The 115,343-nt window shown below is 54.7% G+C and carries 104 protein-coding genes and 2 tRNA genes (2 of these 106 only partly in view); 35 read left to right on the top strand and 71 right to left on the bottom strand.

The features are described from left to right. Positions 1 to 906, top strand: partial view of a heme biosynthesis protein HemY gene (locus tag TW80_RS11235; protein ID WP_045997479.1) — the 3' portion only. The gene continues 543 nt to the left of window position 1, outside the view; only the last 906 of its 1,449 coding nucleotides appear in the window; the start codon falls outside the window, past its left edge; its stop codon occupies positions 904 to 906. Between the two features lie 42 nt (positions 907 to 948). Continuing rightward, a tRNA-Thr gene (locus TW80_RS11230) sits at positions 949 to 1,024 on the top strand. 37 nt (positions 1,025 to 1,061) lie between these two features. On the opposite strand, the gene TW80_RS11225 is transcribed toward TW80_RS11230, so the two are convergent. The 19 genes from TW80_RS11225 to TW80_RS17675 all read right to left on the bottom strand — a co-directional run bounded on the left by TW80_RS11225 (position 1,062) and on the right by TW80_RS17675 (position 26,511). After that, entirely contained in the window at positions 1,062 to 2,762 is a 1,701-nt protein-coding gene (locus TW80_RS11225) for an ABC transporter ATP-binding protein (protein ID WP_045997478.1), read from the bottom strand. A 21-nt stretch (positions 2,763 to 2,783) separates the two neighbouring features. After that, complete coding sequence (locus TW80_RS11220; RefSeq protein WP_045997656.1) at positions 2,784 to 3,590, bottom strand: ABC transporter ATP-binding protein; 807 nt, start codon at positions 3,588 to 3,590, stop codon at positions 2,784 to 2,786. Further along, positions 3,554 to 5,509: a Fe(3+)-hydroxamate ABC transporter permease FhuB gene (gene fhuB / locus TW80_RS11215; protein ID WP_045997477.1), complete on the bottom strand. Its 1,956-nt coding sequence runs from the start codon at positions 5,507 to 5,509 to the stop codon at positions 3,554 to 3,556. Before fhuB ends, TW80_RS11220 begins: the two co-directional genes overlap by 37 nt. Further along, complete coding sequence (locus tag TW80_RS11210; RefSeq protein WP_239450532.1) at positions 5,506 to 6,387, bottom strand: ABC transporter substrate-binding protein; 882 nt, start codon at positions 6,385 to 6,387, stop codon at positions 5,506 to 5,508. Before TW80_RS11210 ends, fhuB begins: the two co-directional genes overlap by 4 nt. Beyond that, on the bottom strand, positions 6,381 to 8,462 hold the full coding sequence (locus tag TW80_RS11205; RefSeq protein WP_045997475.1) for a TonB-dependent siderophore receptor: 2,082 nt from the start codon (positions 8,460 to 8,462) through the stop codon (positions 6,381 to 6,383). The genes TW80_RS11210 and TW80_RS11205 overlap by 7 nt, the downstream gene beginning before the upstream one ends. 44 nt (positions 8,463 to 8,506) lie before the next feature. Beyond that, on the bottom strand, positions 8,507 to 9,409 hold the full coding sequence (locus tag TW80_RS11200) for a helix-turn-helix domain-containing protein (protein ID WP_239450531.1): 903 nt from the start codon (positions 9,407 to 9,409) through the stop codon (positions 8,507 to 8,509). A 164-nt stretch (positions 9,410 to 9,573) separates the two neighbouring features. After that, positions 9,574 to 10,620, bottom strand: coding sequence for an alginate lyase family protein (locus TW80_RS11195; protein ID WP_084625764.1), 1,047 nt, complete (start codon positions 10,618 to 10,620; stop codon positions 9,574 to 9,576). Continuing rightward, the gene (locus tag TW80_RS11190; RefSeq protein WP_045997472.1) at positions 10,620 to 13,391 is read right to left on the bottom strand and encodes a tetratricopeptide repeat protein; all 2,772 of its coding nucleotides are present in this window, start codon (positions 13,389 to 13,391) and stop codon (positions 10,620 to 10,622) included. Before TW80_RS11190 ends, TW80_RS11195 begins: the two co-directional genes overlap by 1 nt. Positions 13,392 to 13,414: 23 nt before the next feature. Continuing rightward, the gene (locus tag TW80_RS11185; RefSeq protein ID WP_045997471.1) at positions 13,415 to 14,035 is read right to left on the bottom strand and encodes an alginate O-acetyltransferase AlgF; all 621 of its coding nucleotides are present in this window, start codon (positions 14,033 to 14,035) and stop codon (positions 13,415 to 13,417) included. Further along, a complete protein-coding gene (locus tag TW80_RS11180) occupies positions 14,032 to 15,384 on the bottom strand; it encodes an alginate O-acetyltransferase AlgX-related protein (protein WP_052700968.1) in 1,353 nt (450 codons plus the stop codon). Before TW80_RS11180 ends, TW80_RS11185 begins: the two co-directional genes overlap by 4 nt. Then, positions 15,384 to 16,139: a hypothetical protein gene (locus tag TW80_RS11175; RefSeq protein ID WP_045997470.1), complete on the bottom strand. Its 756-nt coding sequence runs from the start codon at positions 16,137 to 16,139 to the stop codon at positions 15,384 to 15,386. The genes TW80_RS11180 and TW80_RS11175 overlap by 1 nt, the downstream gene beginning before the upstream one ends. Beyond that, positions 16,132 to 17,217 carry an alginate O-acetyltransferase AlgX-related protein gene (locus tag TW80_RS11170; RefSeq protein WP_045997469.1) on the bottom strand — a complete coding sequence of 362 codons (1,086 nt, stop codon included), beginning with the start codon at positions 17,215 to 17,217 and terminating at the stop codon, positions 16,132 to 16,134. The genes TW80_RS11175 and TW80_RS11170 overlap by 8 nt, the downstream gene beginning before the upstream one ends. A 13-nt stretch (positions 17,218 to 17,230) precedes the next feature. Then, positions 17,231 to 18,676 (bottom strand): MBOAT family O-acyltransferase, encoded by a 1,446-nt coding sequence (locus TW80_RS11165; protein ID WP_045997468.1) that lies wholly within the window; start codon positions 18,674 to 18,676, stop codon positions 17,231 to 17,233. A 3-nt stretch (positions 18,677 to 18,679) separates the two neighbouring features. Beyond that, positions 18,680 to 20,203: a right-handed parallel beta-helix repeat-containing protein gene (locus TW80_RS11160; protein ID WP_045997467.1), complete on the bottom strand. Its 1,524-nt coding sequence runs from the start codon at positions 20,201 to 20,203 to the stop codon at positions 18,680 to 18,682. Continuing rightward, the gene (locus TW80_RS11155; RefSeq protein WP_052700967.1) at positions 20,196 to 21,596 is read right to left on the bottom strand and encodes a mannose-1-phosphate guanylyltransferase; all 1,401 of its coding nucleotides are present in this window, start codon (positions 21,594 to 21,596) and stop codon (positions 20,196 to 20,198) included. Before TW80_RS11155 ends, TW80_RS11160 begins: the two co-directional genes overlap by 8 nt. Before the next feature lie 84 nt (positions 21,597 to 21,680). Beyond that, the gene (locus TW80_RS11150) at positions 21,681 to 22,769 is read right to left on the bottom strand and encodes a hypothetical protein (RefSeq protein ID WP_045997466.1); all 1,089 of its coding nucleotides are present in this window, start codon (positions 22,767 to 22,769) and stop codon (positions 21,681 to 21,683) included. A gap of 26 nt (positions 22,770 to 22,795) precedes the next feature. After that, positions 22,796 to 24,271, bottom strand: coding sequence for a glycosyltransferase (locus tag TW80_RS11145; protein WP_052700966.1), 1,476 nt, complete (start codon positions 24,269 to 24,271; stop codon positions 22,796 to 22,798). Between the two features lie 6 nt (positions 24,272 to 24,277). Next, the gene (locus TW80_RS11140) at positions 24,278 to 25,597 is read right to left on the bottom strand and encodes a nucleotide sugar dehydrogenase (protein WP_045997465.1); all 1,320 of its coding nucleotides are present in this window, start codon (positions 25,595 to 25,597) and stop codon (positions 24,278 to 24,280) included. Positions 25,598 to 25,824: 227 nt separating this feature from the next. Continuing rightward, complete coding sequence (locus tag TW80_RS17675; protein ID WP_052700965.1) at positions 25,825 to 26,511, bottom strand: helix-turn-helix transcriptional regulator; 687 nt, start codon at positions 26,509 to 26,511, stop codon at positions 25,825 to 25,827. A 390-nt stretch (positions 26,512 to 26,901) separates the two neighbouring features. Here TW80_RS17675 and TW80_RS11130 point away from each other — a divergent pair, with 390 nt between their 5' ends. Continuing rightward, entirely contained in the window at positions 26,902 to 29,226 is a 2,325-nt protein-coding gene (locus TW80_RS11130) for a calcium-binding protein (RefSeq protein ID WP_052700964.1), read from the top strand. Between the two features lie 21 nt (positions 29,227 to 29,247). On the opposite strand, the gene TW80_RS11125 is transcribed toward TW80_RS11130, so the two are convergent. The 4 genes from TW80_RS11125 to TW80_RS11110 are packed head-to-tail and all read right to left on the bottom strand — an operon-like array spanning position 29,248 to position 33,023. Beyond that, a complete protein-coding gene (locus TW80_RS11125; RefSeq protein ID WP_045997463.1) occupies positions 29,248 to 30,036 on the bottom strand; it encodes a heme ABC transporter ATP-binding protein in 789 nt (262 codons plus the stop codon). A 2-nt stretch (positions 30,037 to 30,038) separates the two neighbouring features. Beyond that, positions 30,039 to 31,112, bottom strand: a complete 1,074-nt coding sequence (locus tag TW80_RS11120; RefSeq protein ID WP_045997462.1) for a FecCD family ABC transporter permease — start codon at positions 31,110 to 31,112, stop codon at positions 30,039 to 30,041. A 1-nt stretch (position 31,113) separates the two neighbouring features. Continuing rightward, complete coding sequence (locus TW80_RS11115) at positions 31,114 to 31,968, bottom strand: heme/hemin ABC transporter substrate-binding protein (RefSeq protein ID WP_045997461.1); 855 nt, start codon at positions 31,966 to 31,968, stop codon at positions 31,114 to 31,116. Beyond that, positions 31,968 to 33,023: a hemin-degrading factor gene (locus TW80_RS11110; protein ID WP_045997460.1), complete on the bottom strand. Its 1,056-nt coding sequence runs from the start codon at positions 33,021 to 33,023 to the stop codon at positions 31,968 to 31,970. Before TW80_RS11110 ends, TW80_RS11115 begins: the two co-directional genes overlap by 1 nt. 230 nt (positions 33,024 to 33,253) lie before the next feature. On the opposite strand from TW80_RS11110, the gene TW80_RS11105 reads away from it, so the two are divergent. Genes TW80_RS11105 through TW80_RS11080 form a run of 6 tightly spaced genes read left to right on the top strand, consistent with a single transcriptional unit; the run spans position 33,254 to position 37,966 of the window. Beyond that, entirely contained in the window at positions 33,254 to 35,272 is a 2,019-nt protein-coding gene (locus tag TW80_RS11105) for a TonB-dependent receptor domain-containing protein (RefSeq protein WP_045997651.1), read from the top strand. Between the two features lie 2 nt (positions 35,273 to 35,274). Continuing rightward, positions 35,275 to 35,703, top strand: coding sequence for a hypothetical protein (locus tag TW80_RS11100; protein ID WP_045997459.1), 429 nt, complete (start codon positions 35,275 to 35,277; stop codon positions 35,701 to 35,703). Further along, a complete protein-coding gene (locus TW80_RS11095) occupies positions 35,703 to 36,365 on the top strand; it encodes a MotA/TolQ/ExbB proton channel family protein (RefSeq protein ID WP_045997458.1) in 663 nt (220 codons plus the stop codon). Before TW80_RS11100 ends, TW80_RS11095 begins: the two co-directional genes overlap by 1 nt. After that, on the top strand, positions 36,355 to 36,729 hold the full coding sequence (locus TW80_RS11090; protein WP_084625763.1) for an ExbD/TolR family protein: 375 nt from the start codon (positions 36,355 to 36,357) through the stop codon (positions 36,727 to 36,729). Before TW80_RS11095 ends, TW80_RS11090 begins: the two co-directional genes overlap by 11 nt. Then, on the top strand, positions 36,726 to 37,103 hold the full coding sequence (locus TW80_RS11085) for an ExbD/TolR family protein (protein WP_045997457.1): 378 nt from the start codon (positions 36,726 to 36,728) through the stop codon (positions 37,101 to 37,103). The genes TW80_RS11090 and TW80_RS11085 overlap by 4 nt, the downstream gene beginning before the upstream one ends. Next, complete coding sequence (locus TW80_RS11080) at positions 37,100 to 37,966, top strand: energy transducer TonB family protein (RefSeq protein ID WP_045997456.1); 867 nt, start codon at positions 37,100 to 37,102, stop codon at positions 37,964 to 37,966. Before TW80_RS11085 ends, TW80_RS11080 begins: the two co-directional genes overlap by 4 nt. Positions 37,967 to 37,977: 11 nt before the next feature. Here the strand turns inward: TW80_RS11080 and TW80_RS11075 are convergent. Then, positions 37,978 to 38,054 (bottom strand) — tRNA-Arg (locus TW80_RS11075). A gap of 89 nt (positions 38,055 to 38,143) precedes the next feature. Between TW80_RS11075 and TW80_RS11070 the strand changes: the two genes are divergently transcribed. Both TW80_RS11070 and TW80_RS11065 read left to right on the top strand, forming a co-directional pair. Next, positions 38,144 to 39,169 carry a LacI family DNA-binding transcriptional regulator gene (locus tag TW80_RS11070; protein ID WP_045997455.1) on the top strand — a complete coding sequence of 342 codons (1,026 nt, stop codon included), beginning with the start codon at positions 38,144 to 38,146 and terminating at the stop codon, positions 39,167 to 39,169. A 95-nt stretch (positions 39,170 to 39,264) separates the two neighbouring features. Next, complete coding sequence (locus TW80_RS11065; protein WP_045997454.1) at positions 39,265 to 39,840, top strand: hemerythrin domain-containing protein; 576 nt, start codon at positions 39,265 to 39,267, stop codon at positions 39,838 to 39,840. Positions 39,841 to 39,893: 53 nt separating this feature from the next. On the opposite strand, the gene TW80_RS11060 is transcribed toward TW80_RS11065, so the two are convergent. The 4 genes from TW80_RS11060 to TW80_RS11045 form a co-directional block, all read right to left on the bottom strand. Further along, entirely contained in the window at positions 39,894 to 40,838 is a 945-nt protein-coding gene (locus TW80_RS11060; RefSeq protein WP_045997453.1) for a type IV pili methyl-accepting chemotaxis transducer N-terminal domain-containing protein, read from the bottom strand. A gap of 129 nt (positions 40,839 to 40,967) precedes the next feature. Further along, positions 40,968 to 42,548: a phosphate ABC transporter substrate-binding/OmpA family protein gene (locus TW80_RS11055; RefSeq protein ID WP_084625762.1), complete on the bottom strand. Its 1,581-nt coding sequence runs from the start codon at positions 42,546 to 42,548 to the stop codon at positions 40,968 to 40,970. A gap of 283 nt (positions 42,549 to 42,831) precedes the next feature. Continuing rightward, entirely contained in the window at positions 42,832 to 43,530 is a 699-nt protein-coding gene (locus TW80_RS11050) for a winged helix-turn-helix domain-containing protein (RefSeq protein ID WP_204218493.1), read from the bottom strand. Then, positions 43,508 to 43,789 carry a hypothetical protein gene (locus tag TW80_RS11045; RefSeq protein ID WP_045997648.1) on the bottom strand — a complete coding sequence of 94 codons (282 nt, stop codon included), beginning with the start codon at positions 43,787 to 43,789 and terminating at the stop codon, positions 43,508 to 43,510. Before TW80_RS11045 ends, TW80_RS11050 begins: the two co-directional genes overlap by 23 nt. Positions 43,790 to 43,955: 166 nt before the next feature. Between TW80_RS11045 and TW80_RS17670 the strand changes: the two genes are divergently transcribed. From TW80_RS17670 to TW80_RS17665, 4 genes are all read left to right on the top strand, one after another. After that, positions 43,956 to 44,402 (top strand): hypothetical protein, encoded by a 447-nt coding sequence (locus TW80_RS17670; protein ID WP_052700963.1) that lies wholly within the window; start codon positions 43,956 to 43,958, stop codon positions 44,400 to 44,402. A gap of 121 nt (positions 44,403 to 44,523) precedes the next feature. Next, positions 44,524 to 45,141, top strand: coding sequence for a ribonuclease HII (locus tag TW80_RS11035; RefSeq protein WP_045997646.1), 618 nt, complete (start codon positions 44,524 to 44,526; stop codon positions 45,139 to 45,141). A gap of 104 nt (positions 45,142 to 45,245) precedes the next feature. Continuing rightward, positions 45,246 to 46,355, top strand: a complete 1,110-nt coding sequence (locus tag TW80_RS11030) for a site-specific DNA-methyltransferase (protein WP_045997451.1) — start codon at positions 45,246 to 45,248, stop codon at positions 46,353 to 46,355. A 224-nt stretch (positions 46,356 to 46,579) separates the two neighbouring features. Beyond that, positions 46,580 to 48,316 carry a DCC1-like thiol-disulfide oxidoreductase family protein gene (locus tag TW80_RS17665; RefSeq protein ID WP_052700962.1) on the top strand — a complete coding sequence of 579 codons (1,737 nt, stop codon included), beginning with the start codon at positions 46,580 to 46,582 and terminating at the stop codon, positions 48,314 to 48,316. 6 nt (positions 48,317 to 48,322) lie between these two features. Here TW80_RS17665 and TW80_RS11020 read toward each other — a convergent pair whose 3' ends face one another. Next, complete coding sequence (locus tag TW80_RS11020) at positions 48,323 to 49,444, bottom strand: alkane 1-monooxygenase (RefSeq protein ID WP_045997450.1); 1,122 nt, start codon at positions 49,442 to 49,444, stop codon at positions 48,323 to 48,325. A 46-nt stretch (positions 49,445 to 49,490) separates the two neighbouring features. Beyond that, entirely contained in the window at positions 49,491 to 50,543 is a 1,053-nt protein-coding gene (gene mutY, locus TW80_RS11015) for an A/G-specific adenine glycosylase (protein WP_045997449.1), read from the bottom strand. Positions 50,544 to 50,611: 68 nt separating this feature from the next. On the opposite strand from mutY, the gene TW80_RS11010 reads away from it, so the two are divergent. Both TW80_RS11010 and TW80_RS11005 read left to right on the top strand, forming a co-directional pair. Beyond that, positions 50,612 to 51,121, top strand: coding sequence for a DUF721 domain-containing protein (locus tag TW80_RS11010; RefSeq protein WP_045997448.1), 510 nt, complete (start codon positions 50,612 to 50,614; stop codon positions 51,119 to 51,121). Positions 51,122 to 51,133: 12 nt separating this feature from the next. Continuing rightward, positions 51,134 to 51,799, top strand: coding sequence for a DsbA family protein (locus TW80_RS11005; protein ID WP_045997447.1), 666 nt, complete (start codon positions 51,134 to 51,136; stop codon positions 51,797 to 51,799). A 47-nt stretch (positions 51,800 to 51,846) separates the two neighbouring features. On the opposite strand, the gene lpxK is transcribed toward TW80_RS11005, so the two are convergent. The 7 genes from lpxK to TW80_RS10970 all read right to left on the bottom strand — a co-directional run bounded on the left by lpxK (position 51,847) and on the right by TW80_RS10970 (position 59,606). Then, on the bottom strand, positions 51,847 to 52,833 hold the full coding sequence (lpxK, locus tag TW80_RS11000; protein ID WP_045997446.1) for a tetraacyldisaccharide 4'-kinase: 987 nt from the start codon (positions 52,831 to 52,833) through the stop codon (positions 51,847 to 51,849). Further along, a complete protein-coding gene (locus TW80_RS10995; RefSeq protein ID WP_045997445.1) occupies positions 52,834 to 54,030 on the bottom strand; it encodes a 3-deoxy-D-manno-octulosonic acid transferase in 1,197 nt (398 codons plus the stop codon). A 21-nt stretch (positions 54,031 to 54,051) separates the two neighbouring features. Further along, complete coding sequence (locus TW80_RS10990; RefSeq protein ID WP_045997444.1) at positions 54,052 to 54,297, bottom strand: DUF4170 domain-containing protein; 246 nt, start codon at positions 54,295 to 54,297, stop codon at positions 54,052 to 54,054. Between the two features lie 36 nt (positions 54,298 to 54,333). Then, positions 54,334 to 55,125, bottom strand: coding sequence for a 3'(2'),5'-bisphosphate nucleotidase CysQ (locus TW80_RS10985; protein WP_045997443.1), 792 nt, complete (start codon positions 55,123 to 55,125; stop codon positions 54,334 to 54,336). Continuing rightward, positions 55,112 to 56,458, bottom strand: a complete 1,347-nt coding sequence (locus TW80_RS10980) for a TldD/PmbA family protein (RefSeq protein ID WP_045997442.1) — start codon at positions 56,456 to 56,458, stop codon at positions 55,112 to 55,114. Before TW80_RS10980 ends, TW80_RS10985 begins: the two co-directional genes overlap by 14 nt. 51 nt (positions 56,459 to 56,509) lie before the next feature. After that, a complete protein-coding gene (locus TW80_RS10975) occupies positions 56,510 to 58,039 on the bottom strand; it encodes a hypothetical protein (RefSeq protein WP_045997441.1) in 1,530 nt (509 codons plus the stop codon). Between the two features lie 64 nt (positions 58,040 to 58,103). After that, positions 58,104 to 59,606, bottom strand: a complete 1,503-nt coding sequence (locus tag TW80_RS10970) for a DUF2125 domain-containing protein (protein WP_239450530.1) — start codon at positions 59,604 to 59,606, stop codon at positions 58,104 to 58,106. A gap of 126 nt (positions 59,607 to 59,732) precedes the next feature. Here TW80_RS10970 and TW80_RS10965 point away from each other — a divergent pair, with 126 nt between their 5' ends. The 7 genes from TW80_RS10965 (at position 59,733) to TW80_RS10935 (ending at position 66,769) form a co-directional block, all read left to right on the top strand. Next, on the top strand, positions 59,733 to 60,482 hold the full coding sequence (locus TW80_RS10965; protein ID WP_045997644.1) for an SDR family oxidoreductase: 750 nt from the start codon (positions 59,733 to 59,735) through the stop codon (positions 60,480 to 60,482). Next, positions 60,479 to 61,093, top strand: a complete 615-nt coding sequence (locus TW80_RS10960; protein ID WP_045997439.1) for an enoyl-CoA hydratase/isomerase family protein — start codon at positions 60,479 to 60,481, stop codon at positions 61,091 to 61,093. The genes TW80_RS10965 and TW80_RS10960 overlap by 4 nt, the downstream gene beginning before the upstream one ends. A 62-nt stretch (positions 61,094 to 61,155) precedes the next feature. Continuing rightward, positions 61,156 to 62,466 (top strand): mechanosensitive ion channel family protein, encoded by a 1,311-nt coding sequence (locus TW80_RS10955; protein WP_045997438.1) that lies wholly within the window; start codon positions 61,156 to 61,158, stop codon positions 62,464 to 62,466. Next, complete coding sequence (locus TW80_RS10950) at positions 62,463 to 63,635, top strand: TIGR03862 family flavoprotein (RefSeq protein ID WP_045997437.1); 1,173 nt, start codon at positions 62,463 to 62,465, stop codon at positions 63,633 to 63,635. Before TW80_RS10955 ends, TW80_RS10950 begins: the two co-directional genes overlap by 4 nt. A 62-nt stretch (positions 63,636 to 63,697) precedes the next feature. Continuing rightward, positions 63,698 to 65,818, top strand: coding sequence for a YjbH domain-containing protein (locus tag TW80_RS10945; protein WP_045997643.1), 2,121 nt, complete (start codon positions 63,698 to 63,700; stop codon positions 65,816 to 65,818). Continuing rightward, positions 65,815 to 66,456, top strand: a complete 642-nt coding sequence (locus TW80_RS10940; RefSeq protein WP_162197165.1) for a YjbF family lipoprotein — start codon at positions 65,815 to 65,817, stop codon at positions 66,454 to 66,456. The genes TW80_RS10945 and TW80_RS10940 overlap by 4 nt, the downstream gene beginning before the upstream one ends. Positions 66,457 to 66,559: 103 nt before the next feature. After that, on the top strand, positions 66,560 to 66,769 hold the full coding sequence (locus TW80_RS10935) for a hypothetical protein (protein ID WP_045997435.1): 210 nt from the start codon (positions 66,560 to 66,562) through the stop codon (positions 66,767 to 66,769). A 54-nt stretch (positions 66,770 to 66,823) separates the two neighbouring features. Here the strand turns inward: TW80_RS10935 and holA are convergent, their stop codons facing one another. The 5 genes from holA to TW80_RS10910 form a co-directional block, all read right to left on the bottom strand. Next, positions 66,824 to 67,846 (bottom strand): DNA polymerase III subunit delta, encoded by a 1,023-nt coding sequence (holA, locus tag TW80_RS10930; RefSeq protein WP_045997434.1) that lies wholly within the window; start codon positions 67,844 to 67,846, stop codon positions 66,824 to 66,826. Then, entirely contained in the window at positions 67,843 to 68,328 is a 486-nt protein-coding gene (gene lptE, locus TW80_RS10925; RefSeq protein WP_045997433.1) for an LPS assembly lipoprotein LptE, read from the bottom strand. The genes holA and lptE overlap by 4 nt, the downstream gene beginning before the upstream one ends. Further along, on the bottom strand, positions 68,318 to 70,849 hold the full coding sequence (gene leuS / locus TW80_RS10920) for a leucine--tRNA ligase (protein ID WP_045997432.1): 2,532 nt from the start codon (positions 70,847 to 70,849) through the stop codon (positions 68,318 to 68,320). Before leuS ends, lptE begins: the two co-directional genes overlap by 11 nt. 78 nt (positions 70,850 to 70,927) lie before the next feature. Then, positions 70,928 to 71,320 carry a DUF3576 domain-containing protein gene (locus TW80_RS10915; RefSeq protein ID WP_045997431.1) on the bottom strand — a complete coding sequence of 131 codons (393 nt, stop codon included), beginning with the start codon at positions 71,318 to 71,320 and terminating at the stop codon, positions 70,928 to 70,930. Positions 71,321 to 71,472: 152 nt separating this feature from the next. Continuing rightward, positions 71,473 to 72,564, bottom strand: coding sequence for a porin (locus TW80_RS10910; RefSeq protein WP_045997430.1), 1,092 nt, complete (start codon positions 72,562 to 72,564; stop codon positions 71,473 to 71,475). Between the two features lie 226 nt (positions 72,565 to 72,790). Between TW80_RS10910 and TW80_RS10905 the strand changes: the two genes are divergently transcribed. Further along, positions 72,791 to 73,444, top strand: coding sequence for a YggS family pyridoxal phosphate-dependent enzyme (locus tag TW80_RS10905; RefSeq protein WP_045997429.1), 654 nt, complete (start codon positions 72,791 to 72,793; stop codon positions 73,442 to 73,444). Then, on the top strand, positions 73,444 to 74,088 hold the full coding sequence (locus TW80_RS10900) for a pseudouridine synthase (protein WP_045997428.1): 645 nt from the start codon (positions 73,444 to 73,446) through the stop codon (positions 74,086 to 74,088). Before TW80_RS10905 ends, TW80_RS10900 begins: the two co-directional genes overlap by 1 nt. Here TW80_RS10900 and TW80_RS10895 read toward each other — a convergent pair. Next, positions 74,085 to 74,678, bottom strand: a complete 594-nt coding sequence (locus TW80_RS10895; RefSeq protein WP_045997427.1) for an alpha/beta hydrolase — start codon at positions 74,676 to 74,678, stop codon at positions 74,085 to 74,087. The two genes, TW80_RS10900 and TW80_RS10895, sit on opposite strands and share 4 nt — an antisense overlap. Positions 74,679 to 74,681: 3 nt before the next feature. After that, on the bottom strand, positions 74,682 to 75,611 hold the full coding sequence (locus TW80_RS10890; protein ID WP_045997426.1) for a VOC family protein: 930 nt from the start codon (positions 75,609 to 75,611) through the stop codon (positions 74,682 to 74,684). 190 nt (positions 75,612 to 75,801) lie between these two features. Here TW80_RS10890 and TW80_RS10885 point away from each other — a divergent pair, with 190 nt between their 5' ends. Next, a complete protein-coding gene (locus TW80_RS10885) occupies positions 75,802 to 76,449 on the top strand; it encodes a peroxiredoxin (protein ID WP_045997425.1) in 648 nt (215 codons plus the stop codon). A gap of 31 nt (positions 76,450 to 76,480) precedes the next feature. On the opposite strand, the gene TW80_RS10880 is transcribed toward TW80_RS10885, so the two are convergent. The 12 genes from TW80_RS10880 to TW80_RS10825 form a co-directional block, all read right to left on the bottom strand. Beyond that, a complete protein-coding gene (locus TW80_RS10880) occupies positions 76,481 to 77,071 on the bottom strand; it encodes a hypothetical protein (protein ID WP_045997424.1) in 591 nt (196 codons plus the stop codon). Positions 77,072 to 77,193: 122 nt separating this feature from the next. Beyond that, entirely contained in the window at positions 77,194 to 79,329 is a 2,136-nt protein-coding gene (gene pnp / locus TW80_RS10875) for a polyribonucleotide nucleotidyltransferase (protein WP_045997642.1), read from the bottom strand. A 303-nt stretch (positions 79,330 to 79,632) separates the two neighbouring features. Then, on the bottom strand, positions 79,633 to 79,875 hold the full coding sequence (locus TW80_RS10870) for a DUF6525 family protein (protein ID WP_045997423.1): 243 nt from the start codon (positions 79,873 to 79,875) through the stop codon (positions 79,633 to 79,635). Between the two features lie 13 nt (positions 79,876 to 79,888). Next, complete coding sequence (locus tag TW80_RS10865; RefSeq protein ID WP_045997422.1) at positions 79,889 to 81,103, bottom strand: GTP-binding protein; 1,215 nt, start codon at positions 81,101 to 81,103, stop codon at positions 79,889 to 79,891. Between the two features lie 116 nt (positions 81,104 to 81,219). Then, positions 81,220 to 81,489: a 30S ribosomal protein S15 gene (gene rpsO, locus TW80_RS10860; protein ID WP_045997421.1), complete on the bottom strand. Its 270-nt coding sequence runs from the start codon at positions 81,487 to 81,489 to the stop codon at positions 81,220 to 81,222. Between the two features lie 133 nt (positions 81,490 to 81,622). Beyond that, the gene (locus TW80_RS10855) at positions 81,623 to 82,477 is read right to left on the bottom strand and encodes a calcium-binding protein (RefSeq protein ID WP_045997641.1); all 855 of its coding nucleotides are present in this window, start codon (positions 82,475 to 82,477) and stop codon (positions 81,623 to 81,625) included. Positions 82,478 to 82,574: 97 nt separating this feature from the next. Then, positions 82,575 to 83,093 carry a DUF1643 domain-containing protein gene (locus tag TW80_RS10850; protein ID WP_045997420.1) on the bottom strand — a complete coding sequence of 173 codons (519 nt, stop codon included), beginning with the start codon at positions 83,091 to 83,093 and terminating at the stop codon, positions 82,575 to 82,577. A gap of 33 nt (positions 83,094 to 83,126) precedes the next feature. Further along, the gene (truB, locus tag TW80_RS10845) at positions 83,127 to 84,032 is read right to left on the bottom strand and encodes a tRNA pseudouridine(55) synthase TruB (protein ID WP_045997419.1); all 906 of its coding nucleotides are present in this window, start codon (positions 84,030 to 84,032) and stop codon (positions 83,127 to 83,129) included. 104 nt (positions 84,033 to 84,136) lie between these two features. Next, positions 84,137 to 85,045 carry a type IV pili methyl-accepting chemotaxis transducer N-terminal domain-containing protein gene (locus TW80_RS10840; RefSeq protein WP_162197164.1) on the bottom strand — a complete coding sequence of 303 codons (909 nt, stop codon included), beginning with the start codon at positions 85,043 to 85,045 and terminating at the stop codon, positions 84,137 to 84,139. Between the two features lie 83 nt (positions 85,046 to 85,128). Continuing rightward, positions 85,129 to 86,709 (bottom strand): phosphate ABC transporter substrate-binding/OmpA family protein, encoded by a 1,581-nt coding sequence (locus tag TW80_RS10835; protein WP_045997417.1) that lies wholly within the window; start codon positions 86,707 to 86,709, stop codon positions 85,129 to 85,131. A gap of 351 nt (positions 86,710 to 87,060) precedes the next feature. Then, positions 87,061 to 89,100, bottom strand: a complete 2,040-nt coding sequence (gene recQ / locus TW80_RS10830; RefSeq protein WP_045997416.1) for a DNA helicase RecQ — start codon at positions 89,098 to 89,100, stop codon at positions 87,061 to 87,063. 138 nt (positions 89,101 to 89,238) lie between these two features. Then, complete coding sequence (locus TW80_RS10825; protein ID WP_045997640.1) at positions 89,239 to 89,571, bottom strand: hypothetical protein; 333 nt, start codon at positions 89,569 to 89,571, stop codon at positions 89,239 to 89,241. A gap of 407 nt (positions 89,572 to 89,978) precedes the next feature. Here TW80_RS10825 and TW80_RS10820 point away from each other — a divergent pair, with 407 nt between their 5' ends. After that, positions 89,979 to 90,623: a histidine phosphatase family protein gene (locus tag TW80_RS10820; protein ID WP_045997415.1), complete on the top strand. Its 645-nt coding sequence runs from the start codon at positions 89,979 to 89,981 to the stop codon at positions 90,621 to 90,623. A 9-nt stretch (positions 90,624 to 90,632) separates the two neighbouring features. Next, on the top strand, positions 90,633 to 91,673 hold the full coding sequence (locus tag TW80_RS10815) for a saccharopine dehydrogenase (RefSeq protein WP_045997414.1): 1,041 nt from the start codon (positions 90,633 to 90,635) through the stop codon (positions 91,671 to 91,673). Between the two features lie 13 nt (positions 91,674 to 91,686). Here TW80_RS10815 and TW80_RS10810 read toward each other — a convergent pair whose 3' ends face one another. From TW80_RS10810 to mutL, 3 genes are all read right to left on the bottom strand, one after another. Further along, complete coding sequence (locus tag TW80_RS10810; protein ID WP_045997639.1) at positions 91,687 to 92,004, bottom strand: DUF3775 domain-containing protein; 318 nt, start codon at positions 92,002 to 92,004, stop codon at positions 91,687 to 91,689. Positions 92,005 to 92,067: 63 nt separating this feature from the next. Beyond that, positions 92,068 to 93,297: a DNA recombination protein RmuC gene (locus tag TW80_RS10805; RefSeq protein WP_045997413.1), complete on the bottom strand. Its 1,230-nt coding sequence runs from the start codon at positions 93,295 to 93,297 to the stop codon at positions 92,068 to 92,070. Continuing rightward, positions 93,294 to 95,135 (bottom strand): DNA mismatch repair endonuclease MutL, encoded by a 1,842-nt coding sequence (gene mutL / locus TW80_RS10800; protein ID WP_157033251.1) that lies wholly within the window; start codon positions 95,133 to 95,135, stop codon positions 93,294 to 93,296. Before mutL ends, TW80_RS10805 begins: the two co-directional genes overlap by 4 nt. 86 nt (positions 95,136 to 95,221) lie before the next feature. Between mutL and TW80_RS10795 the strand changes: the two genes are divergently transcribed. Both TW80_RS10795 and TW80_RS10790 read left to right on the top strand, forming a co-directional pair. After that, positions 95,222 to 95,575 (top strand): ArsR/SmtB family transcription factor, encoded by a 354-nt coding sequence (locus TW80_RS10795; protein ID WP_239450529.1) that lies wholly within the window; start codon positions 95,222 to 95,224, stop codon positions 95,573 to 95,575. After that, entirely contained in the window at positions 95,572 to 96,051 is a 480-nt protein-coding gene (locus tag TW80_RS10790) for an SRPBCC domain-containing protein (protein ID WP_045997411.1), read from the top strand. The genes TW80_RS10795 and TW80_RS10790 overlap by 4 nt, the downstream gene beginning before the upstream one ends. Here the strand turns inward: TW80_RS10790 and TW80_RS10785 are convergent. The 7 genes from TW80_RS10785 to TW80_RS10755 form a co-directional block, all read right to left on the bottom strand. Next, complete coding sequence (locus tag TW80_RS10785) at positions 96,048 to 97,349, bottom strand: M16 family metallopeptidase (protein ID WP_157033258.1); 1,302 nt, start codon at positions 97,347 to 97,349, stop codon at positions 96,048 to 96,050. The two genes, TW80_RS10790 and TW80_RS10785, sit on opposite strands and share 4 nt — an antisense overlap. Further along, positions 97,349 to 98,680 (bottom strand): M16 family metallopeptidase, encoded by a 1,332-nt coding sequence (locus TW80_RS10780; RefSeq protein WP_045997409.1) that lies wholly within the window; start codon positions 98,678 to 98,680, stop codon positions 97,349 to 97,351. Before TW80_RS10780 ends, TW80_RS10785 begins: the two co-directional genes overlap by 1 nt. Positions 98,681 to 98,764: 84 nt before the next feature. Further along, the gene (locus TW80_RS10775; protein ID WP_045997408.1) at positions 98,765 to 99,274 is read right to left on the bottom strand and encodes a DUF3035 domain-containing protein; all 510 of its coding nucleotides are present in this window, start codon (positions 99,272 to 99,274) and stop codon (positions 98,765 to 98,767) included. A 54-nt stretch (positions 99,275 to 99,328) separates the two neighbouring features. Next, positions 99,329 to 99,817 (bottom strand): signal peptidase II, encoded by a 489-nt coding sequence (lspA, locus tag TW80_RS10770; protein WP_045997407.1) that lies wholly within the window; start codon positions 99,815 to 99,817, stop codon positions 99,329 to 99,331. Between the two features lie 9 nt (positions 99,818 to 99,826). Further along, a complete protein-coding gene (gene purH / locus TW80_RS10765) occupies positions 99,827 to 101,416 on the bottom strand; it encodes a bifunctional phosphoribosylaminoimidazolecarboxamide formyltransferase/IMP cyclohydrolase (protein WP_045997406.1) in 1,590 nt (529 codons plus the stop codon). Further along, entirely contained in the window at positions 101,413 to 103,107 is a 1,695-nt protein-coding gene (locus TW80_RS10760) for a heparinase II/III family protein (protein ID WP_045997405.1), read from the bottom strand. The genes purH and TW80_RS10760 overlap by 4 nt, the downstream gene beginning before the upstream one ends. 157 nt (positions 103,108 to 103,264) lie before the next feature. Continuing rightward, positions 103,265 to 104,539 (bottom strand): RsmB/NOP family class I SAM-dependent RNA methyltransferase, encoded by a 1,275-nt coding sequence (locus TW80_RS10755; protein ID WP_045997404.1) that lies wholly within the window; start codon positions 104,537 to 104,539, stop codon positions 103,265 to 103,267. A 68-nt stretch (positions 104,540 to 104,607) separates the two neighbouring features. Between TW80_RS10755 and TW80_RS10750 the strand changes: the two genes are divergently transcribed. From TW80_RS10750 to TW80_RS10740, 3 genes are all read left to right on the top strand, one after another. After that, positions 104,608 to 104,784: a DUF1674 domain-containing protein gene (locus TW80_RS10750; RefSeq protein WP_045997403.1), complete on the top strand. Its 177-nt coding sequence runs from the start codon at positions 104,608 to 104,610 to the stop codon at positions 104,782 to 104,784. Between the two features lie 147 nt (positions 104,785 to 104,931). Continuing rightward, the gene (locus tag TW80_RS10745; protein ID WP_045997402.1) at positions 104,932 to 105,195 is read left to right on the top strand and encodes a hypothetical protein; all 264 of its coding nucleotides are present in this window, start codon (positions 104,932 to 104,934) and stop codon (positions 105,193 to 105,195) included. Between the two features lie 176 nt (positions 105,196 to 105,371). Beyond that, a complete protein-coding gene (locus TW80_RS10740) occupies positions 105,372 to 106,490 on the top strand; it encodes a polysaccharide biosynthesis/export family protein (RefSeq protein ID WP_045997401.1) in 1,119 nt (372 codons plus the stop codon). A gap of 5 nt (positions 106,491 to 106,495) precedes the next feature. Here the strand turns inward: TW80_RS10740 and TW80_RS10735 are convergent, their stop codons facing one another. Further along, positions 106,496 to 108,700, bottom strand: a complete 2,205-nt coding sequence (locus tag TW80_RS10735) for a calcium-binding protein (protein ID WP_045997400.1) — start codon at positions 108,698 to 108,700, stop codon at positions 106,496 to 106,498. 197 nt (positions 108,701 to 108,897) lie between these two features. Here TW80_RS10735 and TW80_RS10730 point away from each other — a divergent pair, with 197 nt between their 5' ends. Further along, entirely contained in the window at positions 108,898 to 110,271 is a 1,374-nt protein-coding gene (locus tag TW80_RS10730) for a phosphomannomutase (protein WP_045997399.1), read from the top strand. 163 nt (positions 110,272 to 110,434) lie between these two features. On the opposite strand, the gene galE is transcribed toward TW80_RS10730, so the two are convergent. The 4 genes from galE to fcl form a co-directional block, all read right to left on the bottom strand. After that, positions 110,435 to 111,448 carry a UDP-glucose 4-epimerase GalE gene (gene galE, locus TW80_RS10725; RefSeq protein WP_045997398.1) on the bottom strand — a complete coding sequence of 338 codons (1,014 nt, stop codon included), beginning with the start codon at positions 111,446 to 111,448 and terminating at the stop codon, positions 110,435 to 110,437. Continuing rightward, positions 111,448 to 113,118, bottom strand: coding sequence for a M10 family metallopeptidase (locus TW80_RS18475; protein WP_052700959.1), 1,671 nt, complete (start codon positions 113,116 to 113,118; stop codon positions 111,448 to 111,450). The genes galE and TW80_RS18475 overlap by 1 nt, the downstream gene beginning before the upstream one ends. A gap of 150 nt (positions 113,119 to 113,268) precedes the next feature. Then, on the bottom strand, positions 113,269 to 114,681 hold the full coding sequence (locus tag TW80_RS10715) for a mannose-1-phosphate guanylyltransferase/mannose-6-phosphate isomerase (protein WP_045997397.1): 1,413 nt from the start codon (positions 114,679 to 114,681) through the stop codon (positions 113,269 to 113,271). 7 nt (positions 114,682 to 114,688) lie between these two features. Beyond that, positions 114,689 to 115,343: the 3' portion of a GDP-L-fucose synthase gene (gene fcl / locus TW80_RS10710; protein WP_045997396.1), read on the bottom strand. Its footprint extends 314 nt past the window's final position; only the last 655 of its 969 coding nucleotides appear in the window; its start codon lies off the right edge, out of view; it ends in the stop codon at positions 114,689 to 114,691.

Here is a 115,343-nt window from a genome sequence, read left to right as displayed (position 1 = left end):
GCATTTGCGCTGGCGCAAAAGGCCTTTGCGCTCAAGCCCAAGCACGAAGAAACCCAAGACGTCTTGCTGCGTTTGCAAGCGGAAAAGGCGGACTGGTCAGGTGCGCGTCAAACATTGGGTGCAAAGCTCAAGTCGGGTCACTTGCCGCGCGATGTGCACAAACGGCGTGATGCAGTACTTGCCTTGTCAGAGGCGCGTGAAATTCTCGAAGACGGTAAAACCATCGAGGCACGCGAAGCTGCGGTCGAAGCGAACCGTCTGTCGCCTGATCTAATCCCTGCCGCGATCATGGCGGCGCGCAGCTATATCGCGGATGGAAATGCACGCTATGCAACCCGTGTGTTGACAAAAACATGGTCGGCGCAACCGCATCCTGATATCGCGACAGCCTTTGCTGAAATTGTTCCTGACGAAACACCTGAACAGCGGATTAAGCGGTTCCGCACACTGACCAAATCGACGGCGGATCACCCCGAGACCAAGATGCTGTTGGCTGAACTCTATATCGCGGCAGAGGATTTCCCCGCAGCGAAACGCGCATTGGGTGATTTGGTCGAAAATGATCCCACGGCCCGCAATCTGACCTTGATGGCAGCGATTGAGCGTGGCGAAGGGGCCGCAGATTCAGTTGTGCGTGGCTGGCTAACCCGCGCTTTGACAGCGCCCCGAGGTCCGCAGTGGATTTGTGATAACTGTCAGCACATTCACCCGAAATGGGTCGCCACATGTGGGAACTGCGGATCGTTTGACACGCTGTCGTGGAAAAATGCCCCCGCAGAAGAGGTTGCAATGCCGTCAGGCACAGAGATGCTGCCATTGATTGTTGGGCAGGAACCTGTCGAAAATCTACCGGCAGAAGTGACCGTGACTGATGCTGAAATTGTCGATACGGAAACACAGAAATAGCGCTTTCCGTGCAAGTTTCGGGGTGCTAAAAGCACCTCGAATGCCGCTGTAGCTCAGCTGGTAGAGCACGTCATTCGTAATGATGGGGTCGTAGGTTCGAGTCCTATCAGCGGCACCACTTGGGCCAGTGGCCCAAGCGATTTACCCAGCAATATCTATCCTAGCATCGCGAAATAAGCGGCCTGTTTGGCGACCAGTTCGTCATGCGTGCCGATTTCAACGATGCGCCCACCATCGATCACCACAATTTTATCCGCGTGGCGAATTGTATCGAGCCGATGCGCGATGATGAGCGTGGTGCGACCAACGGCCAATTGTGATAGCTCAGCTTGGACTTCGCGCTCTGTACTGCGATCCAGCGCGGATGTTGCTTCGTCCAGCAACAGGATCGGCGGGTTGCGCAAAAAGACGCGCGCAATCGCGACACGTTGACGTTGACCACCCGAAAGCATCACACCACGTTCACCAACAATCGTATTCAACCCTTCTGGCAGGCTATCAACCAGCGGCTCAAGACGTGCTTGTTTCACGGCTTCGCGGATTTCTTCGTCAGTCGCGTTCAGTCGTCCGTAGGCGATATTTTCCCGCAGGGTCCCGCCGAACAAGAACACATCTTGCGAGACAAGACCGACTTGTTTGCGCAGTGAATCGAGCGTCATATCCCGCAGCGCAATGCCGTCGATCGTGATCGTGCCGCCAGTCACGTCGTAAAAGCGTGGGATCAGTGCCATCAAAGAGGTCTTGCCAGCACCGGATGGACCGACAAATGCGACGGTTTCGCCAGCGTTAATTTGCAACGAAATGCCATGCAGCACGCCACGCGCACCATCATAGCTAAGTGCAACGTTATCAAACGCGATATCGCCGCGCAGCGCGGGGGCGTCCGTGGCGTTAGGTGCATCCGTGATGTCAGGTTTTTGTGCAAGCAGGTCGAGGTAATTGCGGAAACCGGCAATTCCGCGCGGATAGGTTTCGACCACCGCCGCGATCTTTTCCAAGGGGCGAAAGAAAACCCCGACAAGCAGTAAGAACGCGACATATGAGCCTGAGGAAAGACCACCTTGGAACACATATCCCGCGCCTGCGACCATGACGATCACCTGCACCGCACGCAGCCCCATATAATGCAGCGATGTTAATGCCGCGATGATCCGGTAGGCCTCGAGCTTGGTCTTACGATAGAGCTGGTTGTCCCCGTCAAATAGGCTGCGCTCATGAGGTTCATTGGTAAATGCTTGGACAACGCGAATTCCGCCGATGCTTTCTTCGAGGCGGACGTTGAACGCGCCAACCCGCCCATAGATCGCCTGCCATGTGCGGGTCATGCGCCCGCCGTAAACGGCCAGCAACCATACCATCGCAGGCACGATCGCAAGGGTAATAAACGCCAACGGTGGATGCAGATAGAGCATCAACGCGAAGGCTCCGACAAAAGTCATCAGGGCAATCAGAATATCCTCTGGACCGTGGTGCGCGACTTCACCAATTTCTTCGAGATCGCGGGTTACCCGTGACACCAGCTTGCCTGTCTCGTTTTTGTCGAACCATGTCCAGCTGAGGCGTGTGATATGGGCAAAGGCGCGCTTGCGCATCTCTGTTTCGATATTGATCCCCAGCGTATGCCCCCAGTAAATCACAACAGCCATCAGCCCTGTGTTGATCAGGTACACAACCACCAGTCCAATCGCCGCAATCACGGTCAGGGCCCAATCCCCTTGGGGTAGCAGGTGGTCAATAAAGGCCGCGATGGCGAGCGGAAAGACCAGCTCTAGCAGCCCCGACAAGACAGCACAGATCAGATCCAGCCACAGAAGTTTCGTGTGGGGCCGGTAGTAGGCGAAGAATTTGCGGAGCATGTGGCTGCGTGACCTTCGGGGTTAATTGGGGTGTGCAATCGGGGTGCCGTCGGCGCGTGAAAGCACCTCCATATCGGCACCATAGATGGATTGTAACTGCGACGGGTTCATCAAGTCTTGGGGTGTGCCTTGCATCGCAACGGCACCACCACGCAGTGCTACGATGTGATCGCAGAACCGCGCCGCCATGTTAAGATCGTGTAGAACGACAATGATACTGCGACCGCTGTCTTGGCTCAGTTTATGAACGAGCGAAAGAACCTCGACCTGATGCACAATATCAAGCGCCGAGATGGGTTCATCCAGCAATAGGCAATCGGCTTCTTGGGCGATCAGCATGGCAAGCCACGCGCGCTGTGCCTCGCCGCCTGAAAGCGTTTCAACGCGTTGATCCGCCATGTCGGACAGTCCGCAGGCATTCAGTGCGGCTGTGATGGCCTCTTTGTCTTGGGTGCCGGGTCGGCCGAGCGGCCCATGCCAAGGATAGCGCCCCAAAGCGGCGAGTTCTTTGATTGTTAAGCCTTCGGCAGGGGGCAGATGCTGCGGCAGGTAGGCCAAGCGACGCGCTAGTTTACGCGCGTTCCAATCTGCAAGTGGTTGGTCGTGAAATGCAATTGTCCCAGCTGTCGGCGCAACCTGACGCGCAAGAAGCTTGAGCAATGTCGATTTACCCGATCCGTTATGTCCGATCAGCCCGGTTACCTTGCCCGCTGGGATCGATAGTTGCACGTCATCCAGCAATGTCCGCCCAGGCACGGTGAACTTGAGATTTTCAATGTGATAAAGCGAGGTCATGCGGGTCTCCGCAGCAAGAGCCAGATCAACCATGGCGCGCCCAAGAGCGACGCAAACAGGCCAAGCGGCAGGTCATAAGGAAAGCTAGCCATACGTGCGCCAAAATCGGCTGCAAGCATGAGCAAAACACCAATCAGCATACTACCCAAGAGGTGATCGGAGGCACGGGCAAAGCCGAGATGCCGTGCCAGATGTGGTGCCATCAACCCAACAAAGCTAAGCGGGCCAACAAGGATGGTTGCAGCACCTGTCGCAAGCCCTGCAATCAGAACCATCGCGACAGTGGCAAGTTTGACCGGAACGCCCAATGCCCGCGCAACATCAGGGCCAAGCGGCAAGATCGCAAGCCAACGTGACAGCGTCAGTGCGCAAACTGTGCCAACCAGCAAGAGTACGGCCAGCGCCAGTGCCCCTGTCGATGTCATTGCAGCGGCCGAACCAGACAGCCAAGCAAGAATGGTAAAGCTTTTCATCGAGCCGACAGCCATGAGTAGCGAAAGTACCGATGCAGCAAGCGAAGATACCGCGACACCTGCGAGCAACAAACGCTCAGGCCGTGCGTTCCGGCCCAAGACGCATAGAGTGATCAGCGCCAATGCCAATGCCCCACCAATCGCAGCCCCCAATGTGAGCATGATTGCCGTTGGTGCCGCTGCCAAAAACACCATACCAGCGTATCCCATCGCCGCACCGCCTGATACGCCGAGCACCTCGGGGGACGCGAGCGGATTCGCTGTGAGCCGCTGAAGAATTGCACCTGCTAGGGCTAGCAATCCGCCCGCGCTTGCTGCGCCGATCAGCCGGGGCAAACGGTTGGGTAGGAATAGCGACAGGCTCTCGCGGTCCAGAATGCTCCAACCGCTGGGCAGCCGACCTAGCATGAGCAACGCAACAATCAGTACGACTGATGCGATCGTCAGCGCCCAGAGTAGTCGGGCAGGGTGCTCGCGCCGTGCGAGCACATCGGCCTGTGCCGGTGGTGGCGTTGCCCGAAGACGCGGCAGTAGCCACAGCAACAGTGGCCCGCCGATCAGGCCAGTGACAGCGCCCGTTGGGAACATCTCTCCGCCTGCGCCTGCAATAGTCAAAACCAATCCATCACAAATCGAAAGCAATAGCGCACCTGCAACAGGAGCCATCAGCAGGATTTGCCCCGGTTTACGAGCGCCGCTGGCCCGCGCGATTGCAGGCGCGGCAAGCCCGACAAAGGCAACCAGCCCGACAGTTGCGGACACGCTGGCCGCAATTGCGCAGGCTAAGATCACTGCAAGTGCACGGACCCAAGCGACATTCATCCCCAGCGAACGCGCAGTTTCAGCGGCAACGCCGAGCACGCTTAATGGGCGTGCCAAAAGCGCGGCGCAGATCCCGCCGCCGACCAGCACGCCACCCAATGTGATTGTTGGTTCCCACCCCGTTTGCACGAGCGATCCGCCATTCCAAATGACCAGAGAGAACAGGTATTGTCCCTGTGATAGTGTAAGGGCCGCTGCAAAGGACGACGCAAAGAGCGCGACAAGCATGCCGGTAATGACCATTGTGACCGGATGAAACGCGCGCGCGGCCCCGATCCCCATGACAAGCGCCAAAGCACAGAGCGCCCCAAACATTGCAATCGGCCAGCGCCCCCAAGCGAGCCATTCAGGCGCCAAAACTGTTACAGCCACGAGCGCGAGCTGTGCGCTCGAAGAAATGCCCAAGGTCGATGGATCAGCAATTGGATTGCGCAGAACGACTTGCAACAGTGCGCCTGACAACCCCAACAGTGCCCCTACGATCAATGCCATTAATCCGCGCGGCAAATGCCCGTAGATCAATAGAATATCATCTATCTGCAACCGATCCGGTGCATAGGGCGGCGCGGGCCATCCATTTGTTAGCAAACTTTGGGCGGCGAACAGCCACAACGCCACCGCGACACAGAATGCGAACGGTAATGCGAATATCTTCATCCCGCATGTCCTTGTGTCAGCGCCGTTGTCAGCAGACGGGCAAAGCGCAAGCCAGCCGGCAATCCGCCAAACGGATTGATGTCTTCGATTTCTGCAAATCTTCCTTGGGCGACGGGCACGAGACGGTTCCACAGCACGGATTGCGCCATCGCCTGTTTGGCAACAACTGGAATTCCAGATATCCCGATGATGCGCGCCTCTGGCGTTTCGGCGAGCCGTTCTAGCGGTACCGGCGCGGCAAATGAATATTCCGTGTTGCCTTGCCAAGCGTTGGTAAGCCCTAATTCGGTCAGCACGGCGCCGAACATACTATCGGGGCCAAAGGCACGAAAATGTCGCGCATCGCCAATTTCTGCTAGATAGAGCGGGCGGTCCCGATATGGCACAAGTGTATCGCGCAATTGGGCAATTTCTGCATGGGCTGCGGCCTCGACCTGATGAGCGGTATCAGGGATGCCCAGTTGCCCGGCAAGTCCATGCAATGCGTCGATGGATTTTTGCCACGGATCTTTGTCAGCGAAATAGAATGTCTGGCTATAGACGGGTGCAATCGCCGTGAAGCGGGGTTCAATATAGGCGTACCACGGCGAAGACAAAATGAGGGTCGGACGGGTGAGTTGCAGTAGCTCAAAATTCGGGGAACTGCGTAGGCCTAGATCTACCACGGTTTGTGGGATCTCTGGGGTGATTGCATCAGCGCGAAACCGGATGAGCTCGCACGCGGCGACGGGCGTAACCCCAAGCGCCAGTGCCGTTTCAAGCATCGCCCAGTCGATGGCGGCAACGCGTGGCACGTCTGCCTGTGCAGGGATTGCAGCAGACGCAAGAGCGCCGCACATAAATGCGCGGCGCCCAAAGGATTTAGAAGCGTTTACCACTTGTAAGACATACGCGCCTGAACGGTGCGGCCGTCGCCATAATAGCAGCCAAATGAACCGCAGTTCGCGACGTAGGCTACATCTGTCAGATTGGAGACGTTCAATGACAGCGCGATATCCTCGGTCACGTCATAGCTTGTCTGAAGATCAAGCAATGTGACGTCTTCCATCTCGTAAGCGTTTCCGGCGTCGCCAAAACGTGTGCCGATGTAACGAACACCGCCACCAACGCGCAGCCCTTCGAGAGCACTGCCATTGCCAAAGCCATAGTTGGCCCACAGGCTGGCGTTATGCGCGGGTGCGTTTGGCATTTCGTTTCCGACGTTGTCGCCCTTGGTCTGTTCTGTTTCGTTCCAAGTGTACTGTCCACGAATGTTCCAGCCGTTGTCCAGATCGACAGAACCTTCCAGCTCTAGACCTTTGGACGTGACTTCGCCGATTTGGCGAATGCCTGATATGCCGCCTTCGGTAACTGTCGCCGAGAGGTTGCTTTGCGTCAGGTTATAAACGGCAGCTGAGAAGAAGCCGTTAAACGTGGTTGGTTCCCATTTGACGCCCAGTTCATACTGTTCGCCTTCAGTTGGTTTCAGTGCATTGCCGTCAATATCGCTTCCGACTGTCGGATCAAACGATTGAGTATAGCTCGCGTACGGAGCGACACCGTTGTCGAACAAGTAGGAAAAACTGTGTCGGCGAGTTGCAGCAAGGTCTTCTTGACTGCTTGTGCCGGTTTGTTTGGCTCGGTCTAAACGAAGGGCATTTGAGCTGCGCCAGTTGCCATTTGCCGTTTCTTGTTGAGCATAAATACCGAATTGCGTCAGGGTTAGATCGTTGACACCTGTGTACCAAGGAGTTCCTAGGTTCGCACCGTTATAGTCAGGGTTTGAATAGCTAATGTCATCTGCTGACATGAAGTCAGTTTGGTTTTGTACTTCATAGCGGCGAAGATCGAGGCCAAACAATAGATCGTGCTTCCCGGTGTCAGTCCAAACAGTGCCTGCTACTCGGGCATCTAGGTTATCTGTCACACTGTCTTCGAATTGGGTGCTTGCGCCGCGCGTAATCGTGTCGCCATCTGCAACAGTGTTGTTCACGTAGAAACCAGTGTAGGTCCAATCAAAGTTTTGGTGGCGGTAGCCAACGTCAATCGACCAATTTTCGTTCAAGTCGTGGCTGAGTTCCAACCCGAGGTTCAATGTTTCGCGGTCGCTGTTGTCGTCAGTTGGATCACCGGCATAGAAGCTACGCAAGTCTTTGTCGTTAACCTGGCCGATCAGGTCGTAAGGAACGCCAGCCGGGGTGATTGGGCTGTCTTTTTGGTAAGAACCAAGGAACTGCAAAGTGGTCGCATCGGTGATATCCCAACGTGTTGCCACGCCCAGATAGCCACGCTGGTTTGTCAGTTCTTCGACATCTTCTTCGCTGTCGCGCGCTACAGCAGTGAAACGTGCGGCAAAGTTGTCGGTGTAGTTGTGGTTCCAATCCACAAAGCCTTCAGTCGCTTTTGGATCGCCGATGCCAACGCCTGCTTCGCCAAAGTCAACGAATTGCGCACGTTTTTGGACTTGGTTGATGACGCCGCCAGGGATGCCAGAACCGTACATCACAGATGAAGGCCCCTTTAGCACTTCGACGCGCTCAAGCGAGTAGATCTCAAACGACGGCGCACCAAAGTCTCGCATGATCCGCAGGCCGTTCAGGTACTGTGCGTCAGACCCGTTGAAGCCGCGAATAGTCGGGCTGTCAAACCGTGGGTCAGTGCCGAAAGGCTGTGCTGTCAGACCGGCAGTGTAGCCAAGCGTATCGCCCAGTGTTGTTGCGCCTTGGTCTTCGATCTGTTCGCCGGTGATCACAGAGACGGACTGCTGTGTTTCCAGAATTGGCGTGCCTGTTTTGGTCGCTGTTTGCGCGTTGGTCGCGACATAGCCGGGAACCGGGTCAGACGGGTCGATTTCGCCGTCCAACTGGATCGAGCCAAGATCGTAAAGATCGGCAGTGGATTGCGCGTATGCTGTCGATGACAACGCGAAAATGCTGGCGCTAGCCAGCAAAGTGAGGCGTGAAGTGAGGGTCATGTACTTGTCCGAGGTGATTAATTTCCGACCGTTTAAGTCGGAAATTAGCGATTGGCTTGAACCAAACTGTCGTGATTTGTCGGATTCGGGACAAAAAGTCTTTTTCTCCAGTCTCCGGGGGTTTGCCCGTGATGGCTGCGAAACACCCGCGTCAGATGCGCCTGATCGGCAAATCCAGCCTCGGCGGCGACCTCTGCCAATGGCCGTGACAAGTCCGCCATAAGCTGTTGTGCCGTCTCTAGCCTGAGTGATGTGAGCCATCTTTGCGGTGTTGTGCCGAGACTTTGACGGAATGCACGCGTGAGCCAGCTCTCGGATAGATTGGCAACTTCGGCGAGCTCGGCAACGGTGATGCGTCGCTCAAGGCTTTGGCGGGCGTGATGTTCGAGTTTCGAAAGCGTTCGGGGAGATAGCCCACCACGTTCGGCCTCTGGCTGTGGGGCGGGCAGGTCCAAAACCTCAGTCATCAGCGCCGAAAACAGCCCATCCGTCAAAAGATCGGGTCGCGCGGCGTTCATGACTTCTTCTGCGATCATGCCGGCTAGCGTGTTGATCCGGTCGGTGCTTTTCAGCAGTCGCGTTTGTGTCAGCGCAGCAGGTGTGACTAAGGTTTGAAGCCTCTGTGCCAGTGGTCCAGCATCCAGATGGAGATCAAGATGCGCATAGGGCCCCTCGCGATCCAGTTCGCTCCAGAGTGGGACGCCTGCGGGGACGTAAAACACACCCACATCCCGCGTCCACGGCGCGGTTTCATCGGTACGGATGCGTAGGTCATTCGCGCCGTCACCCAAGAACACGACCAAACGTGGATCGGGCGAGCGGTAAAACCCGCCGCCGCCCGCTTCGCCGTGAACGTGCCAGACATCAGCAATTACACCGGGCCAACGTCGCCACGACAGTGGGCGCACGGTGCGGATCGCACGCGTCTCGGCTGTCATTCGGGGCATAAAGGTCATCGCGCGGCTCTAAAACGGGAATTCACCACGGTGACATGAATTGCCGATCCGCGTTGTGAATAAGATATGAGGTTGAAGTGCCTGGCGATGGCTGAGCGAGAATATTGTGCCGCATCGCGGCAAAAACGTCAATCTAGGCGCAGCCTAGCCTTTAGTTACCCCTCTGAACCGATGCCGAATTGATCGGTGCCCCATAGTAGCGCTTGGTCGCCGCCCAGCTTGCTATTGGCAAGCGGCCTGAACTGTTCGGCAAAGGCATCGATTTCATCGTTTGGTGACAATATCAGATAGGCCTCGAGCCACGCGAGCTGGAACCCTTCGAGCGTATCAGACCCATCGAACAGGGTTTGTACCTCGCCAGAATAGGCTTGGCTCGCTTCGCCTGTTTCCAGATCAGCCAAGGTAAAGGCGACGATACGGTCCAATGCGTTATCGCAGGCGCCTTTGATCGACATGCCTTGCTGTTCTAGCAAAAGGGTCGTCACGACCAACGGTGCAACAGCGTGCAGTTGATAGTGTAGCGCGTATTTGCCGCGACGCATTTCTTGGGGCAGGCTGCCGTCTTCGCGGGCCTGACATTGTAGATAGGTCGCCGACCATGCAGACCAACGCAGTGCGATAGGATCATTGCGGATTTCACCAATAAGGTTGATCCCCAACGTGGCCCATGCCCGCAGGTTCCCCGTTTTTGCTCCGGGCGTTGCTTCTTCTTCCCAGAACGTCATTTGTTCAGTCGTGCGTCGGCCGAGCCAGTCTTCGATTTCCTGACGCGCCTGCGGATCGCTGGCGAAAGGCGCGACTTGGCGATAGGCGAAGGCAAAGGCGGCCAAGCGGGACCCAATGGAAAAATTGGCTGTAATCGTTTCAAGTTCCGAAAACGCATCCGCTTTGGCCCATGTGGCCATCTGCTGAATGACGCAGTCTGCTTGGGCGCGTTGATCGTCGTCACCGCGCGCGACGCTATTGGCCATTCCAGTCAGATCGCGCAAGAATGCGTCGATCGGGCCTAGTGCTGCATTGACCGCCGCGTTTCCGGCAGCATCTATTTCGGATCTTGATTTGCTTTCGTCAGTGTAACGGCTGCCAAAGCCCAAGGACACCACAGGTTCAGGTGCAACGCTGCAATCGTCTTGGGCGGCGAGCGCGGGTTGAGCCATGGTTATCAGGGCCGTTGTCCCCATCATTGCTAGACATTTACGCATTAGGTGTCCTCGCTGAGATTGAGAAGGGCGGTAATTGTCGCCGCCTTTTCAGAGCCGTTCGCTGCAGCACGTTTGAGCCAAGAAACAGCGCTATCTAGGTCTGCCTCTGTCCCGATGCCAAAGGCCAAGGCATAGCCCAGTTCAGCCATCGCGGCTGTGTCGCCACCTTCGGCAGCCCGCAGCAGCCATTCGGTTGATGTTGCCAGTTCTTGGTTGTTTGCGGCTGTTTCACGCAAAAACATCGCATAGGCCCGCATAGAGAACACATCTCCTGCGTTCGCCGCAGTCAGATAGACCTCTGGCATATCAAGACGGGCTTCGATTTCGGCTTTGGCTTGGTCCGGGGCACCACGATAGACGCCAAGGAAACGGTTGAGATATGCATGAGAGGGGTCGCTCATTGCCTCGGTGATCATCCCTGCGGCACGATCAGGATCATAGGTTTCAGCGTCGGCGTTCACGAGCAGCCCAAAGACTCCGCGCGGGGCGTTTTCGTCACCCATTTGGGCGGCGCGTTCGAACAGGTCCATTGCTTTTGGTGCGGCCTCTGCGCCGCGCACGTCGAGTTCGGCACGCGCGAGGTCGACCATCGTCCAAGGATTATCATCCAGCAGATATTCAGCAATGCCCATCCAATGTAGCGCTTGGTCGATGTCGCCAATCTCGAGGTTCACATTCGCCATTGCCATGACATTTTTGTAGTCGCACGGAATGATACCCGCAGCCCGCGATAGGTATGCCGCGCGGTCATCCACGTCCAGATGCGGGATCGCAAAGACAAGGGCGTTAAAGTCGCCATTAGTGTCGATAACTGGTGCGAATTGTTCATAAATCAGACGCGCAGCATTTGGTTCGGTCCCTAATGCAGCCAAGAGTTCCATCGCTGCACCCTGGCCAGCGTATGCAGGCACTTCGAGCAGCGCGCGGATTTCGCCAATGCTGAACGATGCATCATTTTGGTAGCTGATCATCGCCTCTGCCAGTGAAAGCGCGGCAGGGGCACCAGAATTTTTGTATTCTTGGCGTAGCAAGTTAAAGGCAACGATGCGTTCAGATGGGCTTTGGGCTAGTTCGAATTCGAGTTCTGCCAATGCTTCGAGCACGCTGGTGTATTGGTTGGAATAGTCGCGCCAAAAGTCGACCAGTTCTGGTGTCGTGCTAGGCGCGCTTTCAAGGAATTTGCGGTAACTAGCCAATGCTTGCGGACGACCATAAAGCGCCTGTGACTGGATCGACGCAATGGTGAGCGGATCGTTTTGGGGTGTCAGTGCGATCAATTCATGTGCAGAAAGTTCAAGGTTAGCTGTGCCAGTCGCCAGCTCAACTTCTTTCCAGTAGAGCGCTTCTTCGACGCGGGGGCTGTCTGTTGCTTGGCACATGAAGGCGCCATGCAACAGCTTTGCAGGGGTCCCGCCGCCCAGTGCTGTCACCGAATAAGACAGCAGATCAACGGCGCGTTCGAAGTCTTGTTCATTGTCGCGCTGGGCGATCAATGCTTGTGCAAGCTCAATGGATCCATCCATATCGCCCAGTTCGGCCGCGCGTTCGAGATATTCCAGCGCCTGTGCATCGCCACCCCAGCGCCCTAGGCGTTCATAGGTGTCGTCAGCCAATCGCGAAAACACCCAGCCAGCCGCGTCAGGAAGTTCGGACAACTTGTGCAGGGCATCCATACCCTCGGCGTAGGTGCCCGGGTAGCGGTCACCGTGGGCCTCTAGAAATAGCGCAAGGCGGGTCAGGCCGGGGCGACCGCCCTCTTTGGCGGCGGCGCGGAATAGCTGAAGCGCGCGATCAAGGTCCTGCTCGACGAGCGCCCCAGTTTCATAAACCCGTCCCAAGGCGATCTGCGCGTAGGGGAGTTGCGCGTTGGCAGCTTGCTGGAGGTATTGCAGTAAGACGTCGTTATCTTTTTCAAAGTTCTCCGCCAGCATGTGGTATTCGACGACTTTCCAAGCCGAGTTTGAATCGCCCAAATCAGCGGCAAAGCGGAACCAGTCATGCGCGAGTTGCGGACTTTGTTTGACGATTTCACCGCTATTGTATTCACGGGCAATCCGCGCAACGCGGTCGCAAATAGAAGTGTCCAACTCGCCGACCAACGACCCAAAGGCCATCGTGACAGCCAGTTCAGGGGCGACATCCCAACCTTCGATCCCATTTCCAGAGAGCTCTAGGCGGGTCAGTGCCAAGAGCGCATCAGCGTTTCCAGAATAACCTGCATCGACCAGCAGCGCATTGGCGCGGTCGATATCCCGGTCCACGCCGATACCGTCGCGGTAATATCCTGACAGCGCGTTCTTGAGCCGGGGTGAAAGGAGTTCTTCGTTCGCAGCCAATTGCGCAACGAGCTGTTGGCTCCGCAGTTCTTCGAACGCTCCCGCGGCGATCATTGCCGAGATACGCGCCATCAGCGTGTTGTTTCCAGCATAGCCATCGTTTGATTCCGCAAGCCGCGTAATCATCAATTCAATCGTATCGAGCCAATAGGGCGCGTTGATCTGTTGGAGCCGGTTGATGTCGCGCTTGATCAGCGTTGGATCAATATTTGGCAGCGCCTGCCCATCCCAGTTTTCCCAAGCGGCGATAGTATCTGCGTCCGGCGCGCGGGGCACACAGATGCGCGAAGGCTTGATGTCTGGTGGCAGGAATTCGAGGTCGAGCACAGCTGTGCTCGCCTCTTGGGCATATGTTGCGATAGGCGCGACTGACAGGGCAAGCACCGAAAGGATCGCTGACCAGTGTTGTTTTGGCGAATGAACGAAACCGAACATGTGTTTACTCCTGTGAAACGACCTTATTTGAGGTAGGAATTCGCGGTCGCGAATGCGGAATACCCGTCGTCTGCCTGAAGCAGCACAATCGAGACACCCGCGTTACGGATCAAATCGACATCTGAAACTGTGGCCAGAACCTCGCCTTCAGCGCGCAGTTCAAAGTCAAGCGTTAGGGGCGCTTTGATCGCGATGGATTGGCCTTGCATCGCTTCGATCCCCTCCAGAGCCACAGCATTTGCTTGAGGAACGAATACTTCGACGCCAGCGGTGTCTGTTAGGTTATAAACCGAAATGTCTGCTTTGGACGGGCTGTTTGTGATGTCATCTGTGATAACTTCGGTTTGGCCGTCTTCGGTAAACAGTACAGTGTAATAGGTGCTCGGGCTTACTTCGACGACACCTGTGCCAGATGGCAAGACGACGTCAATTTCGCCGGGCATGACATTTACGTAATCAGACACGCCAGAACTGATGTCACGGACGCTTTCGCCGTCGATAGAGGCAACGGTCTGCCCCGGCGCAAGAACCCGGACAAAGCTGGAGTTGGGGTCTGCCACGTCCTGATACAGGCCATCATCGGCCAAGGAGGGGCTCACCTGCGTAAGAACTGCCGCAATGGCGGCTATGAATGGACGTTTCATATTTCTTCCTTTGATTGAGTGGTACAGGCAAATACGCTGGGCTGAGTGCTAAAGGGACCCGACGTAGATATATCGACCGAAGCAGCGCCATCGGCCCAAAGGCCCGACAACGGCATATAAAAGCGGCCGGTCCGGCTTAGACGCTCGCCTCGTTCGATTGTTTTATTCCGTTTCAAACCGTCATTTGAGTGAAACAGAAAATTCGCGCTCGTTCCGGCAAGCCGGTGAATATCCAGAAAAATGGTATCGTCAGGACCAAGATCATAGGATGTCAGATCAATACTGATGACCTGATTGTCCTCGTCCATTTGCCCCTCAAGAGGGACCGTGCAGGTCTGACCTGCTGCAGCAATGAGTTCGCGCATCGGCTGATCGCCATATTGCGCGAGATTGGTGTAGACTGGGTTTTCCCAAACCAGAAACCGCGGGCGGGTTTCCTGAAACTCTGTCGACGTCAGATAAGACGTCATCGCGCCAAATTGGTTGCCACCGGTCAGCGCGTAATTGACGACCTCAAGGTTTGAATACTCTGCAAGAAACCCGTCGAAATTGTTGACTTCATTGTCTGAAAACGAGGTGCCCAATAGAGCGACTTGTGTGGTGATTTCTTCGTCGCCAAACAGATCGAGCCCGCCTTCGCCCAGATCAAGCGTTTCGACCGCATGGGTTTCATAGGTCATGGTTTCCGCTTCGGGCAGTGTTTTCAGGCAGTTCTCTTGCAGTTGGCGACGCATCCCCGAAAAGGCAATGTCAACGCCAAGGGGGGTGGTTTCAAACTCTGTTTGATCAAGATCAGCGTAGGCAGGTAGCTTTTGAATCAAGTCGCCGATCGCGCGGGCTGTTTCGCGGGCTCCGGATGCGGACCAGTGAAAATCTGACCGAAAGAAAGGCAGATCACCATCTTCGGTTTCGAGCATTGCCTCGCGCGCGTCGACAGTGGCTACGCCTGCCGCGTTCAGCCGATCAAGAATGTCGTCATGTACAGCGATCGCAATATCCAGATCAAACCCGTATAGCGCGGCTTCGGGGGGCAAATAGTCTGGCATTGTGACGCTTTTGGTGGGAATAGGCACAAAGATCAGTGTGGTGCCGTTCTCGGCCAGGGCGCGCGATAGCTCTGCAATGTGTTCGATGCTTTGGTCTGAAAACGGATGGTTCAGGCGCAGATCGGTCTTGATCCGAAAGAACACGCCGTCTTTGCCTTCGACGGTTGGCAAGTCGCGGTCTGTCGCGAGGCCGAAACAGTCAAAATTGTTTTCAGCGTATGCGCCCGTCGTTGACAGGGCGATCAGCGATACCGCTGCAGGGACCAATCGCTTGAGCGGTTCGAGGGATTTGTATCTCAGCATTATTGCGTGGCCTCCGACGGTAGGGTGGGTTGTGCTGCAAGCGCCTGTTCAAGCATTGGAGCCAAGTTCGCGGCGACCAATTGTGTTTCCAAGGATTCCGATGTGGCGGCGATTTCGAGGTAAGCTTCGGCGCGCTCTAGCTCATTTGGCGTTTGGGTCGGGCTTTGCAGAATGGTCAAGGCGAGGTGCAGCGCAATGGACGCAGCCGTTTCGCCGTGCGATTCACGCAATAGGGTTTCGATTTCACTGTCCAATCTGCCAAACGGGCGCTGCGATCTGTGGTATCGGATCACAGCATCGACAGCGCGGCTGTTACCCGCACGCGCATAGGCAAAGATGATCCCTTCGAGCACATTACTGCGCGCGCGCGGTAGGTCTGCGGGTTCCATGTGGTCGAGCGTTTCAACCAGCCGATTGAATGCGGCGAGCCGACCTGTCGCTGCGGCCATCCCATAGTAATGCGCAATATCGGACTGCTGCGCATTTTCAGCCGCTGCCAACCATTCGGCGAATTTGAATGCGGCGAAACCGTCGCCAAGATCTGCGATTTGGCGCATCTGTGACGTATAGATCGACTGCCCCTGTGTAAGAGCCTTGCGCGCATTGACCAGCGCAGGCGTCGGCAACTGCGCCGACGACGTGATCCCCGGCATCATTTTGACCGTGATGCGGCTTGGCTCTACCTCGGTTTGCGCATTTTGCGCGGCAAGAGGTGTCGCTAAACCAATGGTAAGGATTGCCGCGAACCTAAACATTGTCGCCTCCGACCGTTGCAGAAAGGCTATCCAACAGCGATGGATCGCTGAGGTAGCGCACAGGGAATTCCCAGATCACAACAGGCGGTGCTTCCGCTGGGTCCAGCGCCTCGAGGTATTCATGCATTGGGGCGACCGGGCCTTGCCCCTCTTTGGCGTAGTTCAAAACATCATGACTTAGCGAAATTTTGAGGGCTTCGACAAAGCTCCAGTTTGGGTTGGCAGAATAGCTGGTGCCGACCAATGTGATCGGCATCGGGCCGTCATTGCCAAACAGATCAATCCCTCCAAGGTCAGCGCCTGTGTCATTCAGGTCGGCGATATAGGGTTCGACCGTTTCCTGCGTCAGACCTACAGTCGGCGCGAGGGTCTCTGACGTGACAAAGGACACGAGGTCGCCTGTGAAGGTCACGGGATCAACTGGGGTAACGGTGAATGCTTCCTCGCCCGGTGCGATGACGCCTGAATCTGCCACGGCTTGCGCGACGGCTTGGGCACCTTGGGTTGTCCAGTGGGTGTCAGTCTTGAAAAATGCATCTGGCGCAGAGGCGAGCGCGTCACGCGTGTCCACCATCGCAAATCCGTTCGCTGTCAGCGCAGCAGTGAACATATCATAGGTTTCAATCATGCGCTGGGCTTGGTCCGCGTCGCCACTGTGGGCCTGCGCGATCTCTAGCTTGGCAGGTAGTGGGACGATCACTAGCTCAGTGCCCATTGCGCTAAGGGTGTTTTGGACTTCGGTCATCCACGCAAGTGTCGCGTCAAAACCAATCGCTTCACGATCTTGGTTCCGAAATTCCTCGGCGCTGAAGAGCCAACCCTTTTCACCGGGAACAACGCCATCGCGTCCTTCGTTCAGCAAAACATAACGGGCAGCGCCGACCCAGCCGACAGCGACATCACGGTGCGGCAGGTTGGCACGATACAGCGTATCGACCTCTTGGGTAAATTCACCTTGGACGATCCCCTCGAGCTTGGGGCCTTCGACGTCACCTTGGAACAGCGCCAGATTAGCAAAGGCTGCGTATCCAAAAAAGGCGACAGGTGCAGCGAGTTTCAATGCGGTGTTGATAAACATGCCGGGTCTCCGCCTAGAATTGGAAATACAAGAAGGGTGAAAAGCTCTGCTCGGCGAGCTTGAGGATTGTCGCCGTGCCAATCAGCAGAACAGCAATCGTTTGCACGGCCTGCAATGTAGATGTCGCGACAGCGGTTCCGTCTGTACCAATGGATGCCGTTCCGTTGCGCGCATTTTCCATCGCCGCCCAGATGCGTGGTTCGGCAAAGCAAACCAGAACTGCCAGCGCCGTCAGAACAAGGCTTTCGCGGGTCATGGCGTGCCAAACAGTTGGATCACCAAAGATACCGTTCATGCCGATCATGCCGCTGTAGATTTCAAAGGCTTCGCCAACATAAGCCGCGCGGAACATGACCCAACCGATCAGAACCAGAACGAGAGTAAGGGGAAGCGCGAACCAGTGGTTCTTGGCGTTGCGATCCCAGCCTGCAAAGCGTTCGGTCGCTAGCAATCCGCCGTGCCAGAACCCCCAAAGAACAAATGTCCAGTTCGCGCCGTGCCACAGCCCACCCAGAACCATGACAGTCATCAGGTTGAAATAGGTGCGTGTCGGGCCTTTGCGGTTACCGCCAAGCGAGATGTACAGATAGTCGCGTAGCCAGTTCGACAGCGAAATATGCCAGCGCCGCCAGAACTCGGTGATGGATCGGCTGATGTATGGAAAGCGGAAGTTCTCGAGAAAATTGAACCCCATCATCTTGCCAAGGCCAATCGCCATATCGCTATAGCCAGAGAAGTCGAAATAAAGCTGGAGCATATAGGCAGCTGCCCCCGCCCAAGCGAGCGCCATACCTGGATTTTCAGTTGCAAAGGCCAGATCAGCTAGGGGGGCAACAGCGTCAGCGAGGATTACTTTCTTGGCCAAGCCAATGATGAACCGGGCAAACCCATCGCTGAACATTTCTACAGAGTGGGTGCGTTCGCGGAACTGATCCTCGAGGTCTTTGTAACGCAGAATGGGGCCAGCGATCAGCTGTGGGAATAGCGCGATAAAGGCCGCAAAGTCGATGAAGGGCGCATCGGCCGTTGCGTCACCGCGATGCACGTCGATCAGATAGCTAAGGGCCTGAAACACATAGAATGAAATCCCGATGGGTAGGATCAACCGCCAATGGATGCCGAGCCCCGCAGCATCGGTTCCAGCCAACGCAGCAAAACTGTCGATAAAGAAGTTCAGGTATTTAAAGATGCCAAGAACGCCCAAACATCCCACGACCCCGATGATCAGATAGGCCCGGCCACGTGAAGTGCCTCGGTGTTTTGATACTTTTTGTCCAATCACGTAGGCAAATGCCGTCGTAAGGAACAAAAGACCCAGAAAATCGACGCGCCACCACGCGTAGAACACATATGAACCAGCAAGGATTGCATATGATTTCAGCCGCTCTGGCGTGGCGTAATAGACCAACAAGAACACTGGCAAAAACAGGAACAGGAATGATTCTGACGAGAATACCATTGCTCAGCTATCCAATTTAAATGTGCATGTGACAGGGGCGGTGGCGAACATCTGGATACCGCCAGCCGTCAGGTCGATATCCTCTTCACCGCGCAGGTCGGCGACGATCTTGTGGCTTTGCGACGCCAGATCCCCGTCCAAGAACCGTGGGAATTGGTTCGAAAAGTTGTTGCCATGCAACGTCAGCCGGTGGGCCGATGCAGATGACAACCCAATGCGATTGCCAACGAAAATATTGTCGCTAATTGCCGTATGGCTACCGATGGGTTGGTCGCCAATGAACAGACCTGCGCTTTGGTTACCAAGCAGATGGTTACCAATCACTTCGGAGCTGTGGCTGGTGCGCAGTTCGATACCCTTGCGACGGTTATCAATTGCGATGTTGTTGGCCACGTAAACGCAGTCTGAACCTGTGATCGACAGCCCTCCGCCTGCGCTCTTCCAGATGATGTTGTCTGAAATGATCGTATTGCTGCTCGCGTGGTTAACAGTGATGCCGTTGCTGGTGCTGTTAAGAACAACATTACGATTAAGTGTCGTACCCGTTGATCCATCAGTGATCCGCAGCGCGCTGCCGCGTGCGCTATCGGCAAAGATGTTCGCGATGATACGTGCGTTTTGTGCGTGACGCAGTTCGACTGTTCCTGCGCGCTCGCCGACAAAGACGTTGCCTTTGATGACAGTGTTTTCGGTGCTGTCAAAGGTCACTTTGCGGACGTCACGCATGACGTTTTGAACCAAGTACGAGTCACCGATCGCCGCATACAGCCCGCGGTTGATGATCGAAACACCCGAAAAAGCGGCCGTGTCGCCAAAGCCGAGCCCTTCGAACAGGCTATTGGAAATTTGGGCCATGCCCGTTCCGGCTGTCGTCAGGAATGGCACGAAATTTGGTGATTGTGGATGTTCGTCGCCGGTCACCGTAAAGGCCGCGCCATCGACAATCATTTCGCCTAAATTGGCGATAAAGGCGCCGTCGGGGCGGCTTAGCATGATGTTTTCGCCCGGCTCAATTGTCAGGCGTGCGTCCTGTAAAACGATAATCGGGGTACGAAGCGTATCGCCAGACAGCAGCGTTTCTGGGTTGGGCTGTGTCGCAATCCAGTCGCGAATTTGGCTCAGATCAACTGCGCCGTCTTGAATAGCGATCACCTTGGGTTGGTCTTCGGGCTGGGCGCGCACGATAGTAATCTGATCGTTGCTGCCGACCGCGAATGAAATCTGAACCAGTGCGAGACGCAGATCGATTAGATCAAGCGTGCCAGCCTGCATTTCTGGGCGGCTATGCGCCAACTTTTGCTGTAGATTGCTTTGATCAACGTTCAGCGCCTGTGCACTGTCCGTCAGATCCGCTGGGGTGCGGATGGTCGGCACTTGGTCTTGCAATTCAGCATAGACACCTGCGACTTGCTCGCGCAGGGCGGTATAGCCTTGCATGTTCTGGGCGTGGGACATGGTTGCCCCAACGCCGCAGAGCGCAGTCACAAGGCCTGCCACCCAAGAGATATGCCGCCGCCCCTTAGGCATTCAACGCAGCATCCATCGGTGCAGAGTTGGAGATGGACGAATTCAACGTAACCATGATGACGTCAATCTTGTCCGACGACGTGTTGGTCAGCTTGGTCCGGTCCAGAATGTCCAGCATCGCCCGTTCGCCCTTGCCCAGGGTGCGGTTGCTAAGCCCGTCAAAGACAGACAATCCACCACGACCGGCGATGATTTGGCGACCGGGAAGCGGGTCAACCGTGATCGAAGAACCCGGATTGATCGTCAGCATTGTCATGTCGTGATCTTTCGAGGTCATCACATGGTGGCTTTCGCCCCACTGATGTTCACGCGCCAGATGGCGCACAGATTCGCGGCGCGATTCTGTTTTCAGTGTTTCCACGACTTTTTTGACGTCCTGACATTGACCGCGCGCCGTCACGAGGACCGCATCTGGCGTATCCACAACAATCACGTCCGATACGCCGACCACAGCAACCAGACGATTGTCGCCACGGACCATAGTGTTCTTGGAGTTCACTGACAGAACATCACCCGTCAGAACATTGCCGTCCGCATCTGCATGTCCAATCGCATGCATAGATGTCCAGCAGCCAACGTCGCTCCATTCGACATCAAGCGGCGCAAAGGCCACGGATTTGGCGCGCTCAAAGATCACACGTTCTGTTGGTTCGTTTGTTGCACGGCGGAAACTATCAGCGTGAAGAGTGATCGCGTTGTCATTCCATTCGCCTTTTTCGACCGCTTCGGTCACGGCATCAAATGACGCTTGATCAAGGCGTGTGAATTCCTGAATGATCGTTTTCGCGGAATACAACGAAATCCCAGAGGCCCAATAGGCGCATCCGGTGCCGACCAGCGAAGATGCTTTGCTTAGTGGGGGTTTTTCGACGAACTCGGCCACGCTGTGCAGGCCTTTGTAGTTCGAAAACGCCCCGCCATCTGTGATATAGCCATAGCCTGTTTCTGGGTAAGTTGGCTTAATCCCGAATGTCACGATGCGACCGTCGCTTGCGGCTTCGCGCATGGCGAGGATTGGCGTGTTCAGGTTACCTTCGATGATGTGATCGGCAGGTAGGATCAGCATCAACGCTTTGGGGTCTTCTTTGGCGATGACCATCGCGGCGGCCAAAACCGCAGGTCCCGTGTTCCGCGCCATGGGTTCGCAAATGATCGTGGCGTCGCACTGCAATTCGGTCAGTTGTTTTTGAACTGTCCGGTAATGTTGCATGGCGGTAACCACGACAGGTTTTCCGAACCCCTTTGAGCGGTGACGCTGTACGGTTGCTTGAAAGAAAGTCAGCGAACCAGCGCCAGCGACAGGTTGAAATTGCTTTGGGCTTTGGGTGCGTGACATTGGCCACAGGCGAGAGCCGGTACCACCACAAAGAATAATCGGTCTTATGTCTTGCATCGGTCTAAAATTCCTAGTTTGAGCCCGTTTGGCGGGGCTGTTAGGTAAATTAAGTCGGCTCACGTTGAACCGCGTGTTGTGCCCTTAGAGGGCAATATCGGATGGGCTGGTTGTGCCACTGGGCAACAACTGGCGCCGAAAACGCAGCCGGGCGGTTTCACCAATCGTGACCTGTTCGGCAGCTTCGGTCGTTAGAATGATCTTGGCGGCGATGCTGTCGTTAGAACGGGCAGCATCCATCGTTTCAGCCAGTTTGACGGTGACAGGGACAACCTGTCCGTTGCCCAGCTCTAGCTCTGCTTGGTCGCCAGCCAGAAGTCGCGCCGCGCCTTCGAAACTGATCTGGGTGTTTGCCTCGACTTCGGCGTCTTGCCCGACCAGTTTGACCAATGGTGCACCAGCCAGAATGGTCGCGCCTTCGTAAAAGTCAGGCGATGGCAGCATGGTGCAATCACACGGCATCCGCACACTCAGCAAATCGCCAGAGTTCGCACCAATCGAGTAAACGACATCGCCGACACCAGCAGATTCGTTGATATAGGTGATCTGACCAGCTGAGGTTGCACGCAGTGTTTCGCCGCTTTGGCTAATCACAACGGGCCGTGGTTCATAGCTAAAGATGACACGCTCGCGCACAACATTCGCAGCCACCGCAACAAGCCCAAGGCTTAGCGCGATGATCGCAGTTTGGCGCACAGTGCGGCCAATCCGTTGGGTCATGCGTGGTTTCGTAGCGGGCTTTTTCGGCTTGACTTGGGTTGGACCAGTATAACCCAAGAAACGGCCAACAGTGACGATATCACCCGCCAAGTGGCTATTCATGATGTAGCGCAGTGGCGGCAGATGGCTGCCTGATGGATCGCAAAATTGCAGGCTGTATTCGGGGCTGTCGGGCGCGCCGACCTTTAGAACGTTTGCTTCGAGAAACAGGTTTACAGAGAAACCTTCAAAGTCGAACTGCAGCGCTACAGGACATTTCTGCATGTTCCCGTTGGGTGGCATTAATCCGGAAACCAGCGCTTGGGTGATCGAGATCGAGTTCCCCTCGAGGCGTCGATCACCAACCCGCGCAGTAAACGGAATGGGCAACTGCGGGTGCTCGTTTTCATAAATGAAGCCGCCAGAAACCTGGGTTTCGGGGCTTGTTGGCTGTGTTGCTTGTGTTTCGCTCATGGTGATTTCCAATGCTTCAATATGCGCTAGACGACGCCGGTCAGGTACAAGGCGGCGACCGTCAGCCACCCCAAGGTAAGAATGTGTAGATAGGCAGAGCCAAAAGATCGGATCCGCTCGCCAACAGGGCGGCGCAGACCTGCACCGGAGCCGCTGGCTTGGCGGGTCCATTTTTGGCGGTCCAGCCGGAACAAGACGTAGCTTTTGACGGCGGCGCCAAAGAGTTGTCCGAAATACAGAAGGCCCGTGTAAACGATAGGAAAGCTACGTCCGCGGAACAGACAGATCGCTGTGCAGAACACATAGCGGGTCAACATAACCCAGGCGATATAGACAGGGATGACCATCGGATCGAAAAAGATCGCGGCGGCAATCATGCAGATCGGCCCGGCCAGCGTTGTCCACATCGACAGCCGCTGATCCAGAATGGACCACCATGTGAAATAGCCGATTTGCGACGGCGACAGTTCAAGCGCGCGCCCGTTGGTGCGCAACATGTTTCCGAACCACCGCACCATAAGCGCAGTCGCGCTGCCGACAAATGTTGGCTTGGGCTGGGTTTCCATGGACGAACTGGCAACATCTGGCAGATAGGCCATCTCGTAGCCGTTCTTCATCAACCAATACCAAGTGGATTTGTCGTCACCTGTCAGGAAGTTCACCCGACCCAAACGCCAGTGGTCGATAAAGTCGTGCTGAACCGAATTGATGAAGTCTGGATCAGTGGCAAGATCCCCACGGAACACAGACATACGGCCCGTCAATGTCAGCACGCGGTTGCTAAGCCCCATAGAGCACATCATGACCTGACGTTGATCAAAGCGAAGCTCAAACCAGTCGCGGAACAGGCCCGGCTCTGGAATTTCGACTTCTTCGTCGGTGGTAAGTGCGCCGACCTTGGGGTTGGTAAACATCGGAGCAGACTGCGCGACAATGTCTTCGGGAACGCAGCTATCGCCATCGACAAATATCACAATGTCATTGGCTGACGGGCATTCGCGCGCAATCAAACTCAGAGATTTCGCCAATGCATCACGTTTGCCCGTACCCGGAATGCGGTCGATGATCAGCTTCACCGAGGACATATCAACGGGCATGGTCGCGTAGATATTCTGAATAAGCCGCTCATCCGCGCCATCAACCACGGACGAAACGATCGTCGCGCCGTTTTCCGATTTGGACGCGGCCAAAAAGATGCTGCGATAAACGGGGATCGTGACGCTGCTCTCGATCATGTAAGAGGTCGTCAAGAAATAGGCGTGCGCCTTGACTGCGCGATCTTTGTACCGCGCGTGTGCGCGGGCTTTGCGACGTGGATAGGTGTAAAGCTTGAAGATCGCTGCGCGGGTAAAGTTGATCGACGCCCAAGTATAACGCCAGGCGCCGAGCACCCCCAGCACAACAACGGCTTCTTTCACGTCACCCAGCAGCCCCGCCGGGACGAGCGCGGCCAGCATGACGATGACAGAAAGATAGGCGAGGTGGCTGAGGGCAAGTAGCATGACGAATTACCAACAAATTCCGTCATAGCCACCACCGGTCACCCGGTTTCGGCTGATGCGTGTAAGATCGACCATCGGTTTATTGCTGATCGCAGCATCAAGTTCAGCGAGAGTTTCTTTGTAGATGTTGCCCACAACGATCACATCAGAGCCATCAATCATCGCCGTCAGGTTCGGGTTCAGGCGATCTTTGAGGTCAGGCACAACGTCATTCCCGCGACCAGCGGTCGAGTTGTCGTTGGCATAGGCTTCGTGGACGAATGGATCGTAGATTTCGACTGCAACGCCGGATTTGATCAGGCGCGAGGCAAGCTCGGCCAGTGGGCTTTCGCGCATGTCATCTGTGCCGGGTTTAAAGCTGATGCCGACAAAACCGACCTTAGAAGCCTTGGAAGAGGCAACCATTTTCTCGGCCTTAACGATCTGTGCTTCGTTTGCTTCCAGAACAGCATTCAGCAAGGGCGCAGGTGTGTTTTTCTCAGAGGCAAGGTGGCGCAGTGCGCGGACATCTTTGGGCAGGCAAGAGCCGCCAAAGGCAAATCCGGGACGCATAAAGTAGGGTGAAATGTTCACCTTTAGGTCAGAACACAGGATTTCCATCACGTCTTGGCCATCAAGGCCGCATGATTTCGCGATATTCCCGATTTCATTTGCAAAGGTCACTTTGACCGCGCGCCAAGTATTCGAGGTGTATTTCACCATCTCAGCGGTGCGCAGATCGACCGTGTGGATTTTGCAGTTCAGGTTTTCGTTCAACTCGGTCAGAATCGCGCGTGTGCCATCATCCAGTGCGCCAAAGACGATTAGGCCGGGATCATAGTAATCCTCGATAGCGGTGCTTTCGCGCAGGAATTCTGGATAGTAGCCAACACCAAAATCTGTCCCAGCTTTTTTGCCAGAGGATGCTTCGAGTGTCGGGATACATGTGTTTTCACAGCTACCCGGAACGATGGTCGAACGGATAATGACCGAATGGAACCCGTCTTTTTGTGCCAGCGCTTCGCCGATGTTTTTACAAACTACATCTACGTATTTCAGGCCGACAGATCCGTCAGGCGCGCTGGGCGTGCCCACGCATACGAAGGACGCATCAGTGTTGTTGATTGCATGTGCGACATCGCTTGTCGCAGTCAGACGGCCAGCGGCGACAACGTCTTTGATCAGTTCATCAAGTCCGTTCTCGACGATGGGCGATAGTCCCGCGTTGATCGCGTCAATTTTGCCCTGATCAACGTCAACCGCGATCACGTCGTGGCCATCCTTGGCCAAGCAGCCAGCGGCGACAACACCGACGTAGCCAATTCCAAAAATACTAATGCGTGCCATTCTTTCCTCGCGAAAATTGCTTCGCCTTGAAATTGCCGCATTGCAGAAGATTCACCAGTCAGGAAAAATCCCTACACTGTAAGGATTCATTAACCTTTTGGCGTTTCTCCGCCTACTGTGTTGATTTAATAGGCAGAAATCTGATGTTGCCAAAAAAGAAATGCAGGCGCAGCGATTGCTGCACCTGCATAATAATCGGTCTCGAAATGTGTCGTTTTCGCGGCGGGCTAGTTCATCCAGCCCTGCTCGAGCACGTATCCAACCAGTTGGGCGCGGTCGTTCAAATCCAGCTTTTGGCTGGCTCGTGCTTTGTAGGTATCGACGGTTTTGTTGCTGATCTTGAGGTCATGCGCGATTTGCTTGGCGCTCAATCCTCGGGCGAACCCAACAAGCACTTCTTTTTCGCGTTCGCTTAGCCCGTCGCTGTCCGATGTTTCAGCAAGCATCGGCCGCAAGTGCGATCCAAAGACTTTGTCGAAATACAAACCGCCGTCCAGAATCACAGCGAGCGCAATGGCGAGTTGGCGCAGGCTGGCATCCTTTGAGATGCACCCGCAAAATCCTGCATCCAATGTTGCGCGAACCATCGCATTTGTCGTTTTAAAGCTGTAACCCAATACGCGCGTGGTTGGGCTGGCTCTTCGGATGTCTCGTCCAAATTCAAGGATGTCATTTTGACGCGACAATTCTAGGTCGGCTGGATCAAGGATCAGCGCATCTGGTTTGCGCAATGCGACTTCGTCGACGACCTTGATTCCATTTGGGACAAAATTGCACTCGAGTACGTCGGTCAGGTTTAGCTCGTTTGCGAGCACCTCGGCCAAAACAGGGTTTCGTTCTGAAATTAAAACACGGCGTTTTGCCTGCCCTTCGCCGCTAAGCGAAGACAATTGTCGATCTTCAATTTTTGTCACAACTGACGTTCCTTATAACTTCGGCGTGCTCCTCCCAACAATCGATGTCTCAAAGACAACAAGAGCACACGCGATGCCACCTGAAATGCCGCAGATGCGGCCAGTGGCTCACCTTTTAAAATTTCGACCGCTGGTCCGGACCTCCCCCCACGAAAGGTGAACCAATGAGAATATGGTTTCAGTTATTGTCTATATAATTGTGACAGTTCCAGTCCTTTTTGCTAACCGCGTGGACAATGCGGCAAGAATCCACCGATTAGGCGGAAAATGACCGATTAATAAGCACATACGCTTTAGTTTTAACCTCACGCGGGTACACTCAGGTTACCGCTAACGATTCACGAGTGTTCCCCCGACGTCCTACCTCCCCCAGCCAGAAAGGATTCAGCCATGCCCGCAACCGATATCTATACGACCAGTGATATGTCGACGGCTGACATTCAGGCGCTGATTGATTCGGCAGAATCGGGGACGACGATTCATCTTGAGGCGGGGAGCTACTATTTCACCGAAACATTGGTCATTGATCGGAGCGACATTTCAATCGTCGGCGCGGGTGCGGAAGAGACCGTCATTTACACCGCTAGCGATATGAAAAATGTCCCGGTCATTCAGGTCGGCCATGATGTCTTTGAGCCAGAGATTATCGACACCATTGCGCTGGCGACATCAGCTGATGCCGGAAGCAAAGAGATCACTGTTGCCTCGGGTCATGACATCGGCGTGGGTGATTTTATCTACATCACGCAAAAGAATACGGACGCCTTTTTCGACGAAATCGGCGATGAGAAGTGGCAAAAGGACAAAGATCTGCGCACTGTCTTGGTCGAGGTGACGGCAGTCGATGGCAATACACTTGCGTTTGATACTGAACTGCCGTTTGATTTTGATCCGGATATCACCACTGTAGAGACACGTGAAATCCTCGAGGGGAACACGCTGTCGGGCTTTACGATCGCCGGCGCCTGGGGCGAGCCGGACGCATCAAAGTTTTCCAACACGATGAAGACCAAAGACGGCGCAACAGCCATTTCAATCGCGGGAACCAGCGGTGCCGTGGTCGAGGATGTCGCCATCATTGACGCCGCATCACATGGGATTACGGTTGCGAATTCGACCGACTTTAGCATGGATGATATCATCATTGACGGCGCCCATGACAAAGGCTCTGGCGGCAACGGTTACGGTGTTTGGATACGCGATGTTTATGATAGCTCGTTTACGGATCTATCCATCACGGACACCCGCCACGCGGTTGTCTTTGCCAGCTATACGTCAGCGACCGGCAACAATGTCGAGGTGACAAGCACCAATCGGGATATCAATTTTCACGGCGGCTTGGATCAAAATAACACCGTTTCAGTGGTCAGTTCGATCCGGACCGGCGATGAAATTGAATATATGTCACCTTCTGTCTTCTTTAACGAGGGGACGTCTTATGGCGCGCCAACGGACAAGGATGCCAATGAGGTCACGTTTGAGCATGTCGTCGGTACTGTGCGTTCGGATGAGGTGACTGCATCGGATGCAGGCGCAACGATTTCATTGATGGATGCCGCAGATATAGCGCACACGGGTGCTGGCGATGACACGGTTGATATGGGGACGGGGACAGATACGGTCTATGCGTCCGCTGGCACAGATGTGCTGGATGGTGGCAAAGGGACAGACAAGGTTATTTTCGAACAAGAACTGGCGAGCTACGGCATTGCCCGCGACGGCGAGACACTCATCGTCGCTTACGGGGTGAATGTGACCCGATTGACGAACTTTGAAACCGTGGTTTTTGCCGATGCCGTCTATAGCTTTGATGACGTGCCAGAGCAGGAGCTTGTCCGAGAGCCACAACGACAAGAGACAGACGACGAGGTCGATCAGCCTGTACAAGAGCCACAGTTGCCAGAGCCAGAGGTTTCTGAGCCCGAACCCGAAGAGGAAGTCGTCGAAGAACCAGTCGTTGACGAAGATGACGCAATTGAGGTCGAGCCAGAAACGCCGGTTCAAGAGCCCGAGCCAACAGAAGACGAAGAGCCAACCATACCAGAGCCGCAAGACCCCGTGGTCGAGGACACTGTCGACGAAGTGGAAGAAGAGACACCCGAAACCGACAGCGAGGAAGACTACCAAGAGCAAGGACCAGACGATGATTTCGAAACCGTCGATGGTACGAGCGGCTGGCAGCGTGCTGCGATCGATGGATCAACCAACATGGGTGAGTATCTCGAGGGTATGCTGATCATTGGGCAGGATAATGCTAGTGTCATCGGGAACGATCTACACAACAGTATCCTTGGCAACATTGGGGACAATTGGATCGAAGGTGGTGCTGGCGATGATCGCATCTTTGCGCGTGCAGGGGACGATGTTGTCTTTGGCGGCGATGATGACGATCTGCTGCACGGTCAATCTGGCGATGACGTGCTAATTAGCGGAGACGGGACCAATACGTTAATTGGCGGGTCGGGTGCAGACCGCTTTATTGTGACCGGTGGGATCAATACGATCTTGGACTTTAACCTTGGAAAAGGTGACACAGTAGAGTTCAGCGCCGATGGCAGCGGTGCGTTGTCCAAGGCACTTGCGGCCTATTCGCAAGGGATATCAACATTTGCTGGATTTAGTATCATCGCCGATGGCAGCGATCTGACGATCACTTACGAAGATGACACGATGGTCACACTGGTCGACACAACAATCGACGCGTTTTTTGCCTAGCGCGCCGATTGTTGTTTGCAGTTACGCGTGTAGTGCTTCGGCCGCTTGCGGCAGGATATAGCGCATGCCCCGCATCGGTGGCGTGTTTGTTTTCAGCTTGCAGTCATAGGCATCTGACAGCGCCTGATCGTTCAGGACCTCATGGACCGGACCTTGGGCGATTGCCTTACCACGGGCCACGATGGTGACTGCATCCGCTACCATCGCCGTGAGGTTCAGGTCGTGCATGACGGCGATCACACCTCCACCGCGTTTGGCGTAGTCTTGCAGGCAGCGCATGATCAATAGCTGATGCCCGATGTCCAAGCTGGCAACGGGTTCATCCAGCAGCAGCCAACGTGGCTGACCATCGACCACAGGTTCCCAGACTTGGCACAAAACCCGCGCCAGATGGGCGCGTTGCTGTTCCCCGCCAGAAAGCTCCTGAAAAAAGCGGTCCTCGTAGCCAGATAGACCGACCCGTGCCAGAGCCTGCGATGCCAGCGCATCCTTGTTGCCGTGCACCCCAGACGTCAGCCCCATGCGCACCACTTCGATCACGGTGAATGGAAAGGCGAGCGTCGCCGCCTGCGGCAAGACCCCCCGCACGGCGGCCAGTTCCCACGATTTGTAGTCGCGGATCTGTTTCCCGTTGACGGTGATTGTCCCTGTCCACGGAATTTCGTCGGTAATTGCCCGTAACAAAGTCGTCTTTCCCGATCCGTTCGGCCCAACGATTGCTGTGACCTTTCCCGGCTCGGCAGCAAAGTTGATGCCATGCAAAATGGCGGCTTTACCAATTTTGACTTTGATGTCTTTTGCTTCGATCATGATTAGAACTCCGCCATGCCGCGTCGACGCAGAAGGATCCATAGGAACACCGGTGATCCCAAAACTGCGGTAACGATGCCAATTGGCAATTCAGCTGGTGCAATGATTAATCGGCTGATGATGTCTGCCGCTAGCAACAGCGTCGCCCCCAAGAGCGCAGCATTTGGCAAGAGCGTATCGTGATCCGGCCCTGTCGCGAGGCGTAGCAAATGTGGCACCACGATCCCGATAAAGCCGATCCCGCCCGAAACAGCGACAGCCGCGCCAGTCGCGGCTGCCACAATCATAATTGCTGCCGATTTGAGTCGCTGTACGGGGATACCAAGGTGCGCTGCCGTTGCCTCGCCCAGAGCAAGCCCGTTGAGTCCTTGCCCCAAAAATAATGATGCGATCAGGGCCAAGCCGATCAGCGGGCCCGCCACGAGGACTTTGGTCCATGTTGCCCCGGCAAGTGATCCCATCCCCCAAAAGGTCAGGTCACGCAGTTGCTGATCATCGGCCATATAGACCAAAATTCCGGATACTGCCCCGGCAAGCGCGCCAAGCGCGATCCCCGCCAAGAGCATGGTCGCGACCGATGTCTGCCCCCGTCGGGTCGAAACGCGGTAGAGGATAATCGTCGAGAGCCAGCCCCCAAAGAACGCAGAGAACGACACGAGGTAATACCCAGCAGCGTCTTGGAGCCAGAGCGGAAGGAACGCCCCCAAAACGATGGCGACAATCGCGCCCAATCCTGCACCCGCGCCAACGCCAACCAAGCCGGGGTCGGCCAGTGGGTTCCGAAATAGCCCCTGCATCACTGTGCCCGACACCGCCAAAGATGCGCCAACCGTCATTCCCAAAATGAGGCGCGGCAACCGGATATCCCAAAGCACAACCCGCTCCATTGTGGTGAGCTCTTCGCCAGTAAATAGTTTAGCCAATGCCCCCCAAAGCGAGGTACCTGTCGGGCCAGTCGCAAGGCTAAGGATCGCGGTCATGGCCAGCAAAAGGGCCAGCCAAATATGCGCACGGCGGGCTTTGGCCCGCCGATTTTCACGCTGAACTGGAATTGTGAGATTGTCAGCAACAGCCATTTTACTCTCCGTAGAGCGCGGCGCTCAGTTCGAGGACGGCATCTGCGGTGCGAGGTCCAAAGCCCAGCATGTAAAGGCCGTTCATCCGCACAACTGACCCCGTTTCAGCAGCAGGGGTTGTGACAATTGCGGGCATCGCCAGCAGTTCTGAATTGTCAGCGCCATGATCGCCACCGCGATCCATCATCAAGATCACATCTGGCGCGGCCACACTGATCGCTTCGTCGCTGAGTTGCTTGTAGCCTTCGAATTCAGTGATCGCGTTGACGGCGCCTGACATCGCAATAATGCTGTCAGCCGCTGTGTTCGAACCCGACGCCATGATGCGACCACCCTGGGTGCTGAGAATGAACATCACGCGTTTGGGTGTGTCGCCTGCGCGCGCAGCGGCGGTTTCCTGTGCTGTCAGCAGTTTTGCATCAACATCATTTGCCAATGCGTCCGCTTCTTGCTCGGCGCCAACAGCGACGCCAACCGCGCGGATTTTAGCAACAATTCCCTCGTGCGAGAATTCATCCGCGATCATGACCATCGGAATATCCGCCTCTTTCAAGACGTCAATTGTTTCGGGGGGGCCTGCACCGTCTTCTGATACGATCAAGCCCGGAGATACCGACAGTACACCTTCGGGGGATAGCGCCCGCATGTAGCCGACATCAGGCAAATCGTTGGCTTGCTCTGGGAAGCTTGAGGTTGTGTCGCGCGCGATCAGCGCGTCGCCTTTGCCAATGGCGTAGATGATTTCAGTGATCGAACCACCGATCGAAACGATGCGTTGTTCGTCTTGGGCCGTTGCGATGGTCGGCGCAGCGAGAGCCAGGGCCGCAATCGCGGCAGCTTTGATATGAAGACGCATTATACGGTCTCCTCTTGCTTGAGGTCAGGCAGTGATTTGACCAGTTCATCCCACGCGGGGCGGTGGTTGTTGCTTGGTTTGCCGACGCCAAAGATCTGAAAGATGTTGCCGCCTTCTGCGTCGAATGCCTCGATGGAAATTGCGGGGCCGCGCTGGGTTGGTTTTTCAACAGCCCAGACTTCGGCGATGTGATCCGCGCGCAGGTGCATATTGAAGCGAGGGTCCATCACGTTTTGCCAAGGTCCCATAGGGCGCAGGTTTTTGATTGGACCACTGTGGATCTGAATGCAGCCGCGGTTGCCGGTAAAGATCATGATCTCGATGTCTTGTGCCGCAGCAGCCTCGAGCGCTTGGTTCACGGCCTCAATCGCGAGCGGACGGACAAAGGGGGCGCCAACGATGCGATATGCGCCCAGACGGTTCATCTTGAGCTTGCTCGTTAGGCGCATGAATTGGTGAGTATCCGTCATGCGGGCCCATTCTTTGCGCAGAATGTCCAGCTTTTGAGGCTCGGCCTTGGGGGCTTCTGTCGGTACGCGTTGCGTCGTTTCAATGGTCTGGCTCTGATCTTCGCTTGCGATGGTATCGCGGGCGTCTTCCCAGATTGCGTGGCTTTCGGGATTGCGCAGAAAGATTTTGTGCACCGCGTCACCGGCGGCATCAAAAACCTGAATGCTGCGACGCATTGATTCGTCTGTCCGCTTTTCGAACAAGAATGCGTGTTTCCAGTGCGCAGGAAAAATTCTGAGGTCGATGTCATCGGCCAAAACCATCGACGCATGCGGCCCAGAACGATAGTTTTCGTAGACGCCGACTTTTTCGTTTACGCAGCTTTCGTTGCGGGTCAGAGCCATCACTTCGCCCAACTTCTGCGCGAGTCCCATAACGGTGTCGGGATGGGCGTCAATCCGGGTGGCACCTTGTCCGCAATATGCAGCAATGATTTCGCCCTCGCTGATGCCCAACTTATGCGCGAGGTCGCGTTCCCTCGTCTTAGGATTTTCAGCGTGTTGAGTCCGAATCTCTTCGGGTGTCATTAGGGTTGTATTGGCCATGCGTCACCTTGCTTAGCTGCAATTTCAGTGGGTTATGGCTGGGCTGGGAATGCAAAATCCGCCTGGCTGTGGGGACGGGAAAATGCCCCCGAATTATTCTTGACAGAATTAGTATGGTTTAATAGCGAGTCGCCGAGAGATGCAAATATAATTCGCACCTCGGGACAAAAAACATGCGCCGCCAGCCCACAAAGCAAGCTTCCGCAGTCGTCAGCTTCAAGGGAAATGAAATGGCAAAAGTACAAGTAAAATCAACGTTGTTAAGCACCACCAGCCTCGTGTTCGGAATGCTGGTCGGGCAGGCTGCTGTGGCGCAAGACGATGCATTTCTAGGCACGATTCAACTGGGCGAAAGCAAACGTGAAGTGCAAACAGATACAGCAGTGCCTGTCACTGTGGTTGATCAAGAGGAAATCAATGACCGTCAAGCGGGTACGATTGCGCAGTTGGTAGATTCAGTTCCCGGGGTTTCGCTCATTAACGGATCGCGCGCGCAGGGATCGGGTATCAATATTCGGGGCTATGGTGCTAATGCGACGTTCGGGACAGACCAAAAGGTCGCAATCATGGTTGATGGTGCGTCTGTCGGATCGCAGGAATTGTATCGTATCGGTACGCAGCTGTTTACTGACCCAGAACTATACAAATCAGTAAGCGTCATCCGTGGCACGGTGGGAACCTTTGCGCTGGGGTCCGGTATCGTTGGCGGTGCGGTGTTGCTTGATACCAAAGACGCCTCGGACTTTACCGGTGGCGAAGTTGGCTTCGGCGCGCGTCAGACGTTACAATACTCGTCGAACGGCGATGGTTTGGTGAGTTCAACAATTCTGGCGTGGCAACCGACCGAGAACGTCGAATTCTTGGGTAACTATACGCTCCGTAAGCTAGGTACACAGACGGATGGCGATGGTGCGGAAATTATGCCAGAGGCCGGGTCCACTGAAGAACCGTCGGGTCTGTTTAAGGGGCGTTTCTCATTTGGTGAATCAAATGAACATGCCGTTACGCTATCATACAGCGAGACCACCGCTGAAGCCCTTAACGTTCCTTACGATACGTTCTCTGGTAACCCGTCATTTGGCTACGCCAATAGAGAAATTTACACCGAGGCGTCAGCGCTAACGTACGAATACAATCCGCTAGACAACGCGCTAGTCGACCTCGAAGTTCTATTGACGTATTCCGATCAAGACATCCAAAGCGAATATGTGTCTGGTGCTCCATTTGTCATTGACTTGCTCAACGCAGACCATCGGTATGAAGAAACCAAACTGAAGGTTTCAAACACGAGCATTTTTGGTTCGGGTGCAGTTGAGCATAACCTGCAAGCCGGCCTGGAGTTGATTAAGACTGAACGTCGTACAGCATCTTCCGCACCAGGTGGAACCGAAGACGTGGTGGCGCTTTTCGTTGTTGATGACATCAATATCGGTGACAATCTGACGATTACCCCAGCATTGCGTGCTGAGACCTCTCATATCGTTGCGGATCAGGCGTTTCTTGATCAACAACTCGCAACATACCCTGATTGGGACACCGGTCCATACGATAACGAGGCTGTAATGGGCGGGCTGTCTGCACGCTACGCATTCGACAATGGTTGGGGTGTTTTCGGTAGCGCTGCATATACTGAAAACCTGCCAATCATTGATGACTTGGAGAATCCAAGAGGCAACACCTCAGATTATCCAATTTACATTTATCAAAGCGAAAAATCAGAAACCTTTGAACTTGGTGCATCATTTGACAGCATGGATGTCATTTCCGATGGAGATAGTTTGGCATTCAAGGCGACAGCTTATCAGACGACGCTTTGGGATGTGACTTCATACTCTGGCATCGAGCGCGTTGAAACGAAAGGGCTCGAAATCGAGGCGTCCTATTCAATGAGCAACGGATTCTATGTCGATGCCAATGCAAATATCGTTGAAGGTGAACCGTTTGGTGCAAGCCCAGAGACGATCTGGCGTGGAACCCCCGCAGATGGGATCAATTTGACAGTAGGTAAGAAGTTCGACGAAGTTCTGGACCTGAGTTTCGAAACGATCGCCTCCGCTAAACTGGATGAAACCGACAGCTACGTCATAAACAACCTTCGTGCGACCTACACGCCACAGAACGGCATCTTGAACGGTACTGAGGTTCGGGTCGGGATCGAGAACGCTTTCGACGTCGCATATCAATCACGACTGTCATCAAACCCAGCTCCCGGTCGGGACATTAAACTCACCCTAGCAAGGACTTTCTGATCATGCGTATCAGCACACTTTGGCACATTGCCATCGTCCTTTCTGTCGCGGCACCCGCCGCGGCAGAAGAAGTGGCGAATGAACAAAAAATCAGCGTTGAACTGAACACTGCACAAACCACCGACACAGCGTGTCGGTTGTCGTTTTTAATTCAGAACGATCATGCGGCGGATATTGATCGGGCGGCATATGAGGCTGTTTTGTTCAACGCTGAGGGCGGGGTTCAGCAATTGACACTGCTTGATTTTGGTGCGCTGCCTGCTGGCCGGGCGCGCGTCCGTCAGTTTGAATTTGCCGGCATGGCCTGTTCGGGGTTGAGTAGCATTTTGATTAACGGCGCGAGCACCTGCGAGGCCGAAGGGCTCGGGGCAGATGTCTGCGCCACCACGCTGGAGCTATCCAGCCGTACAGAGATTGGATTATTAGGCTAATGGATATCGAGACGCTCATTTCTCCGCTGCGGGGGATTGTCGAAACAGGCGGGCCCGTTGTTGCTATCTTGTTGGCGTGTTCCGTTCTGGCGGCCACAGTTGCGCTGTATAAGCTGTGGCAGTTCTATCGAGCAGGTGTTGGACGCCATGTTGTTTTGCGACAGTCCGTGCAGCTTTGGGATCAGCATAAACCGGACGCGGCGATCGAGGCGCTGTCCCGCAGCAAGAGCTATCTCGCGCCTGTCGTGCGAACCGGATATTTTGTGCGCGACACAGCACCTGCCGACCTATCTGCCCGCCTTGAGGCGGAAGCCGAGGCGCGATTTCTGAAACTGGAACGTGGATTCCGTTTGCTGGACAACATCGCGCAGCTTGCGCCTTTGTTGGGTTTGTTCGGCACGGTTCTGGGAATGATCTCGGCGTTCCAATCTTTGCAAGATGCGGGCAATCAGGTCGATCCTTCGATCTTGGCGGGTGGTATCTGGGTTGCGTTGATGACTACGGCTGTAGGTTTGGCTGTTGCGATGCCGACCTCTCTCGTTTTGTCTTGGTTTGAGCAACGCATGGATTCCGAGCGTGTCTTTGCAGGGCAATTGATCCAAGCCGTCGTCGCCCCAAGCGAAAGCTGGAGCGAAACGCAGCCAAAATCCAATGCAGCGTAAACGGCGCAAAAATCGGCTTTCGATGACATCCTTGATTGATGTCATCTTTTTGCTGTTGCTCTTCTTTATGCTGACGTCGACTTTTTCAAAGTTCTCAGAGGTTCCACTACCTGTGGGGACGGCAGGAGAGGTCGGTTCGCAGGCAACCCCAATGTTTTTGCGCGTAACCCAAGATGACATCACCCTGAACGGCAAGTCTGTGGCGCTCGAAGGATTGACCGCTGAACTGGCGGGTGCGGCTGATGCCCCAGTGTCCGCCATTGTCGGGCTTGGCCCCGAGGTGACCGCACAGCGCCTGACTGATGTGCTTGCGGTGGTGAAATCGATACCGCATCTGACCTTGAATGTATTGGTGCCCACATGAAGCCCAAACGCAGAAAATCCAAAGGCGAACCGACGATTGCATTGATCAACGTGGTCTTTTTGATGCTTATCTTCTTTTTGATCGCAGGGACCCTTGCGCCGCCGTTAGACCCAGATCTTACGCTGGTGAACACGCGTGAACTTGATAGTACGGCCCCGCCTGAGGGGCTGGTGATCAACGCCGATGGCAGTCTGCAAGCTGACGGGAACCCAATTGCGTCAGCCGAAGAATATTATGCCACCCACACCACAGATGTCGTGCGGGTTATTCCCGATCAGGCCTTGCCCGCAAAAACGTTGTTGCAGATCGGTGCTGCCTTGCGAGAGGCCGGTGCTGAATCTGTGTTGATTGCGACGGAGCGATCGATCCAATGATTGCAGAATCTTATATCGCAAAGCTCTGTGCCGTCGTCCTTGCCGTGATGTTGCACGTGGCTGTGTTTTGGCGGCCTGCAACGCCCCCGCCACCAGTGATGATTGCGGCGGCTGGGGCACAGGTCGAGGCAAAAATGGGGTCTTCCTTTGCTGATATGGCGGTTGGGGTGATGACACCAACATCCGCCGCGCCAGCACCTGTGGCACCGCCGACACCAGCCACCGCGATGCCTGTGACGGCTGTGGGCGTGAACCCTGTTGTCGCCGTTCAGGCCGAACCTGCACAGGTGGTGGAAACACCTGAGGCACCCCCGCCTGTCGCCGCAGCCCCCGTGGTTCAACCTGCCGCACCTGTTGCCCCAGCGCCGGCGCCGGTCACGCCAACTGAACCTGTTGAGGCAGAGGTCGTAGACAACGCGCCAACCTCATCAATTCGCCCCACCGCGCGACCACGTAATCTAGCGCGGCAAACGACACCGGTACAGGAACGCGGGAACGCGAACCGACAAGCAACAGCAGGTTCGAACAATCGGCAGACAGCTTCAACCCAAGTTCAATCGGGATCACGGGCATCGTCGGGCGATGCAGCACCCGCAAGCAACGCTGCTGTTACGAACTACCCGGGACAGGTCATGCGTCGTCTGTCTCGCGCACGCCGCCCACGCACGCGTGACCAAGGCGCTGCACTGGTCGCATTTCAAATCAGCGCGAACGGCGGCTTGGCCTCAGCAAGGATCGCGCGCAGCTCTGGCAGTAGTGAGATTGACCAAATGGCAATCCAATTGGTCAACCGCGCCAGCCCATTCCCAGCACCGCCCCCCGGCGCACGAACCCAGTTCCAAATCGAAATTACAACGCGATAAGGCGCGACAAATGGTGACCCCGGCAGGATTCGAACCTGCAACCTGCCCCTTAGGAGGGGGCTGCTCTATCCAGTTGAGCCACGGGGCCAGCGGGTTTGATCAATGCCTGCCTTTGTTCTTCTGGTCAACGGGCCAAAGGGTCGTTAACAATAACGGACGCAAAGACAGGATCTATTCGTGACCAGCCGAACAAAACGACCATTGACATTGCGCGACGTATCCGAGGCCTCGGGTGTGAGCGAGATGACCGTGAGCCGCGTGTTGCGCAACAAGGGTGATGTGAGCGCGGCGACCCGCGAAAAAGTTCAAGATGCCGCCAAACGGCTTGGCTACGTACCCAACAAGATCGCAGGTGCGCTTGCTTCTCAGCGGGTGAACCTTGTGGCGGTGATCATCCCATCCCTTGGAAATATGGTGTTTCCAGAGGTTTTGTCCGGTATTTCTGAGGTTCTTGAGGATACCGCGCTTCAGCCTGTTGTTGGGGTGACGGACTATTTGCCTGAGAAGGAAGAAAAGGTTCTGTTCGAGATGCTGTCATGGCGTCCGTCGGGTGTGATCATCGCGGGGCTTGAGCATTCCGAAGCATCGCGCGCCATGTTGCAACAATCGGGAATCCCGGTTGTTGAGATCATGGACGTCGATGGGGATCCGGTTGATGCCTGCGTTGGTATCTCGCATCGTCGTGCAGGGCGGGTCATGGCGGAAGAGATCATTGCGGCGGGATATCGCCGTATTGGTTTCATGGGAACCAAGATGCCGTTGGATCACCGCGCGCGCAAAAGGTTTGAAGGGTTCACCAGAACGCTTGCGCAGTCGGGTATCGAAATCGCTGATCAGGAATTCTACTCGGGGGGGTCTGCTCTTGCCAAGGGGCGCGAAATGACCGCCAAGATGATCGAGCGCACGCCAGATTTGGATTTTCTCTATTTTTCAAACGATATGATTGGGGCCGGTGGCCTTTTGTATCTGCTGGAAAAAGGTATCGACGTGCCCGGGCAGATCGGTTTGGCGGCGTTTAACGGTGTTGAGTTGCTGGATGGTTTGCCGATTCAACTGGCAACAATGGATGCTTGCCGCCGTGAAATTGGCACCAAGGCTGCCCAGATCATCGCAGATTTTCACAGTGGTGCAGACCAGACTGAAAACAAGTTGATCACGCTCAGCCCGAAGCTGGCGCTTGGTGATACTCTGCGTCGCCGCTGAGGTGCCGTGCTTCACAGCACAGAAGTTACGCTTCAATTTGGGCTGAAACGCGGTAGTGGTGGGATAGCTATAACTGTCTGACTGATAGGTTTGCCATGACACCGGAACTCGAACTTGCAAATCGCACGGCTTTGCCAGACCCGCTGCGGGTTTTGATCAAAGAGTTTCCGCGCGAGCAGTGGAAGACAAATCCAAACTATTCGCAGTTGATCGCTTTTTGGTTAGATCGGCATCTGATGTTTCGTCGGTTGATGGGGCAGTTGAATGACGACCTCGAACAGGTCATGGATCGCAATATGGACCCCGACAACTACAAGCGCAGCCTGTCGCGGTTTGGCGGAATGTTGATCAATCAACTCCATGGCCATCACCAGATTGAGGATGCGCAATACTTCCCAGTCATGGCGAAATTGGACAAACGTGTTTCACATGGCTTTGATCTGTTGGATTCAGATCATCATGCGATGGACGGTTTGCTTGCTGGTTTGGCGGGTGGCGCAAATGATGTGCTGCAGTTTGATCCCGGTAAGAAGGCAAAGTTCAAGGATCGCTTGGGCGACCTTCACGGAATTTTGGATAGCTTTGGAACGATGCTTGATCGTCACTTGATTGACGAGGAAGAACTGGTTGTGCCGGTCTTGCTCAAATACGATCCAGAGCAGCTTCGCTAATGCAAAAAGGGCGCCACAATGAGCGCCCTTTGTTTTGGTGATGTCACGTAGGATTAGAGCCCGAGTTTTGAGTTCTTATCGTACAAGACAGTCACGTTGTTCATGCGCGCTTCGATTCCCAAGAAGGCAAAGAAGACACGCTGCCGAGTTGCAGGATCAAGTTCTTCACCTGCTTGCGCCTGAGCAAGGATCGGTTGAATGGCTTCCCATTCTTCGACAGCGTATTGCAGTCCTTCCTCGATGCGTGGGGTCGGTGGTGGGCGCACGCCCACGCTTTCCAACCCATTGCGCAGCGCCGAGAGCGTATCGCTAAACAGCTTGGAATTGCGGGCAAGGTCAGCTTGGGCTTGCTCAACATTGATGCCAGAGGCGATCAGGCAAACGTCTTTGGACATCTGTGCCGCCAGTGTGCGCTGTCGCCCGGAGAGGTCGATCAGCAGCGCGTCAGCGTGAAGCAGTGCAACCGGGTCAGCGTATTGGCCGGTGATTTCACTGACCAAAATGTTCGCGGTTTCAAGCAAAGGTTCACTTTGATCAGCGAGCGATTTGATCTGATCGTTATCATCGGCTGCAACTGCAGTGTCGGTGGCCTGAGCAAGCAGTGGGCCCCATTCGTCATTCAGCGTCTGGATCACCTGAAGCGTTCTTGCGCGGGTTTCTTCGCCCAAGACGCCCATACGCCTGTTCCCCTTTAGCAGTGCGTCACTGATAACGGTGAACTGTTCCGCAGAAATCTGCAAAACGGCTTGGCTTTCGCGGACTGTAATCCCCGAGTTGAGGTTACAGGCTGATGCGATGGTTCGCTGGCTTAGAGTCGAAAGTTGACCTGCGATGTTGATCCGTTCGCTTGCGCCAACGTCGGTTGCGATGTTCTGGGCAGAGACACCCGTTGCAGCGCAAAAGCCAATCGCGGCGACCGAGGCAACTCTCGTCAGTCCAGATAGTGAGAACCGCCGAGATGCTGCCAACTTAGTCTTTGGATTTGTTTTGTGTGACATATCGTTTCCTTTATCGTTCCCGACTCAAGCGCTGGCTATGACAATCGTTTACTCTTGCGTGTGTCGCTAGGTGAACTTTGGTCTGTTGCTTGTACTTGATGTGGGTCCGTTGGTCAGTGGCCGGGCAAGTTACGCTGGTGACTTGATCCAGACTTCGACACGGCGGTTGATGCGACGGCCTTCTTGGTTCGCGTTGCAACCAGAAGGGGCGATTTCGCCATATCCAACCGAAGAAACTGTGATACCATTCAACCGATTACCTGCGAAGGAAACCAGGTCCTGCGCGACTTGTTGTGCACGTTGCTCTGACAAAGAGCGGTTGCCGTCAAACTGTCCAACATCATCTGTGAAACCAACCATCAGCACTTCTGTGCCGGCGGGCTGTGTCTCAAGATATTCAACCAGACGATCCCGGTCGATCCGGCCGCGTTCGTCCAACTGGGCAGAACCAGTGCGGAAACGGAATGTTGTGGACAAGCGGTCATAGTCGACCATTTGACCTAGCATCTGACGCATGAAGCCAGCTTCGTAGGCGTCTGCGGCTGGGTCCAGCAGGCTACGTGCGCGCCCGCTCTCGAGTGACTGTTCACGACGATCAACGGCGAACCCGATAAAGCCAGCTTTACCAATCAGGCTGTCAGCGTCGTTGGATTTCGCAAAATCAACCAACGCGCGGGTCTGATCCGATGCTGTGTCTTCGCGTGTGTACAGGTATAGGCGGCGTTGCAGCGCGTATTCCTCGGTCCGGGCCGAGAATGCGTCTGGGGTCATCGTGATCCCGCATTCGTTCACAAGGCTGACCGCGTTAGCGCCACGCTGGAATGAATAGCCGACCACGCCAATCGCGCCTTCGGTTGCGTTCACAAGTTGCGAAGCCTCGCTGCCAGATGTCGCGATTTGGGCGTTTGATGCCAGCGATGCAGCTGTATCGCCAAAGATACGATCTTCAAAAACGGCACGTGTCCCGGAATCTTCGGACTGCGTTACAACCGTGATAGGCAGGTTCGGGCCACCGATTTCAGACCAGTTGCTGATTTGCCCGGAATAGATGGAGCGGACCTCTTCGGTGGTCAGCGTTTCAATTGGGTTTTCAGCATTCGTGATGATGACCAGACTGTCGATCGCGACGATGTGTTCTTGGTTGGGATCAACCATGTTGCCGCCACCCGCATCGCGTAAGCTGCGCGCCTCGTCAGGAACGATACGGCGGGAAGACATGGCAATTTCAGCGTCGCCAGACAGAAGCTGTTGGAAACCGTCGCTTGAACCCGTGGATGAGACAAGGAAAGAAACCAGATCATCGCCGAAACCTTGATCAGCGGTCAGCGTTGCGATGAGTTCGCCGTTTTGACCCGTGTTACCCAAGGATGCGGCCGCGTCCATTGCGCCTGCGTAACCCTCTAGCAGAAGTGGCATCAAACCTGAGCCCACGACATCCGACCCCCCAATCGTGATGTCTGTTTCTACGGTATCGAAAGATGGGCAAGACGCCCCAGAACAGCTAACCCGGCTAGCTGCAACGCGAAGCTCACCCAAAGCGGTCGCAATGATGTATGCGTTGTCTTGGAAATCAATAAATTCACCGGTCATATTCACCGTGCCATCGCCAGACGACAGGGTGACCTCACCCGCGTACGACAAATCTGCGATGGTCAAACTGCTAGCAAGGGCAACCAACCCGAGCGCAGTGTTCTTTCGCTTACTCAACATTAAATACTCTCCTCCCCCAGGTACTCACCAAATCAACGGCTAAAATTTGTCGCTTCTCAAGTTGTCCCCAGGATTATGTGTCTACGTAGCAAAGCATTTACTGGGCGAATTGTGCGCAAATTGCGGCAAATCTTTTCCAAACTAGAGGAAATGAAGTTTAAACGCCTAAAAACGTCAACTTTTTGGATCAAATCCGGGGCGCAAGCGGTCCCGGCACGCGAGGTATGTGCAGTTTTCCGCCGATCAGTCAGAGTGATTCGTGCGACCTAACGTCGCGTCAACATTAGACCATTTTAATAACGTCTTTGTCGATCGCGAGCATGTAACCTTTGCGTGCGATATTCTTGACCAAGAGTTCACTGATCATCTGATTGCCAAGGGTATCGCGAAGGCGTTTGATACGTGTTGCGCCTGCAGCTTCTTCGCAGTCGCTGCTGTTGCGGCCAGAAATGACACCTTCGATTTCGGCGCCAGACAGCACCTCGTCATCCATCCGCGCCTCGGCGAGAACAGAAAGCGTTTCAATTGCGGCTTCGGTTAATTTGAACTCAAAGTTGTTTAGATACACCGCCTTTTGGTCGCGGCTGATAATCAGCGAGTTTACCTCGATGCCTTGGCGTTCGATCTGTCCCATGCGCCGGTTCAAAGCGATCAGCATGACAAGGAACGCAACAGCTGCAATCAACAGAGCTGTTGCAAAGACCAGTAATACGAAAATGACAAAACGGTATGATGACAAGGTATCGGAAAACGCGGTCCCTGACTGGGCCAGAATTTCCAGCAGCTTGATCTCTGCATTTCCGGTCAATGTGTCGTTTTCAACGAATAGTCGCTCCACACGCATATTGAATGCGTTCGCGTCGGGCAGGTTGATAAACAACAATACGGCGGCAACGGCCAAGATCACGACAATCGCAGCTATGCCAGCGACGACGATCTTGTTTCCGATTTCACGTGCCTCAGTAGCGGAGGAAGTATTCACCAGCGCTATTCCTTCTTTCTTCTAATCCAGAGCCGTCAAAAACCCCAAGAATATTCAACAACTGCCAGCCGTCGCGTTGCAGTGCAGGGCGTAGCTGGCTTTCTGCTGTGTCTACCTGACATTCACCGCGTACCTCAGTCACACCATAGTGAAGCCGCAGCGGATTGTCCTGCTTTGCCTTATAGTCGGCATAGCAATCCGCCTGCGCTGCGCTAGCGGTCGCACAGAGGACCATGAAGATTAGAAAAAGATGTTTCATGGTTCCACAAGACCTGAAAGCGCGATGATATTCAATAACCACGCATGTTATTGCGTGCGCCATTCTATATCCAAGATGTGTTATTGTTTGGCGGCAAAGCTTTGCCCGAGTTTCGTTTCATCAGCGTCATCCGATCATTTCGGCGCAACAGATGAAAGGAAAGCACATGTACAAAACATTTATTGCAGGGCTCACTGCTATTTCGATGAGCTTGGTCAGCGCGACGCCTGCCCATGCAAACGGATTTGATCGCGAAGACGCGGGCAAATTGATCATTGGGCTTGCTGCGATTGCCGCGTTGAATGCAGCGTTAGAAAACCGCAACCGCCGCTCCTCTGAGCAAGCCAGCGACCGTGCCGCGCGTCACCCGCAAGGCTGGACTGGGCATCGAGACCGGCGAAATGCTCTGCCTTCCCAGTGTTTGCGCGAAATCGAAACACGCTATGGCCAGCACAGGATGCTGATGCGTCGCTGCCTCGAGCGCAACAATGTCCAGCTGAGCCGTCTACCAAACCGTTGCGAGGTGCGTTTGTTCACAATTGATGGGCCGCGCAATGGCTATGACCCGGCATGTATGCGCCAAGAAGGGTTTCGGATTGATCGGCGTCACTAAAATCGCCGACGTCAGGCGCAGCACAAATCCCCAGATGTTGCGCCAACTGGGGCAAGGGAACGATATGGCTCTTGCCCCCTTTTGAGCTTGATCCGTGCGTTTTGTTCTGTTCTGTGAACTTATGACAAAACCTGATTACTCTTATGAACTTGCCGCGTTGGATCGTGGTTTTTCCTATGTTTCTGGCGTTGACGAGGTCGGGCGCGGGCCGCTTGCGGGGCCTGTTGTCGCGGCGGCCGTCGTGCTGGACGCAAGCCGTATCCCAAGCGGCTTGAACGATAGTAAGAAACTCTCTGCCAAGAAACGCGATGCGCTATACGATGAAATTTTCGCAACTGCGGATGTGTCGTTGGCGCAAGCGACCGTTGCCGAGATTGATGAACATAACATTCTGCGCGCTAGTCATATCGCAATGGTACGCGCGATCGATGGGCTAAAGCGCCCGACAGATTACGCGCTGATCGACGGCAACATGACCCCCAGAGGGTTAACCGTAAAGAGTGAGACACTCGTCAAAGGCGATGGGCGCAGCCTGTCGATTGCTGCGGCCTCTATCATCGCCAAAGTGTGGCGTGACCGACACATGGTGGATTTGGCGCAACAGTATCCCGGTTATGGGTGGGAGAAAAATGCAGGTTACCCCACTGCGGCGCATAAATCGGGCTTAGAAAACCTTGGTGTTACCCCACACCATAGACGTTCGTTCAAACCGGTGCACAATATCTTGTATCAAGAGTAAAACGTAAGTCATTGATTCAATAAAACTTTTGACAGTGAATCCCGTCTGACTCAAACTAGGGGCAACCAAAGAGCGGAAAAACCGCCGGGTGTATGAGGCAGAAAATGACGATTAAAACAAAGACAAAAGGGGCTTCCGAGCTCCCTCTGAACACGATTCTTGATGGTGACTGCATCGAGCGCATGAACAGCATGCCAGCAGGTTCTGTTGACCTGATCTTTGCGGATCCCCCCTACAACTTGCAGCTAAAAGGTGACCTGCACCGTCCGGACAACTCTAAGGTTGATGCCGTTGATGACGCGTGGGATCAGTTCGATAGCTTCAGAGCATATGACCGCTTTACACACGAATGGCTCAAGGCGGCACGTCGTCTGCTTAAGCCAAATGGCGCAATCTGGATTATTGGTAGCTACCACAATGTTTTCCGCATGGGTGCAGAGCTGCAAAACCAAGGTTTCTGGATCCTGAACGACGTTGTTTGGCGTAAATCCAACCCAATGCCGAACTTCCGTGGTAAACGCCTGACCAATGCGCACGAGACGCTGATCTGGGCATCCAAAGAAGAAGCCAGCAAATACACATTCAACTACGAAGCCCTCAAGGCCCTGAACGAAGGCGTTCAAATGCGGTCTGACTGGGTTCTGCCGATTTGCACAGGCCACGAACGCCTGAAGAATGACTCCGGTGAAAAGGCGCACCCAACGCAAAAACCACAGTCGCTGCTGCACCGCGTATTGGTTGCGACAACGAACCCAGGTGATGTTGTGCTTGACCCATTCTTTGGCACGGGTACCACAGGCGCTGTTGCCAAGATGCTGGGCCGTAACTTTATCGGTATTGAGCGCGAAGAAGCATACCGTAAGGTCGCGACAAAGCGTATCGCCAATACCCGTAAATTCGATAGCGAAGCGCTTGAGGTTTCGACATCGAAACGTGCAGAGCCTCGCGTCGCATTCGGCGTATTGGTCGAGCGTGGCCTGCTGCGCCCCGGTGAAGAGCTGTGGTCGCAGAACGGTCGCCACAAGGCCAAGGTCCGTGCAGACGGCACGCTGGTTGGTGATGACATCAAAGGATCGATCCATCAGGTCGGTGCCCATCTGGAAGGCGCACCAAGCTGTAACGGCTGGACCTATTGGCAATTCAAACGTGACGGACAAAAGGTTCCGATTGACCTGCTGCGTCAGCAGATCCGTTCAGAGATGGCGAAGCACTGACGCAGGCTTAACTGCGTCACATTCCCAAAGTTGATACCGCCGGTGATCGCGGAGAACCCTTCCATGGTGGCAGGGACCGCGATTACTAACTCTGCCCGCCGTCTTCGTACGGCGGGTTTTTTTGTATAACTGGCGCCTCGACAATGCCGTATTTCGTAGCAAATATCGGCCGCAACCAGCCGGCCCGGCCCGACATTGGGCCGCTCATTTAACGAAAGATAGTTATGCCAGCGACGATCTATTATGATGGCGAGTGTCCGTTTTGCTCGCAATATGTTGCACTAGTTCGACTGAGAGAGGCGGTCGGCGCCGTCGAACTGGTCGATTTGCGCGAAGTTCCTGACATGCGTCAGGAATTGACGAGCGAAGGTTTTGACTTGGATCAAGGCATGGTCGTGGACCTGGATGGACGTCGCGTTGGAGGCAACGAAGCGGTCAATTTGCTCGCTAAACTGTCATCAAATTCAGGTTTTTTTAATCGCGTTCATCGTCTTGTGTTTGGGCAACATCTAGTAACAAAAATTATATATCCGATTTTGCGGATGGGGCGTTGGCTGACGTTATTTTTGCTCGGACGGCGGGTAATTAACGACGACAACTCAAATGCAGAACAACGCCAAGTGCTGTTCGCGGCACTCTTTGCTCTATTTTCAATCTTTCACGTGTTTAGCAATATGTTTGAATATGGTGAGGGCTTTACCAACATAGACATTTGGGGAATTTTTGTTGCTGCGTTGTTATTGCTCATGCGGCCAGCTTCACCACAGCGTCTATTCTGGCTTGTAGTGATCAGCAGTGTAAGCACTGTGATCCAAGCTCCTGTTCAGTCAAACCATACGATGCTTAGGACCATGGTGTTAGTCGGTTACTGGCTTTCTTTCATCTACGCGGCAGTACGGGCGCGACCCATTAGCGAGATATTTGGAAATTTTGTCCTTTCTGGGCGTGGCGCGTTATTGGTCATGTATTTTTATGGAATTTTCCACAAAATTAACACCGGCTTTCTTGATCCTGAAGTGAGTTGCGCTGTTGCTTTGTGGAATGAAATGCTGCCTCCGATAAATCAGTTGCAAGGGCAATTTGTTCACTACGGAGCAATCTACGGCACTTTTGTTATCGAGGGAATTTTGGTCATTGCTCTTTTGTACAAAAGAACCCGCCATCTCGGTATGATCGGAGGAATGGCCTTCCATATGTTGCTCACGTTTAGCAACTTTTCGGCCTATATTTCATTTACGACGCTTACGATTTCTTTGCATGTATTGTATCTTAGCGGCGCGCAACTTGATCGTATCAACGAAAGTTCGCAAATGGTTTGGATTGCTAGATCGGTCCGGCGACCGACCTTTATCTTTACATTTGTGACCCTCATTTCCGTCGGAGCTTTCTACATGCTTCTTCGGCAATACAACGTTGCAAGCCTATGCTTGTTGCCGCTTGTATGCGTTGTTTGTGCGCTGATTTTGATTCACGGTCGCTTCCGTAGCGAAGATCGCAGTGACGCTTTCAGTTATCCTGCGATTTTGATCGGTTGCTTTGTTACTTTGCTTTACTTTGTGAATGGGGCGATGCCTTATCTCGGAGTTAAAACAGCGCAAAGTGTTGCGATGTTTTCAAACCTTAGAATTGAGGGTGGTCAGAGTAACCATCTTATATTTTCAGGAGCAGATCGGCCGGTACCCTATGTGGCGCAAATAGCAACCATCGACGAGGCTGCGAATGACCCATCGCTGAACAGCATGAAAGAGCGACAAATCGGTTTTGTGTATTATGATCTCCTAAGCTATCTAGATAAAAATAGAGATACGGTGATCAGTTTTTCGGTGAACGGCCAGAAATACGAAGACGTTGGATACCTGGAATTACGAGAAGAAATCGAGACGACACTACATTCGCGCTTTGTGCGAAAATGGCTGCATTTTCGTACTGTGGATGTCGGAGCAGTACAGCGTTGCTATTAATAGGCTTTACCGCGGCAATGGATTGGTCGCTGATTTATACGGCGCCCAGTCTTCGATTTCTGGGTAGTACATTGTTCGCCATTGATGGACGCGGGGGTGCATCACCTTTCGCCAGATAGATGGGACCAGCGCGGCCATCGTCATGACTGGGTACCCAAACGGAAGCTGCGGTGCCTCGTCGTCGGTGTAGTTTTGCAATAGCGGGAAGCGCCGGTCGGGTTTGTAGTGGTGGTCTGAATGGCGCTGTAGGTTGATCAGCAACCAGTTTGACGCTTTGTGCGCCGCGTTCCATGAATGGCGCGGTTTCACATGTTCGTATTTGCCGTCGCCCAGATGTTTACGCGTCAGCGCGTAATGTTCGACGTAGTTCACCAGCTCTAGCTGGAACACGGCCCAAAATGCTTGGGTGGCGAAAAGGAACACACCCCACCATCCGGCGATTGCGAATGACAAAATCGCAAATCCTGCCTCAAGCGCCCAATACCGCCAAAACGGGTTAGATTTATGATGCCAAGGTAGCTTTTTACGCGCGAGCATCGCTTTTTCGGCGAGAAAGGATGATTTCAGGCTTTGCCAGAGTACACGTGGAAAGAAGTGATAAAAGCTTTCACCATAGCGTGCTGATACCGGGTCGCGGGGTGTACCCACATAGCGGTGATGGACCAACAGGTGCTCTGACCGGAAATGTCCATATAGGACTGACGCGAGCAGGATATCACCCAACCAGCGTTCGAACTTGGGCTTTTGGTGCATCAATTCGTGGCTATAGTTTATGCCAATCGTGCCCGACAAAATCCCAAAGGCCGCAAACAGCGCCCATTGCTCGACCCAATGCAGATGCCCTGATTGCGTGACATAGATCATCAGCCCAAAAATAGTGATTAGCTGAACTGGAACCCAGATCAGCGTGATCAACCGATACCAAAATAGATCCTGATCCTCGGTTTCCGGGTCTTGGTTGTCTAGGTTAAGCCCGAGCAAGAAATCTAAAAACGTAAAGAGATACCACGTCGACAGCGGAAGCAGCGCAATCATCCAGCCGCCGAATTGGGCAGCAATAATTGCGATTGGAATCAACCCGAGCGACATCCAAAATGGAAGGGCGGCACTGATACGTTTAATCTGCATGGCGACCTCTAAGTTGCTGAAACCCTAGGCCTAGTGTCTTGGTTGCTCAAGTGTTGCGTAGCGTAGAATGCGCAAGGTCGAACACTTTGCGCATGGCCGTTGGCAAGGCGGAGGGTTGAAAGTCGGTGTGCGGTATGAATGCGCCCGTGGTTGGTTGCGCGTCCATCTGGACCTGTGCTGTCATGATTTTCAGCCTTAGGTGAAAATGCGTAAATGTGTGTCGTGCTTCTTCGTTTAGGGGCTGCCACTCTGCCTCAATGGGCGGGTTAGGCACCGGTGCATCGCCCCAGTCCGATCCGGGCCAGCCGAGCATTCCGCCAAGCAGCCCGCTCTCTGGGCGCGTTTCAAGAAGCCATGCCCCATCACTGCGCCGGGCTACGTAAACGATGCCGAACCGGGTTGGTGTTTTCTTTTTGGGGGTTTTCTTGGGTAACTCTGTGGCAGTTCCAGCAATCCGCGCGTCACACGGGTCCCTCCAAGGGCAAATGCCGCATGCCGGGTTCTTTGGCGTACAGATTGTTGCGCCCAGATCCATGACGGCTTGGGCGTAATCGCCGGGGCGTTGCGCCGGGGTTAGAGCGCGTGCCTTTTCGGTTAGCGCAGGTTTTGACCCCGGAAGCGGATCATGAATGTCGTGCAGCCGGGCCATGACACGTTCGACGTTCCCATCTACCACTGTTTCGGGCAGATCAAAGGCGATTGATGCGATTGCGGCCGCGGTGTAGGGGCCGATGCCAGGTAATTTTAGCAGTGTCTTGTAATCGTTGGGAAAAATGCCATCATGGTTATCCACCACTGCGCGCGCACATTTCAGCAAGTTCCGCGCGCGGGCATAATACCCCAACCCCGCCCAAGCAGCCATAACATCGGCGTCCTCGGCTGCGGCCAGATCGAAAACTGTCGGCCATAAGGACATGAATTTGTTATGATATTCACGCACTGCGGCGACGGTTGTCTGCTGCAACATGACCTCTGACATCCAGACAGCATAGGGGTTTGGCGCAACGCCTGCTTTGCGTTGGTCAGGCGGCACGCGCCACGGCATGGTCCGCGCATTGGCGTCATACCACTCCAAAAGCTGTAAACTTAGGTCACGCAATGGTTATATACCTTTCACATTACGGGCGCTGACTTGGCGCACCCGCTCACATACAGTAGAGCTTAGTTATGAAACAACCACGCCATACTGGCACCACGCGCGGATTTTCTCGTGCGGCGACGTTGATGCAAACCCGCATTCGCACAGCAAGCGAAGAGCGAGGCTTTGCTGTGACGCGGTTGCTGACGCATTGGTCCGAGGTCGTCGGTGAGGCGACCGCCAGTATCGCGACGCCAGTGAATGTCAGCTATGGTAAGGGTGGCATGGGTGCGACCCTGACTTTGCTGACCACCGGGGCGCAGGCACCGATGCTGGAAATGCAAAAAGAGCAGATCCGCGAAAAGGTAAACGCCTGCTACGGCTATCGCGCGATTGCACGTGTCCGGGTCACGCAAACTGCACCCACTGGATTTTCCGAAGGGCGGGTTGCCTTTGCGCCTGCCCCCAAGACCCGAAAAACGCCGAGCGCAGCCGCGCAATCCGAAGCGCAAGCCATGGCAGAAAGCGTTCAAAGCGACGAATTGCGGGCCGCACTTGCGGCGCTGGGCGCAAACGTCTTAACCAAACAAAAACTCTGATCAGAGGTGACTATGAAACGTAGAACTTTGTTAGCGACTGGCGGTGCCGCCGTTTTGACTATGGGCGCGGGCCTTGGGCTTTTGCCGCGCAATCAACAGACGGGGCTGTTGCCCGGCGCAGCAAATGCACAAGAAGCCACTGGTGAGCTTCCTGAAGTGATTGAAATGGTTGTTGGCAACCCACTGGCCAAAGTCGAAGTGATTGAATACGCCTCATTCACCTGCCCGCATTGTGCCAGCTTTAACGCCAACCAGCACAAGCTGCTCAAGGAAAACTATATCGACACGAATCTGATCCGCTTTGTCTATCGCGAAGTGTATTTTGACCGCCCTGGCTTGTGGGCGTCTATGATCGCACGTTGCACAGATAACACCGAGTTCTTCTTTGCATTCTCTGACCTGCTCTACCAACAGCAACGTGAATGGCTGGCAAGCGGTGATCCAGCGACAATTATCCAAGACCTGCGTCGTTTGGGTAAAACTGCGGGTCTGGATGATGCGGCGCTTGATGCATGCCTAAGCGACGCAGCAAAGGCCGAAGCGCTGTATACTTGGTATCAAGACAACGCTGAACGTGACGGTATCAACTCAACACCAAGCTTCATGATCGACGGCGAAAAGTATTCGAACATGAACTACGATGAATTCGCTGCAATTCTGGATGAAAAGCTGGGCTAAGCGCAGTTTTATATCTTATTCTGGCGGGCCTTTTGGTCCGCCTTTTTTTATAGCCCGAGCCGTTCAAGTAACGCGTCGATCGGTGTCCAATCCTGAATTTGCAATCGAACTGGGAGCGTGAGGACTTTCATTCGAAAACTATCGGGCAGACGCACCGCGTCCTTTTCAGTTGTCACGAGCTGTGCCTTGCGCGTCTGCGCCTCGATTTCGAGGCGTTTCATTAACGCATCAGTAAGCGGCTGATGATCCGCGAGTGCCTCAGCACGCACAACATTTGCACCCATTTCGCGGAGCGTCATAAAGAACTTTTCTGGATGGCCGATCCCTGCAAAGGCAAGCAAATTCAGGCTTTGCCATGGCATTCCAGTCGGAAGCGGGTCGAGCTGCCCAGTCACATGTGGGACATCGAATTTCCAGTCGGTGGCAAAATTGTCTTGTGCTTTAGCCGGGCCAATCGACAGCACCAAATCAGCGCGCGCCAAGCCGACGGGAACAGTTTCACGTAGTGGGCCAGCAGGGATGACCCGACCGTTGCCAAAGCCACGCATCGCATCAACGACAACGATCGACACGTCTTTGGCGACAGTAGGGTTTTGAAACCCATCGTCCAATAGGATGACGTCTGCCCCAGCGTCTTGGGCGGCTTGCACGCCCTTGGCGCGGTCTTTTGCGACCCAGGTAGGGGCAAAAGCCGCCAGCAAGAGCGGCTCATCCCCTGTGTCAGCGGCAGAGTGATTGCGTTCGTCGACTTGGATCGGACCAGCGAGGTTCCCGCCATACCCGCGCGAGACAACATGCGGCGTGCGGCCGCGCTGCTTGAGCCGTTCGATCAGCGCGATGGTGGTTGGTGTTTTCCCTGTACCACCAGCGTTGAGGTTCCCGATACAAATCACGGGGATATTTGCGGTGATTGCGGGGGCTTGTTTGACACGCCGTGCCGTCAAGCCAGCATAGATCGCGGCAAGCGGGGCCAGTATCCGCGCCAAAGGCGCGGGGTGTTGGGGTGGTGTGAACCAAAACAGCGGTGCGCGCATCTAATGCCCCAGTTCTTCGAGCCGCAGCCTGATATAGTCGGCGATCCGATTGCTCACGGTTGCCCCGCGAGAGGTCACATCCCAAGCGGCGTGCGCCAGCTCTGCTGTTTTATCCACGGCAAGCAAGATTTCGATAATCGCGCCCAGATCACTGCTGGACCGGATGAGCCGCGAAGCGCTCGCCGCGTTTAACCGTGCTGCATGCCGCTGAAACGGGGCGACCAGCGGCCCATACAAAACAGCAGAGCCAAGGGCGGTCGCCTCAAATGGATCCCGGCAGCCACCTCCACGTAATGTGCCACCGATAAAGGTAATCGGCGAAATTCGGTACCACAGCCCCAAATCATCATCGGTGTCGATAACATAGACTTGGGTCAGTTCAGTTGGTGTCGGTTCTTCGGACCGAAGCGTCACGTAGAACCCTTTTTCACGCATTTTTTCGGCGAATGCTGGCGCGTCCTTTAGGTCGCGGGGGATCATGATAAAGAGCAACCGATGCGCGCGCCGGCTGGCCTGTTCGTGAGCGCGGCTGAGGTCATTGAGTTCTGCTAGATGCGCCGCCGCCGCCAGCCATGTCGGACGCGTCCCAATCGCGTTGGCGATTTCTTGGCGTTCTTCTTCGTCGCAGGGCAGGGGCGGGGGGCAGTCCTCCATCGCGCCTGATACGATGATGGCCTCTTGCGGGGCGCCTGCACGCGATAGTCGGTCGGCCGCGTTTTTGTCGAGAGCGAGGATCGCTTCGAACTGCGAGAGCAGCGAGCGCATAGCGCCGGGCACCCAGCCGCCTGTCGTTTGCTCTAGCCCGTCGCCATTGGCATCAACAAGAATGCTGTGCATCTCAGCGGCGCGCATTTCATCCATCAACAGTGCATCAAGGTCACCGCGTACCCAGATCCCCATCGTCGGCTTCCAATGGGCAATGAATTCGCGGATGTCTTGCTTTGTCCGCGGTTCTTGGAATGCTCGGTCACCGATGTCGTGGGTCCATTCGCGAATGGTCGCGATGATGGTGATTGGATCGCCATCGACGGTCACTTTGCGCCCAAGCGTTTCGATAGATGTAAGCTGGTCTGGGTGTGTACAACGCGCCCAAATCACAACGCCATCCGGGCGCTCAGGATAGGCCAGAATACGCGTCGGAAGGTCGGCCGATCCCCGGCTTGCCAAATAGGCCGCAATAGAGAGGGATCGCGCCATGATTAACGGTCCGAACCGGGATTAGTTGCCCAGCTCTTCTGTCGAAGATGCTGCGGTTTCTTCGTCACGTAGGCGGTGAATATGCGCGATAAAGTAACGCATATGCGCGTTATCAACGGTACGCTGCGCTGCGCCTTTCCACGCATTATAGGCGGTTTCGTAGTTCGGAAACATGCCAACGATGTCGATTTCATCGACGTTCTTGAACGCGTTCTTTGTTGGGTCGATCAGTTCGCCACCAAAAACAAGGTGCAGGCGCTGGGTCATGTGAAAACCTTTGTGAGTGTTACGATTGCGGTCAGTTTACGGGTTTGCGAGGTCTGGCTCAAGCAGCACCGCCAGATTGGCGTGCAAACTGGGGCTCGCGGCTAAAACGCCTGGGACTTTTGGGAAGCTATTGTTGAACTTGAGCTGCTGATCGTGCTGGTCGGTGACGCGCGCGCCGGCTTCGGACGCAATCAATGCCCCGGCTGCGATGTCCCATTCCCAACTTGGCCGGAGCGTGATCATCCCATCAAACCGTCCCTGTCCCACAAGGCACAACCGATAGGCCAATGATGATCGAAAGGCTCGCTTGACGGGCGGTGCCACACCGCCGCGCCAGAACCGACCGTCAAAATTTGGCTTCGCACCCAAGATGGTCGCGCCTTCGACTGCGGCATCTGCGCTGCGGATTGGGGCGCCGTTCATTGTGGCGCCACCCCCTAAGGTCGCCGCAAACATCACGTCCCTTACTGGCAAATAAACAGCGGCTGCGATGACTTGGTTGTTTTCTACAATCGCCAGCGCATGTGACCAATCTTTGCTTCCTTCGATGAACGCACGGGTGCCGTCGATAGGATCTACAACGAATTGACGTTTGGTTGACATCCGTTTGGTGGAATCCTCGGTTTCTTCGGACAGCCAGCCGTAATCGGGGCGGGCGGCGCTTAGGCTCTCTTCGAGCATATTGTTTACAGCCAGATCGGCCGCAGTGACCGGCCCCGCTCCGTCAGGTTTTTCGGTGACGTCGGGATTTTGCTGGAAAAATCGCATCGCGATTTCGCCCGATTGGCGGGCCGCATCAATGAGCAGCGAAAGGTCAGTCTCCGGCAAGGGTTAACCCTTCTACCAAGAGAGAGGGAACAACGCGCGACAGATGTGTCTGTGCATCGTTTGCCGGTGTGATCGACATCAGCATATCGCGCAGATTGCCCGCGATTGTGCATTCGTTCACAGGATAGGTAATTTCGCCGTTCTCAACCCAGAAACCGGATGCGCCGCGTGAATAGTCGCCCGTGTTGGGGTTAATCGTCGCGCCGATCATCGAGGTGACAAGCAGCCCGGTCCCCATTTCCTGCAAGAGCTGTTCCTTTGTGTTATCGCCTTGGGTCAACGCAATATTTGTCAGGCTGGGCGATGGCGGGGCGCTGGTCCCACGACCTGCGTTTGCGGTGCTTTCCAGCCCCAGTTTGCGGGCGGTTGATAGATCGAGCGTCCAGCCAGTCAAAACACCATTATCCACGATGGATCGCTGCGCGGTTGGCAGCCCTTCGGCGTCGAATAGTTTTGATCCAGTAACCCGCGCACGGTGTGGGTTTTCAATAATCGAAAGCGACGAAGGCAAAACCTGTTCGCCCAAGGCATCGCGCAGCCAGCTAGACCCGCGCGCGATCATCAACCCGTTGGTGGCCTGCAAGAGATGCCCGATCAGACCGCTCGCAATGCGTTCGTCAAACAGGACAGGGTAAGCCCCCGTTTTCGGCTTGCGCGCGCCGGTGCGCTCGACGGCACGCGCAGCGGCGCGTGCACCGATTTCATCGGCGTCGCGAAGGTCTGCTTGAAACACGCGGTTGTCGAAATCATAGTCGCGTTCCATTGCGGTGCCTGTTCCGCTAATTGCAACGCAGGACAGGCCACGGTCGCTGCGGGCGTATCCAGCCGAAAACCCGTTTGTTGCGGTCATGTGGATTCGGCGGCGGCTATAGCCTGAAGATGCTGACTGCACTTGGCTAATGCCGGGATTACGAAGCGCGGCGGCCTCTGCGCGGGCGGCTGCATCCTGTAGCGCCGCTGGATCAGGTTCTTCGCTGGGGTCGTAGAGTTCCAGTGAATCTGTATCAAGATTACGCGCAAGCTGCGATGGATCGGCAAGCCCGGCATAGGGATCCTCGGGGGCTTCTTTGGCCATTGCGACCGCGCGCTCGGCAACTTGGCGCATTGTGTCGGGCTTGGTGTCGGATGACGAAACACATGCCTGCCGCTGTCCGACCAAAACCCGCAGCCCAATTTCCACCCCTTCCGAGCGTTCTGCGTGTTCAAGCGCACCGGCGCGGACATCGATTGAAATCGATGTGCCATCAACCGCAATTGCATCGGCACTATCGGCGCCTGCGCGTTTCGCGGCATCCAATAGCTGTTGTGTCAAATCTGAAAGAGGCTGTGTCATCGGGAATCCTTTGTTCCCTCAGACGTAGTGCCCCAAACGCAGAGCCGCAAGCTACTTGACGCGTTCACCGTTCATTCGAATTTCACCGGTTTCGTTGATCTCGACATCTGTCGTTAGTGTGCCGTTGCCATCATCACGGGTGAACATGCCGATCATCAGACGCGGCATTGCGACGGCCTGCGCGTCAATAAACCCAGCCTCCTCGATATTGTCGAGCAGCGCATGCACCCCTGTCAGCGCTACTTTGGCTGCACCAACAACGAGCGGAAATCCGTCCAGAGTCTCAGTATCGGTAAAGTCGATATCAAATGCTCCGTTTGTTGCGACAGAAGCCCCAACTGCGCTGACATCAAGGGCATCAATCGTGACGCTATCAACTTCGACCGGAGACGGTGTGATGAACATTGCGGTCTCTAGCCCCATAACGTCGAGCCATTCGATGCGATGCGCAATATTCGCGGAAACGTCGATGTTCATGTTGATCTCATCGCGGGGAAGCGCGTTTTGCGCGTCAAGAAGGTCCCACAAGTTGTCCGGAAGTGTCAGGTCGCCAATGCCAAGCTGCAAGCGCGCCTCTGAGGCTACGTCAGACTGAAGCAAGGGGAAATCAGTGTTGAATACGATGTTGTTGGTCGAAACACTGAACGTCTGGGGGTCCGTACGCTGTGCAAGCCATTCCGTTATGGTAAAGTCAAAAGCACAATCCTCAACATCCGCAGAGAGCTGAAAGCCGTCTTCAGCGATGCGAATAGCAGAGTTTGCTGGACCGCAGTCTTGCGCAAATGCGTAGTCGATCAGTTGATCAATTATTTCGGCTTGTTCGGCACTGCTAGACTCAAAAAATTGTGAAACCTCAAGCATTAGCCCATCGCGAAGTGCTGGCGCGAGGTTCAAGAGGTCAAGCGGCGTGTCCGGCAGGTGAAAATGGGTCTGCATCGTCGAAGGGCCGTATGCACTGCGATCACGTTGCACAGTCCCGGAATCGATACTTGTTTCGGTTTGGAATGCGTATGCGCCCATTGTCGCGGAACCGCGAATATTGGTGCTGCCGTCGCGGTTAACGGTGTATTCGTTGGTGTATCCATCGCCTTCGATTTCCATGCGAATTTGCGGAGGGTACTCAAAGAGCAAATCAACATCTAACGTGCTTGAATAGGGGCCGGATGTTTGCACATAGCTGATCTGGCCTTCGGTTCCTGTTGCTGTGGTAGTCAGCTCTGAAAAGCTACTGTTTGCACTGATGTTGATTGGAGGGAAATCCCGAACGGAAATGTCGAGTTCAAACAGATGTGTCATCTGCTTGGGGTATATGATCGAAACAGAGCCGTCCTCTTGGTCGACCATCGTCATCGGAGCGCCATTCATGCGAATGTGACCAATCTCGAGCGGGAGCGTGTAATGAAGCCGCACATCGTTCACGAAAAACATATTGCCTTCGCGATCCGTTGTCCCGCTAAGTTCTGCGCCAAGACTTTCGGCAAGAGCGATCCTGTCATTCCAGACGTCTTCGGCGGTTAGCTCTGCAAAACCTGGTGTGGCAAAGCAAAAGAGAGCGCAGCTTAGAATGTGGGATCGACTCATAACGACTTCCTTTAAATGCAAAGCGCGGCGTTTGATCGCCGCGCTTTTTGTTGGTGTTTATGACTTACTTGACGCGTTGTCCGTTCACCAGAACATGACCTTCGCCGTTCACCTCTAGGGTAGATTCAAGCTGGTCGTCGCCTGTGGTACGGGCGAACATGCCCATCATCATCCGTGGACCCATTGCTTGCTCTTCTGGGATGAGACCCATGGCAATCAGGTTATCGATCAATTGGTTCAGACCGTTCACCTGAAGCGCGACGCTGCCCTCTGGACGTGGCATAGGCGCAAAGCTTTGCATGTCAGTTGCATCAAAGGTGAAATCACCCGCGCCCGTCAGCAATGCACCCGCGATGGCGACCTTCAAATTCTCGAGCGACAGCGTATTGAGTTCGAACGGTAGGTTGTCACCTTTGATTTCGCGTTGCTGTTGTGGGTCCATCAGGTCGATCAACGGTTTTGCTGAGCCGCTGAGAGCCAGTTGAATCGTTGCGGGATCACGCGGCAGAACATTGCCTGGGTCGATCATACCCCAGATCATGTCGTTGATCGCGAGATCGATAAAGTCAAAGCTCAGGCGGAAATCTTTGGGTTCATCGGACTTTGCAATTGGCGTCTCAAAACCGATCCCGTATTTCGCGAAAGAGACCTCAATGGGGAAAGGAACCTCTGACCCTGTGGCGTTCAGCGCAATGTTTTCAGCAATCGCATCGTAGGAAATCACATCGGAATTGATCACGGTGGACAACGACGATTCACCCATGCTGACCGATCCAGCCATCTGCTCGCCATCGGCGTTGATGTCGAAAATATAGCTGGCTCCGCTAAGTGTGTAGCCCCCATCAATGCTGATCCCGCTGGTCATGAAATCTTCTGGGTTTTCGAGATCGAAGTCGACTGGCATCGTCACTGCGCCAGTCATATCCATGTTTTCAATCTTACCGCCACCAGTGACGTATTCACCGTCAGCACCGGGAACCTGAATATCAACAATGATATCCGTTGTTGGAATGTTCAGCGTGTAGTCAATTTCAACCACATCATTGGTTGTCGTTGTGTAGTTGCCCGAAATATCGGAAAGCGAAACTTTCACATCGCCAGTAAACGTCACATCACCATCGACAACGTCCTTGAGGGCAAGAGCCACACTATCAGCGTTGACGGCATACTGCATTTCGTCTGGATCACCTGACACAATCACCTCTAGACCAGATTGTGTGCCTTCGAGGGTTATGACGGCCCCGCCAGCAGGAGTGAATGTGATTGGATAGCTTTCGCTCATCGTGATAGCGACGCTTCCGTTTCCTTGTTCGGTGAAGCGAATTTCATCAATGGAGTAGGCGGTGGTCACTTCGTCGGTTTCAGTCGTGACAACAAATTCACTGACAACCAAAGTATCACCAGAGGTTTCTTCTGAGCCGACCTCAAGTTTAGTCTGCTGATAGAGCGTCACTTGCTCTTTCCAGTTGTCCCAGACCTCTTGCGCTGTCACGTCTGCCTGTGCTGCGCCGCCAGCAACGAGTGCTGCGATGCAGACCGCGCTGCGCATTTTCATTGAGTAGGCCATTCCAATTCCCTTCTTCTATGTATTGTTCCGAATGTTGTTCGCATGCTCATCTCATGCCAAGATCGGATTTATCCATATATAATTAATCACCTAGATAGCCTACCGAAAGGGACTAACGTGAAAAACATTAACATGGCTGGAAAAACTGTCTTGATTACAGGGGCTAGCCGCGGAATTGGTGCTGCCGCAGCGCGGGCGTTTGCAGCGGTTGGGGCCAATGTTTCTTTGGTTGCCCGCAGCACGGATGACATCGCGGATATTGCGGGTGAAATAGGCGAAAAGGCGCTGGCGATCCCCTGCGATGTGTCCCGCCACGCCGAGGTCGAAGCCGCTGTTGCGGCGACGGCACGTACATTTGGTGGATTGGATGTGTTGATAAACAATGCAGGTGTTATCGACCCAATCGGCAATCTATCGGATGCTGACCCCGACGCATGGGCGCGCGCGATTGATATCAATCTGAAAGGCGTGATGTACGGTATGCGCGCAGCGCTGCCGGGTATGATTGCACAGGGGCACGGAACCATCATTACTGTATCTTCTGGCGCGGCGCATAGTCCGGTCGAAGGCTGGACATCATACTGCAGCTCAAAGGCGGGTGCATATATGCTGACACGCGGTGCCGATTTGGAAAACCGTGCCAAAGGCATTCGGATTATGGGGCTGTCACCCGGTACCGTTGCCACGGATATGCAGCGCGAAATCAAAGCGTCCGGTATCAACGACGTTAGCAAGCTTGAGTGGTCAGATCACATTCCACCTGAATGGCCCGCCCAAACGCTTGTATGGATGTGCACGCCCGAGGCAGACGCCTATCAAGGTATGGACGTCAGCTTGCGCGAACAAACCATTCGCGAAATGGTTGGTCTTGTATGATCCGTTGCGATGTTGACGGTGACGTGTGGCGGATCACCATTGATCGTCCGGACAAAGCCGGGGCGCTTAGCCGCGAGATGCTTGTTGAACTTGCTGAGATAAGCGAGCGGGCCACTACCGCAAAAGCAGTGATTTACGGTGGAACAGGGTCTGTTTTTAGCGCTGGCGCCGACTTTGAACAGGCGCGCGCTGGCCTTGCAACTGATCCTGTTTGGGAAAGGTTGTCAGGGGCCATCGCGGCGTTACCCGGTTTCACGATTGCCGCATTGAATGGCACGGTTGCGGGTGGCGCATTTGGCATGGTTTTGGCCTGCGATATCCGGGTCGCAGTGGCGAAGGCAAAGTTCTTTTATCCTGTGATGAAGCTAGGGTTTTTGCCGCAACCCTCTGACCCGGCGCGTCTGGCCAGTTTAATCGGACCCGCGCGCGCCAAGATGATCTTGATGGCTGGTCAAAAGATCGACGCAGCCGAAGCGCTAAACTGGGGATTGATTGATCGGATTGTGCCTGATGACGCGCTCTCTGATCATGTTGAACAATTGAGCGGTGATGCTGTGAACGCAGACCACACACACATCCACGGGATCAAGCAGTTGATCCCAGACGGGTAATCCAGACTTGATTGGCCCGAGAAGTGGCGGCAAAAGCGGGACAAAGATGAACGAGGGATAAGATGTTTGAAGGCAACGACTTGGTTGAGCAGGCAAAAGCTGCATTCGACAAAGGGCTGGTGCTGGCGCAAGATTGGTTGCTGTCGCCCGCCGCATGGTCGCAATTTGGATTGCTTATCGCTGCATATTTGCTGGCGCGGATCGTCAACGCCAAGCTGACACCCAGAATCGAGAAATTCCTTACGCCAGAGGCCGAGAACAAGTCGATTCTTTCGCAAGCGCGCCGATTTGTGTTGCAGTTTCTGCCACTTATCTTGCCGCTGCTGGCCTACGGTTTCACCGCTATCGGAGAGGCGGTCACGCGGTCAATCTTTGGCTCTGGGGCCGTCATCGCCTTTGGTAAGAGGGTATTCTTGTTCCTCGCAGCGCGGGCGCTTGCCAAAGATATCATCAAAGATCCGTTTCTACGGATGCTCGCGAAATTCGTTCTGGTTCCTGCTACAGCGCTTTATGCGCTTGGGTTCTTTGATCAGGTCATCGAAACCCTCGGCAATACAGCGGTAAACCTTGGGAATATTAGCTTTTCTGCGCTGGCGATTATTCGTGGATTGATTGCAGGTAGCTTGCTGTTCTGGCTTGGGCAGTGGTCCAATTCGCAATCAGCGGCCTATATCGAACAGCAGCCGATGCGCCCAGCGATCCGTCAGCTTGCGGTAAAGGCCACGGAGTTTACGATTTTTGGCATCGCGTTTTTGCTGCTGATGAACATCATGGGGATTAGCCTTAGCTCGCTGGCGATCATCGGTGGTGCTGTCGGTGTCGGGCTTGGTTTTGGTCTGCAAAAGATTGCCTCGAACTTTATTTCCGGGGTGATCTTGCTGGTTGAGGGGCAGGCGACCGTCGGGGACTATGTTGAGCTTGACGGTGGTGAGGCCGGAACGATCATCAAGATGACTGCGCGTGCGACATTCCTTGAGACATTTGATGGGCGTTGGATTGTTGTCCCGAACGAGGATTTTATCACAACCCGCGTCGTCAATTATTCCGATAGCGGATCGGCAAACCGATACGAGGTCGAATTTTCGGTTAGCTATGATACGGATATCAACAAAATCCCAGACATCATCGAAGCCGCTGTCGCAAAACATCCTGAGGTGCTGACCGATCCAGAGGCACCCGATTGCGAATTGCGTGGCTTTGGTGATAGCGGCATCGATTTTGCTGTCGAATTTTGGGTCAACGGGATTGATGACGGCAAGAATAAATATACGTCAGATGTGTTGTTCTTGGTCTGGAACGCGTTGAAAGACAACGGCATCGAGATTCCATATCCCCACCGTGTCGTCGAGATCAAAGGCAATGTGCCGTCGTGACGGATGCGGTCATTATCGGTGCTGGTCCTGCTGGGCTTATGGCGGCAGAGCAGATCGCGCGCACCGGATACTCGGTGACAATTGCCGATGCGATGCCTTCGGTCGGGCGCAAATTCCTGATGGCTGGCAAGTCAGGATTGAACCTGACCATGATGGAACCCGTCGACCAATTTCTGCGCGCTTACGGTAACGTGCCGCCGGTATTCGCGGATGCTGTTTCTGCGTTTGGGCCGCAAGAAGTGTCCGATTGGGCTGCCGGCCTAGGGCAGGATGTTTTTACCGGATCGACCGGACGTCTTTTTCCAACTGTGATGAAGGCGTCACCCTTGCTACGCGCGTGGACGGCGCGTCTGAATGATCTGGGGGTGACACTGCGCACGCGGTGGCGCTGGGCTGGATGGGATGGCGATTTGCTGCGCTTTGATACACCCGAGGGGTCGCAGGTTTTGTCGGCAAAGGTGACTGTTCTCGCGTTAGGTGGCGCGAGCTGGGCGCGGCTTGGGTCAAACGGTGAATGGGCGCAATTTATTCCCAGTGATGTCGCCCCATTTGAACCCGCAAACATGGGCTTTATCGTGGATTGGTCCAGCCATATGACCCGTCATTTCGGGACACCAGTAAAGGGAACAGAACTGACAGCAGGTGAGGCGGCATCGCGCGGCGAATTTGTCGTTTCATCGCAAGGGATCGAAGGGGGCGGCATTTACAGCCTATCCAAGCCCTTGCGTGAAGGTGCTCCGCTGACGATCGACCTGCTGCCAGATCGCAGCGTTGATCAGATTCGCCGCGCCTTGGCCAAACCACGCGGAAAGATGAGCCAAAGCAATTATTTGCGCAAGGTGCTGCGCCTTGATCCGGTGCGCATTGCACTTTTATCAGAGTTTGGTCGCCCATTTCCCGATGACTTGGCACCGTTGATTAAGAAATTACCGATCCGCCATGCCGGACCGCGCCCAATGGATGAGGCGATTTCAACAGCAGGTGGCGTACGGTTTGACGCACTAACAGATGGCTTGATGCTGCGCGCTCGGCCCGGCGTATTTTGCGCAGGTGAGATGCTCGATTGGGAGGCACCAACAGGCGGCTATTTGATTACCGGATGTCTGGCAACAGGTCGCCTCGCAGGGCTATCTGCAGTCGATTACCTAGCGGACGCACCAATGTCGTGAACAGTGGCAATCTGATTGGCCGCGCGCTACATACCTTGGCATTGGTTGATGGAGTGACTTTGATGCGACGCAACGCTTTTTTGGCGACGACTGCGCTGACCGTGGTGATTGGGCAGCAAGCCCTGACGCAGGATGTTGATCTAAGCTATGGATTTTACGGCATTCCGGGGCTTATCGAAATGCCAATCGCCCAAAGCGCCGAGGAAGGCGCAATCGCTGGCGGCTTGGTCGCGCGTGATGGGCTTTATCGGTTAAACGTCGGTGCGCAGGTCACTGACAGGCTGTCGGCGAGCGTGAATTTTACCCTGACTGATTTCTATGATGAGACAGGAACTGGGGTGCAGGCTGATGAATTTCACCGTTCGTTTAACCTGCAATACCGGCTGATCAACGAGGGTGAATATATGCCTGCGGTCGCTGTCGGATTGCGCGACTTTTTAGATCCGGGGCGCTTCCAGTCTGAATATGTCGTTGCCTCAAAATCCATCGGTGACCAACTGACTGTGACTGCTGGTATCGGTTGGGGCGCGATGGGTTCGCATGACGGTTTCGACAATCCGTTCGGTAGCCGCGCGGATAGACCGACTTTTGACGCAAATTCGCCCGATGGAGATTTCGCAACTGACCAGTGGTTTGCAGGCGATGCCGCTTTTTTTGGTGGGGCGTCGTATCAGATCAATGACAAATGGGGTGTCATGGCCGAATATTCCTCGGTCGCGTATGATCAGGCACCATTCGCCCCCGTTGCCGATGTGGAAACGCCTTATAACGTTGGCGTCACATATCGCCCAATTGATAACGTTCAACTGACCCTTGCCTCGCTTTATGGCAGTGATATCGCCTTGTCTGGCACCTTTGTCTTAAACGCGAATAATCGCCCCGGAATGAGCGGCAGAGAAGGTGCACCCGTTCCAATCAAGCCACGCAGCGCAACCGCCCGGGCGGCCCAAAATTGGGACCGTGGTCAGGTGTCAGAAGATAATCTACGTACAGCTGTGCAGGCGATGCTCGGCATCGAAGGGATCACACTGACCGGAATGACGATGTCTGATCAAAGCGTGCGCGTGCGGTATATCAACGGAAAGTACCGTTCTCAGGCGCAAGCGATGGGGCGTGTTGCGCGTATGCTGACCCAAGTGATGCCCGGCGCGATCGAGCACTTTGTGCTTGAACCCGAGGAGAACGGTATTCCGCTTTCGTCCACAACGATTGCGCGCAGTGACCTTGAGCAGCTCGAAAACAGATCTGGCGCTTCTGCTGCAATCTATCAGCGCGCCACGTTTGCGGATGCCCATGGTGGGGAACCTTTAACCAAAGTCGTCGCTGATGATTCTGCCTTTAGCTGGGGGGTTAGCCCCTATGTCGCGATGACCACGCAGGGTGCAGATGGTGACCGCGCGCTTGATCTAGGTGTGAAGGTCCGTGCGGAGTATCAAATAACCCCGCAAATGGTTCTGTCTGGCGCGGTGGTCCAAAGCCTTGTGCGGCGTGACGGCGATGACCCTGTTGCAGATCCAACACCTGAACTGCAGAACGTGCGGACAGATAGCGGTTTTTATGGCGACGATGGTTTCCCGGTGTTGGAAAACCTGATGCTGACACATTACGGCCGACCCGGTGCAAACCTGTATAGTCGCGTAAGTGGTGGATATCTTGAACGGATGTTTGGGGGCGTATCAGCCGAATTGCTGTGGAAACCCGTCGAAAGCAATCTGGGGCTGGGTGCCGAGCTAAGCTATGTCGCGCAGCGTGATAGTGAAACGGGCTTTGGCTTTGATGAATACGATTATGACGTCGTGACCGGGCATCTGTCGGCTTACTACGATTTTGGTGACGGTATACATTCGCAGCTTGATTTGGGGCGTTATCTCGCGGGTGACTGGGGTGGTCAGGTGACCCTCGCGCGCGAATTCAATAACGGCGTCACGATGAGCGCCTACATCAGCCAGACTGACGTAAGCCACGAAGAATTCGGTGACGGATCCTACAACAAAGGGGTCCGGGTCGAAGTCCCGCTTGATTTCTTTACCGGATCGCCAAGCCGTAAGTCTTATGGGGCGACTTTCCGTACGCGCCGTGGTGATGGCGGTGCAATGCTAGACGTAGATGGACGGTTGTATGATGTTGTCCGTGATGGGCATCGCAACGATTTGTCTGATACATGGGGGCGCTTCTGGAGATGATGAAACCTATTCGTATTGTTGCGGGCGTTTGCGCGCTCGTGCTTCTGACCGCTTGTGGTGAATCCGCGATTGGTGCCCGCGTGGCGGGGCTCGTGACGGGGCAGGCACCCGCAGCCCAAGCGGCGCCAGCATTGGTGCCCGCCGAAGTGATGCACGCCAACCCGGGCAAATACATTCGGATCAATATCCGTAAACAGAATGCTTGGGCATCGCTGACGCAGGCCGGTACAAACGGCGCACGCACGACGTGGATTGATCAGGGCAACATCAGCGTCACCTTTGAGAACGGTTTGGTTGTTGCAACTCGGGGTTTAGTGCGTGATTTGATGGGCACAGACCTGAGCCAATCATGGGCAGCTATTCGAAATCAGGGCGGCGAAGCCCAAAGACGGCATGATTTCTTGACTGATCAGGACGAAATTTCGACGGAACTGTTGCAATGTAGCATCGTTTCAGAAGGAAACGAAGTCATTGAAAGGGCCGGAAAGTCGATCTCTACAAGGCGTTTTACCGAGAAATGCGAGGGTGAGCGCCTTATTTTCACCAATATTTACTGGGTAAATCAACGAGGTGCCATGGTTCGCAGCCTTCAGGCGGTTTCTCCTGATGCTGGATATCTGCAAATTGATGTTTTTTGACGCCGCGCAAACCTCTTGGATTTCGCTTTAGGCCCTGATTTAATAGGGCAATGTGGATCGCCACCTATAGGCAGACCACCCGTGCATAAATTGGAGTACCGACATGCGCTTTACAACTACTCTTGCCGCCGCAGCTACTCTGGCTGTTTCCGCTGTTGCAGCCAACGCTGGCGGCATGTCCGAACCAGTGATGGATGCGCCTGTGGTTGTTGTTGAAGAGCCAGCACCAGCTGGTTCCTCTATCAGCAGCACATACGTAATCATCGGTGTTGTTGCCGCTCTGCTGATCGCAGCTGCTGCAAACGCTGAATAAATTCAAATCGCAAGATTTGACGAAAGGCAGGCCTTGGGGCCTGCCTTTTTTCGTTTAGCGACGCGCCATCATGGCAAGCCGCATCAATGTGCGTTCTAGCAAGGGGCCTTGCGGGGCCGTGTTCGCGGAACGCAATTGAAGATCAACATCAGTCAAGGCAGTCAGCGCTCGTTCTAGCCGTGGTCGTCCCCAGTGGCTGGCTTGGCGGACGATCTTGTCGCGGCGCGGTCCAAATACGGGGGGGCGTAACCGACCCACGCCAGCAGCCGGACCACCTGGATCAGATGCAGCAGTGTGGAGCCTGCGAAAATAACGCATCGCCCCGATGCATAAGGTGACAGGTGTCACGCCTTGTGCATAAAGGTTGCTCAGCACTGGCCCCAGTCGTTCCGCCTGCCCAAGCGCTACGACTTCTAGCACATCATCCACATCGACCTCTGCCGATTGCGGCGCGCATAGCATGACTTCTTCGACGGTAAGCGTGCTGTCATCACCGCGCTTATATAGGCTGACCTTTTCTAAGGTCTGGCGAAAATCACCCGGCTCAAGCGAAGAGGCAAGCGCAACAAGCGCATCCATCACCTCGCGTTCGGGTTGGTCAATGCCAGCTTGGGATAGGTTTTGTTCGATATCGGCAATGCTGGGCGGATCGTCGTAGATGCCGATGGCCATGGCATTGCGATGGTTTTCAAACAGCTTGCGTAGGCCGGATTTGGCAGTGAGCTGACCAGCGGTGACGATGATCTGCGCGTCACCGGGGTTCCAGTCGGTCAGAGCATTTGTAATCGCCTTGGTGGCAGTTTCTGTCGCATCTTCGACAAAGGCGACGCGATGTCCGGGAAAGAAGCCTTGGGCCTTCACGGCATCATCCAGCAAGGCTGGATCTTTGCGCAAGTCGGCCGCTGGAATGCGGGTCAGACGCATTTCTTCTTCGCCGTTTGGACCCACCAAGGCGGCAACGGCTTGTTGCCGCTTCTCGGCCACGCGCATTGGGTCCGCGCCAAAGATCAGCAACCCTGTGTGCGTAGGATCAGGTTTGCGGAAATAGGCAGAGGCGGCTGATCCTGATAGCTTCATTGTTCTAACCTTGGGCCAAGCGCCATGACGCGGGTCACGATCATATCAGCGAGGATCACCGCCAACCGGGCTGCTGCGTCGGTTTGGGCGGTTTGGGTTGCGGTTGTGGTGCCCGTTGCCGAATAGCTGGTGAACGCATCAACAGACCCACTACCGATTTGTCGTCCACTTGCATCATCGACCAACACCCAATTCGCGGTACCAATCAAGTTGTAGCGGGTGGTATCGCCATCGTCTGTAATCGCCGCACTACGCACCGACTGGCTCATACTGACACGCATGGCATAGCGTGGGGCCGTTGCCCGCCCCAAGCGCTGTTCAAGCCGTTCCTTGATCCGGTAACCGGAAATGGTTTGATCGGTCGTAAACTTGATCGCGTCGCGCAGGTTGCTTTTGTCGCCGTAGACCGGCGCAAACCCGCAGCCACCCAAGGCCAAAAGGCCCAAGACAGCAAACCGACGCGATGGGTGTTTAGACGACAATGTTTACAATCCGCCCCGGTACAATGATCAGCTTTTTGGGTGTTCCGCCGTCCAGAGCTTTTTGAACGACCTCAAGACCCATCACGATTTCTTCGATGTCACCTTTGCTGGCATCTGCTGCGACTTTGATCTCATCGCGGCGTTTACCGTTGATTTGAACTGGCATCGTGATCGTATCTTCGACCAACATTGCTTCGTCGGCAATAGGCCAAGGTGCATTTGCAATTAGCCCTTCACCGCCCAGCAGCGCCCAGATTTCTTCGGACAGGTGCGGGGTCATTGGTGACATCAACTGGGCCAGAACTTTGGCAGCTTCGCGTTTTGCGGCACCACCTGCTTTGGATTTGGCAAGTACGTTGGTAAATCCGTAGAGCTTTGCAATGGCCGCGTTAAAGCCAAAGCTTTCAACACCCATGGTCACTTCGTGAATTGCCTTGTGCATCGCTCGCAAGAGGTCTTCGTCACCGTTGCCGGGCGTATCATCCATGGCGGCAATGTCATTTGCGACGCGGAACACACGCGACAGGTGCTTGTGCGTGGCCTCGGCGCCGGATGCAGTCCATTCCACGTCACGTTCCGGAGGGCTGTCTGATAGTACAAACCAGCGCGCTGTATCCGCACCGTATTTCGCCAGAATATCATCAGGGTCGACGACGTTCTTTTTGGATTTTGACATTTTCGCAGACGGAACGATTTCTACCTCGGTACCATCGGCGAGCTTGCCATCGGTGACATCCTCGGGGAAATGATAGACAGCGCGGCCATCCGCGTTGCGGGTCTGGTAAATCTCGTGCGTCACCATGCCTTGGGTGAACAGCGCATTGAATGGCTCTTTGGCGCTGTCTGGCAGGTGCCCGGTGATGTTCATCGCACGCGCAAAGAAACGGCTATACAGCAGGTGCAAAATTGCGTGCTCGATCCCGCCGATATATTGGTCTACATTCATCCAATAGGCGGCATCTTCGGCATTGGTTGGGGTGTCGGCCTGAGGCGCGGTAAAGCGCGCGTAGTACCAAGATGAATCCACGAATGTATCCATCGTATCGGTTTCACGCTGGGCAGGTTTCCCACAGGCAGGGCATGCGCAATCACGCCATGTAGGGTGGCGGTCCAGCGGGTTACCGGGAATGTCAAAGGACACATCATAGGGTAACTCGACTGGCAGGTTTTCTTTCTTTTCAGGAACAGCGCCACAATCGTCACAATGCACAATTGGGATCGGGCAGCCCCAGTAACGCTGACGCGATAGGCCCCAATCACGCAAGCGGAATTTGGTTACGCCTTCACCAATGCCATTGGATTCGCAGTGGTCCACTGCCGCATCAACCGCTGCGTCGCCTGTTTGCTGTGTCTCACCTGCGAAACCTTTGACGTATGTCACGACGTCGGTTTTACCGGGGACGAATGCCTCAGTTAGTGTTGTATCAGCATCGGCGCTTGGCAAGAATACAGGCGTGATCGGCAGGCCGTATTTGGTCGCGAAATCGAAATCACGCTGGTCATGCGCAGGGCAACCAAAGATCGCGCCAGTCCCGTAGTCCATCAGGATAAAATTCGCGATGTAGACGGGTAGTTCCCAGTTTTCATCCAGGGGATGCTTCACTTTGAGGCCTGTATCATACCCTAGCTTTTCGGCTTTTTCGATCGCCTCAGCCGTGGTTCCACCTTTGCGGCACTCGGTGCAGAATGCGGCGACTTTATCGTCTTTTGCTTCCAGTTCTTTCGCGAGCGGGTGATCGGGCGAAATGCCCACAAACGACGCGCCCATCAATGTATCGGGGCGGGTGGTGTAAACCTCAATCTGGCCGCCGTCGGTACGCTCAAAGCTAAACTGCAAACCACGCGATTTTCCGATCCAGTTGGCCTGCATCAGTTTTACCTTGGCGGGCCAGTTATCCAGCGTATCAATTGCCGACAGTAGCTCGTCAGAGTAATCCGAGATCTTAAAGAACCACTGCACCAGTTCGCGGCGTTCGACCTCTGCACCGGAACGCCAACCTTTGCCGTCGATGACTTGTTCGTTAGCCAACACTGTCATGTCGACAGGGTCCCAGTTGACGACTGCCTTTTTGCGATAGATCAGGCCCTTTTCAAGGAAATCGATGAACAGCGCCTGCTGCTGACCGTAGTATTCGGGATCACATGTCGCAAATTCGCGGGTCCAGTCGATCGAAAGGCCCAGAGGCTTCATCTGTGCCTTCATGTCGGCGATGTTGTTGTAGGTCCAATCCTTTGGGTGACCGCCGGACGCCATCGCCGCGTTTTCGGCAGGCATCCCAAATGCATCCCACCCCATAGGGTGCAGAATGTTGTGCCCGGTAGAAAGTTTGTAACGCGCGATCACATCGCCCATCGTGTAGTTACGCACGTGGCCCATGTGGATGCGGCCAGACGGATACGGAAACATCTCAAGCACGTAGTACTTGGGTTTGTCTGCGCTGCGCTCGGCCTTGAACGTCTGTGCATCGGCCCAGGCCGTTTGCCATTTGGCTTCGATATTCGCAGGGGTGTAGGTTGTCATCGGGGCGGTCTTTCAAGAAAGCAAACGCCGGGCGGATTGGGCCCGGCGGAAGTGGATATTCGGGCGATATGCTGAAGGTTATAGAGCGCCGTCAGCAATGCGAAGCTGTCGGGCGCGCGATAGGATCGCGTTTTCAATGGCTGTCTGTGTTTCGATGGAAACCGGACCGCCGCGCGTTTGCAGCGCCACCTGTAGCGAACGCGCATCCATCGCTGGGTCAATCACACGGACTGTGGCACGATAGGCGGTCGAGCCACCCGGAGGGGTGCCAAATCCGGTTGAGATAATACCAGTAAAGGGATCAGCAGATTGAACGGGCAAGAAGTCGAGCACATCCAAGGAGGCGGCCCAAAGATACCGGTTCACAGCAACATTTTCTGCACCGCGTGGCGTTGGGGTTTGTCCACCACCGCAAGCTGCAAGTGAACCAAGCGTCAAAGCAATCAGCCCCGCGCGCATAAATTGAAACATCGACGTCAAACTACTTCCCCTTTGCCGGGATACTTTGTCATTGACGAAATATGTAGCGAAGCCCCGCGCAGGTCACAAGCCCATTGCATACCCCACAAAAGCAAAGAGCGACCCAAAAGGGCCGCTCTCGCTAGATCAGATGTTAGCTTCGCTTAGAAAGAGAAGTTAACTTCTACAGTTGCGCCTTCTTTGTACTCGTTGGCACCAACTTCGTCGCCTTGGTCGTTGCTCTTGTCTTCAGCAAAAGAAACCAGAACAGATGCGCCGCCGCCGAGGTCGTATGTACCTGCAACGTAGTAGTCAGCATCGTCAGATTCGTCTTCGTTCAGAACACCAGCGAATACTGTGAAGCCGTTACCTACGTCGTAAGAACCTTCGATACCCCATTTGTCAGTACCTTGGTCGTAGTCGTAGTCGCCTTTAACAGCGATTGCGCCTGCGGAGTAAGCAAGTGTTACACCGTAGTTATCTTCGTCAGTCGCGTCGTCTTCAGCAACATAGTAAACTGTCGCAGTTACTGGACCGAATGGGTAAGCAACTTGAACACCCAGAGAAGATTCGTCAGCTGTCAGATCTTCTGCGTATGCAACTGTGATGTCTGCGCCAGAGAAAGATGCACCAACAGACAGACCGAACAGTTCGTTAGGGTTGTAGTCACCGTTTTCTGTGTTAGCAACAGCGCCGAATGCAGCGTCGGACTCGTCTTGGTAAGCTGCTACAACAGAGAACTGACCGAAGTCACCAGCAGCAGCAACAGAAAGCTGATCTACGTGGCTGTCATCTGCAGGGAAGTTGTTGGCAGCGTCTGCGATTGTGTAAGAAACAGCAGCGTCGATGCCGTTGTATGCAGCTTCACCGCGCAGAACTGTTTCGCCGTCGTTTTCGGAGAAGCCGTCAGCTTCCATGTCGCCAGCAGATTTCCACAGTGTTTGTGCTGCGAATGCAGTGTCACCGTAGTACAGGCCAGCTGTTTCAGAAGTCAGAGACAGAACGAAGTCAGTAGCAGCCAGTTCTTGACCGTTGTCAGCGTCAGCAGCTTCGAAGTTAAAAGAAGCAGCAGCTGTCAGGCCGTTGTCAAGTTCTTGTGACAGTTTAACAGCAACGTCTGCGTCCCAGTAGAAACCGTCTTCTTCAGCTACGCGTGAGTTGTAGCCCAGTGTTGCGTCGCCGGAGAAAGATACTTCAGCAGCTGCGGCGCCAGCGAAGGCGACGATCGCAGTTGATGTAAGAAGGATGCTTTTCATGGATTTATTCCCTCGTGTTTTGCATTCCCAAGAATGCCAGTTGTCCTAGCATTGGCGATTAAGTGCGCTCATTGGGGCTGACACTCAAGCAAATTAGACGATTTTTTGGCGGGTTCGCTGGATATGATGCATCAAGGACACACCGTGTTTTGTGCGGTGACATCAGGCTGAAATGCCTTTATTTCGGCCTGAAACGTGACGTGACCCTTATTTTTCGGAGCCTTAGATGCCCTTGGCTGATATTCAGGATAGAATTCGTGCTGCTTGCGAAGCTTCCAACCGTGCAGCAGCGGATGTGACACTTATTGCTGTGTCCAAAGTACAGCCAAACGAACGGGTTCAGGATGTTTTGGATCAGGGGCACCGAGTCTTTGGCGAAAATAAGGTACAAGAAGCGGCGGGAAAGTGGCCGACGTTCCGGGAAACCTATCCTGATGTTCAGTTGCACTTGATCGGCCCATTGCAGACGAACAAGGTTCGTCAGGCAATGGAATTGGCGCAGTCGATACATACTGTGGATCGTCCGAAACTGGCGAATACTATTGCACGTATTGCCGATGAAACTGGTGCCTGCCCCGATCTGTTCATTCAGGTCAACACAGGGGAAGAGCCGCAAAAAGCAGGAATCTTGCCCGCTCAATCGGACGAGTTTATCTCTGAGGTGCGTGCGCTCGGTCTGCCGCTCAAGGGATTGATGTGTATTCCGCCCGTCGACGAAGAGCCGTCGTTACACTTTGCGCTGCTCGCGAAAATCGCAAAGCGAAATGGATTGTCAGCATTGTCGATGGGTATGAGTGGCGACTTTGAAAGGGCAATTGCGCTAGGGGCGACGCATATCCGAGTGGGTTCGGCAATCTTTGGCGACCGCGTACCGGGCTGATGACGGACTATAATCCTCCCCAAGACCCGCTGGTGGTCTTGCATGACGACCACGAAGTCTTGTTGGTTGATAAACCAAGTGGCCTGTTGTCGGTTCCGGGCAAGGGTGAACACCTTGCCGATTGCCTAATGTCGCGTGTGCAGGCTGTCTTTCCACAGGCGCTGTTGGTGCATCGGTTGGATAGAGATACCTCGGGCGTCATGATATTTGCGTTGACCGCACATGCGCAGCGTCACCTTGGGCTCCAGTTTGAAAAACGACAAACCAAGAAAACTTATGTCGCGCGGGTCAGTGGTGAGTTGGGGGAAAAGACTGGAACCGTTGATTTGCCGCTCATTGTGGATTGGCCGAACCGCCCAAAGCAAATGGTCGACCACGAAAACGGCAAGCAGGCGGTCACAGATTGGCGCGTGGTGCGCAGCGGCGCAGGGGAAACACGTGTGCGTCTAATGCCAAAAACGGGGCGGTCACACCAGTTGCGTGTACATATGCTGGCGATTGGACATCCGATTTTGGGTGATCCGTTTTATGCAACTGGTGCGGCTCGTGACTATCCGCGATTGATGCTGCATTCAGAAACGCTGCAATTTCGGCATCCAGACGGCGGGCAGGGTATGCGGATTACCGCGAAATGCCCGTTCTAGGCCGCGCAGAAATCTGCAATTTTCTGAATCTCTGATTGCGTAATTTCGTGGCCTCCGTCGTGCCAAAACATAGTGACGTTAGCACCTTGCGCCAGCAAGTAGTCGGCCAGTTCTTGGGTTTGTGGTGCGGGGCAAATCGGATCACGCCGTCCGGCGGTGATCAAAATGCGTCGTCCGCCCAGCCTAGGCTGCGGTTCCGGTGTCCATGGAATCAGCGGATGCATGAGAATGAGATCATCCACTAAGTCCGGGGTTTTTAGTGCAACTGCGGCCAAGATGTTCGCCCCATTCGAATAGCCAAGCCCGATCGTTTTAGATGCACCAACGTGCGTGATCTCAGCGCGAATAAACTCGGACATTTTGATCGTGCGATGGGCAAGGTCATCCATGTCATAGACGCCTTCGCCCGTGCGTTTGAAAAAACGCGCGGCACCATATTCGGAAACATCACCCCGAGGCGAAGTAACATGCGCGCCTGGGTGCAATTGTTCTGCAAGACCGTGAAATTGCTCTTCTGTTCCACCAGTGCCGTGGAATGTCAGAAAGAGAGGTGCATTTGCTTCACCTGCGGTACGTTTGACGTGATACATTCATCAATCCTCAATCGGTTGAAGATAGCCCTCGAGCCGTGCGCGTAGATGTTCGTGTTGGCTGGGCAGCTTCAGCGCCTCGCCCAGATGTGCCGTGTCTTCGTCGCGGTCGAATCCGGGTTCGTTGGTTGCGACCTCGAACAATACACCGCCTGGCGTGCGGAAATAGATCGCATAAAAGTAGTCGCGATCAATCACAGGCGTGACCTGATATCCGGTGTCCATCAAGGCTTCGCGAACCTCGAGTTGCCGCGCGCGGTTTTCGACGGCAAAGGCTATGTGGTGAACGGATCCTGCGCCTTGGGCGGCGTGACGTGCACCGGGCACGCGTTCAATATCAATCGTGTTGGCCGCATTGCCGCCTGGCACAACAAATCGCAGAATGCTGCCGTCGGTTTCGCTATGTTCATATCCCATGAACTTGAGCAGTTCTGCGCTTTGGGCATCGTCGATCAACCGCATGTCAGTCGAGTGAAATCCGCGAATGCCGATCTCGGCGCTAACACCGTTTCCTGTCCACGGGGTACGGTCGTCATCGCTTTCGACGAGCGCAAATTTATCGCCGTCAGGTCCATCAAAGAGAACACGCTTTTGGCCAAACCGTGTGTCTTGCGCAAGCTGGGCGGTTTCAAATGTGGTCAGCCTGTCGATCCAAGCCTGTGACGTTCCGGTCGGAATGCTAAATGCGGTGCGCCCAACTTCTCCGGCGCCGGGAATGCCACGCGCAGCATTTGGAAACGGAAAATAAGTCATGACGGTTCCGGGCGTACCTGTCTCATCACCATAGTAAAGGTGGTAGACGTCGGGGGCGTCGAAATTGACCGTTTTCTTTACGCGGCGCAGGCCCAGCACGTTGGTGAAAAACGCATTGTTTGCACGTGCGTCACTTGCCAGCGACGTAACGTGGTGGAGTCCTTTGATCTGTTTAAGCATGGGGCGTCTCCTACTTTGTTGCCGCATACATAACGAAGTTTGTTGTGCACTAAACACCGATGGACGCACTGAATTGGTTCGTATGCGCACATGACGATTGGGCGTCTGCGACAAACTGCATGATCCCATAGCGCGTCGCAAATTGGGCGCATATATAGGCATCAACGCATTACAACATAGGAGCGTTCAAATGGGCCTACGCATTAATGACACTATTCCTGATCTGACGGTCGAGACCGATCACGGAACGATTTCTTTGCACGATTGGATCGGCGATAGCTGGGCAATCCTCTTTTCGCATCCCAAGGATTTCACCCCTGTCTGTACAACTGAATTCGGCGCAGTCGCGCAGTTGGCGGACGAATGGGAAAAGCGCGGCACCAAAGTGCTGGGGATCAGCATCGACGGTGTTGAAGAGCACAAGAAATGGAAAGGTGATATTGAAACGGTTGCAGGAACCAAAGCTGGCTTTCCGATCGTCGCGGACGAAGGGCTAGAAATGGCAAAGGCATTCGACATGCTGCCTGCTGAGGCCTACATGCCAGATGGTCGTACACCTGCGGATAGCGCGACAGTGCGTTCTGTCTTTATCATCGGGCCAGATAAAAAGCTGAAGCTGTCGATGACCTACCCAATGACCGTTGGCCGCAACTTTGCCGAAGTGCTGCGTGCGCTAGACGGCTTGCAAACATCCGTTGGCCAAGGTGTCGCTACCCCAGCCAATTGGAACGTTGGTGATGATGTGATCATCCCCGCAACAGTTTCAAACGAGGATGCCAAGGCAAAATACGGCGAATTCAAAACCGTGCTGCCTTACCTGCGTACAACAAAACTGTAACGCGATTGGTGGCCCTGCTTGGGCGGGGCCACTAGAACCTAAAGCTTACACCCGTTTCGATATATGGAAAGACGGGCATATCGTCCAAGTCATCATTGAGTTCGTCAATCTCAGTTTGCACCGCGGGATCGGTGCTGTCTGATGACACCTCGAGAGAGGAAAACATCACCCCTACGTCGCCGTAGAATGACACCGTGTCAGAAACCTGCGCCTTAAAACCCGTTGCAATCATTGGGACAAGCTCGTTTGCGAACCCCATGTCCCCGGTGAAATTTTCTGGGCCGGTAAAATCGCCGGTGAGTTCAGAGTTTGACATGAATACCCCGCCCGTCATGCGCCATGCGTTGTCTAACGGGTAGTAATCGGCGAATAGCGCGACGCCACCCAGCTCTGCCCGGCCGACTATGGTATAGTCATCTTCTTGGAAGGTATCGTCGAATGAGAAGCCGCCCATGACGACACCACGAATATTCCACTGCGGTGAAGTTGTGTATTCGCCAGTGAGTGCGACACCAAAATTCGACACACCCAAGCCCATTGAGAAGTCGCCGGTTTCTTCGGCGGGCGCTGCGGTGCCGATCAACATATTGAAAACGATGAGTGCAAGAGCTGGTAAACGCATCTTAGTTCCTGGGGGCTGGGAATATGATTCGGGTGAGTTATAAAATCACACCACAACCTTAAGGTTGTATTAACATGCGTAAGAAAAAGGCCCGCAACTTTGTGCTGCGGGCCTTTCTATGATTATTCTTCGGTTGCTTCTTCTTTTACGATTTCTTTACCAGTTTCCTGATCAACCATTTTCATCGCCAAGCGAACTTTGCCGCGATCATCGAAACCAAGCAGTTTAACCCAGACTTCCTGACCTTCTTTTAGAACGTCGGATGGGTGGTTCAGGCGGCGGTTTTCGATTTGGGACACGTGCACCAGACCGTCACGCTTGCCAAAGAAGTTCACGAAAGCACCAAAGTCGACCAGTTTCACAACTGTCCCTTTGTAGATCACGCCTTCTTCTGGCTCTGCGACGATTGAGTGGATCATGTCGTAGGCTTTTTTGATCGCCTCTGCGTCGTTGGACGCAATCTTGATCACGCCGTCGTCGTTGATGTCGACTTTTGCACCAGATGTTTCCACGATTTCACGGATGACTTTACCACCCGAGCCGATCACTTCGCGGATCTTGTCGGTTGGGATGTTCATCGTTTCAATCTTAGGTGCGTGGACGCTGAATTCCTGCGCGCCAGTCAGGGCTTTGCCCATTTCGCCAAGAATATGCAGGCGGCCTGCTTTGGCCTGTGCCAGTGCTTTGGACATGATTTCAGGTGTGATACCTGCAATCTTGATGTCCATCTGCAGCGACGTGATACCATTTTCAGTACCCGCAACCTTAAAGTCCATGTCGCCAAGGTGGTCTTCGTCACCAAGGATATCGGACAGAACGGCGTAAGAACCGTCTTCTTCCATGACCAGACCCATAGCAACACCAGCAACTGGGGCTTTCAGCGGAACACCCGCATCCATCATGGACAGCGAGCCACCACAAACGGAAGCCATTGAAGATGAACCGTTGGATTCAGTGATCTCGGAGACAACGCGCACAGTGTATGGGAAATCTGTCGGCGCTGGCAGAACAGCCTGAAGCGCACGCCATGCCAGTTTACCGTGACCGATTTCACGACGGCCAGGTGAACCTACGCGGCCTACTTCACCCACAGAGTAAGGTGGGAAGTTGTAGTGCAGCATGAAGTTCGACTTATACATGCCAGTCAGCGAGTCGATCATTTGTTCGTCGTCGCCAGTACCCAATGTGGTTACGACCAAACCTTGGGTTTCGCCGCGTGTAAACAGGGCAGAACCGTGTGTGCGTGGCAGGATACCAGTTTCAGAGACGATTGGGCGGATTTCATCCAGTGCACGACCGTCGATACGCTTGCCGTTTTTCACAACGTCGCCGCGCAAAACGCCTGATTCCAGCTTTTTCAATGCAGAACCTAGGTTTGCATCTTCTTGCTGTTCTTCGGTCAGCTTGGCGATGATGTCTTCACGGGCAGCGGCAACAGCGGCAGTGCGCTCTTGCTTGTCAGTGATGGCATAAGCCGCGCGCATCGCGTCTTCGCCAGCAGCTTTGACGGCTTCGTACAGCTCAGAATAATCAACGGGCTGGAAGTCGAATGGCTCTTTTGCAGATTCTTCGGCCAGCGCGATGATCAGGTCGATGACGGGTTGGATTTGCTCGTGCGCAAAAGTCACAGCGCCCAGCATTTCTTCTTCGGTCAGCTCGTAAGCTTCGGATTCAACCATCATCACGGCGTCTTTGGTGCCCGCAACAACAAGATCCAAACGCTGCTCAGGGTTCTGGCGCAGGTTGTGCATGTCGTCGATTTCTGGGTTCAGAACGTATTCGCCGTCAACAAAACCAACGCGCGCAGCGCCGATTGGGCCCATGAATGGTGCGCCAGAAATTGTCAGCGCAGCAGATGCCGCGATCATCGCAACCATGTCTGGGTCGTTGACCATGTCGTGTGACAGAACTGTACACATGACCAGAACTTCGTTTTTGAAGCCAGGCACGAACAATGGACGAATTGGACGGTCGATCAAGCGTGCAGTCAGCGTCTCTTTTTCAGTTGGACGTGCTTCGCGCTTAAAAAAACCGCCAGGTACTTTACCGGCGGCATAGTATTTCTCTTGGTAGTGAACGGTCAGAGGAAAGAAATCCTGACCCGGCTTTTGCGCCTTTGCAAAGGTCACGTTGGCCATGACGGATGTTTCGCCCAAGGTGGCGATCACTGTACCGTCTGCTTGACGCGCAACTTTGCCGGTTTCGAGTGTGAGCGTTTCTTGCCCCCACTGCATTGATTTTTTCACTTCGTTAAACATCATGTTTTCCTAGTCGGGCCGCAGCCCATTTTGCGTAGGGGGCGTATTCCCCCTCATTCCGATATCTTCTTTGGCAGGCGCTGGAATGCGGGCGCCGGTCTCTCAAGATTTGCGGGCCATAGCCGAATTTTGCGTATTTGGGAAGAGCGCCCAATAAAATGGGCGCAAAGAGATAAATGTTTGCATGTTTTCCAATATCGCTAAATCGCATTGAGATGCACCTTATGCGGGTATTGCCGTATTCCGCAAGGATTTATAGGTGTAATTTTCTTGCGTGAAGCTATGCGAATTTTACGCGTCCGGTTAACGCCGTGTAAGCATTGCTTTTTCAATCGCATCGAGCCGCGCAAGGGCTGCACGGTGGTCGAGCCCTTCGCGGCGTGCCTTTTCCCAGATCGCGAGGCACGACCGGGGTGACCATGGCAGCGCAGCATCGCGAAGCCAAGCGCGTAAATCAGGGGGTAGCCTGTCGAATGCGGCCATTTGGTTTGCGGCACTCCTGCGTGTTGCAAACCCGGTTGCCCCTCTGTTTCCATGCCATTTCATGTGAATATCCGTTCTAGGCGACGGATTGGTTGCGACGCCATTGTGGAAACGGATCGCGCAGGTGCCGAAAATTCTCTAAGTTATCCGCATTTGCATGTGCGATCAGGCACGCATCAAGTTGCGCCTTGAGCGCGGGCCAATCAATGCCTGTGCCGATAAACACGAGCTCTTGCCGTCGATCACCAAAAGGTTCTGCCCAATGGGCTGTGGTATAGGCTTGCGCCTGATCATGGTTGGGCCAACGTTCCTTCGGCACTGCTGCCCACCACGTACCCAGCGGTGCTACGCTAGATAGCGCGCCAGCCAGCGAAAATTCAGCGACCCAATCGGGGCGGGTGGCAATCCAGAAATGGCCCTTTGCGCGAATAACCCCCGGAAGATCACCATTCAGCACATTGTAAACTTTGACCGGGTCAAAAGGCGCGCGCGCGCGATAGGTGAAAGAGGAAATACCGTATTCCTCGGTCTCAGGGGGGTGATCTGCAAAACCATATAGCTCTTTGGCCCACATCGGATGTTCATGAGCGTGTTCAAAATCAAATAGACCTGTATCCAAAATGCTGCTCGCCGGCACATTGCCAAAGTCGGTTTCGATTATCTTGGCATCCGCATTCAGGCTGCGAATAATCTTGCGGGCGGCATCGACCATTGCGGGGTCAGCGGCGCTGACTTTGTTCAACACGACAATATCCGCAAATTCGATTTGTTCGGTCAGTAACTGGACGAGGGTACGATCATCAGCCTCGCCCATGACCTCTCCGCGATCAGAAAGCTGCTCATAGCTCGCAAAGTCGCGGGGCAGGTTGACCGCGTCGACGACGGTCACCATCGTATCGAGCCGCGCCACATCAGAAAGACTTTGTCCGTTCGCATCCTGAAATTCAAAGGTGGCAGCCACCGGCAGGGGCTCTGAAATACCAGTGGATTCGATAAGTAAATAGTCAAATCGGTCTTCTTCGGCGAGGCGGCGCACCTCGGCCAGCAGATCATCGCGCAAGGTGCAGCAGATGCAGCCGTTTGACATTTCAACCAAGGTTTCATCGGTGTGGCTAAGCGCGGCACCGCCCTCGCGGATGAGGTCGGCATCAATGTTCACTTCTGACATATCGTTCACAATGACCGCGACGCGGCGACCCTCGCGATTGTTCAGAACGCGGTTGAGCAATGTGGTCTTTCCGGCACCAAGAAAGCCAGAAAGAACCGTGACGGGTAGGCGGTTACGGGACATTATTCACCTCAACTGATATGTTATAACATAACATGCACGGTGAAATCAGATTTGCAACCACAAAAAAAGCCGCGTCCAAATGGGCGCGGCTTTTAAGATCGGGATTTGCGTATCGCTTAGCGACGCAGGCCCAGACGTTCGATCAGCGACTGATAACGTGCTTCGTCTTTGGCTTTTGTGTAGTCCAAAAGCTTACGACGCTGAGCAACCATTTTCAGAAGGCCGCGACGACCGTGGTTGTCTTTTTTGTGTGTCTTGAAGTGCTCTGTCAGAGTCGCAATACGCGATGACAAAATAGCAACCTGTACTTCGGGCGAACCTGTGTCGCCTTCTTTGGTTGCGAATTCTTTCAAGATGCGTGCTTTTTCTTCAGCAGTAATCGACATCGGGGTCTCCTTATCGTTAAGGGTGAATGGCGCAATCCGGGATGTCGTCCAGAAAGGCCCGTGGAGGGACCGGCAAGGGATTCCTTGCGCGGATGGCTGCATTTAGGGCGATTCCGCAATAAAGAAAAGCTTTTTATGTGGAAACCAACTGAACCAGCGACATATCCAAGGTGTCCAGATTGCTAAACACGGCAACCGCCTGACCATCTGCCAACAGAACGAGCCCATCTTGCGATTGTTCAGTTGTCAGCGCGGGTTCTGCGCCTGTGTAGCTGATTTCAATTGTATCCTCTGCGGCGTCGAAGTCTTGGATGATGCTCATCCCATCGTTGCTAAGCACAAATTTATCCGCACCAGTTCCGCCGTTTAGCACATCGTCCTGACCGCCCATAAGGGTGTCATTCCCCGCGCCACCGTTCAGAAAATCGCGAATATTGTCTGCCCGATCCTCGATCAGGTCGTTTCCGGCACCGCCGTGGAGCGTGTCGGCCCCGTCACCGCCCCGCAAGATATCATCGCCATACGACCCAAGGATTTGGTCGTTTCCGTCCCCTCCTTCGATGAGGTCGTTTCCGTCGCCACCGTTGATTTGATCATCACCTGCGTTGCCGTCAATTGTGTCATCCCCAATGTGACCAAAGAGGTGATCATTGCCGGCGTTTCCGGCGATCATATCGTTGCCCGAACCGCCGTGTATTTCATCATCACCCGCGCCGCCCGAAAGAATGTCATCGCCACCTTCGCCATCGATATGATCCTCGCCTGATCCGCCGGTAACCGCGTCATTTTCCTCGCCGGAAAAGACGATCATATCGGGGTCAGTTTCGTCAAAGAATTCATGCATGGGCACGATGTCGTCGTCCGCCATCGCGTCGGCGCTTTGGTCTTCGTCCGTGGATGGATCGCTTGGTTCGGTATCGTCGTCGTCGGGATCAATCAGCATGACCGCTGACATTGTAACGCCAATTAACCCAAGGATTGCTAACATCGCTTTAACCTGCACCAGAGCGGGCCAGAATCATCCCGCATACTGTGATTACCTAGCATAGCCAGATGGTTAGGCGGTCTGAAAACTGATTGCTTGGTTAATGCGAGGCAAACGCCCAGCGCACAGGCTGTTGTTGATAGCTTATGTAAAGCGGGTGTTTTGGATGGCCATGTTTGGTAAGGCCAAGATGGAAAACAGGGGTTTTCACGTGCTGCAGCAACTTGGCCACAGCGGCACCGCGATCCAAATGGGCGCCATGCGCACCCCATGCCGCGATGACTTGATCGGCCCAATCGACGGCCTCGATAATCATGGCGTCATTTTCCGGGCCAGTTGGATCTTGGGCTTTGCGCATCGCGTGCGGGTCGGTTTCGCGCCAAGCAAAGATGTTGGTGACGCGAAAACCACCAAAACCAAGGGCGCGTGCGCGTCTTTCGCAGCGTTCCACTGTCGGATCGTTTTGAACCTCGGTCGCTTTGGATGGGTTCAACATGATAAAAACCACCCGCCGTCCATCTGGGTCCCAAATGCGGGTCAGCGCATAGCGATAGCGTTCACAATCGGAATAGACTGCGGTTGAGGGCGCGTCGTCTTTGATATGCGATCGGGTGATCATTGTGCGACCTTGTAGGGTGGATTTAAATCCACCCTACGTGACAAAAACGCGGGTGGGTTGGATTTCGCCACCACGGTAGGTGCCGACAGCAATCGCTTTGCCCTCATATGAGGCCCAGACCTCTTCGCCGTATTCGATACCAGACGCAATGACAGACGCTGGGTTTCCGTTTCTAAGCTTGGTGACGCTTTCGGCAAGGCAACGCACTTCGGGTAGGTCTTCAAGGCCGACTTCGAGCGGTTGCAGATGCGTGTCAAGTTCGGGTGATTTCGCCAGCGCATCGATTTGTTCAATATTTAGGCCGTCTGTTGCCTGAAACGGGCCAGACCATATCCGGCGGAGCGATTTGACATGCGCCTTACAGCCAAGTGCCTCGCCCAGATCGCGTGCGATTGAGCGGACGTAGCCACCTTTGCCGCAGGTCATTTCCAGCACCACGTGATCCTGGTCTGGGCGGTCGATGAGCAGCAATTCTTCGACCCACAAAGGCCGCGCGGCGAGTTCCATTTCTTCGCCATCGCGCGCCTTTTTGTAGGCGCGTTCGCCGTCAACTTTGACCGCCGAGAACTGCGGGGGGACTTGCATAATGTCACCGATGAACTGACCTAGCGCGGCCTTGATGGTTTCATCGTCAGGGCGCAGGTCGCTCGAGGCAATCACCTCACCCTCTGCGTCGTCGGTGTTGGTCGCTTGTCCAAGGCGTACAGTAAAGGTGTAGGCCTTGAGCGCATCAGTAATATAGGGAACAGTTTTGGTCGCTTCGCCCACCGCAACAGCCAAGACACCCGTAGCCTCAGGGTCGAGCGTACCGGCGTGCCCCGCCTTTTTGGCGTTCAGCGCCCAGCGTACTTTGTTGACTACAGCTGTCGATGTCAGCCCGGCAGGTTTATCCACCACGAGCCAGCCGGAAATATCGCGTCCCTTGCGTTTGCGCGCCATCGTTTTGTCCTTTTGCAGAATTGCGCGCTTGCTAGTCTTACCGACGGCAGGGGTCAAGCGGGCCGTGCATAGATTGACATATGACGGCCCGGCAGGTTCAGGGGCTATAGCCCTGATTTACTGTCTTCGATGTAGGCGGGAATGACAGCATCAAACTTGGCGTTGATGGCAGCGAACTGCTGATCAATTTGCAATGCCAGTGCATGATCAGTCACGGTGCCGACCTGTGCAAGATCACCCTTTAGGCTATCCCAATCGGCGGCAATCGCCTGAAGCGCTGATTTTACCTCGTCATTGGGAGGCGGCGAAACACCTAGGCTTTCGAACCCATTGATGAGCGCGCTTAGCGACGCCTCGTATCTGGCTACGGATTTATCAAACCGGGATCGGCTGCCCATCACGGTGTTTCCGGTGATCAGACCGCATGCCTCTTTGCTGATCTGGTTCGCGATCGCAGGCTGGCGCGTGACAACGTCGAGCGTAAACGCATCGCTTTGCAGCAATGCGGGTGGGATCGCATAGACTGCGATGATTTCACGCAAGAGGTACTTGGATGTATGCATCATATTCAAATTATGACGTGATACATAGTCTGTCCCGTCGCTTGGGCCTTCTCCGTTCAGCCGACCGACTGCGGCGTCACGGAAACGTTCCCATTGCGAGGTCACGCTATAGATCGTCGAGGTCAGTTTGCGGTTCTCTTCAGCTAGATCGATGCCTAACGCAGGATCGCCCTCGGTCAGCGCCACAAGATAGCTGTCATAGTCTGCGACCCCATCGGTGATCTGCGCGCTGTAGGTGTCGACCTCTATTCCAGCATCCAAAAAGCACGAAGCGACGGCCATTCGTTGTGCTGTCTCACGCATCAGCCCGCCGACATGAACGCGCTCTGCCCCGGCCAGATAGACAGGGTCCGTGCCTGTTTGCGCGGCAAGCGATGTCCCCAGACAGAGCACTGTGGCGGCAATTGATGCGAGACGTATTTGGGTCTTATGTAGTGACTTTTTCGACATTGCGACCTCTTTACTCTGTGACGTCATCCGGTGCGCTGCGCGCACCTTTGATGTCCGTGTTGTTGAAAACCAATCGAATCCCATCATTGTGTGCTGATCCATGTTTCAACGCGACGGTTAATTTGGCGACCTGATTCGGTTGTGTTACATGCTGCTGGCGCGATCTCGCCAAAGCCAGTCGCTTTGATCGTGACATTACGTAACCGATCACCGCCCAACGATTTTAGCGCCGCTTCGACCTGGGTCGCCCGTCCTTCGGATAGGGCAAGGTTTGGATCAAAGGCGCCGACAGAGTCAGCAAACCCAACAAGCGTTACATTCGTACCTGCTGGCATATCCTCAAGATAGTTAACCAGGCGTTCCAGATCGGCTTGGCCGCGCGGGTCTAGGATGGTTGATCCCGAACGGAACCGGAAAGTGGACGACAGGCGATCGCTGTTGGCCATCAAGGCAAGCATGTTATTTGCGACCAATTGCTCAGACGCGTTGCTGCCAGATTCTAGTACGGTGCGCGCACGTGGGCTAGATAGCCCCATCTGAACCCGTTCAACACCAAGGTTGATAAAGCCGGACTGCCGGATCACGCCGTTCGCGGCATCAGAAATCGCATAATCCACAAAGCCCTGTGCCATGTCGTCGGTGTTGTCGGCACGATTGTAGACGAACAGGCGGCGGAACAGCGTGTATTCTTCGGTTTTGACCGAGAAAGCATCGGGTTGTGTGCCGATACCGCATTCACTGATCAGCGTGATCGGCTTTTGACCGCGTTTGAATGCAAAGCCGACATAGGCGATAGCACCTGCGTTTGCGTCAACATAGTTCGACGCCTCGACGTTGTCGGACGCGGTAAAGGCGCTCGGGGCGTTCGCTGGGCTGCTTTCCCCGAAAATCCCTGCGTTAAAGACCGCAGCCGTGTCAGAATCGCTCGTGACGACGGCGATTGGCAGGTTTGGTCCACCGACCTCGGCCCAGTTGGTGACTTCGCCACGGTAAATACGCGCAATGTCGCTGACCGAAAGCTGCGAAACGGGGTTTGACTGATTTACCACCAAGACAAGCCCATCAAGCGCCAGAATATGTTCTTGGTCCAGCGAGGTCATGTCGCCAGCACCATCTGCGGCCAGCAATGCTGCTTCGCTGTCGGAAATGGGTCGTGCGGACAAGGCGAGCTGCGCGCTTTCATCCATCAGACCAGCAAAACCGGCGGTCGCGTCAGTGGATTTAACCAAATACGTTCCGAGTTGGTCGCCAAACCCCTGCTGCCCGACCAATGTTGCGGCAAATTCACCTGCTGTTGCAGTGGTCGTCACGGTCGATTCAGCATCGAGTGACGTGGCATAGCCGCCCATGAGCAGTGGCATCAGGCCCTCGGCGATCGTATCTGAGCCGCTGATTGTAATGTCTGCCGCGACAGCCTTGGTGCTGGGGCAGCTTTCGCCTTCGCAGCGTACGCGATTTGTCGCGACGCGCAAATCCCCGAGTGCGGTTTGTAGCAAGTAATAATCATCAACCACACCGATCAGGTTACCTTGCAAATTGATCGTTCCATCTGTGGATCGCAGCGTCACAAGATCCGCGGCCGCCTGAGTAGACAATGCGGTTGTCCCGGCAAGGACAAGTGCTCTGACAAAAGAACGCTGCTTTGTGCTAGTGGTGTGTTTCAACGAGAAGCTCCATTTTCTGTGGTCCCAACGGGGCCCTGAGAGACAGACGTATTGTTTACCGGACTTAATGAGCACGGCAGTACACACGCCATTGCTAGGCATGGTGTGAACAATTGTGTTGCGATTATGGCGGGAAACAGCAGTCTAGGTCGTAGGGTCGTCAGGTGGTTATGCGGATAGCTGATGCATACGAGCGTTTGTTGGCTGTCTATTTTTTGAATGTTCTCAATAAGATGAGATTAAGTTTTACGCAACGAGATAACGTAAGGTAAGGCAAAAAAGTATCAGGGGCCGAATTTCACGGCGTTCGCAAATCTGCGGTTTAGTTTTGAACTGTTGCAGAAAAGCCATTTATTCGCTGTTAGCGATAACTTCTAGAAACGCATCTCCAAACCGTTCGGCATGACGTTCACCCAAGACGCGCGAAATCTGGGCGGCATCATTGGGGCGCAACTTGGCGACTTTGGCTAGCGCAGATGCAGTGCAGCTCATGGGTTTATCAACGCCATGTGGACCGCGGGCCAGCGCTGCTTGCGCCTCAAGCAGACGATCATACAACTCGCCTTCGCTGCGCCCGGCCAGTTTACGTCGGGCTGGGTGGGTGTCTTCGACGGCACCAGCAATCACCTGCAAAAAGTCACGACCATAGCTTTCCAGTTTTTTTGCGCCCACGCCGCCAACCTGCGCCATTTCATCCAGCGTCATGGGGCGTTTCTCGGCCATTTCGATCAGCGTGCGGTCGTTAAAAATGATGTATGCGGGAACACCACCCTGTTCCGCAAGATAGCGCCGCTTGGCCTTTAGGGCGGATAATAGGGGGGCGTCTTCTTCGCTGACCAGCATGCGGACCTTTGGGCCGGTGCCGCGCGCTGCACGAATACTATCACGGCGCAGTTCAATGCTGGCCTCGCCGCGCAAAATTGGACGGGCGGCTTCTGTCATGCGAAGTGCGCCGTGGCGTTCACGGTCTGGACGTATCAAATCGTGCCCCATCATCTGACGAAAGATCGCTTGCCATTGTCGCTTGTCGTATTCTTTTCCAACGCCAAAGGTGGGCAGGCTATCATGTCCGCGCTGTTGTATTTTATCGGTCAAATCACCGCGTAGAATGTCGATCAAATGTCCCGCACCAAACCATTCTTCGGTGCGCAGCGCAGCGGACAAAGCCATGCGCACCGCAGTCGTGCCATCAAAGACTTCAGCAGGTTTATCGCAAAGATCACAGTTACCACAGGGTTCAGATGTTTCCCCGAAATATGACAACAGATTCTGACGCCGACAGCGCAGGGCCTCGGCCAAACCAAGAAGTGCATTCAGCCGACCGTGATCTGCCGCACGGCGTTCTGGCGGAGCGAGCCCTTCGTCCACTTGCTGACGACGAAACCGAATGTCATCGGGGCCAAACAGAGTGAGTGTCTCGGCAGGTGCACCGTCGCGGCCCGCGCGCCCGATCTCTTGATAATAGCCTTCGATAGATTTTGGCAGATCGGCGTGGGCGACCCAGCGGATGTCTGGTTTATCGATCCCCATGCCAAAAGCAACGGTTGCACACACGATCAGCCCGTCTTCTTGTTGAAAGCGGTTTTCGACATGGCGGCGGTCGTCAGGTTCCATCCCGCCATGATAGTAGCACGCTGCGTGACCCGCATCGTTCAGTGCTTTGGCAAGGCCTTCGGTCTTGGCGCGGGTGCCGCAGTAGACGATACCAGACTGCCCTTTGCGGGCGGATGCAAAATTCAGGATCTGCGCGCGTGGTCCATCTTTGACTGCAAAGGCAAGATGAATGTTCGGACGGTCAAATCCACGTAAGAATTTGGCGGGCTCACTGCCGTCGAACAGCTTTTCGACAATTTCGGCCTGGGTTTCGGCATCTGCTGTCGCGGTAAAGGCGGCCAATGGCACCTGAAGCGCACGCCGCAATTCGCCTATGCGCAGATAATCGGGTCGAAAATCATGGCCCCATTGGCTGACGCAATGCGCCTCGTCCACGGCAATTAGCCGCACGCCGACACGTTTAAGCATGTTAATGGTGCCACCCGATGCCAGCCGTTCAGGCGCCATATACAGTAATTTCAGAGAACCATCTTCGAGGGCGTGGAACACCTCGTCGGTTTCGTCTTGTGTATTGCCAGAGGTCAGTGCGCCTGCGGCAACCCCTGCCTCGCGCAGGCCGCGGACCTGATCGCGCATCAGCGCAATCAATGGTGAGATGACAACGGTAACGCCCTCGCGGACAATTGCCGGTAGTTGAAAACACAGCGATTTGCCGCCGCCCGTGGGCATAATGGCGAGTGTGTTTTCGCCGGCAACGACGGCTTCGACGATTTCTTGCTGGCCGGGGCGGAACGCATCAAAACCAAAGACTTCACGAAGCAGCATTGCAGCAGTCATTAACGGGGAACCTGTAAGAGCGGATTTTCGTTCCGCGCACATTCCCACGTTCGGATTCTGGCAGCAAGCGCCTGTAAGAAAAAAGGCCGCCTTCCAGAGGGAAGACGACCTTTCCAGAGTACCGCTTACGCGGAAGATTTAGCGAACGACGTCATAGTCGTGTTGTGCAACAACTTGGCCGTTCACTTTGAGCAGTGCGATAACGTCTTGCTGTGGGGCAGAACCAACGTTCACGCGCACGTCGCTGTTTGCACCTGCGTGGACAGTTTCTGTACCAATCAATGTGCCCAGATCACCGGCGTTGCTTGTGTAGATTTCGACAACGCCGTCAGCGTCAGCGCGGACCAGACCCAGTTCGAGAACAGAACCAGCGTCGAGGTTGTCACCAAGTTCAAAGTAGCTCTCTGCAGAAGCAGCAGAACCCAGAGCAGCGACAGTAGCGGCAGCAAGTGCGATTGTTTTGATAGACATGATATGTTCCTTTTTGCGATTTATTAACGACTGATTGTCGTCGGTTATTGTTGTCTCTGCGGCGTTGTTTGCCGTGTTGATAAACGGGATATCGGGTGCTTTCCGTCGGCTGAAAAGGGCCGACGCGATCACGAAAATGGTGATCAAAGTGATTGGAAATACTTCTTGAAAATCAGCCAGTCGTTCCCAGTGGGTGGGGTTCTGTGCAGTGATGAACCGAACTCTGACCAAGTCTGTGCAACAGCGGCGTGATCGTCTGTGACAGATGATCACAAAAAATGTGCACGCGCGTAAAATTGAGCGAAAATATTTCGCAGTTTTCGCATTCACGTGATCGATCCACGCCGCCAATTGACGTTGCGCATGGCTCGGCCACACCGTAGCGTCCCACCAAAAAGGAGAGGTAGATGGGTGAAGTCGTATTTGTTCGCCATGGTCAGGCGAACTCTGGCGCTAAGGACGAAGAGAGCTATGATAAGCTATCTGATCTTGGGCACCAGCAGGCCCGTTGGCTGGGTGAATATTTCCAGCGCCAAGAGACGCCCTTTGAAAAGGTCATCAGTGGTAGCCTGCGGCGACATCGTGAAACAGCGCAGGGGATGGGGTTTCATGCGCCCAACATTGATCCGCGCTTGAACGAGATGGACTATTTTAATCTGGGTGCAGCGTTGCATGATGTACATGGCGTACCGATGCCCGGCCCTGAGGAATTTGCGGAGCATATCCCGCAAGTCATGGAAGCTTGGCACCGGGCCGAGATTAAAGGTGTCGAGACATTTGCTTCGTTTGAGGAGCGTGTCACTGGTGTTCTGCAAGAAGCGGCAGAGCCGGGTGTTCGGGTTCTATGTGTGACTTCGGGCGGGGTGATCGGGATGATCATGCGGCATTTGCTGCGCCTAGACCCGACCCGGCTGGCTCATGTTTTGTTGCCAATTATGAATACCTCGGTGCATAGGGTGCATGTGACGCCGCGTGGGCCAATCTTGGCTGGGTTTAACGCAGTGCCGCATTTGGTTGACCCCGATCGCAGCCATGCGATGACACATTACTAAGGAACGCAGATGGTACATCTTTGGGTACGCGCAGAAAGCCGCGCAAATGAAGAACGGGTCGGGCTGACCCCAGAAGGCGCCGCCGCATTGTTAGAGCAGGGGTTCTCTGTCACGGTCGAAGAAAGCCGTCAGCGCATTATCCCGATTGCAGAATACGCTAATGTCGGCTGTGCGATTGCCCCTGAATTTTCATGGGTCGATGCGCCAGATGATGCATTGATCTTTGGGCTAAAGGAATTGCCAGAAGATGGCACGCCGCTGCGGCATCGTCACATCATGTTTGGTCATGCCTACAAGGGTCAGCCATCGGGGCGTATCTTGTTGGATCGGTTCAAGGCGGGCGGCGGGGCGCTTTATGATCTTGAATACCTTACACATGACGATGGTCGCCGGGTTGCCGCCTTTGGATATTGGGCGGGGTACGCTGGTGCAGCTGTATCGCTGATGTGTTGGATTGCGCAGCAAAACGGTCGGCAGGCTGGCGCAGTTCATGCCTACAAGAACGCTGCGGACTTGCGCGCTGATTTGACTGCTCAGCTGAACGATACGCGACCAAATGCGCTGATTATCGGTGCATTGGGGCGTGTGGGGACTGGCGCTGCAGATCTGTGCGAAGCGATGGGGATGTCTGTTACAAAATGGGACATGGCTGAAACTGCATCTGGCGGGCCTTTCCCCGAGGTGCTTGGGCATGATATTTTCCTGAACTGCATTTTGGCGCGCCCTGGCACACCAGTGTTTGTTCCCGCCGATGCAAAGACAGCGGACCGCAAGCTGCGTGTGATTGGCGACATAGCATGTGATCCCGACAGTGATTTTTCACCGATCAAGGTCTATGACCGCACGACAACATGGGACGCACCTGCGTTGCGTGTGCATGATGATCCGGTCTTGGACGTCACCGCGATTGATAACTTGCCTTCGATGTTGCCAGCGGAAAGCAGCGCAGATTTCGCGGGGCAGTTATTGCCGCATCTGATGACCTTGGGTGCATTGGACCAAGATGTCTGGGGTCGTGCCGGCGTCTGTTTTCAGGAGGCGGTGGGTTAAAACCCACCCTACGTCAGTACAGATCATCTTGGGCATCGGTTGGGTCGATGCCCAATGCTTCGAGGCCGCTTTCAAGGTGGTTGGCCAGATGGGGCGAACCTTTGAGGTAGGCTGCTGTTGGAATGGTTGCCTCTTGGATGGCGGTGCGCAATGCCTCGTCGAGATCTTCGGCGTCGAAACTACCACGACCAATCCAGAAAATAGCGACCAAGGCGATTTGTTCGTCCGGGGTGAGTTGGTTCACAAAGCCATCGAATTCAGCTTCGGCCCGGTTTAATTCACGCGCAAGGATGATCACCTCTGCGACTTTGTCTGTTGTGATGTTCAGCATTTTCGCATCCTCCTGATCATTTGTATGGCCGAGGATGCCATTGCCGACATTGATCTGGCGCAACTATTCGCGCAGCGGCACGATTTTTGCGTTAGGTGACGCGTCCAACTCTTCGAAGTCAAAGTGATCCAAGCGATTGGCACGTTTGCCCGCCTTATCCGCTGAAATTTTAATTTCCTCGATATCCTTGGCCGCCTGCGCAAAATGCCGGTCGAGATTGCTGACGCGCCCGACAAGCCGATCAACATCGCTGCCTAGCAGCGCCAGTTCTTTGCGGATTGCACCAGTCTGCTCGCGCATCCGGGCATCTTTGAGAATAGCGCGCATGGTATTAAGAGTCGCCATGCAGGTCGTCGGTGACACAATCCAGACGCGGGCGTTAAAGCCCTCGCGCACGATATGGGGCAGGCGGCTGTGGATCTCTGCATAGACGGCTTCTGAGGGCAGAAACATGAGCGCGCCGTCAGCAGTCTCGCCTTCGATCAAATAGCTTTCTGATATCTTGCGGATGTGGCCCCGCACCGCCTGACCAAGTGCGGTTAGCGCGCGGTCGCGCTCTGCCTTAGTCTCTGCGGCGATCAGGGCTTCGTAAGCCTCGAGAGGAAATTTTGCGTCAATGACGATGGGGCCGGGCGGATTGGGCAGGTGCACCAAACAATCGGCGCGCCGATTGTTTGAAAGGGTCGCCTGCCAAGTGTAGCTGTCTGACGGTAGCGCCTTGGACACGATGTCTTGGAGTTGAATTTCACCAAATGCACCGCGCGTTTGCTTGTTGGATAGGATGTCCTGAAGCGACAAGACATCGCCCGACAATTTCTCGATGTTGGTCTGTGCCTTGTCGATTGTGGCGAGCCGTTCTTGCAGTTCCGTCAGGCTCTTCGTCGTCTTTTCTGATGATCCCGTCAGGGTGTCCTTCATCCGTTCTTGCATTTCTGCCAATGCATAGGCGGACTTTAGGGCGTTATCGGCAAGCCGTTCAGACATCTGGGCTTGCACCTCAGCGAGGCGCGTTTCCATCGTCTGTATGACGCGGATTTGGGCATGGGCCTGCGCGTCGGAAACGGTTTGGATGTTACCAGCAAGCTGCTGTTGCCCCTGTCCCAATGCGTTCATGTTCAACGCAAGTTGGTTCATCTGCTGAGCGACACTAGCGACTGCGTTGGCTGATTTTCCAGCGCGGCGCGCAGCCGAAGTAAGCAGATACAGCACGAGGAATGTCAGACACGCACCACCGATCATTGCTATGACGATTGGATCACTCAAGCGATAGCTTTGGTCGCCAAATTGGATCATGTGCGTCCAAAGAGCCGTTCAATGTCGGACAGTTTGAGTTCCACATAGGTCGGGCGCCCGTGGTTGCATTGCCCAGACAGTGGGGTTGCCTCCATTTCACGCAAGAGAGCATTCATTTCGGCGGCCTGCATCCGGCGTCCGGAGCGGATTGATCCGTGGCAAGCAACGCGGCTGAGGATGGCTTCGATCTTGGCTTTGACGCTGGCGCTGTCGCCCTGATCTGTGAGCTCGTCCACGATATCGCGGATCATGGCTGCTGCGTTTACCTCGCCTAAAATGGCGGGGGTTTCACGGACGGCAACCGCCCCGCCGCCGAATGGTTCGATGGTTAACCCAAGCCCGGCGAGATCATCCGCGATTGCCAGCAGCATTGCCGCTTCGCCCTCGGGCATTTCGACAATTTCCGGGATCAGCAGTGCCTGCGCGGCGACACCGTTTTCTGCCATCTGGTTTTTCAGTTTTTCGTAGACGAGGCGTTCATGGGCCGCGTGCTGGTCTACGATCACGATACCATTCTCGGTTTGCGCGATAATGTAGTTTTCATGAACCTGTGCACGGGCGGCCCCCAAAGGAAGATGTGCGGGTTCTTCTTCGGCGACGGGTTCAACGCGTGCCGACGGTGCCTCTTGGAAACCGGGGGCTTGGGCCTGAAAAGTCATGGATCGCGCGCTAAAGCTGGGGCGCGTCGGTCCGAGGCTTTTTTGATCCATTTGATAAACGCGCGGTTCGGCGGTTGGCTGGGGTTCGGGCTTCATCGCGCCTAGCGTTGCTGTGGCGACGGTTGTTGAGGCCCGGTGACCAGCACCCGCAAGCGCGTGGCGGAGACCAGAAACAATGAGTCCGCGCACGGCGCCCGGATCGCGAAAGCGTACTTCGGATTTTGCGGGATGGACGTTCACATCGACGAGCGTTGGTTCGCAGTCGATAAATAGCGCGGCGACCGGGTGGCGGTCGCGCGAAAGCACATCCATGTACGCGGCTCGCAATGCACCCAACAGCATCTTGTCGCGTACGGGGCGACCGTTCACAAAGAGAAACTGGGCGATGGCCGCGCCGCGCGAATATGTCGGCAAGGCCGCGTAACCGGTCAGGTGAAAACCATCACGTTCGGCATCAATGGGCAAAGCATTTTCAGCAAATTCGCGACCCAGGACCGTTTGCAGCCGGCCATGCAAGGCATCAAACAGATCGCCGGTTTGGGCGTCCGCGCGAAAAGTTGTCCGGCTGTCCCCGTTTGAAGCATCGCGCAGGATAAATGTAATGAATGGCTCTGCCATAGCGAGCCGTTTGACAACGTCACCGACGGCTTGGGCTTCGGCGCGGTCAGTGCGCAGAAATTTCAACCGCGCGGGGGTGGCGTAGAACATGTCGCGCAGCTCAACAACAGTGCCAGAGGATAGGGCCGCCGGGCGCACATCGCTCATTTTTCCACCGGCGACATCAATACACGCCGCATCGGCATCAGGCACGCGCGACGTAATCGTCAGTCGCCCAACAGCGCCCAATGATGGCAGGGCTTCGCCGCGAAAGCCGAACGAATGAATATTCAGTAGATCTGACCCGTCAATTTTTGACGTTGCATGGCGCGATAGGGCCAGCGGCAAATCCTGAGCCGGAATACCACAGCCATCGTCGGTAACGCGGATCAGAGTTTTGCCACCATCGGCGATAACCACTTCGATTCGGGTGGCACCTGCATCAACAGCGTTTTCAACTAATTCCTTTACAGCTGATGCCGGGCGTTCAAGCACTTCGCCCGCTGCAATCCTGTTGATTGCTGCGTCATCGAGCTGCCGGATCACAGGGCGCGGCTTTATTTTGGGGTCTGCTATGGCCATGGCACAAACTATAGCATGATCACAGGATTCTGCGAGAGGTTTGAAACGACTTTACAATTTATAATATATAACCTATTAGTTATATAATGAATATGTTACAAATTGAACCCATTGCCAATAAGTTTGCCGCTTTGTCTGACCCCACGCGCCTGGCTATTGTGCAGCGCTTGGCTATCGGCGAGGCCACCGTGACAGAGTTGGCAGAACCTTTTGATATGTCGCAACCGGCTGTTTCGCGGCACCTGAAAGTATTGGAAAGCGCTGGGTTAATTAGCAGGCGTATTGATGGACAGCGCCGCCCGTGCCGGTTGGCAGATGGTGCGTTGGACAATTTGGACCAATGGCTTTCGATGCTGCGCCGGTCGATGGCGGCAAATTACGATCGGCTCGACGCGGTGTTGGCCGAAATGCAAGCAGAGGACGAAAGGACGACGGAATGACAAAGCTTCAATTAAAGCTTGAAGGCGACACGCATATTATTGTCACACGCCGATTTAACGCACCACCAGCGTATGTATATCGCGCCCATACGGACCCGGAATTGATCAAGAAATGGTTGTTTGGGCCAGATGGCTGGCGACTAACGCAGTGCACATATGATGCGCGTCCCGGAGGTAAAATCCGCCTCGATTGGGAAGATGAAAACGGAGAGAATGGATTTTATCTGACCGGCGAATTCATCGCGCTGACGAAAAACGAGCGGATCGAACATGTCGAACGCATGCATTTGCCCGATCCAACGCCTGACAATCACAATGTCACAACGTTTCAGGCCGATGGCGCCGGAACGCTGCTAACTATTCGTATGACAGTGCCCGACGCCCAAGCCCGCGCAGAGATGCTCGCGACAGGCATGGAAGAGGGGATGGAGGCCAGCTACGAACGTATTGATCCGATGTTTGAGATGGCCGACTAGTTTAGCCCCACTGGCTGCCCGACGACCACAAAATGCAAGGCGTCGGGCTGCAAGAGTTCAGCCGCGACACGGTTCACATCCTCTAAGGTGACCGCCTCGATATAGTCGTTTCGATTGAGAACGTAGTCGGGTGACAGATCAATCATCTGCATTCCAACCATGATTTTGGCGATCTCACTATTGCCGTCAAAACGCAGCGGGTATTCACCCGTCAGATAGGTTTTGGCGCGATCCAGTTCCTCTTGGGTGATCCCATTTGCGGCGGTGTCGGCCCAAACCTCTTTGGTGACGGCAATTGCCTCGGCGATGGTGGTGTTGGATGACGCGACAGAGCCAAGCAGCAGTTCGGCGTGGAACTTGGGAACCAGATAGGTGCCGATTCCATATGTCAGCCCGCGCTTTTCACGAACTTCATTCATCAAACGAGATTCAAACCCACCAGAGCCCAGAACGTTATTCAGCACATAGGCGGCAAAGAAATCGGGATCATCCCGCTTCATTCCTGCATGCCCAAAAAACGCTACAGCTTGTGGGGTGGCGTAATCGACGACAGTCGTGCCTCCATCAAGGCCGAATGCAATATCGGCAGGCAGCTTTGGCCCATTGGCAGGTAGATCGCCCAGCAATTCATCCAACATCGGGCCGACCTCGGCTGCGGTGATATCACCCACTACCGAAACATAAAGCCGATCATGCGTGAGCGCCCGCGCATGTGCGTCAAACATATCCTCCTGCGTGAGCGCATTGACGGTTTCAACGGTGCCATTGCTGTCTGTCCCATATGGGTGATCCTCAAATGCAGCGCTATAGAATGTCGAGCTTGCGATACTATTGGGGCGTTTTTCCTCGGATGCGATATTGGCCAGAACTTGGGCGCGGACCCGGTCCAAGGCGTCTTGGTCAAAGCGTGGAGCGATGATCGCCTGACGCAACAGATCAATCGCGGCGTCTTGGGTTTCGGTCAAGAATTGCGCTGAAACCGAAATGGTATCGTCATGCGATCCAAATCGATAGCTCGCGGCCAATGCTTCGCGCGCGGCTTGGAATTCTTGGGCGTTCATATCGCCGGAACCTTCCTCTAGCAGGCCCATCATCAAGTTAGTGGCGCCGCGTTTACCTGGCAGGTCTAGTGAAGTACCGCCACGGAATCGTATTTCCAGCGCGATGAAAGGAATGCTGGGTTCTTCGACGACCCACGCTTGAATCCCGCCTTCAGACGTTACCTCGATAATGTCGGTTTCGGCGCGCGCGGCACTGGCGAACAGGGTGAGCGAAATGGCAAGGAATGTACGAAGCATCATTGAGCATCCTCGGGGTCAGCGACAACCCAGCCTGTGACGGCCTGATCGCGGTTAAAGACTTTGGCGGCGACAGCTTTGACATCTTCGGCAGTCACGGATTGCAGCACCTCGGGCCAGGCTTGGACGTCAGCGACTGTGAGGCTCTGGGTCAGGGCAGCCCCATAGCGATGGGCCAACCCTTGGGTGTCATCAAGTGCATAAACCTCTGCGGCGTGCAGTTGCGTGCGGATGGTGTTCATCCGTTCTGGGTCAATATCACTCGCCATGAAGTCGGCGATTACTTGATCCATCGCAGCCTCGGCCGCGGATAATGTCACATCCGCAGCAGGCGCAACCACGAGGCTAAAGGTCGTCGTATCCAGTGAGCTTCCGTCGTATGAGGCATTCGTATAGAGCGCCGTTTGACTGTCGAATTGCAGCGCAACACCGAGATCCGATGTGAATGGTGAACCGCCCAGCAAACGCGCAAGATAGACCAAGGCAGCGGCTTCCTCTTGGGAACCGGGGTTGCGTTCAGGCGCGAGATAGCTACGGATCAGATAAGGTTGACCAACCCGAGGATCGGTATAGGTGATCCGACGCTCTGCGCGTTGGGGTGGTTCTTGGGGGCGGATACGTTCGGGCAAGTTTGGCTCAGCGGGGATGACACCGTAATAGGTTTCGGCGAGTGCTCTCACCTCGTCCGGTTCAACATCGCCAGCCACGACCAAGACAGCGTTGTTTGGGGAATAGTAGAGATCATAAAAGGCCAGCGCATCATCGAGATTAAGCTGCTCCATCTCGTGTTTCCAGCCAATTACAGGGACGCCGTATCGGTGGTTCTGGAACTGCGCGGCGTTGAACTGCTCGCGCGCAAGGGCGCTTGGGTTGTTCTCGGTGCGCTGATTGCGTTCCTCAAGCACGACATTGCGTTCGGTTGCAATATTGTCGGCAGTGATCGCCAGGTTGGTCATGCGGTTGCTTTCCATCTGCATCATCAGCTCTAGCCGGTCTGCTGCGATCCGCTGGAAATACGCAGTGTAATCGTAGCTGGTAAAGGCGTTATCGCTGCCGCCATTTGCGGCGACAGTGGCGGAAAATTCGCCAGATTCCAAAATGTCGGTTTGCTTGAACATCAGATGTTCAAAGAAATGGGCCACGCCAGACGACCCAACCGGCTCATCGGCGGAACCGATTTTGTACCAGACCATATGCACCACAACAGGGGCGCGGTGGTCTTCGATAACGACGACCTCCATCCCGTTTTCAAGCGTGTAGGTGGTTACTTCTTCGGCCTGTGCAGCAGCCGTGGTTGTCAGCATCGCCAAAGCGGCAAGAAAACGTTTCATCAGCACCCTTCCGGTTTCGTCCACGGCAAAGTGACGCCCGGTGCGGCAATGATCAAGCGAACATACGCGGATGTGAGGAATGTTTTACTCTTCGGACGGAAGAACAGGCACTGCAACGCCAAGGGCGGCGAGACGCGCGAGTTCTGCTTCTGCGTCAAGCGCTTGGCGCGCATAAAGCGGGAAGTAGCGATCCCGGTTCAGCGGGTTGAACACATTCGAAAGCTGTTTGCGCCGGCGCGCCGCTGCGTCTTGCGTGGCGAGTTCGGCGCGTATTTCAGGGTTCACCCCATAGCGCACGGCATGCCCAACAAGAGCCGCATCGCTCGCTGGAACCCCACCAGCGTATTGCGCCGCTGGGTTACCCCCAAGCGCGCGAATGGCGTCCGCTTTGGGCGTGGGATCGGCACGGTTTACGCCACCCGGCGTTGGCACGGGCAGTTCAGCGGAACCGGGCGTTTCGAGCGGTCTGGCTGGTATGACCGAGAATTCATCAGGGCCCCCATCAGACCCGCCAAGTGCGCGCAGCGGTCGTTCGGTATTGCCACAGGCCGCCAGCGTGGCCATCGTCAGAACAGTCAGAATGAGTGCGCGCATTGATAGTTTACCCGTAATTAGCTTTCAGAGGTGTAGCCGATGCATGACCAGAGGTCACGCCCTCTTGTTCTTGGGTTTTGATTTGTGATCATCGGCGAGAAAAGCAAGGCCAACCGCACCGATAAAGATCGCAACATCTGCGATGTTGAATGAATAGGGGTTGTTGATGCCACAGCATGACATGTTCAGGAAATCAGCGACCGCGCCATAGAATACACGGTCGACAACATTGCCAAGCGCCCCGCCAATCAAAAATCCCGCAGACAAATAGACCCATTTCGAGCCGCCATTCTTGCGGAGCCACCAAAGGACTGCGGCCGAGATGATGAGCGCAACTCCAATGAGAACCCATCGCATGTCGAAACCCGAAAACAGGCCAAAGTTGACCCCACGGTTCCACGCCATTTGGAATTCAAGGTAGGGGGGGAAAACCTCGATCTTGCCCCGCCCGGGATTTCCCAGACCAAGCCAATGCACCACGTAATATTTGCTGGCTTGATCCAGCAGCAGCACCCATAGCCCGGTCCAGAAAGTTAGACGCATATCTGCCCCTTAGTGTTTAAAGTGGCGCATGCCGGTAAAGACCATGGCGATCCCTGCCTCGTCCGCAGCAGCGATAACTTCGTCGTCGCGCATAGAACCACCCGGCTGGATCACACATGTCGCACCAGCGGCAGCTGCCTCTAGCAGGCCATCAGCGAATGGGAAGAACGCGTCGGACGCAACAGCCGAACCAATTGTCAGCGGCTGTGCTAGTTCCATGGCCTCTGCCATACGCTCTGCTTTCTTAGCAGCGATCAATGCGGAATCCAGACGCGACATCTGGCCAGCGCCTACGCCGACTGTCGCCTTGTCTTTGACATAGACGATGGCGTTGGATTTGACGTGTTTTGCGACCTTCCATGCGAACAACAGATCGGCCATTTGTTCGTCGGTCGGGGCAACCTTTGTCACGACCTTCAGATCATCCATGCCAACGTAACCGGTGTCTTTGTCCTGAACCAACATCCCGCCCGCGACCTGACGGTAGGTGGTGATTGGCTCTTTGGGGTCAGGCAGGGCCTCTGTCGTCAAAAGGCGCAGGTTTTTCTTGGCTGCAAAGACAGCTTTGGCTGCGTCTGATGCGCCGGGGGCGATCACGACTTCGGTAAAAATTTCAGTGATCGCTTTGGCTGTTTCTTCGTCCAGCGGTTGGTTCAACGCGACGATACCGCCAAAGGCAGAAGTTCGGTCACAATCGAATGCGTTTTTATATGCTTCGAGCAGAGTGTTACCGCGCGCAACACCACAAGGGTTCGCGTGTTTGATGATCGCAACGGCTGGGCCGTCCGCAGGGTCGAATTCTGCCACCAATTCAAAAGCGGCGTCTGTGTCGTTGATGTTGTTGTAGGACAGCGCCTTACCTTGGTGCACAACGGCAGTCGCAACGCCCGGGCGGTTTGTGCCATCAGTGTAGAACGCAGCAGACTGGTGGCTGTTTTCGCCGTAACGCATGGTTTGTTTGAACGTGCCGCTGAACGAACGACGGCGTGGTTCGTTCTGATCAATCGCGCCCGCCATCCAAGTGCTAACAGCAGTGTCGTAGGCAGCTGTACGTGCATAGGCTGTTTGGGCAAGACGTTGGCGCAGCGCCATTGTTGTTTGACCGTCGTTTGCGTCTAGCTCTGCCAGAACCGCGTCGTAGTCTTCGACATCAGTCACAACAGTGACAAAGGCGTGGTTTTTCGCAGCAGAGCGGATCATCGCAGGGCCGCCAATGTCGATGTTTTCGATGCAGGCCGCGTAATCGCCGCCTTTGGCGACAGTTTCTTCAAAGGGGTACAGGTTCACGACCAGCAGGTCGATCGGACCAATGTTATGTTCAACCATTGCATCGCGGTGACCATCCAGATCGCGACGCGCCAGCAGACCGCCGTGCACAACCGGGTGCAGTGTTTTCACGCGACCGTCCATCATCTCGGGGAAACCGGTGACATCGGCCACATCGCGAACCTCTAGCCCGGCATCGCGCAGTGCCTGCGCAGATCCCCCAGTGGATAGCAATTCAACGCCGCGCTCAGCGAGCGCGCGCGCCAGATCAACCAGCCCGGTTTTGTCGGATACGGAAAGCAGCGCGCGGCGCAAAGGTGCAAGATCGGTCATTCAAAGTCCCCAGGTGTATATTCCACATCATCCATTGCCTCGGCCTGTACAAGATCACGCAGGGCAGTCGGCGTATCTTGTGCCTTGGCCAAAGACCAACGGACGCGTGTCGCATAGGACATTGCGTGCCCAGATAAAACCACTTGATGCGTGCCAAGTGGCCTTAATCGACCGTTTTGTAGGTAAACTGACGGCATAATCGACAGTTCTGCCGTACCATCATGCGAAAACACCCATGTTTCACCAGATTTCAAGGTCAGGAACACATGCGGACCGTCCTCTGTCGGCTGGACATCTGGATGCAGGTGCAACCGAATCTTAAAGCCGAGGTCAGACGCATTGGTCGCTGCATCGAATGTGCCTTTGTCAGTTTCATCCAACGTGGTCAGCAAATCTTCGCAGGTGATTTCCCGCCCGTCAGTCGATAGCTGCAAAATGCGTGCATGGGTGAGCCCGTGGCTATTTTTGTAGCCGTCATGTGACAGCTCAAGGCGCCGACCGTTTTCGACCAACGGGGCGTTGTAGCGCACCTCTTGGGGGGTGTTGCTCAGCTGGTCGTCATCGGTGTTCAGTCGCGAAGATGACACGCCATCGATCCCAAGCGTCGAATGACTTGCCGTGGCGCGACTGGCGCGGCGCCACTCTGTTCCAAATCGTGCTCCGGATCCGCTGTTCACGATCAAAGGGCGCCGACCAGATGCCACCTCAATCCCTAGGGTGCTGGCGTGCCCTTTGGCGGACATGACCCCTTCTGGTGGTGGTGCCGCGTCCACGATCAATGATGTCCGTCCACCTGTCAATTTTGCAAACCCCATGTGCAGACCCACTGTCGGTGCGGTCTTGATGCCTGCATCTGCCAAGGCTTGATCCAGCTTGCCTTCCAACCCTGATCCGCCACCGTGAAACCGTGTGAGGCTACCGTCGGAATGACGCAGAGCACGCAAGCTGGGAACGATGTCTTCGACGGCTTGGCTAATGCCACGCGGGACGCGCCGATTGGCCGCCTTAAGCGATTGCACTGCGAGGTTCAAAAGCGTCAGAATTTCAAGCAACTCTTCGGGATTTCGCGTCGCTATCGCGCCACCCGGACTAATTTGCGAATGGCATTCGATTGCCATTGCTTTGACTGCGGCATCAACGTGGCGGGCCATACCAGACAGCATGAGCCCCGCATAAATCAGCCCGGCGAGGGCCTCGAATCGGCTCACGCCATGGGGTGCTGCGTGCCAGCGATTAGCGAGAAACTGGGTTTGCTGACCAAGTGAGCGCATAAACTGGTCTGCTGCGGGCTGATCTTGGCCGCGCAAGATAAACGGACCGTGGTTAATCCATCGGATCACGCGGCGACCAACGACGCCAGCATCCCAGCCCGCGCTTCGACCGTCGCCGAATTGTTCGATCCAATCATAGACCCACGTTTGCGCGCGTGTGCGTGCCTTTTCATCGCCGACAGCAACCAGATCATCCGTCCAAGCGCAGCCGTGGATTTCGCCGATAACTTCGGGGTGATTGCGCGCGATGTCCCAAATCGACAAATTAGGGCCTTCGACGAATAGGCCCGCGAACAGGAAGTTTCCGGTAATCAGCTGACGACCCCGTCCAACAATCCCGATCGTACGCGGTTCGGGGGCGGTCACAAAGGTTGGAATTGCGTCACCAAGCGCGGCCCGACGCGCATGGATTTTATTCATGAAAGTCGTTCGGCGATCCCGCCATGTGGTCGGTTTAGCCACTGCTGCGCTGCCTCAGATATGTGTTGTTTTGCGCAGGATAAGAAATGATTAACGCTAAGTCACACAAAATTCTTGTCGCTCGGCGTGGTCTCGCCGTGCAAGGCAGTTCGCGGGCCTAGGCCGGTTTGCGAAGCACCGCGACATAAAAGCCGTCCATGCCGCCCAGCTCTGGCCAGTAGTCAGGTCGCAGCCGCAGGCCGCCTTCGGGCGTGATCCAATCGGCTTCGATACCGGGAAGGTTTAGCGCGTCGGTATCTGTGGTGAGCCCGTTATGACGGGCCAGCGCTTCTTCGACTTGGACTTCGCCTTCGTCGGGGAGAAGCGAACAGGTGCAAAACACCAGCCGTCCACCGGGTTTGAGCAAAGTCAGCGCATGATCAATCAGAGTTTCCTGCTGATCGATAAGTGCGCCAAACTCGGAACCATCTTTGGCGTAGGGCAAATCCGGATGCCGCCTGATTGTGCCCGTCGCGGAACACGGCGCGTCGAGCAAGATATCGTCAAACCCGGTTTCATCAAACGCAAAGGCATCAGCCACCATGGTCCGCGCATCCAATCCGACACGCGTCAGGTTTTCGGCAACGCGGGTCATTCGCCGCTCTGACAGATCGACTGCTGTCACCTTCGCGCCAGCAGCAGCAAGCTGCATTGTTTTGCCGCCCGGTGCTGCACATAGATCAACGATCTCGCGGTCAGATACATCGCCTAGCAGTTTCACAGGGATGGCTGCAGCGGCATCTTGGACCCACCAATCGCCAGTCTTGTACCCAGCAAGCTGCGAGACCTGACCTGCGTTCGCGACGCGGATGGACCCGGTTGGAAGAACAGTACCGCCGGTCATCTCGGCAACGGCGTGGGCATCGTCCTTGGCCGTGAGATCAAGCGGCGCTCCGGCAAAATGCGCGGTCTCGATTCCTTTGACGGCGTCGCGCCCCCAAGCGGCGACCAGCGGTTGACGCAGCCAACCCGGCGTCAGTGGGGTCGCGCGTTTTTCCCAGCTCTCAGCGCCTTCGGCTGCAATTTTACGTAGCACAGCATTCGTCAGGCCCTTCATTGCCTGTGTCCGCTTGTTCTGGCCCACGATTTCAACATAGGCGTTCACAACGCCATGGGCGGCCTCGCCGCTGCATAGCTCAATGACGCCCAGTCGCAGTGCATTTAGCACATGATTGTGCGGTGTCTTTTTCAGATAGGGTTTGAGCATGCGATCTGCCCGGTCCAAACCGCGCAGGGCATCTGTGGCCAGACGCTGCGCACGCGCGCGATCTTCGTTTGGCAGTTTGCTGAGCGCGCCACCGGCGATAAGCTCTGCCATCAGGCGGCCTTCGGTCGTGATCTGCATCAATAGGTAATGTGCAGTGCGTCGGGCAGGCAAACCTGATTGTTTCATGGGGTATCTCTTGCTGATGGGTGCAAGCGGCGTATATCAAAGCAGTGCCGCCGACAAGGAGAGACCCAATGTCCGACCAAGCCAAAGACCTTTCGACGCCAGCGCAGCGCGCGCTTGCCGAAGCCGAAGAACGCCGCAAGAAACAACAGGCGCAAGAGCTGCCGCCCGAGTTGGGTGGCCGTGACGGACCAGAACCCGTTCGGTTCGGCGATTGGGAAAAAAAGGGTATCGCCGTCGATTTCTAAATGTCGAAAATCGGCAATTCTTTGCCTCGACTAAGCGGATTTCGGCATGAAATTTGCGCAAATAATTATACATGTTCGTTCCGCGAAAATCATTGGTTACATCATCCCAGAGCCGCAAGTTGCTCTAACAAAGAAGGGGTGTAACCTATGAAAATCGAGGCACTTTTTACTGCGATCGCCATTTGCGCATCTTCGACAGCTTACGCGTCCGAGACCTGCACAACTGACCTCGTTGAAGCCAAATTTGCGCAAGCAAAAGAAGCGATTCAAATCATTGGCGAAAATGATCCAGATCGTATGTTTGTAGTGGTTGCCGAGTTTCAAGAAAACATGTCTGTCGCTGAAGCGTCTGCCGATCTGGCACCGATTTGTGCGACCTATGACGCCGTTATCGCAGCTGTAGAAGGCTGATTTGTTTCGGCAAGGGGGTGCGTGCGTTCCCTTGCTTTTGTCACTTTTCACAGCGAATTTGTCACATTCGCAACTTTCAAGAATTCGTAGGCTCTTCTTTCACGATTATTTAGGGTAATTGTGGTGAAAAACGGATATCGTCATCAACGATATGGCGATCCATTGAGGGAAAGAGCATGCGTAATTCAGTTCTACGTTTCGTCCTACTGTGCACCACTTTGTTCATTGCAGGGTGTAGCCTACCGCGTGGCGCAGGGTTCCAATCCGAAGTGTTGGCCGCATCGAATGCGGGTACGCGTGCTGAGGGCGAAGAACTCGTTTATGACTTTGAAGTGTATGAAGTCACACGAGAGACCCTTTCAATTATTAATTCATGGCCGAACCCTGACGCAAAATCCTTCTCTTGGCTTCCGTCCCAAGAACAGCCTGCGTCGCTGTTGATTGCTCCGGGTGATATCGTGCAGCTAACGATTTGGGACGCAGAGGAAAACTCTTTGCTGGCAGGGGTTGGACAACGCGCGACGCCTCTGCAAGAAACGCAAGTTGATGCAACCGGACGCATCTTTGTCCCTTATATTGGCGATATGCGTATCGCTGGCATGTCTTCTATGACGGCTCGTGCGCGCATCGAAGAAGAGCTGAGCAAAACGATCCCTTCTGCACAGGTACAATTAAACGTAAAGCCTGGGCGCCAGAACATGGCCAATCTCGTTTCGGGTTTTGGCGCGCCCGGCCTATACGAGCTACCTGACCGTAATTTCAAAATCCTAGAGCTGCTGTCTATGGCCGGTGGGGCGGATCCAACGTTGATAAATCCTCAGGTTAGGCTGGTTCGCAATAACCGCACTTATGGGGTTTCACTTGATCGTCTGTTGGACGAGCCATCTTTGAATACCACCCTTCGCGGGGGCGATCGGCTAAGAATCGTTGGCGATGAACGACAATTCCTTTCACTTGGCGCAACGGGAAGTGAATCTGTACATCCTTTCCCCAGTGCAGAGGTTTCCGCGCTTGAGGCGATGGCAATTATTGGTGGCGTCAGTGATGGCACGGCAAATCCAAAGGGTATTCTTGTCATGCGAGAATATGAAACCGCTGCGCTACGCGACGATCATACGGGTCCGTCAAAAGAAAGGGTCGTCTTTACACTCGATCTGACCAAAGCAGACGGATTGTTTTCCGCAGGCAAATTCATGATCCAAGATGATGATTTGATCTATGGCACCGAAAGCGTTCTTGGGCCCGCTCTGACCGTGTTTGGCTTAGGGCAATCGTTGGCCTCGCTCGCCAATTAGATCGGCTAAAACAAGGTGATATCGTCTGATAATATACTGGGGTCGGTTACATTTTCGATCACCAGTATGTTGTCGTCGTCAAAGCTGATGGTCATCGTTGTTCCGGTATAGGTGCCATAAATCAGGATAAGATCATCCACCGAAGTGAGGCCGGTCCACAGGGTCTCACTTAATGTGATGTGATCGTCGCCTTGGGCAAAGTCGGCGATAACGTCAGTGCCACCGTCAAAGATAAAGGTGTCAGCACCTGCATCACCAAACAAAATGTCATTTCCTGCCCCGCCGTGTAATGTGTCGGCCCCTTCGCCACCGCGCAAAATATCTTGACCGGTGCCACCATCCAACTGGTCGTCGCCTGCACCTCCGATCAAAAGGTCAGCACCTGCGTCTCCGTTTAAGTGGTCGTTTCCATCGCGCCCCAACAGAGTGTCATCCCCATCAGCGCCATTCATAAGATCGTTGGTTGTCCCACCGATGAGAACATCTGCACTGGCGCTGCCGTTGAGTGTGGTATTTCCAACAATAACTGCGCCGGGTGTTCCGGGCGGCGCTATTACATCATCGCCAATCGCTTCAACGATGGTGGAGAAATTGTCGGACGCGATCGTCGTGACACTTGATAATGGATTGCGACGGGATGGATCATCTGCTGGTGGTGGCTCGGTCCCGGTATCGGGATTTGGAATCGCGGGTCCCGGATAGCCCGAAGTGACATCTTGAGGAATGCGTGTGACCGCGATCAAATCGCTATTGGTAAATTGTCGGTAATCAATCGGCAGCCCGTCAGAACTATGTAGGATGAGCCGTTCGTCACCGTAGATAATTTCCGCTCCATCTGCCGTAATGCGCATCGTGAGTTGGCTGACATCGCGTAGCATTGACCAACGCGACAGGTCGATCACATCTTCGCCTATTGTGAAATCCGTGATGGTATCGTCCGCCCCATCCGCTGACAGCACGAAGACATCAGCGCCCGCACCGCCAGTCAGCAAATCTGAGCCACTGCCATCGCGCAAAATATCAGCACCATCACCACCGATCAGTGTGTCGTCGCCCGCCAACCCGATGAGCACATCCGCCGCCGCCGTGCCGTTCAAATTGCTTCCCGCGACTTCTGCTGTCACGGCCAACCCGATCTGCGCTGTTTCATAACGCAACTTGGTCAGGCCTTGCTCGCTACTGCTCGAAACATAAAGTTCAATGCCGCTTTCGGTACGTAGCCCAACAATGTCGCTGACATTGTCTAAACCCATGGCGGGAGAATCAGCGATATGTGCGCGTGGCAATAGGGTGCCATCTTCCATTAACAAAAAGATCGAAATCCCGTCGTCACTGCCCCCAGCGATTACATAGGTTTGCCCGTGATGTTCAACGACATCCAGTGCTGCGATCCCGTTAAAGCGTGTGTCCAGCGTATCCAGAATGTGGTCGCGTATTTCAAATGTACCATCGGGAAGTAGTTGCAAGACTGTCAAGCTGCCGCTGCCTGAGGCACCGACAATTACATAGGCTTTGCCATCAATTTCTACAGATTGCATCACTGTCGGGGTGTCGATCCAGAGGTTTTGATCCGGTCCGATACTCGCACGGGGCAAAAGATTTCCACTGACGTCGATTTCCCAGCTCGTAATGCCCGCGTCAGTTTGGCTTGCTGTGATCGCGTATTGATTGCCAGAAATTTCAATAACTTCAGTGGCAGCGATATGGTCGGTAAACGCCCCAGCAGGTTTGCTGTTTTGGTCGCCGATATACCCGCCGGTACTGTCGAAAAGAATGCGTGCTATCCCATCTCCATTCGCAACACCGCTAATCACAACCGAAGTTCCGTCACCCAAGGTCATTGCCGTGTAATTGTGCAAGCCAGTCACAGGTAAATCAGATGTATGGTAAAACGTGCCATCGGGGTTGAGCGATATGAGTTGTAGCTGCCCATTTTCCGCACCACCGCTAAGCAGTGAAGTGACCCCACCGAACGTAATTACGCAAAGTGACGGTGACACCCCCGCCAGCGCGACGCCATCATAGGTATAGCTGTCAATCATCACAGGAACCGTCCCGCTGATGTTCCAACCAACAAGAACGCCGTCGTACTCCGTGGTGCTATAAAGAAAATCCGTGCCGTTAACCGAAACCAAGGAAAGTTCGGCTATATGCGAATAGGCAAAGGGTTCCCCAGCACTGAGGTATGTAACCAGTGTTATTTCAGACATATGTGGTCCCCCCCAGGACCAAAGACAGTCTGAACGTGATTGAGTCGGGGGCCGGCGGGATGGCTCAATTGTGGCGGCGCAGTGAACCTTGATTTGGAATTGGCTCAAAACCCCGGTGAATTTTAACAGAATGCACAGCTTGTCCGATTGGTTTTGGCGGGGTTACAGTGAGGGCATTCAATAGTCAGGAATTTCTTATGCCCCCCAAATTCGGTACAAGCGGACTTCGTGGGTTGGTCACGGAACTTACCCCCGAATGCGTGGGCGATCACATTCGAGCGTTTATTGCGTCATGTCCTGTGGGGGCAGGGATCTACATTGGGTATGATCTGCGGCCTTCTTCACCAGCAATCGCTGAGATTGTCGCACAAAGCGCCGTGGCCGAGGGCGTTGCCGTCACAAAATGCGGCCCGGTACCCACACCGGCCTTGGCCTTGGCGGCAATGAACGCGGGGGCGGCGTCTGTGATGATCACCGGCAGCCACATTCCAGCTGACCGAAATGGGCTGAAATTCTACACGCCGGATGGCGAAATCACCAAAGCACACGAACAAGCAATACTCGGTGCGCTGGGCGCGAAATCCGGCGATGCCCACGCGAGCGTTGTTGAGAATAGCACCGCAATTGCAGATTATAATGCGCGCTATACGGCGGCATATGGTAACGCGCTCAGTGGGCTTCGCGTTGGCGTTTATGCGCATAGTGCGGTTGGGCGCTCGGGTTTGATCGAACTCATCGGTGCGCTTGGGGCCGAAGTTGTCACTCTCGGTTGGTCAGATCATTTCATCCCTGTCGATACCGAGGCCGTCGCGCCCGAACTGCGCGAGCAACTGCGACAGTGGGCGAGGGAACACCAAGTTGACGCAATCGTTTCGACTGATGGCGATGGCGACCGCCCATTACTAACCGACGCAACCGGAGAGGTCGTTCCCGGTGACGTATTAGGGCAAATCACGGCGCAAGCAATTGACGCGAAGCAAATTGTGACACCGGTTTCGTCGAACTCCGGTGTCACCCAGATGGGATGTTTCGATGGCGTGACACGCACAAAAATTGGATCGCCCTATGTGATTGCCGGGATGGAGCAGGTCAGGGGGAGCATCGTTGGTTACGAGGCGAACGGTGGTTTCTTGTTGGGATTTACTGCTGCTGGTCCAAGTGGGGCGCTACGGCCGCTGATGACGCGGGATGCCGTGCTGCCCATTGTGGCGGTGCTGGCCGCGGCGCGCGGGGGCTCCGTCGCTGACTGCATTGCGGCAATGCCTCCTTGTTTTACGGCAGCAGATCGTTTGCAAGAGGTGCCGACAGAGAGGACGGAAGCTCTCGTTTCGAAGTTAACGAACGATCGCCATGCGCGATCCGATTTTTTGACATCGCTTGGCGCCGCCGAAGCAAATGTGGATCTGACCGATGGTCTGCGGATGGCCGCAGTGGATGGGCGAATCATCCACCTACGGCCCTCTGGGAATGCGCCCGAACTGCGGGCTTATGTCGAAGCAAACACGCCTGATGTGGCTAAAACAACGCTGTCCGACGCGCTTTTGGTCGTTCGCGATTGGCTAGGTCGCTGAAATAAAAGGCGTATCGTTACGTTTGCCCAAGACTGTGTCGCTGAGCACAGACAGCTGCGTTGCTACGCGGGGTAGTAGAAGCAGGGCATTGGTTAACGAATTTGTTTTTGGCTGTTCGCCTGAGGGCTTCTCGTGCTGTCCCGCGCGGGAAGCCTATACTTTTTTAACTATCGTAACCGTTTGGATTTGCTGATTGCCAGGCCCATGTGCTTGCTGTCATGTCGTCTAAGCCATGTTCAGCGTTCCACCCCAATTCTTGTGAGGCGCGGGTGGCATCGGCTTGCATAGCGGCAATATCACCTGCGCGCCTTGGGGCCAATTTGGTCGGGATCGTATGGCCGCAAGCGCGTTCAAATGCGGCAACCATATCGCGCACGCTATAGCTCTGCCCGGTGCCGATGTTGAACGGGCGCGCGCCAGTTGCGTTTTCTGCGTAGTTTAGCGCGGCAACATGTGCCCGCGCCAAGTCGACGACATGGATGTAGTCACGCAGCCCAGTTCCGTCGGGCGTGTCGTAGTCATCGCCAAAAACAGTCAGCGCATCGCGTTTGCCGACAGCCACTTGTGCAATAAACGGCATTAGGTTGTTGGGGATGTCTTTTGGATCTTCGCCAATCCGCGACGAATGATGCGCGCCGACGGGGTTAAAGTAGCGCAGCAAAACTGAGGAAGCGTCTGGCGTCGCTTTGGCCCAATTCGTCAGGATGTTTTCAGCCATCAATTTGGATTGCCCATAAACGGACATTGGGGCTGTTGGGTGTGCCTCATCGTAAGGTAGATAGACGGGTTCGCCATAGACGGTGGCCGAAGATGAAAAGATGATCTTGCGGCAGTTTACGCGATCCATCGCATGTAGCAGCGCTAATGTGCCGCCGACATTCACATCGTAATAGACGAGCGGTTTTTCTTCGCTTTCGCCGACGGCCTTTAGCCCAGCAAAGTGAATGACCGCATCGGGGCGAAAGTTCTGCATGACTTCGTCGAGCATCGCGGGGTCACGCACATCACCAGTAAAGTCGGTCACCGTACCGTTCGATAGGCTTCGTACCCGGTTCAGCACTTCGGGTGTTGCGTTTGAATAGTTATCAAGAACGCAGACCTCGTGACCTTGGGCCATGAGTTCGAGCAAGGTGTGGCTGCCAATATACCCGGCGCCGCCGGTCACAAGTACGCGCATCAGAGGATCAAATCATCAGTTGTCAGTCCCGTTGCGTTTGCCACAAAGATTGCCATTTCCGCAATCCCATCAACGTCACGATCAATTTCAATCATTGTATTGCCGCCGTTTTCAACAAAGGAAACGGCACCTGCTGCGCTAAGGTCGGCGTCGATACCAGAAAGGTCAATTATATCGCTACCAGAGGTGAAGTCGGTGATTGTATCGTAACTGCCTGCCCAGCTGTCGCTCGCAGCGTGAAAGATAAAGCTATCCGCCCCGGCACCCCCGGTCAGGGTGTCTTGGCCGAGGTCACCAGCGATCTCATCATCTCCGGCGCCACTTTGGATGGAGTCATTGCCGCGACCACCCGATAGTGTGTCATTACCCCCGGCACCATTGATGGTGTCATGTCCGCTCCCTCCACGAATCGCATCGCTGCCATCACCCCCGGTTAGCGTGTCGCTCCCGCTTCCGCCAAAAATGGCATTCGTGCCGGTTGAGCTGCTGATCGTGTCCCCACCGGAATTCCCAAACAGTAGATCATTGCCGCTGCCGCCTGTCAGGGTATCATCGCCCGAGTTGCCCTGTAGCGTGTCATTGCCTGCGTCGCCACGTAGTGAATCGTCGCCCGCGCGGCCAGAAAGATTGTCATTCCCGGCATTGCCTGTCAGCCCGTTATCCACGTCATTCCCGATCAAGGTATCGTTGCCCGATCCCCCAACGGCATTTTCAATCACGACGCCATTCGCAATGGTGTAACCACCCGAGATTCCGTTCACAGATGATATGAATCCCGCGCCGCCTTCTTCGTATCGTAGGGTCGCGGGACGTAGGTCAATAGTTGCACCTGTAGTGCCTGAGTGGCGGATGGTGTCGACGCCGCCCGTATCCCAAATTGCTAGCCAACCTGTATCACTGTCGGCTGTGTTTTGGTCGGGCAGCTCATAGGCGCTATCTCCGCTTTCGTGTGTTGTGTTGGCGCCATAGAGGTCTTGGAGCGCGGCGATATCAAGCGCCATCGGACCCAAAATATCACCATAGTCATTGCTACCCGAAAGAGCACCATCCCATCCGCCATTGTACGACATTGCCGTATAGACGGTTTGGTTAAATCCAAAGTCACCATAGTAACCGAAAGGAAAATCTAGCGCATCCGGATCAAGACCTGGCAGAATTGAGTCACCATCATGCGGATGTTCTAGGCCGAGACCGTGAAGCACTTCATGCACAATCGTCGAATAGCCTAACCCGCCGGGCTTGAGACCATCAGTGTCCCACCCTAGCCCTCTTTCGTTAAAGACACCGACACTCGATGAACTTCCGAAGGGATAATAGAAATACCCAAGTAACGTATCACCATAGTCAGCAAACAGTTCGTCTGTATCGAGTACGACTTGAAAATCTGCGTTTGGGTCCGTTGATTCAATGAATGTGATATCAGCAACTGCTGATATCGAAGCGAGCGCAGACATAAATTGGGCACGTTCGTAGTCTGACCAGCCTTCGGATGTTACGCCATCGCGCGAAACACCATAGGGTGCAAAATAAACTGTGATTGGCTCATCTGTGTCTGTTCGTTGCGTTCCGCTATCAAGCGTATCAACCGGGCTGGGAAAGCCGAGCGCGAAGGCCGCTGATGTGATGGTATTCGCCTCTGCGGCCAAAGTCTTAGAAGTGGATTCGGGCATTCTTGTCGTCTCTTTTGTTCGAGCGTTGGCACATCTCGACGTCTTTATGTAATCAAACTATGGCGAAAACGAGGGCAATCGCGTTTGGAACCTCTACAACCATAAGGTTGCTGTCAAACGAGCCGAACGAAAAAGATGAAAATCGGCGGATCAGCTCCGCGAATAGATGTCTTCGTAACGAACGATATCATCCTCACCGAGGTAGCTGCCTGTTTGTACTTCAATCAATATCATCTGTAGTTTGCCCGGATTCTCCATGCGGTGCGTGGCACCCAGTGGAACGTAGATTGATTGATTTTCCGTTACGAGCTTGACGTCTTCGTCGACAGTTACTTTGGCGGTGCCCTGTACGACAATCCAATGTTCTGCACGGTGATGGTGCGACTGCAATGATAGCGCGGCGCCTGGGTTCACGACGATGCGCTTCACTTGGAAACGATCGCCGATGGCAATGCTTTCAAACCAACCCCATGGCCGGTGATCTTTGGGAAAACATTCCGCCTGCGGGGCGGATTGGTCTTTGAGCAATGCAACTGCCCCTTTGACGTCTTGTGCGCGGTCTTTGTGCGCGATGAGGACGGCGTCAGGCATGGCGACAGCAACAATGTCTGATAATCCGATGCCAACGATGGCTTGCGTGTCGCTTTCGGATCGGAGCAACGTATTGCTGCAGTCGATATCTGTAGCGGGGCCTGACTTCGCGACACCTTCGATTTGGGTTTCACGCCACACGGATGCCCAATCACCCAGATCAGACCATCCTTCGCGGTAGGGCACCACCGACAGGTTGTCCGATTTTTCCATGATGGCGTAGTCAATTGAAATTGCTGGCGCTTGTTCCCACGGTTCCGGTGCAAGCCGTAAAAAACCAAGATCGGCTTTGGCGTCTTTAACGGCGGCCTCTACCGCCGCAAACATCTCTGGCGCATTCTTTTGATAGGCAGCAACGATGTTTTGCACCGAAAACAGAAAGATACCTGCGTTCCATAGATACCGCCCTTCGGCGAGCATTTCTGCGGCGCGATCCGCGCTGGGTTTTTCAACAAATGCCTTGAGCGGAAGCGGTGTGTTTGCGCCATTGGGTTGCTTATCGAGTTCGAGATAACCGTACCCCGTTTCGGCGCGGTCAGGTGTGATTCCAAATGTGACAAGCTGCCCGGCTTTTGCCGCGGGTACTGCGGCCTCGACGCTGGTCGCAAAGGCCACGTCATTTGGGATCACGTGATCAGATGGCGCAACGAGCATCAGCCCATCCGGGTCAACCTGCGCGAGATGCAGCGCTGCTGCTAATACAGCGGGTCCTGTGTCACGCCCGCTGGGTTCGATCAGAACCGCACCGGGGTTTACGCCCGCCTCTTGCAATTGCTGGACAACGGTAAACCGAAAGCTGTCCCCGGTGACAACAATTGGTGCGTTATATCCATCACCGCTGAGCCGTTTGGCGCTCGCTTGGAAGAGGCTGTCGCTACCGATCAGAGGGGCGAATTGCTTGGGGTAACTTTTCCGAGATAGTGGCCACAGACGGGTGCCCGATCCGCCACACAAAATGACAGGTGTAATCATGATACTTTTACGCTGAACGCAGCGCCCTATGAAATTTCTTTTGTTCAATGTGCCAAGAATAAGTGGCAGCAATCCCATCGTTTAATGCGACTTTGGGTTGCCAGCCGAGCTTAGCCAATCGTTCGATATTGAGCAACTTTCGTTTTGTTCCATCGGGCTTCGAACGGTCAAAAACGATTTCACCCTCAAAGCCAGTGATCTGGCCGATCAGCGATGCGAGGTCCGCAATCGCTATGTCTTTGCCTGTGCCCACGTTCAGGTGGCTTTGCATCGGTTCGGTCGCTTGTGCATAGGTTTGCTGATCAAGTTGCATCACAAACAATGCCGCCGCTGCCAGATCATCCACGTGCAAGAATTCACGTCTCGGGGTGCCGGACCCCCAAATAGTCACCGTTTCACTGCCATCAGTGACGGCGTCATGAAATCTACCCAAGAGCGCAGGCAGCACATGGGCGTTTTCTGGGTGAAAGTTGTCTCCTGGCCCATATAGGTTTGTTGGCATAATGGACCGATAGTCGGTGCCGTATTGCCTGTTGTAACTCTCACATAGTTTGATGCCGGCGATCTTGGCGATTGCGTAGGGTTCGTTTGTGGGTTCAAGGTGACCTGTCAAAAGCGCCGATTCATCTATCGGCTGATCAGCATCACGCGGGTAGATGCAC

Source organism: Loktanella sp. S4079 (assembly GCF_000967725.1).
Lineage (GTDB): Bacteria > Pseudomonadota > Alphaproteobacteria > Rhodobacterales > Rhodobacteraceae > Yoonia.
The sequence above is the reverse complement of the archived record's forward strand: the minus strand, read 5'-3'. Positions and strand labels throughout refer to the sequence as shown.

What these genes read in the sequence shown, in the direction of transcription:
- TW80_RS10905 (WP_045997429.1), top strand. Translation starts at nt 72,791, where the DNA reads ATGCCCTTGGCTGATATTCAGGATAGAATTCGTGCTGCTTGCGAAGCT.
- TW80_RS11115 (WP_045997461.1), bottom strand. Translation starts at nt 31,968, where the DNA reads ATGCGTCTTCATATCAAAGCTGCCGCGATTGCGGCCCTGGCTCTCGCT.
- TW80_RS11010 (WP_045997448.1), top strand. Translation starts at nt 50,612, where the DNA reads ATGAAACAACCACGCCATACTGGCACCACGCGCGGATTTTCTCGTGCG.
- TW80_RS10810 (WP_045997639.1), bottom strand. Translation starts at nt 92,004, where the DNA reads ATGCTGAACATCACAACAGACAAAGTCGCAGAGGTGATCATCCTTGCG.
- TW80_RS17670 (WP_052700963.1), top strand. Translation starts at nt 43,956, where the DNA reads ATGTACAAAACATTTATTGCAGGGCTCACTGCTATTTCGATGAGCTTG.
- TW80_RS10960 (WP_045997439.1), top strand. Translation starts at nt 60,479, where the DNA reads ATGATCCGTTGCGATGTTGACGGTGACGTGTGGCGGATCACCATTGAT.
- TW80_RS10970 (WP_239450530.1), bottom strand. Translation starts at nt 59,606, where the DNA reads ATGGCCTACTCAATGAAAATGCGCAGCGCGGTCTGCATCGCAGCACTC.
- TW80_RS10915 (WP_045997431.1), bottom strand. Translation starts at nt 71,320, where the DNA reads ATGTTTCAATTTATGCGCGCGGGGCTGATTGCTTTGACGCTTGGTTCA.
- TW80_RS11005 (WP_045997447.1), top strand. Translation starts at nt 51,134, where the DNA reads ATGAAACGTAGAACTTTGTTAGCGACTGGCGGTGCCGCCGTTTTGACT.
- TW80_RS11185 (WP_045997471.1), bottom strand. Translation starts at nt 14,035, where the DNA reads ATGAAACGTCCATTCATAGCCGCCATTGCGGCAGTTCTTACGCAGGTG.
- TW80_RS18475 (WP_052700959.1), bottom strand. Translation starts at nt 113,118, where the DNA reads ATGCCCGAATCCACTTCTAAGACTTTGGCCGCAGAGGCGAATACCATC.
- TW80_RS11110 (WP_045997460.1), bottom strand. Translation starts at nt 33,023, where the DNA reads ATGGCCAATACAACCCTAATGACACCCGAAGAGATTCGGACTCAACAC.
- lpxK (WP_045997446.1), bottom strand. Translation starts at nt 52,833, where the DNA reads ATGCGCGCACCGCTGTTTTGGTTCACACCACCCCAACACCCCGCGCCT.
- holA (WP_045997434.1), bottom strand. Translation starts at nt 67,846, where the DNA reads ATGAAGCTATCAGGATCAGCCGCCTCTGCCTATTTCCGCAAACCTGAT.
- recQ (WP_045997416.1), bottom strand. Translation starts at nt 89,100, where the DNA reads ATGACTGCTGCAATGCTGCTTCGTGAAGTCTTTGGTTTTGATGCGTTC.
- TW80_RS11085 (WP_045997457.1), top strand. Translation starts at nt 36,726, where the DNA reads ATGAAGCCCAAACGCAGAAAATCCAAAGGCGAACCGACGATTGCATTG.
- TW80_RS11205 (WP_045997475.1), bottom strand. Translation starts at nt 8,462, where the DNA reads ATGACCCTCACTTCACGCCTCACTTTGCTGGCTAGCGCCAGCATTTTC.
- TW80_RS10840 (WP_162197164.1), bottom strand. Translation starts at nt 85,045, where the DNA reads ATGTCGAAAAAGTCACTACATAAGACCCAAATACGTCTCGCATCAATT.
- galE (WP_045997398.1), bottom strand. Translation starts at nt 111,448, where the DNA reads ATGCGCGTACTTGTGACCGGCGGCGCCGGGTATATTGGCAGCCACACC.
- TW80_RS10850 (WP_045997420.1), bottom strand. Translation starts at nt 83,093, where the DNA reads ATGATCACCCGATCGCATATCAAAGACGACGCGCCCTCAACCGCAGTC.
- TW80_RS10755 (WP_045997404.1), bottom strand. Translation starts at nt 104,539, where the DNA reads ATGAAACAATCAGGTTTGCCTGCCCGACGCACTGCACATTACCTATTG.
- TW80_RS11080 (WP_045997456.1), top strand. Translation starts at nt 37,100, where the DNA reads ATGATTGCAGAATCTTATATCGCAAAGCTCTGTGCCGTCGTCCTTGCC.
- TW80_RS11120 (WP_045997462.1), bottom strand. Translation starts at nt 31,112, where the DNA reads ATGGCTGTTGCTGACAATCTCACAATTCCAGTTCAGCGTGAAAATCGG.
- TW80_RS10820 (WP_045997415.1), top strand. Translation starts at nt 89,979, where the DNA reads ATGGGTGAAGTCGTATTTGTTCGCCATGGTCAGGCGAACTCTGGCGCT.
- TW80_RS11090 (WP_084625763.1), top strand. Translation starts at nt 36,355, where the DNA reads ATGCAGCGTAAACGGCGCAAAAATCGGCTTTCGATGACATCCTTGATT.
- TW80_RS10805 (WP_045997413.1), bottom strand. Translation starts at nt 93,297, where the DNA reads ATGATCCAATTTGGCGACCAAAGCTATCGCTTGAGTGATCCAATCGTC.
- TW80_RS10935 (WP_045997435.1), top strand. Translation starts at nt 66,560, where the DNA reads ATGCGCTTTACAACTACTCTTGCCGCCGCAGCTACTCTGGCTGTTTCC.
- TW80_RS10880 (WP_045997424.1), bottom strand. Translation starts at nt 77,071, where the DNA reads ATGCGTTTACCAGCTCTTGCACTCATCGTTTTCAATATGTTGATCGGC.
- purH (WP_045997406.1), bottom strand. Translation starts at nt 101,416, where the DNA reads ATGACCGATCTTGCACCTTTGCGCCGCGCGCTGCTTTCCGTATCCGAC.
- TW80_RS11035 (WP_045997646.1), top strand. Translation starts at nt 44,524, where the DNA reads ATGACAAAACCTGATTACTCTTATGAACTTGCCGCGTTGGATCGTGGT.
- TW80_RS10910 (WP_045997430.1), bottom strand. Translation starts at nt 72,564, where the DNA reads ATGAAAAGCATCCTTCTTACATCAACTGCGATCGTCGCCTTCGCTGGC.
- TW80_RS11150 (WP_045997466.1), bottom strand. Translation starts at nt 22,769, where the DNA reads ATGAGCGAAACACAAGCAACACAGCCAACAAGCCCCGAAACCCAGGTT.
- TW80_RS10715 (WP_045997397.1), bottom strand. Translation starts at nt 114,681, where the DNA reads ATGATTACACCTGTCATTTTGTGTGGCGGATCGGGCACCCGTCTGTGG.
- fhuB (WP_045997477.1), bottom strand. Translation starts at nt 5,509, where the DNA reads ATGAAGATATTCGCATTACCGTTCGCATTCTGTGTCGCGGTGGCGTTG.
- truB (WP_045997419.1), bottom strand. Translation starts at nt 84,032, where the DNA reads ATGGCGCGCAAACGCAAGGGACGCGATATTTCCGGCTGGCTCGTGGTG.
- TW80_RS11220 (WP_045997656.1), bottom strand. Translation starts at nt 3,590, where the DNA reads ATGGTTGATCTGGCTCTTGCTGCGGAGACCCGCATGACCTCGCTTTAT.
- TW80_RS11195 (WP_084625764.1), bottom strand. Translation starts at nt 10,620, where the DNA reads ATGCGTAAATGTCTAGCAATGATGGGGACAACGGCCCTGATAACCATG.
- TW80_RS11065 (WP_045997454.1), top strand. Translation starts at nt 39,265, where the DNA reads ATGACACCGGAACTCGAACTTGCAAATCGCACGGCTTTGCCAGACCCG.
- TW80_RS10890 (WP_045997426.1), bottom strand. Translation starts at nt 75,611, where the DNA reads ATGCTTAAACAGATCAAAGGACTCCACCACGTTACGTCGCTGGCAAGT.
- TW80_RS11160 (WP_045997467.1), bottom strand. Translation starts at nt 20,203, where the DNA reads ATGCCTAAGGGGCGGCGGCATATCTCTTGGGTGGCAGGCCTTGTGACT.
- TW80_RS10895 (WP_045997427.1), bottom strand. Translation starts at nt 74,678, where the DNA reads ATGTATCACGTCAAACGTACCGCAGGTGAAGCAAATGCACCTCTCTTT.
- TW80_RS10735 (WP_045997400.1), bottom strand. Translation starts at nt 108,700, where the DNA reads ATGTCTGAAATAACACTGGTTACATACCTCAGTGCTGGGGAACCCTTT.
- TW80_RS10745 (WP_045997402.1), top strand. Translation starts at nt 104,932, where the DNA reads ATGAAAATCGAGGCACTTTTTACTGCGATCGCCATTTGCGCATCTTCG.
- TW80_RS17665 (WP_052700962.1), top strand. Translation starts at nt 46,580, where the DNA reads ATGCCAGCGACGATCTATTATGATGGCGAGTGTCCGTTTTGCTCGCAA.
- TW80_RS11105 (WP_045997651.1), top strand. Translation starts at nt 33,254, where the DNA reads ATGGCAAAAGTACAAGTAAAATCAACGTTGTTAAGCACCACCAGCCTC.
- TW80_RS10870 (WP_045997423.1), bottom strand. Translation starts at nt 79,875, where the DNA reads ATGAAATGGCATGGAAACAGAGGGGCAACCGGGTTTGCAACACGCAGG.
- TW80_RS10940 (WP_162197165.1), top strand. Translation starts at nt 65,815, where the DNA reads ATGATGAAACCTATTCGTATTGTTGCGGGCGTTTGCGCGCTCGTGCTT.
- TW80_RS11145 (WP_052700966.1), bottom strand. Translation starts at nt 24,271, where the DNA reads ATGCTACTTGCCCTCAGCCACCTCGCCTATCTTTCTGTCATCGTCATG.
- TW80_RS10775 (WP_045997408.1), bottom strand. Translation starts at nt 99,274, where the DNA reads ATGCGCGCACTCATTCTGACTGTTCTGACGATGGCCACGCTGGCGGCC.
- TW80_RS10945 (WP_045997643.1), top strand. Translation starts at nt 63,698, where the DNA reads ATGCGACGCAACGCTTTTTTGGCGACGACTGCGCTGACCGTGGTGATT.
- TW80_RS10815 (WP_045997414.1), top strand. Translation starts at nt 90,633, where the DNA reads ATGGTACATCTTTGGGTACGCGCAGAAAGCCGCGCAAATGAAGAACGG.
- TW80_RS10825 (WP_045997640.1), bottom strand. Translation starts at nt 89,571, where the DNA reads ATGTCTATCAAAACAATCGCACTTGCTGCCGCTACTGTCGCTGCTCTG.
- TW80_RS11175 (WP_045997470.1), bottom strand. Translation starts at nt 16,139, where the DNA reads ATGTTTAGGTTCGCGGCAATCCTTACCATTGGTTTAGCGACACCTCTT.
- TW80_RS10790 (WP_045997411.1), top strand. Translation starts at nt 95,572, where the DNA reads ATGACAAAGCTTCAATTAAAGCTTGAAGGCGACACGCATATTATTGTC.
- TW80_RS11095 (WP_045997458.1), top strand. Translation starts at nt 35,703, where the DNA reads ATGGATATCGAGACGCTCATTTCTCCGCTGCGGGGGATTGTCGAAACA.
- TW80_RS10955 (WP_045997438.1), top strand. Translation starts at nt 61,156, where the DNA reads ATGTTTGAAGGCAACGACTTGGTTGAGCAGGCAAAAGCTGCATTCGAC.
- mutL (WP_157033251.1), bottom strand. Translation starts at nt 95,135, where the DNA reads ATGGCCATAGCAGACCCCAAAATAAAGCCGCGCCCTGTGATCCGGCAG.
- TW80_RS10750 (WP_045997403.1), top strand. Translation starts at nt 104,608, where the DNA reads ATGTCCGACCAAGCCAAAGACCTTTCGACGCCAGCGCAGCGCGCGCTT.
- TW80_RS10885 (WP_045997425.1), top strand. Translation starts at nt 75,802, where the DNA reads ATGGGCCTACGCATTAATGACACTATTCCTGATCTGACGGTCGAGACC.
- TW80_RS11055 (WP_084625762.1), bottom strand. Translation starts at nt 42,548, where the DNA reads ATGTTGAGTAAGCGAAAGAACACTGCGCTCGGGTTGGTTGCCCTTGCT.
- TW80_RS11180 (WP_052700968.1), bottom strand. Translation starts at nt 15,384, where the DNA reads ATGCTGAGATACAAATCCCTCGAACCGCTCAAGCGATTGGTCCCTGCA.
- TW80_RS10855 (WP_045997641.1), bottom strand. Translation starts at nt 82,477, where the DNA reads ATGTTAGCAATCCTTGGGTTAATTGGCGTTACAATGTCAGCGGTCATG.
- TW80_RS11225 (WP_045997478.1), bottom strand. Translation starts at nt 2,762, where the DNA reads ATGCTCCGCAAATTCTTCGCCTACTACCGGCCCCACACGAAACTTCTG.
- TW80_RS11020 (WP_045997450.1), bottom strand. Translation starts at nt 49,444, where the DNA reads ATGCAGATTAAACGTATCAGTGCCGCCCTTCCATTTTGGATGTCGCTC.
- TW80_RS11045 (WP_045997648.1), bottom strand. Translation starts at nt 43,789, where the DNA reads ATGAAACATCTTTTTCTAATCTTCATGGTCCTCTGTGCGACCGCTAGC.
- pnp (WP_045997642.1), bottom strand. Translation starts at nt 79,329, where the DNA reads ATGTTTAACGAAGTGAAAAAATCAATGCAGTGGGGGCAAGAAACGCTC.
- TW80_RS10780 (WP_045997409.1), bottom strand. Translation starts at nt 98,680, where the DNA reads ATGAAACGTTTTCTTGCCGCTTTGGCGATGCTGACAACCACGGCTGCT.
- lspA (WP_045997407.1), bottom strand. Translation starts at nt 99,817, where the DNA reads ATGCGTCTAACTTTCTGGACCGGGCTATGGGTGCTGCTGCTGGATCAA.
- TW80_RS10760 (WP_045997405.1), bottom strand. Translation starts at nt 103,107, where the DNA reads ATGAATAAAATCCATGCGCGTCGGGCCGCGCTTGGTGACGCAATTCCA.
- TW80_RS11170 (WP_045997469.1), bottom strand. Translation starts at nt 17,217, where the DNA reads ATGTTTATCAACACCGCATTGAAACTCGCTGCACCTGTCGCCTTTTTT.
- TW80_RS11030 (WP_045997451.1), top strand. Translation starts at nt 45,246, where the DNA reads ATGACGATTAAAACAAAGACAAAAGGGGCTTCCGAGCTCCCTCTGAAC.
- TW80_RS11130 (WP_052700964.1), top strand. Translation starts at nt 26,902, where the DNA reads ATGCCCGCAACCGATATCTATACGACCAGTGATATGTCGACGGCTGAC.
- TW80_RS11125 (WP_045997463.1), bottom strand. Translation starts at nt 30,036, where the DNA reads ATGATCGAAGCAAAAGACATCAAAGTCAAAATTGGTAAAGCCGCCATT.
- TW80_RS10795 (WP_239450529.1), top strand. Translation starts at nt 95,222, where the DNA reads ATGAATATGTTACAAATTGAACCCATTGCCAATAAGTTTGCCGCTTTG.
- TW80_RS10730 (WP_045997399.1), top strand. Translation starts at nt 108,898, where the DNA reads ATGCCCCCCAAATTCGGTACAAGCGGACTTCGTGGGTTGGTCACGGAA.
- TW80_RS10980 (WP_045997442.1), bottom strand. Translation starts at nt 56,458, where the DNA reads ATGACACAGCCTCTTTCAGATTTGACACAACAGCTATTGGATGCCGCG.
- TW80_RS10995 (WP_045997445.1), bottom strand. Translation starts at nt 54,030, where the DNA reads ATGGCGCGATCCCTCTCTATTGCGGCCTATTTGGCAAGCCGGGGATCG.
- TW80_RS11140 (WP_045997465.1), bottom strand. Translation starts at nt 25,597, where the DNA reads ATGGCACGCATTAGTATTTTTGGAATTGGCTACGTCGGTGTTGTCGCC.
- TW80_RS11100 (WP_045997459.1), top strand. Translation starts at nt 35,275, where the DNA reads ATGCGTATCAGCACACTTTGGCACATTGCCATCGTCCTTTCTGTCGCG.
- TW80_RS10975 (WP_045997441.1), bottom strand. Translation starts at nt 58,039, where the DNA reads ATGAGTCGATCCCACATTCTAAGCTGCGCTCTCTTTTGCTTTGCCACA.
- TW80_RS11190 (WP_045997472.1), bottom strand. Translation starts at nt 13,391, where the DNA reads ATGTTCGGTTTCGTTCATTCGCCAAAACAACACTGGTCAGCGATCCTT.
- TW80_RS10900 (WP_045997428.1), top strand. Translation starts at nt 73,444, where the DNA reads ATGACGGACTATAATCCTCCCCAAGACCCGCTGGTGGTCTTGCATGAC.
- TW80_RS11165 (WP_045997468.1), bottom strand. Translation starts at nt 18,676, where the DNA reads ATGGTATTCTCGTCAGAATCATTCCTGTTCCTGTTTTTGCCAGTGTTC.
- TW80_RS11155 (WP_052700967.1), bottom strand. Translation starts at nt 21,596, where the DNA reads ATGCAAGACATAAGACCGATTATTCTTTGTGGTGGTACCGGCTCTCGC.
- TW80_RS10740 (WP_045997401.1), top strand. Translation starts at nt 105,372, where the DNA reads ATGCGTAATTCAGTTCTACGTTTCGTCCTACTGTGCACCACTTTGTTC.
- rpsO (WP_045997421.1), bottom strand. Translation starts at nt 81,489, where the DNA reads ATGTCGATTACTGCTGAAGAAAAAGCACGCATCTTGAAAGAATTCGCA.
- TW80_RS11060 (WP_045997453.1), bottom strand. Translation starts at nt 40,838, where the DNA reads ATGTCACACAAAACAAATCCAAAGACTAAGTTGGCAGCATCTCGGCGG.
- TW80_RS11200 (WP_239450531.1), bottom strand. Translation starts at nt 9,409, where the DNA reads ATGCCCCGAATGACAGCCGAGACGCGTGCGATCCGCACCGTGCGCCCA.
- TW80_RS10785 (WP_157033258.1), bottom strand. Translation starts at nt 97,349, where the DNA reads ATGCTTCGTACATTCCTTGCCATTTCGCTCACCCTGTTCGCCAGTGCC.
- leuS (WP_045997432.1), bottom strand. Translation starts at nt 70,849, where the DNA reads ATGACAACCTACACCCCTGCGAATATCGAAGCCAAATGGCAAACGGCC.
- TW80_RS10865 (WP_045997422.1), bottom strand. Translation starts at nt 81,103, where the DNA reads ATGTCCCGTAACCGCCTACCCGTCACGGTTCTTTCTGGCTTTCTTGGT.
- TW80_RS10990 (WP_045997444.1), bottom strand. Translation starts at nt 54,297, where the DNA reads ATGACCCAGCGCCTGCACCTTGTTTTTGGTGGCGAACTGATCGACCCA.